General features: G+C 51.2%; 96 protein-coding genes, 1 tRNA gene and 2 pseudogenes. 30 read left to right on the top strand and 69 right to left on the bottom strand.

Going from position 1 to position 102,413, the window contains the following annotated elements; genetic code table 11:
* Window positions 1-110, top strand: a pseudogene (locus ACJHYR_RS19260) (transposase); the annotation flags it as partial.
* Between the two features lie 49 nt (window positions 111-159).
* Here ACJHYR_RS19260 and ACJHYR_RS19255 read toward each other — a convergent pair.
* Both ACJHYR_RS19255 and ACJHYR_RS19250 read right to left on the bottom strand, forming a co-directional pair.
* Window positions 160-1,368: a nicotinamide mononucleotide deamidase-related protein YfaY gene (locus tag ACJHYR_RS19255; RefSeq protein ID WP_000921638.1), complete on the bottom strand. Its 1,209-nt coding sequence runs from the start codon at window positions 1,366-1,368 to the stop codon at window positions 160-162.
* Window positions 1,369-1,467: 99 nt separating this feature from the next.
* Entirely contained in the window at window positions 1,468-2,010 is a 543-nt protein-coding gene (locus ACJHYR_RS19250; protein WP_001301623.1) for a YfaZ family outer membrane protein, read from the bottom strand.
* 278 nt (window positions 2,011-2,288) lie between these two features.
* Here ACJHYR_RS19250 and nudI point away from each other — a divergent pair, with 278 nt between their 5' ends.
* Complete coding sequence (gene nudI, locus ACJHYR_RS19245; RefSeq protein WP_001306470.1) at window positions 2,289-2,714, top strand: nucleoside triphosphatase NudI; 426 nt, start codon at window positions 2,289-2,291, stop codon at window positions 2,712-2,714.
* Between the two features lie 38 nt (window positions 2,715-2,752).
* Here the strand turns inward: nudI and ais are convergent, their stop codons facing one another.
* Entirely contained in the window at window positions 2,753-3,355 is a 603-nt protein-coding gene (ais, locus tag ACJHYR_RS19240) for a lipopolysaccharide core heptose(II)-phosphate phosphatase Ais (protein WP_001306469.1), read from the bottom strand.
* A gap of 307 nt (window positions 3,356-3,662) precedes the next feature.
* Here ais and arnB point away from each other — a divergent pair, with 307 nt between their 5' ends.
* From arnB to arnF, 7 genes are read left to right on the top strand one after another with little or no spacing between them, the layout of a single operon-like run.
* Window positions 3,663-4,802, top strand: a complete 1,140-nt coding sequence (gene arnB / locus ACJHYR_RS19235) for a UDP-4-amino-4-deoxy-L-arabinose aminotransferase (RefSeq protein ID WP_072837549.1) — start codon at window positions 3,663-3,665, stop codon at window positions 4,800-4,802.
* A gap of 3 nt (window positions 4,803-4,805) precedes the next feature.
* Window positions 4,806-5,774, top strand: coding sequence for an undecaprenyl-phosphate 4-deoxy-4-formamido-L-arabinose transferase (gene arnC / locus ACJHYR_RS19230; protein ID WP_000461657.1), 969 nt, complete (start codon window positions 4,806-4,808; stop codon window positions 5,772-5,774).
* Window positions 5,774-7,756, top strand: coding sequence for a bifunctional UDP-4-amino-4-deoxy-L-arabinose formyltransferase/UDP-glucuronic acid oxidase ArnA (gene arnA / locus ACJHYR_RS19225; RefSeq protein WP_000860281.1), 1,983 nt, complete (start codon window positions 5,774-5,776; stop codon window positions 7,754-7,756). The genes arnC and arnA overlap by 1 nt, the downstream gene beginning before the upstream one ends.
* Window positions 7,753-8,643, top strand: a complete 891-nt coding sequence (gene arnD / locus ACJHYR_RS19220; RefSeq protein WP_072837548.1) for a 4-deoxy-4-formamido-L-arabinose-phosphoundecaprenol deformylase — start codon at window positions 7,753-7,755, stop codon at window positions 8,641-8,643. The genes arnA and arnD overlap by 4 nt, the downstream gene beginning before the upstream one ends.
* Entirely contained in the window at window positions 8,643-10,295 is a 1,653-nt protein-coding gene (gene arnT, locus ACJHYR_RS19215) for a lipid IV(A) 4-amino-4-deoxy-L-arabinosyltransferase (RefSeq protein WP_000844019.1), read from the top strand. The genes arnD and arnT overlap by 1 nt, the downstream gene beginning before the upstream one ends.
* Complete coding sequence (arnE, locus tag ACJHYR_RS19210) at window positions 10,292-10,627, top strand: 4-amino-4-deoxy-L-arabinose-phosphoundecaprenol flippase subunit ArnE (RefSeq protein ID WP_000638030.1); 336 nt, start codon at window positions 10,292-10,294, stop codon at window positions 10,625-10,627. The genes arnT and arnE overlap by 4 nt, the downstream gene beginning before the upstream one ends.
* The gene (gene arnF / locus ACJHYR_RS19205) at window positions 10,627-11,013 is read left to right on the top strand and encodes a 4-amino-4-deoxy-L-arabinose-phosphoundecaprenol flippase subunit ArnF (RefSeq protein ID WP_000523867.1); all 387 of its coding nucleotides are present in this window, start codon (window positions 10,627-10,629) and stop codon (window positions 11,011-11,013) included. Before arnE ends, arnF begins: the two co-directional genes overlap by 1 nt.
* Here arnF and pmrD read toward each other — a convergent pair.
* From pmrD to ACJHYR_RS19160, 9 genes are all read right to left on the bottom strand, one after another.
* Complete coding sequence (gene pmrD, locus ACJHYR_RS19200; protein ID WP_001297080.1) at window positions 11,007-11,273, bottom strand: signal transduction protein PmrD; 267 nt, start codon at window positions 11,271-11,273, stop codon at window positions 11,007-11,009. The two genes, arnF and pmrD, sit on opposite strands and share 7 nt — an antisense overlap.
* Window positions 11,274-11,382: 109 nt before the next feature.
* Entirely contained in the window at window positions 11,383-12,738 is a 1,356-nt protein-coding gene (gene menE / locus ACJHYR_RS19195; RefSeq protein ID WP_001590425.1) for an o-succinylbenzoate--CoA ligase, read from the bottom strand.
* Window positions 12,735-13,697 carry an o-succinylbenzoate synthase gene (gene menC / locus ACJHYR_RS19190; RefSeq protein WP_001255627.1) on the bottom strand — a complete coding sequence of 321 codons (963 nt, stop codon included), beginning with the start codon at window positions 13,695-13,697 and terminating at the stop codon, window positions 12,735-12,737. Before menC ends, menE begins: the two co-directional genes overlap by 4 nt.
* Window positions 13,697-14,554 carry a 1,4-dihydroxy-2-naphthoyl-CoA synthase gene (gene menB, locus ACJHYR_RS19185; protein ID WP_000639989.1) on the bottom strand — a complete coding sequence of 286 codons (858 nt, stop codon included), beginning with the start codon at window positions 14,552-14,554 and terminating at the stop codon, window positions 13,697-13,699. The genes menC and menB overlap by 1 nt, the downstream gene beginning before the upstream one ends.
* Before the next feature lie 14 nt (window positions 14,555-14,568).
* Window positions 14,569-15,327 carry a 2-succinyl-6-hydroxy-2,4-cyclohexadiene-1-carboxylate synthase gene (gene menH / locus ACJHYR_RS19180; RefSeq protein WP_000600521.1) on the bottom strand — a complete coding sequence of 253 codons (759 nt, stop codon included), beginning with the start codon at window positions 15,325-15,327 and terminating at the stop codon, window positions 14,569-14,571.
* Entirely contained in the window at window positions 15,324-16,994 is a 1,671-nt protein-coding gene (menD, locus tag ACJHYR_RS19175) for a 2-succinyl-5-enolpyruvyl-6-hydroxy-3-cyclohexene-1-carboxylic-acid synthase (protein WP_001590427.1), read from the bottom strand. Before menD ends, menH begins: the two co-directional genes overlap by 4 nt.
* An 88-nt stretch (window positions 16,995-17,082) precedes the next feature.
* On the bottom strand, window positions 17,083-18,378 hold the full coding sequence (gene menF, locus ACJHYR_RS19170) for an isochorismate synthase MenF (RefSeq protein WP_001544749.1): 1,296 nt from the start codon (window positions 18,376-18,378) through the stop codon (window positions 17,083-17,085).
* 78 nt (window positions 18,379-18,456) lie between these two features.
* Window positions 18,457-18,762 (bottom strand): stress response protein ElaB, encoded by a 306-nt coding sequence (gene elaB, locus ACJHYR_RS19165; RefSeq protein ID WP_000070621.1) that lies wholly within the window; start codon window positions 18,760-18,762, stop codon window positions 18,457-18,459.
* A gap of 54 nt (window positions 18,763-18,816) precedes the next feature.
* Complete coding sequence (locus ACJHYR_RS19160; protein WP_000574096.1) at window positions 18,817-19,278, bottom strand: GNAT family N-acetyltransferase; 462 nt, start codon at window positions 19,276-19,278, stop codon at window positions 18,817-18,819.
* A 64-nt stretch (window positions 19,279-19,342) separates the two neighbouring features.
* Here ACJHYR_RS19160 and rbn point away from each other — a divergent pair, with 64 nt between their 5' ends.
* The 4 genes from rbn (at window position 19,343) to ACJHYR_RS19140 (ending at window position 23,627) form a co-directional block, all read left to right on the top strand.
* Window positions 19,343-20,260, top strand: coding sequence for a ribonuclease BN (gene rbn / locus ACJHYR_RS19155; protein WP_059327920.1), 918 nt, complete (start codon window positions 19,343-19,345; stop codon window positions 20,258-20,260).
* Window positions 20,261-20,450: 190 nt separating this feature from the next.
* Entirely contained in the window at window positions 20,451-21,659 is a 1,209-nt protein-coding gene (elaD, locus tag ACJHYR_RS19150) for a deubiquitinase ElaD (RefSeq protein WP_072837547.1), read from the top strand.
* A gap of 390 nt (window positions 21,660-22,049) precedes the next feature.
* The gene (locus ACJHYR_RS19145) at window positions 22,050-23,021 is read left to right on the top strand and encodes a M28 family metallopeptidase (RefSeq protein WP_059327917.1); all 972 of its coding nucleotides are present in this window, start codon (window positions 22,050-22,052) and stop codon (window positions 23,019-23,021) included.
* A gap of 102 nt (window positions 23,022-23,123) precedes the next feature.
* Window positions 23,124-23,627: a YfbM family protein gene (locus ACJHYR_RS19140; protein WP_001578701.1), complete on the top strand. Its 504-nt coding sequence runs from the start codon at window positions 23,124-23,126 to the stop codon at window positions 23,625-23,627.
* 66 nt (window positions 23,628-23,693) lie between these two features.
* Here ACJHYR_RS19140 and nuoN read toward each other — a convergent pair whose 3' ends face one another.
* The 14 genes from nuoN to lrhA form a co-directional block, all read right to left on the bottom strand.
* Window positions 23,694-25,151, bottom strand: coding sequence for an NADH-quinone oxidoreductase subunit NuoN (gene nuoN / locus ACJHYR_RS19135; RefSeq protein WP_072837546.1), 1,458 nt, complete (start codon window positions 25,149-25,151; stop codon window positions 23,694-23,696).
* 6 nt (window positions 25,152-25,157) lie between these two features.
* Window positions 25,158-26,687 (bottom strand): NADH-quinone oxidoreductase subunit M, encoded by a 1,530-nt coding sequence (gene nuoM / locus ACJHYR_RS19130; RefSeq protein WP_000926441.1) that lies wholly within the window; start codon window positions 26,685-26,687, stop codon window positions 25,158-25,160.
* A gap of 163 nt (window positions 26,688-26,850) precedes the next feature.
* Window positions 26,851-28,692, bottom strand: coding sequence for an NADH-quinone oxidoreductase subunit L (nuoL, locus tag ACJHYR_RS19125; protein ID WP_072837545.1), 1,842 nt, complete (start codon window positions 28,690-28,692; stop codon window positions 26,851-26,853).
* A complete protein-coding gene (nuoK, locus tag ACJHYR_RS19120) occupies window positions 28,689-28,991 on the bottom strand; it encodes an NADH-quinone oxidoreductase subunit NuoK (RefSeq protein ID WP_000612644.1) in 303 nt (100 codons plus the stop codon). The genes nuoL and nuoK overlap by 4 nt, the downstream gene beginning before the upstream one ends.
* Window positions 28,988-29,542 carry an NADH-quinone oxidoreductase subunit J gene (gene nuoJ / locus ACJHYR_RS19115; protein WP_000393511.1) on the bottom strand — a complete coding sequence of 185 codons (555 nt, stop codon included), beginning with the start codon at window positions 29,540-29,542 and terminating at the stop codon, window positions 28,988-28,990. Before nuoJ ends, nuoK begins: the two co-directional genes overlap by 4 nt.
* A gap of 11 nt (window positions 29,543-29,553) precedes the next feature.
* Window positions 29,554-30,096, bottom strand: coding sequence for an NADH-quinone oxidoreductase subunit NuoI (nuoI, locus tag ACJHYR_RS19110; RefSeq protein ID WP_000172749.1), 543 nt, complete (start codon window positions 30,094-30,096; stop codon window positions 29,554-29,556).
* A gap of 14 nt (window positions 30,097-30,110) precedes the next feature.
* Complete coding sequence (nuoH, locus tag ACJHYR_RS19105; protein WP_000118507.1) at window positions 30,111-31,088, bottom strand: NADH-quinone oxidoreductase subunit NuoH; 978 nt, start codon at window positions 31,086-31,088, stop codon at window positions 30,111-30,113.
* A complete protein-coding gene (nuoG, locus tag ACJHYR_RS19100; RefSeq protein WP_001296257.1) occupies window positions 31,085-33,811 on the bottom strand; it encodes an NADH-quinone oxidoreductase subunit NuoG in 2,727 nt (908 codons plus the stop codon). Before nuoG ends, nuoH begins: the two co-directional genes overlap by 4 nt.
* A gap of 52 nt (window positions 33,812-33,863) precedes the next feature.
* On the bottom strand, window positions 33,864-35,201 hold the full coding sequence (gene nuoF, locus ACJHYR_RS19095; RefSeq protein ID WP_000789502.1) for an NADH-quinone oxidoreductase subunit NuoF: 1,338 nt from the start codon (window positions 35,199-35,201) through the stop codon (window positions 33,864-33,866).
* Window positions 35,198-35,698 (bottom strand): NADH-quinone oxidoreductase subunit NuoE, encoded by a 501-nt coding sequence (gene nuoE / locus ACJHYR_RS19090; RefSeq protein ID WP_000545042.1) that lies wholly within the window; start codon window positions 35,696-35,698, stop codon window positions 35,198-35,200. Before nuoE ends, nuoF begins: the two co-directional genes overlap by 4 nt.
* Before the next feature lie 2 nt (window positions 35,699-35,700).
* On the bottom strand, window positions 35,701-37,503 hold the full coding sequence (nuoC, locus tag ACJHYR_RS19085; protein WP_000247878.1) for an NADH-quinone oxidoreductase subunit C/D: 1,803 nt from the start codon (window positions 37,501-37,503) through the stop codon (window positions 35,701-35,703).
* Window positions 37,504-37,596: 93 nt separating this feature from the next.
* A complete protein-coding gene (nuoB, locus tag ACJHYR_RS19080) occupies window positions 37,597-38,259 on the bottom strand; it encodes an NADH-quinone oxidoreductase subunit NuoB (RefSeq protein ID WP_000386733.1) in 663 nt (220 codons plus the stop codon).
* 15 nt (window positions 38,260-38,274) lie between these two features.
* Window positions 38,275-38,718: an NADH-quinone oxidoreductase subunit NuoA gene (nuoA, locus tag ACJHYR_RS19075; RefSeq protein WP_000062997.1), complete on the bottom strand. Its 444-nt coding sequence runs from the start codon at window positions 38,716-38,718 to the stop codon at window positions 38,275-38,277.
* A gap of 629 nt (window positions 38,719-39,347) precedes the next feature.
* Window positions 39,348-40,286 (bottom strand): transcriptional regulator LrhA, encoded by a 939-nt coding sequence (lrhA, locus tag ACJHYR_RS19070; protein WP_000622290.1) that lies wholly within the window; start codon window positions 40,284-40,286, stop codon window positions 39,348-39,350.
* Window positions 40,287-41,205: 919 nt separating this feature from the next.
* Between lrhA and alaA the strand changes: the two genes are divergently transcribed.
* Together alaA and yfbR are read left to right on the top strand one after the other, a co-directional pair.
* The gene (alaA, locus tag ACJHYR_RS19065) at window positions 41,206-42,423 is read left to right on the top strand and encodes an alanine transaminase AlaA (protein WP_000074527.1); all 1,218 of its coding nucleotides are present in this window, start codon (window positions 41,206-41,208) and stop codon (window positions 42,421-42,423) included.
* Window positions 42,424-42,506: 83 nt separating this feature from the next.
* Entirely contained in the window at window positions 42,507-43,106 is a 600-nt protein-coding gene (gene yfbR / locus ACJHYR_RS19060; RefSeq protein ID WP_000813854.1) for a 5'-deoxynucleotidase, read from the top strand.
* Between the two features lie 58 nt (window positions 43,107-43,164).
* Here the strand turns inward: yfbR and ACJHYR_RS19055 are convergent, their stop codons facing one another.
* The 4 genes from ACJHYR_RS19055 to yfbV form a co-directional block, all read right to left on the bottom strand.
* Complete coding sequence (locus tag ACJHYR_RS19055) at window positions 43,165-44,997, bottom strand: SLC13 family permease (protein WP_001012888.1); 1,833 nt, start codon at window positions 44,995-44,997, stop codon at window positions 43,165-43,167.
* 86 nt (window positions 44,998-45,083) lie between these two features.
* Window positions 45,084-45,734, bottom strand: a complete 651-nt coding sequence (hxpA, locus tag ACJHYR_RS19050) for a hexitol phosphatase HxpA (protein ID WP_001203403.1) — start codon at window positions 45,732-45,734, stop codon at window positions 45,084-45,086.
* Window positions 45,735-45,744: 10 nt separating this feature from the next.
* Window positions 45,745-46,239, bottom strand: coding sequence for a YfbU family protein (locus ACJHYR_RS19045; protein ID WP_000426124.1), 495 nt, complete (start codon window positions 46,237-46,239; stop codon window positions 45,745-45,747).
* Between the two features lie 82 nt (window positions 46,240-46,321).
* Window positions 46,322-46,777, bottom strand: coding sequence for a terminus macrodomain insulation protein YfbV (yfbV, locus tag ACJHYR_RS19040; protein WP_000106627.1), 456 nt, complete (start codon window positions 46,775-46,777; stop codon window positions 46,322-46,324).
* A gap of 337 nt (window positions 46,778-47,114) precedes the next feature.
* On the opposite strand from yfbV, the gene ackA reads away from it, so the two are divergent.
* The 3 genes from ackA (at window position 47,115) to yfcC (ending at window position 52,246) form a co-directional block, all read left to right on the top strand.
* The gene (ackA, locus tag ACJHYR_RS19035) at window positions 47,115-48,317 is read left to right on the top strand and encodes an acetate kinase (protein ID WP_000095707.1); all 1,203 of its coding nucleotides are present in this window, start codon (window positions 47,115-47,117) and stop codon (window positions 48,315-48,317) included.
* Between the two features lie 74 nt (window positions 48,318-48,391).
* Window positions 48,392-50,536: a phosphate acetyltransferase gene (gene pta, locus ACJHYR_RS19030; RefSeq protein WP_000086716.1), complete on the top strand. Its 2,145-nt coding sequence runs from the start codon at window positions 48,392-48,394 to the stop codon at window positions 50,534-50,536.
* A 189-nt stretch (window positions 50,537-50,725) separates the two neighbouring features.
* Window positions 50,726-52,246, top strand: coding sequence for a putative basic amino acid antiporter YfcC (gene yfcC / locus ACJHYR_RS19025; RefSeq protein WP_001274493.1), 1,521 nt, complete (start codon window positions 50,726-50,728; stop codon window positions 52,244-52,246).
* 32 nt (window positions 52,247-52,278) lie between these two features.
* Here the strand turns inward: yfcC and yfcD are convergent, their stop codons facing one another.
* Genes yfcD through yfcF form a run of 3 tightly spaced genes read right to left on the bottom strand, consistent with a single transcriptional unit; the run spans window position 52,279 to window position 54,130 of the window.
* Window positions 52,279-52,821 (bottom strand): NUDIX hydrolase YfcD, encoded by a 543-nt coding sequence (gene yfcD / locus ACJHYR_RS19020; protein ID WP_000437935.1) that lies wholly within the window; start codon window positions 52,819-52,821, stop codon window positions 52,279-52,281.
* Between the two features lie 57 nt (window positions 52,822-52,878).
* Window positions 52,879-53,430, bottom strand: a complete 552-nt coding sequence (gene yfcE, locus ACJHYR_RS19015) for a phosphodiesterase (protein WP_021527232.1) — start codon at window positions 53,428-53,430, stop codon at window positions 52,879-52,881.
* A 55-nt stretch (window positions 53,431-53,485) separates the two neighbouring features.
* A complete protein-coding gene (yfcF, locus tag ACJHYR_RS19010) occupies window positions 53,486-54,130 on the bottom strand; it encodes a glutathione transferase (RefSeq protein WP_000042442.1) in 645 nt (214 codons plus the stop codon).
* 135 nt (window positions 54,131-54,265) lie between these two features.
* Between yfcF and yfcG the strand changes: the two genes are divergently transcribed.
* The 3 genes from yfcG to ACJHYR_RS18995 are packed head-to-tail and all read left to right on the top strand — an operon-like array spanning window position 54,266 to window position 56,246.
* Entirely contained in the window at window positions 54,266-54,913 is a 648-nt protein-coding gene (yfcG, locus tag ACJHYR_RS19005; protein ID WP_001551398.1) for a GSH-dependent disulfide bond oxidoreductase, read from the top strand.
* A 56-nt stretch (window positions 54,914-54,969) separates the two neighbouring features.
* Window positions 54,970-55,332: a dihydroneopterin triphosphate 2'-epimerase gene (folX, locus tag ACJHYR_RS19000; RefSeq protein WP_000068457.1), complete on the top strand. Its 363-nt coding sequence runs from the start codon at window positions 54,970-54,972 to the stop codon at window positions 55,330-55,332.
* Window positions 55,333-55,352: 20 nt separating this feature from the next.
* The gene (locus ACJHYR_RS18995; protein WP_001551399.1) at window positions 55,353-56,246 is read left to right on the top strand and encodes a TIGR01777 family oxidoreductase; all 894 of its coding nucleotides are present in this window, start codon (window positions 55,353-55,355) and stop codon (window positions 56,244-56,246) included.
* Between the two features lie 47 nt (window positions 56,247-56,293).
* Here the strand turns inward: ACJHYR_RS18995 and rpnB are convergent, their stop codons facing one another.
* The 16 genes from rpnB to pdxB form a co-directional block, all read right to left on the bottom strand.
* Window positions 56,294-57,184 carry a recombination-promoting nuclease RpnB gene (gene rpnB / locus ACJHYR_RS18990; RefSeq protein ID WP_059327914.1) on the bottom strand — a complete coding sequence of 297 codons (891 nt, stop codon included), beginning with the start codon at window positions 57,182-57,184 and terminating at the stop codon, window positions 56,294-56,296.
* A 196-nt stretch (window positions 57,185-57,380) separates the two neighbouring features.
* On the bottom strand, window positions 57,381-58,154 hold the full coding sequence (hisP, locus tag ACJHYR_RS18985) for a histidine ABC transporter ATP-binding protein HisP (RefSeq protein WP_001293612.1): 774 nt from the start codon (window positions 58,152-58,154) through the stop codon (window positions 57,381-57,383).
* Window positions 58,155-58,161: 7 nt separating this feature from the next.
* A complete protein-coding gene (locus ACJHYR_RS18980) occupies window positions 58,162-58,878 on the bottom strand; it encodes an ABC transporter permease (RefSeq protein ID WP_000569958.1) in 717 nt (238 codons plus the stop codon).
* A complete protein-coding gene (hisQ, locus tag ACJHYR_RS18975; protein ID WP_000965518.1) occupies window positions 58,875-59,561 on the bottom strand; it encodes a histidine ABC transporter permease HisQ in 687 nt (228 codons plus the stop codon). Before hisQ ends, ACJHYR_RS18980 begins: the two co-directional genes overlap by 4 nt.
* Window positions 59,562-59,650: 89 nt before the next feature.
* A complete protein-coding gene (gene hisJ, locus ACJHYR_RS18970; RefSeq protein WP_047625048.1) occupies window positions 59,651-60,433 on the bottom strand; it encodes a histidine ABC transporter substrate-binding protein HisJ in 783 nt (260 codons plus the stop codon).
* 220 nt (window positions 60,434-60,653) lie between these two features.
* The gene (argT, locus tag ACJHYR_RS18965) at window positions 60,654-61,436 is read right to left on the bottom strand and encodes a lysine/arginine/ornithine ABC transporter substrate-binding protein ArgT (RefSeq protein ID WP_072837544.1); all 783 of its coding nucleotides are present in this window, start codon (window positions 61,434-61,436) and stop codon (window positions 60,654-60,656) included.
* Window positions 61,437-61,701: 265 nt separating this feature from the next.
* On the bottom strand, window positions 61,702-62,271 hold the full coding sequence (gene ubiX / locus ACJHYR_RS18960) for a flavin prenyltransferase UbiX (RefSeq protein WP_059327913.1): 570 nt from the start codon (window positions 62,269-62,271) through the stop codon (window positions 61,702-61,704).
* 94 nt (window positions 62,272-62,365) lie between these two features.
* Window positions 62,366-63,883 (bottom strand): amidophosphoribosyltransferase, encoded by a 1,518-nt coding sequence (purF, locus tag ACJHYR_RS18955; protein WP_059327912.1) that lies wholly within the window; start codon window positions 63,881-63,883, stop codon window positions 62,366-62,368.
* Window positions 63,884-63,919: 36 nt separating this feature from the next.
* Complete coding sequence (cvpA, locus tag ACJHYR_RS18950) at window positions 63,920-64,408, bottom strand: colicin V production protein (RefSeq protein WP_000262113.1); 489 nt, start codon at window positions 64,406-64,408, stop codon at window positions 63,920-63,922.
* A gap of 804 nt (window positions 64,409-65,212) precedes the next feature.
* Complete coding sequence (dedD, locus tag ACJHYR_RS18945) at window positions 65,213-65,875, bottom strand: cell division protein DedD (protein ID WP_000146988.1); 663 nt, start codon at window positions 65,873-65,875, stop codon at window positions 65,213-65,215.
* Entirely contained in the window at window positions 65,865-67,133 is a 1,269-nt protein-coding gene (gene folC / locus ACJHYR_RS18940) for a bifunctional tetrahydrofolate synthase/dihydrofolate synthase (protein WP_000584551.1), read from the bottom strand. Before folC ends, dedD begins: the two co-directional genes overlap by 11 nt.
* 69 nt (window positions 67,134-67,202) lie before the next feature.
* On the bottom strand, window positions 67,203-68,117 hold the full coding sequence (accD, locus tag ACJHYR_RS18935; protein ID WP_000118404.1) for an acetyl-CoA carboxylase, carboxyltransferase subunit beta: 915 nt from the start codon (window positions 68,115-68,117) through the stop codon (window positions 67,203-67,205).
* A gap of 155 nt (window positions 68,118-68,272) precedes the next feature.
* Window positions 68,273-68,932 carry a DedA family protein gene (locus ACJHYR_RS18930; RefSeq protein ID WP_059327911.1) on the bottom strand — a complete coding sequence of 220 codons (660 nt, stop codon included), beginning with the start codon at window positions 68,930-68,932 and terminating at the stop codon, window positions 68,273-68,275.
* Between the two features lie 82 nt (window positions 68,933-69,014).
* Window positions 69,015-69,827 (bottom strand): tRNA pseudouridine(38-40) synthase TruA, encoded by an 813-nt coding sequence (gene truA, locus ACJHYR_RS18925; protein ID WP_001283590.1) that lies wholly within the window; start codon window positions 69,825-69,827, stop codon window positions 69,015-69,017.
* The gene (locus tag ACJHYR_RS18920) at window positions 69,827-70,840 is read right to left on the bottom strand and encodes an aspartate-semialdehyde dehydrogenase (RefSeq protein ID WP_072837543.1); all 1,014 of its coding nucleotides are present in this window, start codon (window positions 70,838-70,840) and stop codon (window positions 69,827-69,829) included. The genes truA and ACJHYR_RS18920 overlap by 1 nt, the downstream gene beginning before the upstream one ends.
* Window positions 70,841-70,905: 65 nt before the next feature.
* Complete coding sequence (pdxB, locus tag ACJHYR_RS18915; protein ID WP_000699139.1) at window positions 70,906-72,042, bottom strand: 4-phosphoerythronate dehydrogenase PdxB; 1,137 nt, start codon at window positions 72,040-72,042, stop codon at window positions 70,906-70,908.
* 98 nt (window positions 72,043-72,140) lie between these two features.
* Between pdxB and flk the strand changes: the two genes are divergently transcribed.
* Entirely contained in the window at window positions 72,141-73,136 is a 996-nt protein-coding gene (flk, locus tag ACJHYR_RS18910) for a flagella biosynthesis regulator Flk (RefSeq protein ID WP_000615813.1), read from the top strand.
* Here flk and ACJHYR_RS18905 read toward each other — a convergent pair.
* Both ACJHYR_RS18905 and fabB read right to left on the bottom strand, forming a co-directional pair.
* A complete protein-coding gene (locus ACJHYR_RS18905; protein ID WP_000127764.1) occupies window positions 73,133-74,311 on the bottom strand; it encodes an MFS transporter in 1,179 nt (392 codons plus the stop codon). The genes flk and ACJHYR_RS18905 overlap by 4 nt on opposite strands.
* Window positions 74,312-74,555: 244 nt before the next feature.
* Window positions 74,556-75,776, bottom strand: coding sequence for a beta-ketoacyl-ACP synthase I (gene fabB / locus ACJHYR_RS18900; protein ID WP_000817178.1), 1,221 nt, complete (start codon window positions 75,774-75,776; stop codon window positions 74,556-74,558).
* Window positions 75,777-75,934: 158 nt separating this feature from the next.
* On the opposite strand from fabB, the gene mnmC reads away from it, so the two are divergent.
* Window positions 75,935-77,941 (top strand): bifunctional tRNA (5-methylaminomethyl-2-thiouridine)(34)-methyltransferase MnmD/FAD-dependent 5-carboxymethylaminomethyl-2-thiouridine(34) oxidoreductase MnmC, encoded by a 2,007-nt coding sequence (gene mnmC / locus ACJHYR_RS18895; protein ID WP_000682151.1) that lies wholly within the window; start codon window positions 75,935-75,937, stop codon window positions 77,939-77,941.
* Between the two features lie 55 nt (window positions 77,942-77,996).
* Here the strand turns inward: mnmC and ACJHYR_RS18890 are convergent, their stop codons facing one another.
* Genes ACJHYR_RS18890 through prmB form a run of 6 tightly spaced genes read right to left on the bottom strand, consistent with a single transcriptional unit; the run spans window position 77,997 to window position 82,546 of the window.
* The gene (locus tag ACJHYR_RS18890; RefSeq protein WP_000559764.1) at window positions 77,997-78,275 is read right to left on the bottom strand and encodes a YfcL family protein; all 279 of its coding nucleotides are present in this window, start codon (window positions 78,273-78,275) and stop codon (window positions 77,997-77,999) included.
* Window positions 78,276-78,308: 33 nt separating this feature from the next.
* Window positions 78,309-78,857, bottom strand: coding sequence for an elongation factor P hydroxylase (epmC, locus tag ACJHYR_RS18885; protein WP_001089217.1), 549 nt, complete (start codon window positions 78,855-78,857; stop codon window positions 78,309-78,311).
* On the bottom strand, window positions 78,857-79,666 hold the full coding sequence (locus ACJHYR_RS18880) for a sulfite exporter TauE/SafE family protein (RefSeq protein ID WP_000447361.1): 810 nt from the start codon (window positions 79,664-79,666) through the stop codon (window positions 78,857-78,859). The genes epmC and ACJHYR_RS18880 overlap by 1 nt, the downstream gene beginning before the upstream one ends.
* Window positions 79,666-80,490 (bottom strand): penicillin-insensitive murein endopeptidase, encoded by an 825-nt coding sequence (mepA, locus tag ACJHYR_RS18875; protein WP_001043827.1) that lies wholly within the window; start codon window positions 80,488-80,490, stop codon window positions 79,666-79,668. The genes ACJHYR_RS18880 and mepA overlap by 1 nt, the downstream gene beginning before the upstream one ends.
* A 3-nt stretch (window positions 80,491-80,493) precedes the next feature.
* Window positions 80,494-81,579 carry a chorismate synthase gene (gene aroC / locus ACJHYR_RS18870; RefSeq protein WP_001297933.1) on the bottom strand — a complete coding sequence of 362 codons (1,086 nt, stop codon included), beginning with the start codon at window positions 81,577-81,579 and terminating at the stop codon, window positions 80,494-80,496.
* Window positions 81,580-81,613: 34 nt separating this feature from the next.
* On the bottom strand, window positions 81,614-82,546 hold the full coding sequence (prmB, locus tag ACJHYR_RS18865) for a 50S ribosomal protein L3 N(5)-glutamine methyltransferase (RefSeq protein ID WP_001306448.1): 933 nt from the start codon (window positions 82,544-82,546) through the stop codon (window positions 81,614-81,616).
* Between the two features lie 165 nt (window positions 82,547-82,711).
* Here prmB and smrB point away from each other — a divergent pair, with 165 nt between their 5' ends.
* Window positions 82,712-83,263: an endonuclease SmrB gene (smrB, locus tag ACJHYR_RS18860; RefSeq protein ID WP_000727295.1), complete on the top strand. Its 552-nt coding sequence runs from the start codon at window positions 82,712-82,714 to the stop codon at window positions 83,261-83,263.
* A gap of 140 nt (window positions 83,264-83,403) precedes the next feature.
* Here the strand turns inward: smrB and ACJHYR_RS18855 are convergent, their stop codons facing one another.
* The 11 genes from ACJHYR_RS18855 to ACJHYR_RS18805 all read right to left on the bottom strand — a co-directional run bounded on the left by ACJHYR_RS18855 (window position 83,404) and on the right by ACJHYR_RS18805 (window position 95,092).
* Window positions 83,404-84,267 carry a StfH/YfcO family fimbrial adhesin gene (locus tag ACJHYR_RS18855; RefSeq protein WP_012602831.1) on the bottom strand — a complete coding sequence of 288 codons (864 nt, stop codon included), beginning with the start codon at window positions 84,265-84,267 and terminating at the stop codon, window positions 83,404-83,406.
* Window positions 84,254-84,778 carry a fimbrial protein gene (locus ACJHYR_RS18850; protein WP_000725949.1) on the bottom strand — a complete coding sequence of 175 codons (525 nt, stop codon included), beginning with the start codon at window positions 84,776-84,778 and terminating at the stop codon, window positions 84,254-84,256. Before ACJHYR_RS18850 ends, ACJHYR_RS18855 begins: the two co-directional genes overlap by 14 nt.
* The gene (locus tag ACJHYR_RS18845; RefSeq protein WP_059327772.1) at window positions 84,775-85,245 is read right to left on the bottom strand and encodes a fimbrial protein; all 471 of its coding nucleotides are present in this window, start codon (window positions 85,243-85,245) and stop codon (window positions 84,775-84,777) included. The genes ACJHYR_RS18850 and ACJHYR_RS18845 overlap by 4 nt, the downstream gene beginning before the upstream one ends.
* Window positions 85,242-85,790 (bottom strand): fimbrial protein, encoded by a 549-nt coding sequence (locus tag ACJHYR_RS18840; RefSeq protein WP_023156814.1) that lies wholly within the window; start codon window positions 85,788-85,790, stop codon window positions 85,242-85,244. Before ACJHYR_RS18840 ends, ACJHYR_RS18845 begins: the two co-directional genes overlap by 4 nt.
* Window positions 85,765-86,514 carry a fimbria/pilus periplasmic chaperone gene (locus ACJHYR_RS18835; RefSeq protein WP_072837542.1) on the bottom strand — a complete coding sequence of 250 codons (750 nt, stop codon included), beginning with the start codon at window positions 86,512-86,514 and terminating at the stop codon, window positions 85,765-85,767. Before ACJHYR_RS18835 ends, ACJHYR_RS18840 begins: the two co-directional genes overlap by 26 nt.
* 19 nt (window positions 86,515-86,533) lie before the next feature.
* Window positions 86,534-89,173: a fimbrial biogenesis outer membrane usher protein gene (locus ACJHYR_RS18830; protein WP_001114066.1), complete on the bottom strand. Its 2,640-nt coding sequence runs from the start codon at window positions 89,171-89,173 to the stop codon at window positions 86,534-86,536.
* A gap of 83 nt (window positions 89,174-89,256) precedes the next feature.
* The gene (locus ACJHYR_RS18825) at window positions 89,257-89,823 is read right to left on the bottom strand and encodes a fimbrial protein (protein ID WP_000033306.1); all 567 of its coding nucleotides are present in this window, start codon (window positions 89,821-89,823) and stop codon (window positions 89,257-89,259) included.
* 661 nt (window positions 89,824-90,484) lie between these two features.
* Window positions 90,485-90,970, bottom strand: coding sequence for a phosphohistidine phosphatase SixA (gene sixA / locus ACJHYR_RS18820; RefSeq protein ID WP_001195819.1), 486 nt, complete (start codon window positions 90,968-90,970; stop codon window positions 90,485-90,487).
* A 202-nt stretch (window positions 90,971-91,172) separates the two neighbouring features.
* Window positions 91,173-93,317 carry a fatty acid oxidation complex subunit alpha FadJ gene (gene fadJ, locus ACJHYR_RS18815; protein WP_059327771.1) on the bottom strand — a complete coding sequence of 715 codons (2,145 nt, stop codon included), beginning with the start codon at window positions 93,315-93,317 and terminating at the stop codon, window positions 91,173-91,175.
* Window positions 93,317-94,627, bottom strand: a complete 1,311-nt coding sequence (gene fadI / locus ACJHYR_RS18810; protein ID WP_000531919.1) for an acetyl-CoA C-acyltransferase FadI — start codon at window positions 94,625-94,627, stop codon at window positions 93,317-93,319. The genes fadJ and fadI overlap by 1 nt, the downstream gene beginning before the upstream one ends.
* A gap of 180 nt (window positions 94,628-94,807) precedes the next feature.
* Window positions 94,808-95,092 (bottom strand): YfcZ/YiiS family protein, encoded by a 285-nt coding sequence (locus ACJHYR_RS18805; RefSeq protein ID WP_001296261.1) that lies wholly within the window; start codon window positions 95,090-95,092, stop codon window positions 94,808-94,810.
* A 371-nt stretch (window positions 95,093-95,463) separates the two neighbouring features.
* Between ACJHYR_RS18805 and fadL the strand changes: the two genes are divergently transcribed.
* Together fadL and ACJHYR_RS18795 are read left to right on the top strand one after the other, a co-directional pair.
* Window positions 95,464-96,804, top strand: coding sequence for a long-chain fatty acid transporter FadL (gene fadL / locus ACJHYR_RS18800; RefSeq protein WP_001362313.1), 1,341 nt, complete (start codon window positions 95,464-95,466; stop codon window positions 96,802-96,804).
* A gap of 366 nt (window positions 96,805-97,170) precedes the next feature.
* On the top strand, window positions 97,171-98,418 hold the full coding sequence (locus ACJHYR_RS18795) for a hypothetical protein (protein WP_086795495.1): 1,248 nt from the start codon (window positions 97,171-97,173) through the stop codon (window positions 98,416-98,418).
* A gap of 178 nt (window positions 98,419-98,596) precedes the next feature.
* Here the strand turns inward: ACJHYR_RS18795 and mlaA are convergent, their stop codons facing one another.
* Complete coding sequence (gene mlaA / locus ACJHYR_RS18790; protein ID WP_000776768.1) at window positions 98,597-99,352, bottom strand: phospholipid-binding lipoprotein MlaA; 756 nt, start codon at window positions 99,350-99,352, stop codon at window positions 98,597-98,599.
* A 293-nt stretch (window positions 99,353-99,645) separates the two neighbouring features.
* On the opposite strand from mlaA, the gene ACJHYR_RS18785 reads away from it, so the two are divergent.
* The 4 genes and pseudogenes from ACJHYR_RS18785 to ACJHYR_RS18770 all read left to right on the top strand — a co-directional run.
* Window positions 99,646-100,578 (top strand): formate/nitrite transporter family protein, encoded by a 933-nt coding sequence (locus tag ACJHYR_RS18785; protein WP_059327769.1) that lies wholly within the window; start codon window positions 99,646-99,648, stop codon window positions 100,576-100,578.
* Between the two features lie 75 nt (window positions 100,579-100,653).
* Window positions 100,654-100,728 (top strand) — tRNA-Arg (locus ACJHYR_RS18780).
* Between the two features lie 161 nt (window positions 100,729-100,889).
* Window positions 100,890-102,047, top strand: coding sequence for a prophage integrase IntS (intS, locus tag ACJHYR_RS18775; RefSeq protein WP_001544762.1), 1,158 nt, complete (start codon window positions 100,890-100,892; stop codon window positions 102,045-102,047).
* A 149-nt stretch (window positions 102,048-102,196) separates the two neighbouring features.
* Window positions 102,197-102,413 (top strand): annotated as a pseudogene (locus tag ACJHYR_RS18770) (bactoprenol glucosyl transferase); the annotation flags it as partial.

Raw genomic sequence — 102,413 nt, 5'->3', positions numbered from 1 at the left:
TCAGGTATTACTACAAAGGCGTTTTGTGGAGTCCTGGCTATTTTGCCAGTAGCTGCGGAGGTGCGCCAATATCCGTCATCCGCCAATACATTGAACAACAGCAAACACCTGGTCAGGTGGAAAACCGCGCCTTATATCCCCGCCCTGAAGGACGGGGTTTTACAGCGCACTGGATAAAGTCATGGACTCAACAACCTCAATCCAGCCATGCTCACTGGCGATGTCCTGGCCGTTTAACCAACGGCGCAGCATATTCAGTGCCATCATTGCGCACACTTCCTGACGGATAGCCAGGCTGTAGCGCGTAGTGCTGAAACGCACACGCAGAGCGAAAGTGCCGTCTGGCGTGGCTAGCGCAAAGTTGAGATGTTCGTTCTCGAAACCAGAAACAGCCAGTGCCAGCCCGGCAAAATGGTTGGCCCGCCGTTCTGTAATCCAGTGCGCAGTTTGCGCCAGGGTTTCCTCCTGTGAAGGAACCACTTCACACGCCAGCAATGGAGCACCTGCGCGAGAAAGTTGCAAAGCCAATAAACCACCGGTGAATTGCTCGCTCAACGTCAGGCTGAACTGGCGGTTTTGCAATTCGCGGCTGATCTGCGAGGGCAGTCCTTCGGTACCTTCGAAAATCACGCTCTGTCCGGCAACACGTTTAACGTCCAGCCACAGTTTTTCCATCGCCTGTTTCTCGCTTGCCGGTCCGGTGAGTTTCAGTTCGATAATCGGCATAGAAGAGCGATAGCCCATTGTTACCCCCGGCGGCAGTTGCAGGGTGTCCAGGCTTTGTGCCAGATCGCTTTCCGAACGACCAAATGTAGTCAAACGCAGACAAACCGGCGGCTGCGGTAAAGAAAAACGCTCGCGCAGGCGCGGCAGGATTTCGTGCTCGACCATCACCTTAAATTCTGACGGTACGCCGGGGGTAAAGAACATCAGGCAACGATTAAGCTGCACGGCAAAACCACAGGCGGTGCCTACCGGGTTATTGATAAATTCAGCACTGGCAGGTAGCTCCGCTTGTTTACGGTTGCTCGGTGTCATTACTCGTCCACGTTCGTGGAAATAGCGTTCCATCTCTTTGAGCCAGGCCTCATGCAGCACCAGGCCTTCACCTTTTGCTGTTGCAGCGGCGAGTGCGCTTAAATCATCACTGGTCGGCCCCAGCCCGCCGTTAACGATCAGCACATCGGCGTGCTGACTCCGTTCGCGAAGAATGGTCACTAAGTCATCAAGGTTATCTCCCACCGTATTGCGGCGAGATAATGGCAACCCCTGATGAAAGAAAAAATCGGCCAGCCAGGCAGCGTTAGTGTCAACGATTTGCCCGTGTAACACTTCATCCCCGGTGGATAGCATTTCCACTTTTAACATGGTTATCTCCTGCTTTTGTTATCGAATCACTATAACGCAAAGGAAGATAAGGCGTAGTAAGAAACTGAATGGCGCGACAGAATGCCGCGCCGGAAGGGATCAGAAACTGGCGTTAACCCCAACATACGGGCCGTCAGCCACGGCGTTGTCGCGGTTACCGTCTTTACCAGAAAGGTTCAAGTAGCGATAGCCCGCCTCAATACTCACTGGACGCATAATGGTGTAACGCGCGCCCGCATTCGCTTCCTCATAACTTTTAATACCGCTGGAGAGCGAATCCGGAGAGTAGTAATACTCGCCAAACAAACGGAAGCTGTTGCCAATTTTCCACTGCAAACCACCTCCTACCGCTGCGGCATAACCTTCATCGCCGTAATTCGGGTTGGTGTAAACGCCTTTTCCGCCAACGGTCGCCATTAACGGCCCGAGAGGCAGATTCAACCCCAGCCCCACGCCCGCGACGTCACCGTCGTCGTCGTTATGTGTCCAGTTACCGCTTAACGCCAGGCCCGTCGATTCAGTCCCAAAACCGACACCAATATTGGTGTATTCTTTACCCGCCTGACCGCTGATGCTCATTGCATTGACCGATGCAGAAACCAACAGCATTCCGGCCAGACCTGCTAGCGCAATTTTTTTCATTTTCCCCTCTCCCACAAGCAATAAATCAAAATTCCCAAAGCTGCGGGATTGTACTGCCTGGCACAGAGGATTCAATGAGCGAAAAAAGGGATCTAGTCACTTATTGTAACTAAATACTTCTTAAATAATTAAACGCCGAAAAAATAAACACACTTTACCGATACACACAAAAATAATAATAAGTGCAGTTATCATCGCAAAAGAGATTACTGTCACTTTCACATATTTCTGAGTTACCGTATTCTCATGGTTTCTTTTTATTTATAAGGAATATCCCCGTGCGACAACGGACTATTGTATGCCCTTTGATTCAAAATGATGGTGCTTATTTGCTGTGTAAAATGGCCGACGATCGCGGCGTTTTCCCCGGTCAATGGGCGCTTTCGGGTGGTGGCGTGGAGCCTGGCGAACGAATTGAAGAGGCACTACGCCGCGAAATTCGCGAAGAACTGGGAGAACAGCTGCTTTTGACAGAAATCACGCCGTGGACCTTCAGCGATGATATTCGCACCAAGACGTATGCAGATGGTCGCAAGGAAGAGATTTATATGATTTACCTGACTTTTGACTGCGTTTCTGCCAACCGAGAAGTGAAAATAAACGAAGAGTTTCAGGACTACGCGTGGGTAAAACCTGAAGATCTGGTGCATTATGATTTGAATGTCGCCACCCGAAAAACGTTACGTTTGAAAGGTCTTCTGTAATAATGATGACAGCCATTACTGGCTGTCAGATTGAAAATTTAGTGGTTAACGAATTCCCCATCCAGATAAACTTTGCCTTTTTCCACATGCATGACTAAACCATCCAGATAATCAGGTTTAAATGTCGCATCACGCTTATCTTTAGCAATATATGTCAGGCAATGATTATGGGTGAAAATAACGATATTTTTATCAGGCGCTTTGCTTTGTAAGTCCTTAATTGCACTATAAATCTCATTACCGCACTGAAGAAGTCGTTTATCTACCGTCAGCTTTTTACCCGCTGAAAACCAGGTCGCCGACTGAATGGTCCGGACGGTATTACTGGAATAAAGATCGAAATCAGGGATATCAGCACTAAAAGCGTTGCCCAGTTCACGGGCATCCTGGGTACCTTTGACCGTAATACCTGTTTTATCTGACAAGCATTGATTGGTTGAACGATCGCAACGTTCAGCATGGCGAAACAAAACGACAACCGGATGCTGCTGTGCCAGTCTGGCCAGCGTTTTATTGTCGATACGTGGCAAACCATTGCTACTCCAGGCGGCATGAGTACCCAGTCCGGCAATTGCAGCGAGCGCCAGTAAAATGATGAAATATTTTTTTGACTTCAACGAAGAGCGGCAAAAAGCTAACACGTAAACTCCACCTATAGACAAGCGCAACCAGACAATTACCGTGAAATTGAGCGACATTTCTGGCGATAATTAGCAGTTGGTGTAATATTAAAAATCCTGCGATGCCGGCAAAATGCCTCAAAATTTTGCCAAATGCAAAGCCTAAATAAGAAAAAATATAAAAATTTCAATATTTACGTCTAATATTAGTTTCTTAAGGTTAAGTTAATATTCTATCCTTAAAATTTTGCTCCAAATGGCAAAATATACACAACACTCTTTATAGCAAATATAAGTGGACAGGTATTCAATGGCGGAAGGAAAAGCAATGTCAGAATTTTTGCCTTTTTCGCGACCAGCAATGGGCGTGGAGGAACTCGCTGCAGTTAAAGAGGTTCTCGAATCCGGTTGGATCACAACCGGTCCGAAGAATCAGGCGCTTGAACAAGCCTTTTGCCAGTTGACGGGAAATCAGCATGCCATCGCGGTCAGTTCAGCCACCGCCGGAATGCATATCACGCTAATGGCGTTGGAAATTGGCAAGGGCGATGAAGTGATTACGCCTTCCCTGACCTGGGTTTCAACCCTCAATATGATTTCCTTGTTGGGTGCAACGCCGGTAATGGTGGATGTCGACCACGATACGCTGATGGTCACGCCTGAAGCGATCGAGTCAGCCATTACGCCACGCACTAAAGCCATCATTCCGGTGCATTATGCCGGTGCGCCAGCAGATATTGACGCCATTCGCGCCATTGGCGAACGTTACGGCATCGCAGTTATCGAAGATGCTGCCCATGCCGTCGGTACGTATTACAAAGGGCGACATATTGACACAAAAGGTACCGCTATTTTTTCGTTTCACGCCATCAAAAATATTACCTGTGCGGAAGGTGGCCTGATTGTTACAGATAATGAAAACCTTGCCCGCCAGCTACGGATGCTGAAATTTCACGGTCTGGGTGTCGATGCCTATGACAGACAAACCTGGGGCCGTGCACCGCAAGCTGAAGTCTTAACACCGGGCTATAAGTACAATCTGACCGATATTAACGCCGCGATTGCCCTGACACAGTTAGCAAAATTAGAGCACCTCAACACCCGTCGGCGCGAAATTGCCCAGCAATATCAGCAAGCACTGGCAGCTCTCCCCTTTCAGCCATTAAGCCTTCCCGCCTGGCCGCACGTTCACGCCTGGCATCTGTTTATTATTCGTGTCGATGAACAACGTTGTGGTATCAGTCGCGATGCGTTGATGGAAGCGTTAAAAGAAAGAGGTATTGGTACCGGGTTACATTTCCGCGCCGCTCACACACAAAAATATTATCGCCAGCGTTTTCCCACGCTGTCGTTACCGAATACCGAATGGAATAGCGAACGCATCTGTTCGTTGCCGCTGTTCCCGGATATGACCACCGCCGATGCCGACCGCGTCATCACAGCCCTTCAGCAACTCGCAGGACAATAAGCCATGTTTGAAATCCACCCTGTTAAGAAAGTCTCGGTGGTTATTCCCGTTTATAACGAGCAGGAAAGCTTACCGGAATTAATCAGGCGCACCACCACAGCCTGTGAATCACTGGGGAAAGAGTATGAAATCCTGCTGATTGATGACGGCAGTAGCGATAATTCCGCGCATATGCTGGTCGAAGCCTCACAAGCGGAGAATAGCCATATTGTGTCTATTTTGCTTAACCGCAATTACGGGCAACATTCAGCGATTATGGCGGGATTCAGTCACGTTACTGGCGACTTAATTATTACCCTTGATGCCGATCTTCAGAATCCGCCAGAGGAGATCCCCCGCCTGGTGGCAAAAGCCGATGAAGGCTACGACGTGGTAGGAACTGTGCGTCAGAACCGCCAGGACAGCTGGTTTCGTAAAACCGCTTCGAAGATGATTAACCGGCTTATTCAGCGCACCACTGGCAAAGCGATGGGTGACTATGGTTGTATGCTGCGCGCCTATCGCCGTCATATTGTCGATGCGATGTTGCACTGCCATGAACGCAGCACCTTTATCCCGATTCTGGCGAATATCTTCGCCCGCCGTGCCATTGAAATTCCAGTGCATCATGCCGAGCGTGAGTTTGGTGAATCCAAATACAGTTTTATGCGCCTGATTAATTTGATGTACGACCTGGTGACCTGCCTTACCACAACGCCGCTACGTATGCTGAGTCTGCTCGGCAGCATTATTGCGATTGGCGGTTTTAGCATTGCGGTGCTGCTGGTGATTTTACGCCTGACCTTCGGACCACAATGGGCGGCAGAAGGCGTCTTTATGCTATTTGCCGTGCTGTTTACTTTTATTGGCGCTCAGTTTATCGGCATGGGATTACTCGGTGAATATATCGGCAGGATCTACACCGATGTCCGCGCCCGCCCCCGCTATTTTGTTCAGCAAGTTATCCGTCCATCCAGCAAGGAAAATGAATAATGAAAACCGTCGTTTTTGCCTACCACGATATGGGATGCCTCGGTATTGAAGCCCTGCTGGCTGCCGGTTACGAAATTAGCGCCATTTTTACCCATACCGATAATCCCGGTGAAAAAGCCTTTTATGGTTCGGTGGCTCGTCTGGCGGCGGAAAGAGGCATTCCGGTTTATGCGCCGGATAACGTTAATCATCCGCTGTGGGTGGAACGTATTGCCCAACTCTCACCAGAGGTGATTTTCTCTTTTTATTATCGCCATCTTATTTGCGACGAGATTTTGCAGCTCGCTCCCGCAGGTGCATTTAATCTGCATGGTTCGCTGTTACCAAAATATCGTGGTCGCGCGCCGCTGAACTGGGTGCTGGTGAACGGTGAAACGGAAACTGGCGTTACATTGCACCGAATGGTGAAACGTGCCGATGCCGGGGCCATTGTGGCGCAACTGCGCATTGCCATTGCGCCAGACGATATCGCCATTACGCTGCATCATAAGTTATGTCATGCCGCGCGCCAGCTACTGGAGCAGACATTACCCACCATTAAACACGGTAATATTCTGGAAATCGCCCAGCGCGAAAACGAAGCCACCTGTTTTGGTCGCAGAACACCGGAAGACAGTTTCCTCGAATGGCATAAACCGGCATCCGTGCTGCACAACATGGTGCGTGCCGTTGCCGATCCGTGGCCGGGTGCCTTCAGCTATGTTGGTAATCAGAAATTTACCGTCTGGTCGTCACGCGTGCATTCTCATGCGCCTGCAGCACAGCCGGGGAGCGTGATTTCTGTAGCGCCACTGCTGATTGCCTGTGGCGATGGCGCGCTGGAAATCGTCACCGGACAGGCGGGCGACGGCATTACTATGCAGGGCTCGCAATTAGCGCAGACGCTGGGCCTGGTGCAAGGTTCACGCTTGAATAGCCAGCCTGCCTGCACCGCCCGACGCCGTACCCGGGTACTCATCCTCGGGGTGAATGGCTTTATTGGCAACCATCTGACAGAACGCCTGCTGCGCGAAGATCATTATGAAGTTTACGGTCTGGATATTGGCAGCGATGCGATAAGCCGTTTTCTGAATCATCCGCATTTTCACTTTGTCGAAGGCGATATCAGTATTCATTCCGAATGGATTGAGTATCACGTCAAAAAATGTGATGTCGTCTTGCCGCTGGTGGCGATAGCCACGCCGATTGAATATACCCGCAACCCACTGCGCGTATTTGAACTCGATTTTGAAGAGAATCTACGCATTATCCGCTACTGCGTGAAGTACCGTAAGCGAATCATCTTCCCGTCGACTTCAGAAGTTTATGGGATGTGTAGCGATAAATACTTCGATGAGGACCATTCTAATTTAATCGTCGGCCCGGTGAATAAACCACGCTGGATTTATTCGGTGTCTAAACAATTACTTGATCGAGTGATCTGGGCCTATGGCGAAAAAGAGGGTTTACAGTTCACCCTCTTCCGCCCGTTTAACTGGATGGGGCCACGACTGGATAACCTTAATGCAGCGCGAATTGGCAGCTCCCGCGCTATTACGCAACTCATTCTCAATCTGGTAGAAGGTTCACCGATTAAGCTGATTGATGGCGGAAAACAAAAACGCTGCTTTACTGATATTCGCGATGGTATCGAGGCGTTATACCGCATCATCGAAAATGCGGGAAATCGCTGCGACGGCGAAATTATCAACATTGGCAATCCTGATAACGAAGCGAGCATTGAGGAACTGGGCGAGATGCTGCTGGCGAGCTTCGAAAAACATCCGCTGCGCCATCACTTCCCACCGTTTGCGGGCTTTCGCGTTGTCGAAAGTAGCAGCTACTACGGCAAAGGATATCAGGACGTAGAGCATCGTAAACCAAGCATCCGCAATGCCCGCCGCTGCCTGGACTGGGAGCCGAAAATTGATATGCAGGAAACCATCGACGAAACGCTGGATTTCTTCCTGCGCACCGTTGATCTTACGGATAAACCATCATGACCAAAGTAGGCTTACGCATTGATGTCGATACCTTTCGTGGCACCCGTGAAGGCGTGCCGCGTCTGCTGGAAATCTTGAGTAAGCATAATATTCAGGCCAGCATTTTTTTCAGCGTCGGCCCGGACAATATGGGCCGCCATCTCTGGCGACTGGTGAAGCCACAGTTTTTGTGGAAGATGCTGCGCTCAAACGCGGCATCGCTTTATGGCTGGGATATTTTACTGGCAGGTACGGCCTGGCCAGGTAAAGAGATTGGTCATGCCAATGCCGATATCATTCGTGAAGCGGCTAAACACCACGAAGTCGGCCTGCACGCCTGGGATCACCATGCCTGGCAAGCCCATAGCGGTAACTGGGATCGGCAAACAATGGTCGAAGATATCGCACGCGGCCTTCGCACCCTGGAAGAAATTATCGGCCAACCGGTAACTTGCTCCGCAGCCGCTGGCTGGCGTGCCGACCAGCAGGTGATCGAAGCAAAAGAAGCGTTCCATTTGCGCTACAACAGCGATTGTCGTGGAGCGATGCCGTTTCGTCCATTGCTCGAATCAGGAAAACCCGGTACTGCGCAAATTCCGGTGACCTTACCCACCTGGGATGAAGTGATTGGTCGGGATGTGAAATCAGAAGATTTTAACGGTTGGTTACTCAACCGCATCCTGCGAGATAAAGGCACGCCGGTTTATACCATTCATGCAGAAGTTGAAGGCTGCGCTTATCAGCATAATTTTGTGGATCTCCTGAAACGGGCAGCCCAGGAAGGCGTGACATTTTGCCCTTTAAGCGAACTGTTATCAGGGACGTTACCACTCGGACAAGTTGTTCGCGGAAATATTGCCGGACGTGAAGGCTGGCTGGGTTGCCAACAAATTGCGGGTAGTCGCTGATGAAATCGGTACGTTACCTTATCGGCCTCTTCGCGTTTATTGCCTGCTATTACCTGTTACCGATCAGCACGCGTCTGCTATGGCAACCCGATGAAACGCGTTATGCGGAAATCAGTCGAGAAATGCTGGCATCCGGCGACTGGATTGTGCCCCATTTGTTAGGGTTACGTTATTTCGAAAAACCCATTGCCGGATACTGGATTAACAGCATTGGGCAATGGCTATTTGGCGCGAATAACTTTGGTGTGCGGGCAGGCGTTATCTTTGCGACCCTGTTAACTGCCGCGCTGGTGACCTGGTTTACTCTGCGCTTATGGCGCGATAAACGTCTGGCATTACTCGCCGCAGTGATTTACCTCTCATTGTTCATTGTCTATGCCATCGGCACTTATGCCGTGCTCGATCCGTTTATTGCCTTCTGGCTGGTGGCGGGAATGTGCAGCTTCTGGCTGGCAATGCAGGCACAGACGTGGAAAGGCAAAAGCGCAGGATTTTTACTGCTGGGAATCACCTGCGGCATGGGGGTGATGACCAAAGGTTTTCTCGCCCTTGCCGTGCCGGTATTAAGCGTGCTTCCATGGGTTGCAACGCAAAAACGCTGGAAAGATCTCTTTATTTACGGCTGGCTGGCGGTTATCAGTTGCGTACTGACGGTTCTCCCCTGGGGACTGGCGATAGCGCAGCGGGAGCCTGACTTCTGGCACTATTTTTTCTGGGTTGAGCATATTCAACGCTTTGCAATGGATGATGCTCAGCATAGAGCTCCGTTCTGGTACTACTTGCCGGTCATCATTGCCGGTAGCCTGCCGTGGCTGGGATTACTCCCCGGAGCACTGTACGCAGGCTGGAAAAACCGCAAGCATTCCGCAACCGTCTATTTGTTGAGCTGGACGATAATGCCGCTGCTGTTTTTCTCCGTCGCCAAAGGCAAATTGCCCACCTATATTCTTTCCTGCTTTGCACCTCTGGCAATGCTGATGGCGCATTACGCTTTGCTGGCAGCAAAAAATAATCCTCTGGCGCTGCGGATTAATGGCTGGATTAACATCGCTTTTGGTGTCACTGGCATTATTGCCACATTTGTGGTCTCCCCATGGGGACCAATGAACACGCCAGTGTGGCAAACCTTCGAGAGCTATAAAGTCTTTTGTGCCTGGTCGATTTTTTCGCTATGGGCATTTTTCGGCTGGTACACCTTAACAAACGTCGAAAAGACCTGGTCTTTTGCCGCGCTTTGCCCGCTGGGGCTGGCGTTGCTGGTAGGATTTTCAATTCCTGACAGAGTCATGGAAGGAAAACATCCGCAATTTTTTGTCGAGATGACACAAGAATCACTTCAGCCAAGCCGCTATATTCTTACTGATAGCGTCGGTGTTGCCGCAGGTCTGGCATGGAGCCTGCAACGCGATGACATCATCATGTATCGCCAGACAGGTGAGTTGAAATACGGCCTTAATTATCCGGATGCGAAAGGGAGATTTGTCAGCGGTGATGAGTTCGCAAACTGGCTTAATCAACATCGTCAGGAGGGGATTATTACACTCGTGCTTTCGGTTGACCGCAATGAAGATATCAACAGTCTCGCCATTCCGCCCGCAGATGCCATCGATCGTCAGGAGCGTCTGGTGCTGATTCAGTATCGTCCCAAATGATCTGGCTAACATTAGTCTTTGCCAGCTTGCTTAGCGTTGCCGGGCAGTTGTGTCAGAAACAGGCAACCTGCTTTGTGGCGATAAACAAACGGCGCAAACATATCGTGCTGTGGCTGGGACTGGCGCTGGCTTGTCTTGGTCTTGCCATGGTGCTCTGGCTGCTGGTCTTGCAGAACGTACCGGTAGGCATTGCCTACCCGATGTTAAGTCTGAATTTTGTCTGGGTGACGCTGGCTGCAGTAAAACTGTGGCACGAGCCGGTATCACTGCGTCACTGGTGTGGGGTGGCGTTCATTATTGGCGGCATTGTGATCCTCGGGAGTACGGTGTAATGGGCCTGATGTGGGGATTATTCAGCGTCATTATTGCCTCAGCTGCGCAATTAAGCCTGGGTTATGCGGCGAGTCATCTACCGCCGATGACGCACTTATGGGATTTTATCGCGGCGCTGTTAGCTTTTGGCCTGGATGCCCGGATACTGTTACTCGGGCTGCTGGGTTATCTGCTTTCCGTTTTTTGTTGGTATAAAACGCTACATAAACTTGCGTTAAGCAAAGCCTATGCCTTGCTCAGTATGAGCTATGTGCTGGTATGGATTGCATCAATGATACTTCCCGGCTGGGAAGGAACTTTTTCGCTGAAGGCACTACTGGGAGTTGCTTGTATTATGAGCGGGTTGATGTTGATTTTCCTGCCCACGACAAAACAACGTTACTGAGTTTTCCCTGCCGCTGTACACTGCCGTTCCCACTCATCGGGGCTATAACTGCTTGCCGAGAGGACTTTCACCGTATGCAGCTTTTCACGATTAATACAATAAAGCGCATTCTGCAAAGGGGAGAGTAAATCCCCCACTTTCACGGCGAAGTCACTCTTCACTTCGGCGATCATTTTTATCGCGCCGCCAGCATCGCAGAGCATAAGTACATGTCTGTTATCTTGTTTATTGCAGCACGATTTTTTGACCAGCCATTCCATTGCATTATCCTGTTTGCTAAGAGTTTTCACATCAATTTACAGATTAACAGATAAACTCTTTATCAACGGCAATGGAATGGCAGAAATGAGAAGTGAAACGGAGGGTTAATTATTGCTGACGTTGCACCCACTCTTTTAGCGCCTGACGTGAAATTTTAATACCGCCGTTTTTCAGTTCAGGCGGCAACGTTAACCAACGCACCGGTTGCTGAAAACGGGCCAGCTTATCTTTCACCCATTCGCCAAGATCAACGGTTTGCTGGTCATACTCCACCACCGCTACCGGTCGATGACCAAACTCCTTGTCAGCAACGGGAACGATAAACACCTGCAAAACCGCAGGATGTGCAGCAATAACGCGCTCGACTTCTTCTGGCTGAATGCCTTCGCCACCACTGAAGAACAGATTGTCTAAACGTCCGACAATGGTCAGCTTGCCATTATGCATCTCACCGCGATCGCGCGTGGCGCACCAGCCTTCATCATTAACCTGTGGAACCAGTTGCCCGTTACGCCAGTAACCTTCTGCCATGCTGGCAGCCCGCAGCCACACTTCGTCGTTTACGATTTTCACTTCCCGACCCGGCAGCGGCGAACCGACGTCTGCCAGACCGTCGGCTTCTTTCGCACACACTGTGGAGGCAAACTCGGTCAGACCATAGCCGCAAAAGCAACGAATCCCCTGCTCGCGCGCCTGTTCCGTCAACTCGACTGGAATTGCCGCACCACCAAGTAACACCGCTTTCAGGGAAACGGAACTGCGGTTAACCAGCAAACGCCAGAGTTGTGTTGGCACCAGTGAAGCGTGAGTACAGCCTGCCAGCATTTGATCCAATGGCTGTTTATCACGCACCGTCATCCGCGCACCAGCGTATAACCAGCGCCACATAATTCCCTGACCGGAGACGTGAAACAGCGGTAAAGAGAGCAACCAGTCATCGTGATCGCCAAACGGAATCAGCGATAACACCCCTTCGGCGCTGGCAAGATGAGCCTGATAAGTATGAACAGCGGCTTTCGGCAAGCCAGTGGAACCAGAGGTTAACGTCATTGAGCACAGACGCGTCGGCTGCCACGCAGCGGCATGTGCGCCTTCAACCAGCTGAATGTGCAGCGAAGTTAATGCCGGAAACGTGTTTTCCCCATCCGGCACCAGCGCAAATTGCAGCGTAAGATTGGGCAGCAATTCTTCAAGCAACGGTTGCGGCAGCTGAGGGTTCACGGGCAGCACCCGCGCCCCGCATTGCAGTAACGCCAGCCAGGCGAGCAGCGTTTGTGGCGTATTCCACGCCCGCAACATCACACCGCTGCCCTCAACAACGCCCTGCGCCGCAAAGCCGGAGGCTAATTCATCGACGCGAGCACAAAGCTCGCGCCAGTTGAGTTGCTCGTCATTAAGACGTAAGGCGATGGCTTCTCCCCGCACTTGCCGCCAGTGACGCCACGGCCAGTCAGAGAAGATCATAACAACCGCTCCAGCGCATCAACTTCCACGACAGGCAGCGTGCTACCCGGCCAGCGACGTACCTGCTGCGCCTGCATCAGATCCAGCGTGTCCAGCCCTGGAATAGTCTCTGGCGTTAACCAGGCGGCAATCCGCGCCAGTTGCGTTAAGCCTAAGCTCGACTCAATAGATGAACTGATCACCGCCGTCAGCCCCAACGCGTGCGCCGCCTCTACCTGCTCGCGTACTTTCTCCAGGCTGCCCGTGAGCGTGGGTTTGATAACTACCGCGCGCACGCCCTCTTCAGCCACAAAGGTAAAATCCGGCTCGCGCAGGCTTTCATCCCAGGCAATGGCAATGCCGGTTTCACGGGCAAACGCTCGCGAATCATCGCGGGTTTTGCACGGCTCTTCGAGAAAAGCAATGCGGTGGCGATAATCCGGGTTAACGTATTTGGCAAACTGCTGGCCTTTCAGCGGTGTCCAGGCGCGGTTCGCGTCAAGACGCAAATGCAGATCCGGAATTGCCTCCAGCAACAGATTGACCACCATGCCGTCGCGCACGGCTTCGTACAATCCCACTTTGACCTTCGCCACTTTCTCGCCCGGCATATCGGCAAGTTTGAGGATCAGATCGTCCGGATCGCCATTACACAGCGGTGCCGCACGGTAGTTGGCTGCTTGCGGCAACGCATCGGTCAGTTCTGCCAATGCACAGCTTACGCCAAAGGCCACGGAAGGCATCTGCGGTAGCTCGCAATCGCCTGCCAGCCAGTTATTTACCCAGGCAAGCAGCACGCTTTGCGCCTCTTCCCAGGTTTCCTGGCTGAAGCCCGGCAGTGGGGAGATCTCCCCCCACCCTTCGCGCTCGCCCTCACGCAGGCAAACGTACAGCCCGTCGCGGGTTTTTAACCGCCTGTCGCGCAGAACCACCCCCGCGTCCATGGGGATCTGCCAGCGGTATACCTGCGCGCTACGCATTACGGATTCCGTTTGAATTTGCTGAAGTCAGGCTGACGTTTCTGGTTGAAGGCGTTGCGACCTTCCTGACCTTCTTCCGTCATGTAGAACAGCATGGTGGCGTTGCCCGCCAGCTCCTGCAGACCTGCCTGACCGTCACAGTCGGCGTTCAGTGCAGCTTTCAGGCAGCGCAGCGCCATCGGGCTGTTTTGCAGCATTTCGCGGCACCAGCGGACGGTTTCTTTTTCCAGATCCGCCAGCGGTACCACGGTGTTTACAAGGCCCATATCCAGCGCCTGTTTCGCGTCGTACTGACGGCACAGGAACCAGATTTCACGTGCTTTTTTCTGCCCGACGATGCGCGCCATGTAGGAAGCGCCCCAGCCGCCGTCGAAGGAACCGACTTTCGGGCCAGTCTGACCGAAGATGGCATTATCTGCCGCGATAGTCAGGTCGCACATCATGTGCAGAACGTGACCGCCGCCGATGGAGTAGCCAGCCACCATCGCGACAACCGGTTTCGGACAGGTACGGATCTGACGCTGGAAGTCCAGCACGTTCAGGTGATGTACGCCGGAATCATCTTTATAGCCGCCGTAATCGCCACGCACTTTCTGGTCACCACCGGAGCAGAACGCTTTATCGCCTGCACCAGTCAGAATGATCACGCCGATGTTGTCGTCATAACGCGCATCTGCCAGCGCCTGGATCATCTCTTTTACCGTCAGAGGACGGAAGGCATTGCGCACCTGCGGACGATTAATGGTGATTTTTGCGATACCGTCGGCAGATTTTTCATAACGAATGTCCTCGAAACCTTCGGAGCAGTCGTGCCATTCAACCGGTGCGTAAAGCATTGCTTCATCAGGATAAATCATATTGTGTCCTTTAGTCAGAAACGCAAGATCTGCGCCAGACTTGCGATTACGCCAGCGGGATTTTCCCGATGCGCGTTATGTCCGGCGCGAGGAATGACATGGCATTCGGCAGCCAGTTCCGCCGCCAAGGCGCGGAATTTGCTGTCACGTTCACCACATAAATAATAAAACGCAAATGTGCGGGCGCTAAGGTTAGCACGTAAATCAGGCTGAACGGCGAGAGAAGTCGCCTCCAGCATGGCGGCAAGGGTTGTGCCATTATTGTTGCTGCGCAGCGCCACCAGCTCCCGGCGTTGATCGTCATTGAGCGAGGTAAAAACAGGCTGTTGATACCAATCGGCAAATACCGCCGTTAACGGTTCTGTACGAAAACGCTGCGCCCATTGGCGATCGGAACGCTGACGTTCCGCGCGTTGTTCAGCATTTTGCAACCCAGGATGCCCGCCTTCGACAACAACTCCACAAAGCCCCGCCAGCTCCTGGCAAGCCGCCATCATCGCCACCCGTCCGCCAAGCGAGTACCCCACCAGCCAGAAGTTAAGGATGTTGTAACTAACCAGCGTTTTACACAGTAAGTCGGTGACATCATCAAATCCATCGACGCTGATCGTCGCTGAACCACCGTGACCTGGGAGATCAACATACAACCGCGAGTAGTCGGCAAACGCCTCGCCCACTTCTTGCCATTCGTGGCAATCGCCGGAAAAACCGTGCAAAAACACCAGCCAGGGTAAACCTGGTTTGCCGTGTTTTGCCTGCGCGTGCAGGATCATAAATGGCTTACCTGCGCCAGAAGTTGCTGGAGCGTTTGCGCACCATCGGTGTCGTTAACCACCATTTCAATCACCGTGGTGGTTGGCGTGCGCCAGGCGTCAGCAAGCGCCGTTTCAAGTTCCTGCCAGTTTTGCGGACGATGATATTTCAGCTCGAACATCGCGGCGGCGTGCTCAAAATGGACGTTTTGCGGCATCAGATAGAAACGCTCGCGCTCGTTTTTCGGCGTTGGCAACAGCGAGAAAATTTGCCCGCCGTTGTTGTTCACCACAATTAATACCAGCGGCGCGGAAACCTGACGTAATAACGCCAGCGCGTTGAGATCGTAAAGTGCTGAGAGATCGCCCACAATCGCCAGCGTCGGTTTGCCACTGGCCCGCTGAACGCCAGCGGCAGTTGAGAGCAGCCCGTCGATACCGCTGGCACCACGGTTGCTGTACACCGGGTAACCTGCCGGAAGTTGCGAAAGCGCATCAATCAGACGTACCACCAGGCTGTTACCGACAAACAATTGCCCCTGTTCAGGCAGATAGTCGCTGATGCGATGCGCCAGTTGCGCTTCGCCAAACGCATCGCGACGGGCAATAACCGCCTGCATTGCCTGTTCAGCCAGGCGCGGGATTTCAACGCACCAGGGCTGGCGTTTTTCTGCCGGATGTTGCTCCAGCCAGTCGGCAATATTGGCAATTAAGCGACGTCCGCGATGGTGTGCCGGATCAAGTCGCCCTTCAATGTCATCAACAATCCAGTACTCTTCGGGTTCACAGATTGCCTGCCATTGCAGGAGCCGTTTGCCCGTCAGGCCGCTTCCCAGTTGCACCACAATTTGCGCCTGTTGCAGTTCGCTGATCGCTTTGGCATTGCCTAACCAGAGATCGGCACACGGCAGCGGCTGCCCGGTTTGCGACAGCACATCGCCGATCAGCGGCCAGCCAAGAGTTTGCGCCCACAGTGTAACTTTTTTGCCCTCTTCCGCACTCATGCGCCCGGCAACCACCACGCCGCGCTTTTGTCGCCAGAAGAACCAGTCGCGCTGTTTTTCACTTTCCAGACGAGGCGCTTCACGCAGCCACGGCTTATCGTCCTGCCACCAGTCGCCCAGACGCTGTTGCCAGCTAAGCCCGGTGTCGTCCATTTCGCCATACAGCGGTTCAGCAAACGGGCAGTTGATATGGACTCCACCAGCATGAAGCGTACCGAGAGCGTGGTCGATGGTAGAAACCAGCCAACGTGCGGGGATATCCTGGGTCGGGCGCGGCAGTGAAATACTGTGCGTGGGGTGAGAGGCGAACATTCCCGGCTGACGAATCGCCTGATTCGCGCCGCAGTCAATTAGCTCCGGCGGGCGATCGGCGGTTAACAGGATCAGTTTTTCTCCGGTTAACCCAGCTTCAATCAGTGCAGGATAGAGATTTGCTACCGCCGTGCCGGAGGTCACAATCACCGCCACCGGCTGCTTGCTGACTTTCGCCAGCCCCAGCGCCAGATGCCCCAGTCCACGCTCATCGAAATGGGTGTGGTGAATGAATGCGGAATTCTCCGCCGCCGCTAACGTTAACGGTGTAGAACGCGAGCCAGGGGCGATACAGATGTGTCTGACGCCGTGACGCGTTAATGCTTCCAGAATGACCGCCGCCCAGCGTCGGTTAAATGCGCTTACTGACATGAGTTTGTCCGGTATCAATATTGCGGCTAAGTATAAGGAGCTACAAAAATAGATTATTGATATGAATCGGTAATGATGCGACTCATTACTATTCCATTTGTAATAAAGTACGCAGCCCTGCCGCTTTGTTGTCGATTTCCTGCCACTCTTGCTCGGGGTCGGAACCACGGACAATGCCCGCGCCAGCATATAATCGCACGACATTGCCACTGATTTTTGCTGAGCGCAGGGAAACGCAGAATTCGCTTTGTTGTAAAGAGAGATAGCCCGCAGAACCGGCGTACCATTCTCGGGTGAACGGTTCGTGACGGGCGATAAACTGTCGCGCCAGATCGCGCGGTAAGCCAGCAACTGCTGCCGTTGGCTGCAACTGATGTAAACAGATCACATCATCCGCTTTGTTGAGTGCAGTCCAGATACAGCGGCGAAGATGCTGCACTTTACGCAGACGCAGTACCTGCGGCGGTAAAACATCCAACGTCTGGGTATCGGCCTGCAATCGTTGGCAGATATCCTCTACCACCAACATGTTCTCGCGCTGGTTTTTATCATCCGCCATCAGCCACTCACCCAACCGCTGCGCCTGCTTATCATCAGGATGATTTGCTACCGTTCCCGCCAGCGCTTCAGTACGCAGCGCTTTGTCACGCCGCCGCCATAATCGTTCCGGTGAAGAGCCAAGAAAAGCATTTTCGCCATCAAAGGCCATGTAAAAATGATAGCAGTTCAGATTAAGCCGACGACTGGCAGCCATCATCGCTGCCGCATTGACCGGACTTGCGAAATGCAGGTCAGTTGCCCGAGCAAGCACCACTTTGTCGAGCTCACCTTCGGCGATGGTTTTCGTTGCCAGTTCGATTAATTGCGTCCAGCCCGTTTTGTCCGGCCAGTGTTGTTCTCGGGTGGTGGTTAAATGTAACCCAGGCAAGGGTTTAATACTCACCAGTGTGGCGATAAATTCTTCTGCCTTAATCGCATCATGCTGAAGGGAGCTTTCGCTGAATAGCGTCAGTCGCAGCGTGGCTTTACCACCACAGCGTCGCCATTCAAGGCGTGGTAAAAGTAAATTACCCTGCGACGGGTCAAACGCATTCAGCCCCCAGATGCGTAAGTCGGCGTGTTCCGGGTGCTGACGAAGAAAACATTGTGCCTGGTCCAACGACGTAAAACGGATAATCGCGCCCAGGACAGCAGCTTCTTCATCACCATTACGTTGTTGCCAGTAGAATTGCGGGTACGTTTGCTGACTGGCCAGCCAGCTCAAGGCATCAAAAGCGTCATTGAGAGGGAAAGGAATATCAATAACCCGAATGCCGGGTGTCGCCGGAATCTCTTGCGACAAATGGCGCAGTAGATTTTCCAGCGCCGTAGTAAGTGATTGCACGCGGACCTCTCCCTGTTAAAAGCCTCACATTATACGGGGTACTACAAAAAAAATGCAGTACCCCGGTGTAGGGAGGTTTTAACGGCGTGCCAGCAACAGTCCTAGTACCAGCCCAACGGCCGCGCCCACACCAATTCCTTGCCAGGGTTTTTCGTGGACGTAGTCATCAGCACGATAAACAGCCTGCTTCGCCCGATAGTAATAACTGTCTGAAGCCTGGCTAACCCGTTTTTTCACATCATCCAGCGCTTTTTCTGCACGCGCTTTCAGCTCAACATATTTCTGATCGGCGGGATCGCCAGAGGAGCGGAGCACCTCTTCCAGTGTTTCACTAAGCAGCGTCAGGTCATCATCGATACGTGTATCACCAAACTGATTAGACATTCTCGTTCTCCATTTGCGTAAAACCTGTCACTAACTATAGACAAGGGTTATTGATTACGCCTGAATTACCTCGCGTGCCATCCCGATGTGTGGGATACCATCTTCTTCATAGACCTCCGTCACAGGGATAAAGCCAAAACTCTGGTAGAAGTTTTGCAGATGCGCCTGCGCCCCGAGGTAAACAGGTTTATCAGGCCAGTGACGCGTACATGTTTCGAGTGTTTTACTCATCAGCTGCTGCCCCACTTTTTCGCCACGCAACGCTTCACTAACAATCACCCGACCAATAACGACCGGATCAAGATCATCATCACTTTTCAGAATCCTCGCATACGCCACCAGTTCATCATTTTTCCAACCGAGAATATGGCGATTATCCCTCGTCAAATCATCACCATCGATATCCTGATAAGGGCAATTCTGCTCAACAACAAACACCGCGCAACGCAGTTGTAATAAGGCATAAAGCTGGGAAACCGATAATTCAGAGTGATGCAGATCTTGCCATTCAATCATAATGCTCTCCTTTTAGATGTATGCCTTATACTAGCCGGAATATTTTTTGAAACGTGATGAACTCATGGAATTAATTTTTTTAGGTACTTCAGCCGGGGTGCCAACCCGCACGCGCAATGTCACGGCAATATTGCTTAACCTGCAACATCCGACCCAGAGCGGACTTTGGTTGTTTGACTGCGGTGAAGGCACCCAGCATCAGCTACTGCATACCGCCTTTAACCCTGGAAAACTGGACAAGATTTTTATCAGTCACCTTCATGGCGATCATCTCTTTGGTTTACCCGGCTTGCTGTGCAGTCGTTCTATGTCTGGTATTGTCCAACCCTTAACGATTTATGGTCCGCAAGGTATCCGTGAATTTGTGGAGACCGCGCTGCGGATTAGCGGCTCATGGACCGATTATCCACTGGAAATTGTCGAAATTGGCGCTGGCGAAATTCTCGATGATGGCCTGCGCAAAGTGACCGCTTATCCGCTGGAACACCCACTGGAATGCTATGGCTATCGTATTGAAGAACATGATAAACCGGGTGCATTAAATGCCCAGGCATTAAAAGCTGCTGGCGTACCGCCTGGCCCACTGTTTCAGGAATTAAAAGCGGGCAAAACAATCATGCTGGAAGACGGAAGGCAGATTAACGGCGCAGATTACTTAGCCGCTCCAGTGCCAGGTAAAGCGCTCGCTATTTTCGGCGATACCGGCCCCTGCGATGCCGCAATTGACCTGGCTAAAGGTGTCGATGTCATGGTGCACGAAGCGACGTTGGATATAACCATGGAAGCCAAAGCCAATAGTCGCGGCCATAGCTCTACACGCCAGGCTGCGACACTAGCCCGTGAGGCTGGAGTCGGTAAGCTAATCATTACCCACGTCAGCTCGCGCTATGATGACAAAGGTTGTCAGCACCTGTTACGTGAATGCAGGTCAATTTTCCCGGCGACTGAACTGGCGAATGATTTCACCGTGTTTAACGTTTAACTCTGCTTATTATTAAAAACAGGGCGAAACTTGCCCTGTTATCGCAACCCGCGCTACATATATCCACCCACACGGGCATATTGAGCGATTTTTGATATTTATTCATCTCCTTACGCACTATATTCAGAGCAATAAGTTGCCTCTTTTTATCTTCATTCAGCACAACCTTTGCAACTAAAAGGAGCCTATAATGGTTACAGTTGTCAGCAATTATTGTCAATTATCTCATACCCAACTCAGTCAGACATTTGCAGAAAAATTTACTGTGACCGATGAATTACTGCAGTCTTTAAAAAAAACAGCGTTATCAGGAGATGAAGAAAGCATTGAGTTACTGCATAACATTGCGTTAGGTTATGATGAATTTGGGAAAAAAGCTGAAGATATTCTTTACCATATTGTTAGAAACCCAACAAATGAGACCCTATCGATTATCCGACTTATTAAAAATGCCTGTTTAAAATTATATAATTTGGCACATACCGCAACCAAACACCCCCTCAAATCACATGATTCAGATGATCTCCTGTTCAAAAAACTATTCTCCCCTTCGAAATTAATGACAATTATCGGTGAGGACATTCCTCTTATATCAGAAAAACAGTCGCTTTCAAAGGTACTTTTAAATGATAAGAATAATGAACTGAGCGATGGGACAAACTTCTGGGATAAAAATCGTCAATTAACCACAGATGAAATAGCTTGCTATCTTAAAAAGATAGCCGCTAATGCAAAAAATACTCAAGTCAATTATCCTACTGATTTCTACCTCCCCAATTCCAACAGCACTTACCTGGAAATCGCTCTCAATGATAATATTAAGAGCGATCCATCATGGCCGAAAGAAGTCCAGTTATTCCCCATAAATACTGGCGGACACTGGATATTAGTTTCGCTACAAAAAATAGTTAATGAAAAAAATAACACACAACAAATAAAATGCGTCATATTCAACTCATTACGTGCACTAGGCCATGAAAAAGAAAATTCACTTAAGCGTATCATTAATAGTTTTAACTCTGAACTCATGGGAGAAATGTCGAATAATAATATAAAAGTTCATTTAACTGAACCCGAGATAATATTTTTACATGCCGATCTTCAGCAATATTTAAGCCAAAGTTGCGGTGCATTTGTGTGCATGGCAGCCCAGGAAGTGATTGAACAAAGGGAAAGTAATTCTGACAGCGCCCACTATACGTTATTAAAAAACTATGCTGACAGATTTAAAAAATATTCAGCAGAAGAGCAGTACGAAATTGATTTTCAACATCGACAGGTAAACAGAAATTGTTATTTAGATAAATATGGCGATGCAAATATCAATGATTATTATAGAGACTTGGAAATAAAACACTCACAACCCCAAAATAGAGCATCAGGCAAAAGAGTAAGTTAACATCATTGTTAGTCAATTCGACCAGTCAGCAAATATGCTGACTGATCGAACATAGTTTGCTAAAAAGTCATCACTGACCGATGTCAGTCACACCATCCGCCAGTTCAATCTACGGGTATTTCCAGCGTATCGCGGCACGCGATTGCTGGTCTGTTGATGTAGTGGATTGTAGTTGCTGACTTTTCTTACCCTCAGATTTCTGCCCCCTGTCAATTCAATCTGCCAATAAATAACATAATTATATTTTTTCCTCATATGAATTCCTTTTTAAAATAGCGAACCCACTGTAAAAAAATACTTTTTGTATATCTCTACCAACCGTAATAAAATAAACACTCACAACTCATTATAAATAATTATAAAATAACGCCTCTTATTGATAATTTACATATGAAAAAAATGACACCTCTTTATTTTATATCATTACTACTATCGCTTCCTTTTATTATTTTTTACCAACCTTGGGTCAATGCATTACCGCCAACGCCCCGACACGCAAGTCCTGAGCAATTAGAAAAAACAGTTCGTTATCTTACACAAACTGTACATCCACGTAGTGCCGACAATATTGATAATCTGAATAGGTCCGCAGAGTATATAAAAGAGGTCTTTGTCAGTAGCGGTGCCAGAGTTACCTCGCAGGACGTCCCCATTGCGGGTGGCCCCTACAAAAACATTGTTGCTGATTATGGTCCTGCCGATGGACCGCTGATTATTATTGGTGCGCACTATGACTCTGTCAGTAGTTATGAAAATGATCAATTGACCTATACGCCGGGCGCGGATGATAACGCCAGCGGCGTGGCAGGATTACTCGAACTGGCACGTTTGTTACAGCAGCAAGCACCGAAAACTGGCGTGCAGCTGGTCGCCTATGCGTCGGAAGAACCGCCCTTCTTTCGTAGCGATGAAATGGGGAGCGCGGTACATGCAGCTTCGCTTGAGCGTCCAGTGAGATTAATGATAGCGCTGGAGATGATTGGCTATTACGACTCTGCGCCTGGTAGTCAGGATTACCCTTACCCGGCAATGTCCTGGCTTTATCCCGATCGGGGAGACTTTATTGCCGTGGTCGGCAGAATGCAGGATATCAACGCCGTTCGTCAGGTAAAAGCGGCATTGTTGTCATCCCGGGATTTATCTGTTTATTCTATGAATGCCCCAGGGTTTATTCCCGGTATTGATTTCTCTGACCACCAGAATTATTGGCAACACGATATTCCCGCAGTAATGATTACTGACACCGCTTTTTATCGTAATAAACAATACCACTTGCCCGGTGATACCGCAGACAGATTGAATTATCAGAAAATGGCTCAGGTAGTGGATGGGGTTATAACTTTGTTATACAACAGTAAATAATAAAAATTTCTCGAGGCGAGTCCAGAAAAAGCGACATGTACATTTTATTTTCCCTCGTCTGTTTTAAGATGCAAAACATGAAATTCAACGGAGGAAAATAAAATGGGAATGATTGGCTATTTTGCAGAAATTGACTCAGAAAAGATTAACCAACTGCTTGAGTCTACTGAAAAACCCTTAATGGACAATATTCATGACACGCTTTCAGGATTACGCCGACTGGATATTGATAAACGCTGGGATTGTTTACATTTTGGCCTGACAGGCACCTCTGCTTTTGATCCCGCGAAGAATGATCCGCTGAGTCGTGCCGTGCTTGGTGAGCACAGCCTCGAAGATGGCATAGATGGCTTCCTGGGATTGACCTGGAATCAGGAGTTAGCCGCGACAATCGACCGACTGGAAGCTCTGGATCGAAGTGAGCTGCGTAAACAGTTTTCCATTAAACGACTCAATGAAATGGAGATTTACCCTGGTGTGACTTTTTCAGAAGAGTTAGAGGGGCAACTCTTTGCTTCGATCATGCTTGATATGGAAAAGCTGATTAGTGCGTATCGACGTATGCTGCGACAAGGGAATCATGCGCTGACGGTTATTGTTGGGTGATGGGGTCAGGGCACCAAAAAAAACCGCCGAACATGTCGGCGGCTTTCTGACTTACGAACTGACAGCTTACATCAGCGGCATGGCTAACCGCACAATGCTAATCAGCGGTTGTGGCCATACACCCAGCACCAGTACCAACAGTGCAGAGATCAGCACCACGATACCGCCCGCGCTGTACTGCCAGTTTGATGGTGCATCGCGACCCGGTTGTTCCGGGGCGTGAAGATACAGGCTCACCGCCACGCGCAGGTAGTAGTAGAGGCCGATTGCCGAACCGACAACCACGGCACCCACCAGCCACCACAGGTGTGCCTGGACACCGACCGCCAGCACGTAGAACTTACCGATAAAGCCCAGCGTCATCGGGATACCGGCCAGAGACAGCATCATCACCGTCATCACCGCCGCGAGGATCGGACGATGCCAGAACAGACCGCGGTAAGAGAACAGGGAATCAGCATCCGGGCCACGATACGGGCTGGACATCAGGCTGACCACGCCGAACGCGCCTAGGCTGCTGAACAGATAACCGGCCAGGTAAACCCCTACCGCTTCCATCGACATCTCGCCAGTTTGCAGCGCAATCAGCGCCACCAGCAGATAGCCGAGGTGAGAGATAGATGAGTAACCGAGCAGACGTTTGATATTGGTCTGGCTCAGCGCCATCAGGTTACCGAAGATGATAGAGGCAAAGGCGATAATCGCCAGCACCACGCGAATTGCTTCGCTGTCACCCACCGGTGCGTAGAGGAACAGACGCATCACCACACCGAAGATAGCGATTTTGCTCGCCGTCGCCAGGAAAGTGGAAACCGGCGCAGGCGCGCCCTGGTATACGTCTGGCGTCCACAGGTGGAACGGCACCAGAGAGAGTTTGAAGCCGAGGCCGACAATCATCAGGCCGAAACCTGCCAGCAACAGCGGCTCGTTGAGCATACCGTCGCCGAGGTTTTTACCCAGCGCGACAAACGACAGGTCGCCAGACTGCGCATACACCAGCGCCATACCGAACAGCAGGAAAGAAGACGCTGCGGCAGAGAGAATGGTGTATTTGATACTGGCTTCCAGCGAACGTTTCTGGCGGAAAGCGTAACCGACCAGGCCAAACAGCGGCAAAGAGATCAGTTCGATACCGAGGAACAAAGACGCCAGATGGTTGGCATTCGCCAGCAGGATCCCGCCCAAGGCGGCAATTAACACCAACAGGTAGAACTCGTCCTTGTTGTCGTTATAGCCTTCAAGCCACGGGTAGGCGAAAGTACAGGTGACGAGGCTCGCCAACAATACCAGCCCGGTGTAAAGCATGGCGAAACCATCAACGCGCATCAGTGGCGTAACGTCCATAGCGCCCGCCTGGCCGACAAACCAGAGCGAAACCAGCGCCGCGTTAAGCCCAATAACCGAGAGCGTAGCGTTGAGGAAATGATTGCGTCGCCACGCAATGGAGAGCATCACAACCACCACCGTCAAGCCGACGATCAGCAACGGTAGCAGTCCGATCAGGTTTTGTGGAGTTATTGTCATGGCGATTTACGGCCTTGTAGTAGTAACGGAATTAACAAACCACTGCTGGATATTGCCAATCGCGGAGTGCGAGGTATCCAGAATCGGCTGCGGATAGAAGCCCAGCAGTACCAGCAGCACCACCAGCAACAGGATCATAAACAGCTCACGCAGCGACATCCCTGGCAGTTCCTGGCTGGCAATCTGGCTTTTCGCTTTACCGAAGTAAGCGCGATGTAACATCGCCAGCGAATAAACAGAGGCAAAGACCAGCCCAAAGGTAGAGATAACGGTAATCACCGGGACAACCTGGAAGCTGCCGAACAGAATCATAAATTCGCCGACGAAGTTACCGGTGCCAGGCATCCCAAGCGTTGCCACCGCAAAGAACAGCGACAGTGCTGGCAGCCATTTCATCTTGCTCCACAGACCGCCCATCATGCGCATGTCGCGGGTATGGATACGTTCATAAAGCTGACCGCAGAGAATAAACAGACCCGCCGCTGACAAGCCGTGCGCAATCATCTGGATTACCGCGCCCTGGTAGGCCAACTGGCTACCAGTGTAGATAGCAATCAGCACGAAGCCCATGTGGGAAACCGAGGTGTAGGCGATCAGACGTTTGATATCGGTCTGGGCGAAGGCCATCCACGCACCGTAGAAGATGCCGATAACACCCAGCCACATAGCGATTGGCGCGAACTCTGCCGACGCGTTCGGGAACAGCGGTAGGGAGAAACGCAGCAGACCGTAAGCGGCGGTTTTCAGCAAGATCCCCGCGAGGTCAACGGAACCTGCGGTTGGAGCCTGTGAGTGCGCATCCGGCAGCCAGCCATGCAGCGGAACCACCGGCATTTTCACCGCAAACGCGATGAAGAAGCCCAGCATCAACAGATATTCCACACCACTGGACATTGGCGTATTCAGCAGCTCTTCATAGTTGAAGGTCCAGACGCCGGTCGCATTATAGTGAACAAAAACCAGCGCCAGGATGGCGATCAACATCACCAGACCACTCGCCTGGGTGTAAATGAAGAACTTGGTTGCCGCCGTGATACGCGTTTTACCGTCAGAGGCTTTATGCCCCCACAGTGCGATCAGGAAGTACATCGGCACCAGCATCATTTCCCAGAAGAAGAAGAACAGGAACATGTCGATGGCAAGGAACACGCCGATAACGCCGCCCAGGATCCACATCAGGTTGAGGTGGAAGAAGCCCTGGTATTTTTCGATCTCTTTCCACGAACAGAGTACCGCCAGCACACCGAGCAGACCGGTCAGCACGACCATCAGCAGCGATAGCCCGTCAATGGCGAGATGGATAGAGATACCAAAACGCGGGATCCACGGCATGTCGAATTCAGACTGCCACTGCGGAATTCCGGCGGATTGCGTCAGTGAATAACCGCCCTGCAACCACAGTTGCAGCGACAGCGCCAGCGTCAATCCCATGGTGATCAGCGCGATCCAGCGCGGCACCTTGACGCCAAAGCGTTCGGTCTGCCAGCACAGGAAGCCGCCGATAAAGGGAATTAATATTAGCCAGGGTAGTAACATGGCGATCTTTATTCCTTGTAAAAGTCCCGTCAGGACCGGATTTTCAACGAATTCTCACGACAGAAAATTCTCTTCGGACTGGGGGTAGTGTCGGATGCAACGCGAATGAGGCTTATCCGACCTACGTTCTTATATGCCCAGGGGCAATCCCACAATCCTTAACTCAACGCAGTACCATCAACAGTGCCAGCACCACGACCGCACCGATGCTCATGGATGCCACATACCAGCGCAGATAACCGTTCTCGCTTAACAGCAGACCTTTACCTGCAAAGCGGGAAAGGACAGCCGGGATGTTCATCATTGAGTTCAGCGGATCGCGTTTCAGCAACCAGGCAATACCCAGGAACGGCTTGACGAACACTTTGTCGTACAGCCAGTCAAAGCCCCAGGCGTTGTACCAACAGGTGCCCAGCAGACGGCCCGGCGCACTGTTGGCGATGGAGGTCACCAGAGTACGTTTACCCAGCCACAGCCAGGCTGCCAGCAGAATGCCGACCACCGCGACCACGCCAGAGGTAATTTCCAGGGTCAACATGCTGCCGTGCGCCAGCTCCGTCGTTTGCGGAAGCACGCCCTGCAGCGGCGGTACAATCAGTGCGCCAACGAAGGTGGAAAGGATCAGCAGCACAATCAGCGGCAGGCTGTGAGTTATCCCTTTCACGGCGTGAGCGTGAATTTGTTCTTTTCCGTGGAAGACGATGAAAATCATACGGAAGGTGTAGAGCGAGGTCATAAACGCACCGACCAGACCTGCCACCATCAGATTGATATGACCATTCGCCATCGCACCCGCGAGGATCTCATCCTTACTGAAGAAGCCCGCAGTGACCAGCGGCAGTGCCGACAGTGCTGCGCCACCCACCAGGAAGCAGAGATAAACCAGCGGAATAGATTTACGCAGACCGCCCATCTTGAAGATGTTCTGTTCGTGATGGCAGGCCAGAATGACGGAACCGGATGCCAGGAACAGCAGCGCTTTAAAGAATGCGTGAGTCATCAAGTGGAAAATCGCCGCATCCCATGCCTGCACGCCAAGCGCGAGGAACATGTAGCCAATCTGGCTCATGGTAGAGTAAGCGAGAACACGTTTGATGTCGGTCTGTACCAGCGCGGCAAAACCGGCCAGCAGCAGCGTAACCGCCCCAACAATGCCCACCAGATGCAGAACTTCCGGGGTCATCAGGAACAGGCCGTGGGTACGGGCGATCAGGTAGACACCCGCGGTTACCATCGTTGCGGCGTGGATCAGCGCGGAGACAGGCGTCGGGCCCGCCATCGCGTCGGCAAGCCATGTCTGCAACGGCAACTGCGCAGATTTACCGACCGCACCGCCCAGCAGCATCAGCGTCGCCCACATCAGCATGTTATTGCCGTCAGCAAAGTGCGCTGGTGCCAGTTCCACCATTTCGCGGAAGTTCAGGGTGCCCAGTTCGTTGTAAAGAATGAACAGCGCGAAAGCGAGGAACACGTCACCCACACGGGTCACGACGAACGCTTTCATTGCCGCTGCGCCATTCTTCGGATCGGTGTAATAGAAACCGATCAGCAGATAGGAGCACAGGCCCACGCCTTCCCAGCCGAGGTACATCAGCAGCAGGTTGTCGGCAAGCACCAGAACTACCATGCTGGCGATGAACAGGTTGGTGTAAGCGAAGAAGCGAGAGTAGCCCTCTTCACCGCGCATATACCAGGAGGCGTACATGTGAATAAGGAAACCCACACCAGTGACCACCGAGAGCATGGTCAGCGACAGGCCGTCCAGCACCAGGTTAAAACCGATGTTAAAGTCGCCTACCGACATCCACGTCCACAGCGGCTGGCTGTATGCCTGCTCACCGTTAGCGAAGAAGTCAACTCCGATAAAGGCAGTTACCAGCGCCGCCAGGCCCACAGAGCCAACGCCGACGATCGCCGAGACGTTTTCAGACCAGCGCCCACGGGAGAACGCCAGCAGGACAAAGCCAATCAATGGCAAAATAATGGTTAAGGCAAGCATGTTCATCCGCGCATCTCACTTACTGAATCGATGTTCAGGTTCTGGCGACGACGGTGAAGTTGCAGCAGCAGCGCAAGGCCGATACTCGCTTCTGCCGCCGCGAGGCTGATGGCGAGAATATACATCACCTGACCGTCGGTCTGGCCCCAGTAGCTTCCGGCGACCACAAAGGCCAGCGCAGAGGCGTTAATCATGATTTCCAGACCAATCAGCATAAACAGCAGATTGCGACGGATAACCAGACCAGTTAAGCCAAGAACGAATAAGATTGCCGCGAGGATCAGTCCATGTTGTAAGGGGATCATGCGTGCTCCTCCGTTTTTCTTTTCGCGCTGTCGTCTTTACGATTGCTCAGCACTTCACCCGCACGCTCTTCACGACCGACGTGGAAGGCCACAACCAGACCCGCGAGCAGCAGCATAGAAGCCAGTTCCACCGCCAGTACGTAAGGCCCGAACAGCGTAATACCCACTGCTTTAGCACTGATTGGCGTACCGTCGATACCTTGATCGTTAACACCGAGAATGGCGTAAACAATCACCACCAGCATGATGGCCGACAAAATCGCCGGACCAATCCACACCTGCGGTTTCAGCCACTGGCGTTCCTGTTCAATTTCTGAACCGCCCAGGTTGAGCATCATCACCACGAACACGAACAGCACCATAATGGCACCCGCGTAGACGATAATTTCCAGCGCACCGGCAAAGTAAGCGCCCAGTGAGAAGAACACCCCGGAAATCGCCAGCAGCGAAATAATCAGGTACAGCAGTGCGTGTACCGGATTGGTATGAGTGATCACTCGCAAGGTCGCAAGTATGGCTATCAGGCCACAGATATAAAAAGCGAACTCCATTGCCCCTCTCCTTACGGTAACAGGCTCTTGACGTCGATAGGCTTGGCTTCGTTCTCTGCTTCGCCCTTATCTTTGCCGTCGATTGCCATACCTGCCATCCGGTAGAAGTTATATTCCGGGTATTTGCCCGGACCGGAGATCAGCAGATCCTCTTTCTCGTAAACCAGATCCTGGCGCTTGTATTCCCCCATTTCGAAATCCGGGGTTAACTGAATCGCCGTGGTCGGACAGGCTTCTTCGCACAGACCACAGAAAATGCAGCGTGAGAAGTTGATGCGGAAAAATTCCGGATACCAGCGACCGTCTTTGGTTTCTGCTTTTTGCAGCGAGATACAACCGACCGGGCAGGCTACCGCGCAGAGGTTACAGGCTACGCAACGCTCTTCGCCGTCCGGGTCGCGGGTCAGAACGATACGACCACGATAACGGGGCGGCAGATAGACCGGCTCTTCCGGGTACATTCGCGTTTCGCGTTTGGCGAACGCGTGCAGGCCGATCATCCAGATACTACGAACCTGGGTGCCGAATCCTACTAACAATTCTTTTAAGGTCATGGTCTTATTGCCCCTTATTGCGCCTGCCAGAGAATGACAGCCGCCGTTACCAGCAAGTTGATCAGCGTCAGCGGCAGGCAGATTTTCCAGCCGAAGGACATTACCTGGTCATAACGCGGACGCGGTAACGACGCACGAATCAAAATGAACATCATCATAAAGAACGCGGTTTTCAGCGCGAACCAGATGAATGGCGGTAACAACGGGCCTTGCCAGCCACCGAAGAACAGCGTCACCATCAGTGCAGAGATGGTCACAATCCCGATGTATTCGCCCACGAAGAACAGACCGAACTTCATACCGGAATATTCAATGTGGTAACCATCCGCCAGTTCCTGCTCGGCTTCCGGCTGGTCAAACGGGTGACGGTGACAAACCGCCACGCCCGCGATGGCAAAGGTAATAAAACCAAAGAATTGCGGGATGACGTTCCACACATGCGCCTGGCTGTTGACGATGTCGGTCATGTTGAATGAACCGGCCTGCGCCACCACGCCCATCAGGGAAAGCCCGAGGAACACTTCGTAGCTCAGAGTCTGCGCAGAAGCACGCATCGCCCCCAGCAACGAGTATTTGTTGTTACTTGACCAGCCCGCAAACAGCACCGCGTAAACCGCCAGACCTGCCATCATCAGGAAGAACAAAATCCCGATGTTCAGGTCGGCAACCACCCAACCTGGGCTGACTGGCACAATCGCAAAGGCCAGCAGCAGCGAGGTAAAGGCAATCATCGGTGCCAGGGTAAAGATGACGCGATCCGAGAATTTCGGGATCCAGTCTTCTTTAAAGAACATCTTGATCATGTCCGCGACCAGCTGGAGCGAACCGCCCCAGCCAACACGGTTAGGTCCGTAACGGTTCTGGAACAGACCCAGCAGGCGACGTTCGCCAAAGCTCATGAATGCCCCACAGGTGACAACCACCAGCAGGATCACCACCGCTTTGAGGATGGTCAGCAGGATCTCAATCAGTTCCGGTGATATCCAACTCATTGTTGTGCCTCCTTGAGATCCTCAAGATGCGCGCCCGCCAGCACCGGAGCAATGCCGGACATACCCATCGGCAAGCCCACCTGCCCTGCCGTCAGCCCTTCGGCGATTTCAACCGGCAGCGTGACCGTGTTGCCATCGTAACTAAAGGAGACGCGTGTACCCGCGTTCACACCCAACTTCGCGGCATCCGCCGGGTTAAGTTTGATGTACGGCTGTGGCATACGGCTCTGGAAAACCGGAGCACGCTGTGACAATTCATCGCTGCCAAACAGGTGGTAGTACGGCGCGATACGCCATTTCCCGTCCTGCGGCTGGAAGCGTGCCGGTACGCTGGTGAAGTAATCAAGACCATTTTCGCTGGTTTCAAACAGACGCACGCCCGGATCGCCAAAGCGCAGTTTGCCGCCAACTTCGTCCTGGAATTTGTTCCACGCCTGCGGGGAGTTCCAGCCCGGAGCCCAGGCAAACGGCACTTGCGAACGGTGCGCGGTCGGCTGGTTGTTACCTTCCATCGAGAAGGTGAACATGGTGTCAATATCCTGCGGCTGACGCGGCTCATGAACGCTGATATTGGCGCGCATGGCGGTACGACCGCTGTAACGGTGCGGTTCACGGGCCAGTTTCTGACCACGAATACGGAATGTCGCATCCGGCGCAGCATCTTTGATACCCGCCAGTTCCGGGATTTTCGCCACAACAGCGTCAATCACATGGTCGAGCTGCGTCCAGTCCACTTCACGGCTCAGCAGGGTGCTGTGCAGCGAGTGTAACCAACGCCAGCTTTCCAGCATGACAGTTTTGCTGTCGTAATAAGCCGGATCGTAAACCTGGAAGAAACGTTGGGCGCGACCTTCATTATTAATTACCGTACCGTCGCTTTCAGCAAAGCTGGCGGCGGAAAGTACCAGATGGGCGTTTTCCATAATCGCTGTGCGTTGATGGTCAACCACCATCACCAGCGGCGCTTTCGCCAGCGCAGCATTCACGCGGGTAGCGGAAGCGTGACGATGCAGATCGTTTTCCAGCACCACCACCGCGTCGGCGCGTCCGGTTTCCAGTTCGGTTAACGCTTCTTCAAGCGATCCACCGCCCATAATGCCCAGCCCCATGCTGTTGACGGAACGGGCAATCATGGTGATACCGACGTCAGCGCCGCGACCTTTCAGGGCTTTTGCGACGTTAGCCGCCGCCTGAATCACTTCAGCGCTACCGGCGTTCGTCCCGGAGATAATCAACGGTTTCTTCGCCCCCGCCAGAGCCTGCACGATGACGTCGATTTTGCTTTGCAGCTCAGGTTCGATACCGTCAACCGCTGGTGCTGAGTTGTCCAGAGCATGGGCAATGGCAAAACCTAAACGCGCCTGATCTTCAACCGGTGCGCGGTAAGTCCACGCCGCGATATCATCCAGACGGGTGTCATCAACGTTGGTAACAAACAGCGGATGCTTAGCACGTTGACCGATGTTGAGGATTGCCGCAATCTGCCAGTCAGCCACTTTCTGTGCTGCCGCCATTTCGCGTGCTTTACCTTTCACCGCCTGACGAACTGCCAGCGCGACGCGCGCGCCGGTCTGGGTAACGTCTTCGCCCAGCACCAGTACCGCATCGTAAGATTCGATTTCGCGCAGTGCCGGCGTATAAATGCCGCCTTCACGCAGTACTTTCAGCGCCAGTTGCAGACGTTCCTGCTCACCGTGAGCGATACCGGTGTAGAAGTTTTCTTCGCCCACCAGCTCACGCAGCGCAAAGTTGCTTTCCACGCTGGCACGCGGAGAACCAATACCGATCACTTTCTTCGACTGACGCAGAATATCTGCTGCGCCCTGCATTGCCTGTTCGGCATTGAGGGTAATGAAATCATCGCCACGACGCTGTACTGGCTGACGCGGACGATCTTTCAGGTTGACGTAGCCGTAACCGAAACGACCACGGTCGCAGAGGAAGTAGTGGTTTACCGTACCGTTGTAACGGTTTTCGATACGACGCAGTTCGCCGTAACGCTCGCCGGGGCTGATGTTACAGCCGATGGAACATTGCTGGCAGATGCTCGGCGCAAACTGCATATCCCATTTACGGTTGTAACGCTCGGAGTGCGTTTTGTCGGTGAATACGCCGGTCGGGCAAATTTCGACCAGGTTACCGGAAAATTCGCTTTCCAGCGTGCCGTCTTCCGGGCGACCGAAGTAGACGTTGTCGTGCGCACCGTAAACGCCCAGATCCGTGCCGTCAGCGTAATCTTTGTAGTAACGCACGCAGCGGTAGCAGGCGATGCAGCGGTTCATTTCGTGAGAGATGAATGGCCCCAAATCCTGATTACGGTGGGTACGTTTGGTGAAACGGTAGCGACGGAAGCTGTGTCCGGTCATCACCGTCATATCCTGAAGATGGCAGTTACCGCCCTCTTCACATACCGGACAGTCGTGCGGGTGGTTGGTCATTAACCACTCGACCACGCTTTCACGGAACTGTTTCGCTTCTTCGTCGTCAATGGAAATAAAGGTGCCATCGGAAGCCGGTGTCATACAGGACATCACCAGGCGACCACGCGTGTCTTCCGCGTTTTGGTATTGCTTCACCGCACACTGGCGGCAAGCACCGACGCTTCCCAGCGCCGGATGCCAGCAAAAGTAAGGAATATCAAGGCCCAGAGACAGACAAGCTTCCAGCAGGTTGTCCGCTCCGTTGACCTCGTATTCTTTGCCGTCTACATGAATTGTAGCCATTAGCATGCTTCCAGTTTTCTCAGTCAGAGACTGAGCGTTAATCGAAATTCGGTTACCAGCGCTCTTTCAGCAGGTTCGGCTGAATCCCATTAATCAAATGGGTATTGCTGAACGGCTGTTTGATTCCCGCCTCAAATTCTTCGCGGAAATATTTGATGGCGCTCTGTAACGGCTCCACTGCACCAGGTGCGTGGGCACAGAAAGTTTTACCCGGGCCTAAGAATCGACACAGTTGCTCAAGTGTTTCGATATCGCCCGGTTGACCTTCGCCACGCTCCAGCGCACGCAGAATTTTCACGCTCCACGGCAGACCGTCGCGGCACGGCGTACACCAGCCGCAGGACTCACGGGCGAAAAACTCTTCCAGGTTACGCACCAGCGACACCATGTTGATCTCATGGTCAACCGCCATCGCCAGCGCCGTACCCAGACGGCTTCCCGCTTTACCGATACTTTCGAATTCCATCGGCAGGTCAAGGTGCGCTTCAGTCAAGAAGTCAGTACCCGCGCCGCCTGGCTGCCAGGCTTTGAATTTCAGACCGTCACGCATACCACCGGCGTAATCTTCGAGGATCTCGCGTGCGGTGGTGCCAAACGGCAGTTCCCACAGGCCCGGATTTTTCACCCGACCGGAGAAGCCCATCAGCTTGGTGCCAGCATCTTTACTTTTCGAGATGTTCTGATACCACTCCACGCCGTTAGCAAGGATCGCCGGAACGTTACACAGGGTTTCGACGTTATTGACACAGGTCGGTTTGCCCCATACGCCGGAGGTTGCCGGGAAGGGGGGTTTCGAGCGTGGGTTAGCACGACGCCCTTCCAGGGAGTTGATTAACGCTGTTTCTTCCCCGCAGATGTAGCGCCCTGCACCGGTATGGACGAACAGTTCGAAGTCGAAACCTGTTCCCATAATGTTTTTGCCAAGCAAGCCCGCTTCAGTCGCTTCGGCAATGGCGCGGCGCAGATTCACTGCCGCTTCAATATATTCGCCACGCAGGAAGATGTAGCCACGGTAAGCTTTCAGCGCAAACGCGGAGATAAGCATACCTTCCACCAGCAGGTGCGGCAGTTGCTCCATCAACAGGCGGTCTTTATAGGTGCCCGGTTCCATTTCATCGGCGTTACACAGCAGGTAACGGATGTTCATGGATTCGTCTTTCGGCATCAGGCTCCACTTCAGGCCAGTCGAAAAGCCCGCGCCGCCGCGCCCTTTCAGACCAGCGTCTTTTACCTGATTAACGATTTCGTCCGGAGACAGCCCGGTCAGCGCCTTACGCGCGCCTTCGTAACCGTTTTTGCTGCGATATTCGTCCAGCCACACTGGCTGTTTGTCATCGCGCAGACGCCAGGTCAGCGGATGCGTTTCGGGAGTACGGATAATGTTTTTCATTTATACCGCTCCAGCAGTTCAGGGATCGCTTCCGGGGTCAGATGCGCGTGAGTGTCCTCATCGATCATCATGTTTGGCCCTTTATCACAGTTCCCCAGGCAGCAAGTTGGCAGCAGCGTAAAGCGGCCATCAAATGTCGTTTGCCCTGGTTTGATGTTCAGCTTTTTCTCGAGCGCCGCCTGAATACCCTGATAACCGTTGATATGACAGACCACGCTGTCGCAATAACGGATCACATGGCGGCCAACCGGCTGGCGGAAGATCTGGCTGTAGAACGTTGCCACGCCTTCGACGTCGCTCGCCGGAATACCCAGCACATCGGCGATCGCGTGGATCGCGCCATCCGGCACCCAGCCACGCTGCTTCTGAACGATTTTCAGCGCTTCAATGGACGCCGCACGCGGGTCTTCGTAGTGGTGCATCTCGTGCTCAATCGCTTCACGCTCTGCCGCACTCAGCTCAAAAGCCTCGGTTTGTGGTTGTTGATTCTCGTGCATAATTAGCGGTCCACATCTGACATAACAAAATCGATACTGCCCAGATAAACAATCAGGTCAGACACCAGGCTGCCGCGGATCGCCGCCGGAATTTGCTGCAAATGCGCATAACTCGGCGTGCGGATACGGGTGCGATAACTCATGGTGCTACCGTCGCTGGTCAGGTAGTAACTGTTGATCCCTTTGGTCGCCTCAATCATCTGGAAGGATTCATTGGCAGGCATCACCGGACCCCACGACACTTGCAGGAAGTGGGTGATCAGGGTTTCGATATGTTGCAGCGTGCGCTCTTTCGGCGGCGGCGTGGTCAGCGGGTGATCCGCTTTGAACGGGCCTTCCGGCATGTTGTTGAGGCACTGCTCAAGAATGCGCAGACTCTGGCGCAACTCTTCTACTTTCAGCATTACGCGGGTGTAGCAGTCAGAAACACCACCGCCCACCGGAATTTCAAAGTCGAAGTTTTCATAGCCAGAATACGGACGCGCCTTACGCACGTCGAAGTCGATCCCGGTAGCACGCAGGCCCGCGCCGGTGGTGCCCCACTCCAGCGCCTCTTTCGCGCCATAGGCGGCAACGCCCTGGGAACGACCTTTCAGAATGGTGTTTTGCAGCGCCGCTTTCTCGTAAGACGCCAGACGTTTCGGCATCCAGTCGAGGAACTCACGCAGCAGGCGATCCCAGCCACGCGGCAGGTCGTGCGCTACGCCGCCAATACGGAACCACGCCGGGTGCATACGAAAACCAGTGATTGCTTCCACCAGATCGTAAATTTTCTGACGATCGGTAAAGGCGAAGAACACTGGCGTCATCGCGCCGACGTCCTGAATAAAGGTGGAGATATACAGCAGATGGCTGTTGATGCGGAACAGCTCAGAAAGCATTACGCGAATGACGTTAACGCGATCCGGCACGGTGATCCCGGCCAGTTTCTCTACAGCCAGCACGTAAGGCATTTCGTTAACGCAGCCGCCGAGGTATTCGATACGGTCGGTATACGGAATGTAGCTATGCCAGGACTGGCGCTCGCCCATTTTCTCCGCACCACGGTGGTGGTAGCCGATGTCTGGTACGCAGTCGACAATCTCTTCGCCATCGAGCTGCAAAACGATACGGAAAGCACCGTGCGCCGACGGGTGGTTCGGACCGAGGTTGAGGAACATGAAGTCCTCGTTTTCGGTGCCGCGCTTCATCCCCCACTCTTCCGGTTTGAAGGTCAGGGCTTCCATTTCCAGATCCTGTTTGGCTTTGGTCAGCTCAAACGGCGAGAATTCGGTAGCGCGCGCCGGGTAATCTTTACGCAGCGGATGACCTTTCCAGGTTTGCGGCATCATGATGCGGCGCAGGTTCGGGTGACCGTCGAAAGTAATGCCAAACAGATCCCAGGTTTCACGCTCATACCAGTTAGCGTTCGGGAACAGTTTGGTGAAGGTCGGTACGTGCAGGTCGTTTTCTGCCAGCGCCACCTTCAGCATGATGTCGCGGTTACGATCGATAGAAATCAGATGGTAGAAAACGGAAAAATCCGCGGCAGGTAATCCTTCGCGGTGTGTGCGCAGACGTTCGTCCATGCCGTGTAAGTCAAACAGCATGACGTAAGGTTTCGGCAGTTTCTTTAAGAAATCGCCAACTTCCAGTAATTGTTCACGCTTGATCCACACAACGGGAACCCCGGTGCGAGTCGCCTGAACAGTAAAGGCATCCGGCCCAAAACGGTTGCGCAGTTCGCCAATCACCGGATCATCAAGATGATCGCGGGTCTGCCAGGCGGGTTCTTGCGCGGTTAAGTCGGTCATATTGTTCACCATTGCAAATGGTCCGTGGTGACTGTCAGCGCAGTAAGCTTCGCGAAATAGATTTAGGAATAAGCGAAGAAAAATCCCTTTGCCGACAGGCGCAAATTAAATCTCGTCAGGTGTACGCAGGTTGGTTACGGCAATGCGTTCACCGCGCTTGCGTTCGCGCTCTGATTGCATGTTGGCGCGATAAACGCCCTGATCGCCAACCACCCAGGAGAGCGGACGACGTTCTTTACCGATAGATTCCTGCAACAGCATCAGTGCCTGCATGTACGCTTCAGGACGCGGCGGGCAGCCCGGGATATACACATCAACCGGGATGAATTTATCGACGCCCTGCACAACGGAATAAATATCGTACATACCGCCGGAGTTGGCACAGGCACCCATTGAGATAACCCATTTTGGTTCCAGCATCTGGTCATACAGACGCTGAATAACCGGTGCCATTTTGGTAAAGCAGGTTCCTGCAACCACCATCAGGTCAGCCTGACGCGGCGAAGCACGCAATACTTCTGCGCCAAAACGCGCCACGTCATGCACCGCGGTAAACGAAGTCACCATCTCAACGTAACAGCAGGAAAGACCGAAGTTATACGGCCAAATTGAGTTTTTACGACCCCAGTTAACCATGTCATTGAGCTTGCCCATAAACACGTTTTTGTTAACTTCTTGCTCCAGAGGGTCGGTTACGATCTCCTGCTTTTGCAGGGGGTAACGGTCGTTCTCACCGTTGGGATCTATGCGGGTGAGCGTATAATCCATCTTAATGCCTCGCGGTTAGCGTTGACGATTAGCGATACTGTTCGTTTCCGGGTTCATACGCTCGCGGCGTGAACGCGCGGGCGTCCAGTCCAGCGCGCCAATACGCACCAGATAAACCAGACCTGCCAGTAACACAAAAATAAAAATTGCAGCTTCCACAAAGCCTACCCAGCCGCTTTCGCGGATAGAGGTTGACCATGCGAACAGATACAGCGCTTCAACGTCGAAGATAACGAAGAACATGGCCACCAGATAAAACTTGGCGGACAGGCGTAAGCGGGCGGAGCCGACCGAGTCGATACCGGATTCAAACGGAACGTTTTTCGACCTTGCGCGTGCGCGACCGCCTAAAAACCAACCGCCTACCAGCATCAGGCAACACAGGCCAATGGCAACGATAAGAAAGATAGCGAATGCCCAGTGATGAGCGATGACTTCAGTGGATGTTGACATACTCATTGCTTACTCATCAAAAGTAGCGCCAGATTCACTGCTCTTCACGGCAGATGGACGCCACATCGATTCATGGGGAGGAATAAAAAAAACCTTACAATCACTGTAGAAATTCTTTTATACAGCTAATTGATGTGGTCTTTTACTCCTTTCTATAACCTTTTGTCAACTTTAACAAAAGTTTCTTCACATTAGTTTACATAATATCAACACAATTAGCATTTAATGCCCTTTCAACCCAGATCCTTGACGACTCCAGGATAATTAGATGTTGTTGAATCGTGTCCGTTGTGAAGCAATGGAAAAAATACGGGTCTATTTTGACAGGAATTTGTGTCGATTCCTCCCCCCAAAAGAGAGTATTTTCTTGATCTGTGACACGCTTTTGTCATTCCATAACAAAAACGCAGCAACAAATTTACGTATTTTTTAACATCATTGTAGCAGGTGATTTTTTTCAGGCGATTATTTGTGCGTTCGGGACGTGAATCTCTGGTGATTGAAAAATGAACAGTTTTGTACGTTCTGCACGATACGAGGAAGGCTTTTTACTAAAAAAAAGCCGCTGGGGTTTAAAACACCCCCAGCGGCTCGTTTTTACACTATTGTCTCAGAAATTATCTATGGTCCGTCGATTACTCGATATCCCTTTCAATCAACAATGAGTCATCGCCTTCCGGAGCAGACATTGGGCTGTATTGCCACGGATTATGGTAGCTCTCCATCGCCTGATAGATCACCTGGGCCAGCTCATTATTACTGGACGGGTCATAGCACAGCAAATATTCGGTATCGGGTAGCGGCGGTAAGCCATCTACTCCACTCAGCACACGCAGGTCTGGACTCATCATCTCGACCGGCCTTGCCGTCACGCCAAGACCGGCTTTTACTGCCGCACGAACTGCCGGAAGCGTCGAGGCGACATAAGCCAGTCGCCATGGAATATCTGCTTTATTAAGCGTCGCCAGCACCATATCGCGAAACGGGCTAGGATCATCCAGCAATACAAGAGGGATCGGCTCGCCTTTTTGCAATACGTATTCCGCTGCGCAGTACCAGTGTGTTGGCGAGGTACGCAGGTTCAATGCCTTAAACGTTGAAGGACGATGGGTGGTTACCATCAAATCCACTTCCTGGGATTCCAGCATTTCTGCCATATAGGCATTACGTTTAACGCGGACATCCAGCGCTAGTTTCGGATAAACCGAACTCACGCGATTTAACAGGAAAGGTAAGATCGTATCGGCAGATTCATCTGAAGCACCGATAGTTAACACGCCCTGAAGATTACTGAACATTAATGATGAGCAGGCCTCATCATTAAAACGCAGAATTTTTCTGGCGTAACCAAGAAGTTGAATGCCATGTTCAGTTAACAGTTTGTTGCGACCGTGACGAGCGAACAGTTCTTTCCCAACGAGTTGTTCCAGACGCTGCATTTGCTGACTTACGGCGGACTGAGTACGACACACAGCGGCAGCTGCGGCAGCAAAAGTGTTCAGATCGGCAACAGCAACAAATGTTCTCAGCAGATCGAGGTCGAGGTTAATTATCGGACGATTTGCACTTATCATATATTATCACTTACTGGCGGCTCATACTGAGCTGGTTAATGCTGTGCACACACAAACAAGCAATTCCATTTGTAATGTGCCTCCCTGGCAGTTTCATCCGGAACCCGGACGAAAGTAAAAATGCATATGAGTTGCACTAAAAAAGCGACTCACATTGTTCCGTTATAATGCCTGAAGTAGATCACAGAATATATCTTCAGGAATCGCATATCTATTAAGTTACTCACTCTTTTGTATTTATGACATGCGCGTGTTTGTATAAATGTAAATGTGAGTCCTTGTTCCACTCTCGTGCAGCATCGCTGGTCATACGCGAACACGTACAAACAGCAATGGTGAGGCGGCATCAAGAGCAGGGATCCGTCATTTATGCGAGCATTTTACCCCAAAAACCTTTTATTTATAAGGGTCATTGCGAATTATCTGATGCAAAGTTATGTTATGTTAGGCAAAGTAATCTTCTATTATTAATAAGCACAACAAAACCTTTTTGAATATTAAATAATAATTAATTAGCATCATCCTCATTCATTAATCCCGCTTAACAATAGTTTCACACCTTGCACCCATTACGACACCTCGGAAATCATCACGCTGTTAAACTCTCCGTAATGCGGAAATATCATCATCACGATTCATTAGTGAATTCTTAAACGAGGCATTTTCAAACAATTATCTTACAGATAAAAAAACCACACTCACAATTAAGAATCAGAACAATTCACTACATAACATTAATTACTAAGCATATACACCTCATTATTTTGCCATTATTAAGTTATTAACAGCACAATCGAGTCTTCCCCTCTGGCAAAATCTTATTCTGCAGACCTTCAAAACGCCGTCCTGGGGGAGTACATTGTTCTAAGCTGACTTCCACGGCAGGGAGTGGCGATAACAGCAAAAAAGGTCAAGATTCATGTCCCCCATTGAAAAATCCAGCAAATTAGAGAATGTCTGTTACGACATCCGTGGTCCGGTGCTGAAAGAAGCAAAACGCCTGGAAGAAGAAGGTAACAAGGTACTGAAACTGAACATCGGCAACCCTGCCCCGTTCGGTTTTGACGCGCCAGATGAAATCCTCGTTGACGTGATTCGCAACCTGCCTACCGCTCAAGGGTATTGCGATTCCAAAGGGCTTTACTCCGCGCGTAAAGCCATCATGCAGCACTACCAGGCTCGTGGCATGCGTGATGTTACCGTGGAAGATATTTACATCGGCAATGGTGTATCGGAGCTTATCGTTCAGGCAATGCAGGCATTGCTGAACAGCGGCGACGAAATGTTGGTTCCTGCACCTGATTACCCACTATGGACCGCGGCGGTTTCGCTCTCCAGCGGTAAAGCGGTGCATTATCTTTGCGATGAATCCTCTGACTGGTTCCCGGACCTTGATGATATTCGCGCTAAAATTACGCCTCGTACGCGTGGGATCGTTATTATCAACCCAAATAACCCAACTGGCGCGGTATATTCCAAAGAGCTTTTGATGGAGATAGTGGAGATTGCACGTCAGCATAATCTCATTATCTTCGCCGATGAAATTTATGACAAAATTCTCTACGACGACGCTGAGCATCACTCAATTGCGCCGCTGGCACCTGATCTGCTGACTATTACCTTTAACGGACTGTCGAAAACGTACCGCGTTGCTGGCTTCCGTCAGGGGTGGATGGTGTTGAACGGGCCGAAAAAACACGCCAAAGGTTACATCGAAGGTCTGGAAATGCTGGCCTCAATGCGCCTGTGTGCTAACGTTCCTGCGCAACACGCCATTCAGACCGCGCTGGGCGGTTATCAGAGCATCAGTGAATTTATTACCCCTGGCGGTCGTCTTTATGAGCAGCGTAACCGCGCATGGGAATTGATCAATGATATTCCGGGCGTTTCCTGCGTGAAACCGCGTGGTGCGCTGTACATGTTCCCGAAAATCGACGCCAAACGCTTTAATATTCACGACGATCAGAAAATGGTGCTGGATTTCCTGTTGCAGGAAAAAGTTCTGTTGGTGCAAGGGACGGCATTCAACTGGCCGTGGCCGGATCACTTCCGCATTGTCACGCTACCGCGTGTCGATGATATCGAGCTGTCTTTGAGTAAGTTCGCGCGTTTCCTTTCTGGTTATCATCAGCTGTAATCTTAATTTCACTGCCGGAGATTGCATCCGGCAGTGTTATCCCGCCACAATGACCTGATGATGTCATCATACGTAAGGTCACTATGAAACAGAGCCATTTTTTTGCCCATCTCTCCCGCCTGAAACTCATTAACCGCTGGCCGCTGATGCGCAACGTGCGGACGGAAAATGTGTCCGAACACAGTTTGCAGGTAGCGATGGTCGCCCATGCGCTGGCAGCTATCAAAAATCGGAAATTTGGCGGTAATGTCAACGCCGAACGTATCGCTTTACTGGCGATGTACCACGATGCCTCAGAAGTGCTCACCGGCGATCTCCCTACTCCGGTGAAATACTTCAATTCGCAAATCGCTCAGGAATACAAGGCGATTGAAAAAATCGCTCAGCAAAAACTGGTCGATATGGTTCCGGAAGAGCTGCAGGATATTTTTGCGCCGTTAATTGACGAGCATGCATATAGCGATGAAGAGAAATCGCTGGTGAAACAGGCAGATGCACTGTGTGCATATCTGAAATGTCTGGAAGAACTCGCGGCGGGAAATAATGAATTCTTGCTGGCAAAAACGCGACTGGAAGCGACGCTTGAAGCGCGCCGCAGCCAGGAGATGGACTACTTCATGGAAGTCTTTGTTCCCAGCTTCCATCTTTCGCTCGATGAGATTAGCCAGGATTCACCGCTGTAAGCAGCCGGAGTCTGCGTCGCATCAGGCAATAAGCGCCGGATGCGACATCAGGCTCTTGTCAAAACGGAAACAGCATCGGGATCATCACCACACAAACCGCCATCACGATAATGGTGAACGGTACCCCCAACTTCACAAAGTCACTGAAGCTGTAATTTCCCGGACCTAAAACCAGTGTGTTAACAGGTGAAGAAACCGGCGTCATAAAGGCGGCGGATGCTGCCATCGCCACGACCATCGCAAATGGATAAGGCGACACACCCATCGTTTTGGCAGCAGCCAGCGCAATCGGAGCCATCAACACCGCCGTTGCGGTATTAGAGATAAATAGCCCAATAACCGCCGACAAGACAAACAAACAACCCAGCATCATATGCGGCCCGTAACCGCCGCCAATGTCCATCAGCCCTTTCACCGCCAGCGCGACACCTCCCGTTTTCTGTAATGCCACAGCAAACGGCATCATCCCAACGATCAAAATAATGCTCGGCCAGTGAATGGATTTATAGGCGCTTTCAGCATCGATACAGCGGAATTTCCCCATCAGCAGGCAGGCGATGATAGCGGCAACAGGATTAGGAATTTCATCGGTCAGCATTAACGCCACCATCAACACCAGGCAAAAAATGGCATGAGGTGCCTGACTGTGTGCTGGCGATGCTTCACTCACTTCTTCTGGTAAGTTCAGCGCCACAAAGTCACGGCCCTGTTTGGCCAGCATACCGATCAGTTTCCAGTTACCCACAACCAGGATGATATCGCCCAGCAGCAGAGGCTCATCCGCCAGCGAACCTTCCAGCGCCTCGCCATTGCGCTTTAGCCCCACCACATTCAGTCCGTAGCGGGTACGAAAACCAATTTCGCGCACCGATTTACCAATAAGTTCTGACTCAGGAATTAATGAAATCTCTGCCATGCCCACATCAAGGGCCTGGTCAGAAAAATACTCGCCGCGCAGTACCATCGGCTCCAGCAATTGCTCACTACAAAATTGCCGGAGATCGACATCAGCCGCAGACATATCAATAAGCAAAACGTCACGCGCGCGAAATTCAGAAACCCCATTAACGTTCACGATAACGCGACGAAAACGCCGCCAGCGTTCAACACCGATGACGTTAGCGCCATAACGCTCACGTAATTTGAGATCGTCCAGCCGTTGACCAATCATTGGCGAACCGGGGCGAATAGCCAGACGACGCGCACGCCCGGTCAGTCGATATTCACGGATAAGATCGCGAAAGGTTCGACGCGTCCAGCCTTCGCGCTGTGGGGTCTGGGTATCCCCTTTCAGCATGAAACGCATCACTAACATATACAAAATACCCAGCACCAGCACGACCAGGCCAATAGGTGTTACGCTAAAGAAACTGAAGCCGTGATAGCCTTCACGCAGCAATTCACTGTTGACTACCAGGTTCGGCGGCGTCGCCACCAGCGTCATCATGCCGCTAATCAGCCCGGCAAAACTCAACGGCATCATCAGGCGCGACGGCGAAGTTTGCATACGCATGGCAACGCTTAACACCACGGGAATAAAGATAGCGACAACGCCGGTTGAACTCATAAACGCGCCAAGCCCCGCGACGGTCAGCATCAACAAAACCAACATTTTGATTTCACTGTTGCCCGCCACTTTGACCAGCCATGTCCCCATTACAGTGGCAACACCGGTACGGACCAAACCATCGCCAATAATGAACAAGGCAGCAATCAGGACAACGTTAGGATCGGAAAAGCCGGAAAATACTTCGGGGACCGTCAGCGTTCCGCTTAATGCAAACGCGACAATAACAAACAAAGCGACCGCATCCATACGCACTCTGCCCGTCGCAAACAAGACGATGGCAACGGCCAGTAATGAAAGAACCCAAATCAATTCACCGTTCACAACTTATCCTTGTTAATTGAGGGGGATGACTTGATTCTGCCATAAAAAAGCCCCGACGAGACGGGGCTAAATCATGATCAGGTGTTTCACTGAATAATAACATCGCCATTTGGCTGTTTGGTCACAGTAATTTGCTCCAGACTGTGGAGGACTAAATCGACCTCATTCAGGCGCGGGGTATCTGCCGGAGCGTTAACCGCAATGACATGGCAACCCGCCGCCAGGCCAGAAAGCACGCCAGCGGGAGCATCTTCCACCACTACACACTCCTGCGGCGCAAGCCCCAGCAGCTGCGCGCCTAGCAGATACGCATCAGGTTCTGGTTTTCCGCGCTTCACTCGCTCAGCGGTCACAAACACCTCTGGCGCGGGAAGCCCAGCTACTTTATGGCGCGCTCGCGCTACCGGCATGGAGCCAGAAGTCACAATGGCCCACGGAATACCTGCTTTATTCAAATGATTGAGTAAGGCGATTGCCCCCGGAAGCGCGGTAATACCCTCGGTTTCCGTGGCCTCGATTTGCTCCAGACGCGTAAACTCGGCGGCAATATCAGCCTCGGATTTGCCCGCCATAAAATGGCGCAGAGAGGTGATCGCCTGTTTACCGTGAATGAAAGCCAGCACCTCTTCCGGCGCTAACCCATGACGTCTGGCCCAGTTGCTCCACGCCCGCTCTACCGCAGGCAGGGAATCCACCAGCGTTCCATCAAGATCAAACAGAAAACCTTTGCACCGCACGCGGGCCTCCTCAGGCGTTGATAATTTGATTAATTTCGTTGGCGCTCAAATGGTACTGACGCGGGCAGGCATGCCACACATTAAGCATGCGCTGATATTTTTCCCACATTGGCGTCTGGGCGTTAAAACCGTGAGTTCCGGCGTCAAAATGGGTATAGCGCCCTTCCACATTAACCATAAAGCGGACATAACCGAGGTAACGTGCTTCAGTGGCGGCGTCAAAGCCGAGGAAGGTGACACGACGTTCATCGATGGATTGCTGGTCCTGCAAATTAGACCAGGAAACATGCAACGCATGATACATCTCCATAATGTCGATGATAGTGCGGCAGGTTTCTTCTTTCAGCTCGCCAAACTCGCGATCCAGTTCACGCATCTGTAATCCATAACCACGCTCAATGATTGTTTGCAGGCGACGGTAACGTTCAGCATTTGCCGGATCGAGCATAGTCATCATCTTGTACTGGTTAGACAAAATAAGACGTTGCGCGTTGGTCATTTCCATTGTTGACTCCTGTATCACTCTACTACGGTGAAAAAAAAGAAGGCTGAGTATGCCTTCTTTTATATGCGTAATCAGGGGTCAATTACAAATCATCAAGGAAAGTTTTATCCAGTTGTTTGAATGCGCGCTTAAGCGTGTCAGCTAATGCCTGGTAATCAGGCTTGCCTTCAACGGGTGCCAACACCTGTCCAGACTCCTGCAATTTACCGCGAACTTCATAAAACCAGTTAAGGATTGCAGGGGGTAATGGCGTTACAGAACGTTTGCCCAGCCACCACAATCCCTGCATGGGTAAACTTAAAGCGAACAGCGCAGTGGCAACTGCCGGCCCAAGCTGACCGCCCAGGGCAATCTGCCAGCAGAGAGTAAATACGGCGATCGGCGGCATAAAACGGATCGCATAACGCGTCATCTTGATAACGCGATTTTCGACAAAGACCGGGGCAAGGCGTTTTTCCAGCGGCCACGTCTTTGAGTAATGCTGTCCCCGGCGAAACAAGCTAAAAAAATTAACAGAACGATTATCCGGCGTTGACATGCTTCACCTCAACTTCACATATAAAGATTCAAAAATTTGTGCAAATTCACAACTCAGCGGGACAACGTTCAAAACATTTTGTCTTCCATACCCACTATCAGGTATCCTTTAGCAGCCTGAAGGCCTAAGTAGTACATATTCATTGAGTCGTCAAATTCATATACATTATGCCATTGGCTGAAAATTACGCAAAATGGCATAGACTCAAGATATTTCTTCCATCATGCAAAAAAAATTTGCAGTGCATGATGTTAATCATAAATGTCGGTGTCATCATGCGCTACGCTCTATGGCTCCCTGACGTTTTTTTAGCCACGTATCAATTATAGGTACTTCCATGTCGAGTAAGTTAGTACTGGTTCTGAACTGCGGTAGTTCTTCACTGAAATTTGCCATCATCGATGCAGTAAATGGTGAAGAGTACCTTTCTGGTTTAGCCGAATGTTTCCACCTGCCCGAAGCACGTATCAAATGGAAAATGGACGGCAATAAACAGGAAGCGGCTTTAGGTGCAGGCGCCGCTCACAGCGAAGCGCTCAACTTTATCGTTAATACTATTCTGGCACAAAAACCAGAACTGTCTGCGCAGCTGACTGCTATCGGTCACCGTATCGTACACGGCGGCGAAAAGTATACCAGCTCCGTAGTGATCGATGAGTCTGTTATTCAGGGTATCAAAGATGCAGCTTCTTTTGCACCGCTGCACAACCCGGCTCACCTGATCGGTATCGAAGAAGCTCTGAAATCTTTCCCACAGCTGAAAGACAAAAACGTTGCTGTATTTGACACCGCGTTCCACCAGACTATGCCGGAAGAGTCTTACCTCTACGCCCTGCCGTACAACCTGTACAAAGAGCACGGCATCCGTCGTTACGGCGCGCACGGCACCAGCCACTTCTATGTAACCCAGGAAGCGGCAAAAATGCTGAACAAACCGGTAGAAGAACTGAACATCATCACCTGCCACCTGGGCAACGGTGGTTCCGTTTCTGCTATCCGCAACGGTAAATGCGTTGACACCTCTATGGGCCTGACCCCGCTGGAAGGTCTGGTCATGGGTACCCGTTCTGGTGATATCGATCCGGCGATCATCTTCCACCTGCACGACACCCTGGGCATGAGCGTTGACGCAATCAACAAACTGCTGACCAAAGAGTCTGGCCTGCTGGGTCTGACCGAAGTGACCAGCGACTGCCGCTATGTTGAAGACAACTACGCGACGAAAGAAGACGCGAAGCGCGCGATGGACGTTTACTGCCACCGCCTGGCGAAATACATTGGTGCCTACACTGCGCTGATGGATGGTCGTCTGGACGCTGTTGTATTCACCGGTGGTATCGGTGAAAATGCCGCGATGGTTCGTGAGCTGTCTCTGGGCAAACTGGGCGTGCTGGGCTTTGAAGTTGATCATGAACGCAACCTGGCTGCACGTTTCGGCAAATCTGGTTTCATCAACAAAGAAGGTACCCGTCCTGCGGTGGTTATCCCAACCAACGAAGAACTGGTTATCGCGCAAGACGCGAGCCGCCTGACTGCCTGATTTCACACCGCCAGCTCAGCTGGCGGTGCTGTTTTGTAACCCGCCAAATCGGCGGTAACGAAAGAGGATAAACCGTGTCCCGTATTATTATGCTGATCCCTACCGGAACCAGCGTCGGTCTGACCAGCGTCAGCCTTGGCGTGATCCGTGCAATGGAACGCAAAGGCGTTCGTCTGAGCGTTTTCAAACCTATCGCTCAGCCGCGTACCGGTGGCGATGCGCCCGATCAGACTACCACTATCGTGCGTGCGAACTCTTCCACCACGACGGCCGCTGAACCGCTGAAAATGAGCTACGTTGAAGGTCTGCTTTCCAGCAATCAGAAAGATGTGCTGATGGAAGAGATCGTCGCAAACTACCACGCTAACACCAAAGACGCTGAAGTCGTTCTGGTTGAAGGTCTGGTCCCGACACGTAAGCACCAGTTTGCCCAGTCTCTGAACTACGAAATCGCTAAAACGCTGAATGCGGAAATCGTCTTCGTTATGTCTCAGGGCACTGACACCCCGGAACAGCTGAAAGAGCGTATCGAACTGACCCGCAACAGCTTCGGCGGTGCCAAAAACACCAACATCACCGGCGTTATCGTTAACAAACTGAACGCACCGGTTGATGAACAGGGTCGTACTCGCCCGGATCTGTCCGAGATTTTCGACGACTCTTCCAAAGCTAAAGTAAACAATGTTGATCCGGCGAAGCTGCAAGAATCCAGCCCGCTGCCGGTTCTCGGCGCTGTGCCGTGGAGCTTTGACCTGATCGCGACTCGTGCGATCGATATGGCTCGCCACCTGAATGCGACCATCATCAACGAAGGCGACATCAATACTCGCCGCGTTAAATCCGTCACTTTCTGCGCACGCAGCATTCCGCACATGCTGGAGCACTTCCGTGCCGGTTCTCTGCTGGTGACTTCCGCAGACCGCCCTGACGTGCTGGTTGCCGCGTGCCTGGCAGCCATGAACGGCGTAGAAATCGGTGCCCTGCTGCTGACTGGCGGCTACGAAATGGACGCGCGCATTTCTAAACTGTGCGAACGTGCTTTCGCTACCGGCCTGCCGGTATTTATGGTGAACACCAACACCTGGCAGACTTCTCTGAGCCTGCAGAGCTTCAACCTGGAAGTTCCGGTTGACGATCACGAGCGTATCGAGAAAGTTCAGGAATACGTTGCTAACTACATCAACGCTGACTGGATCGATTCTCTGACTGCCACTTCTGAGCGCAGCCGTCGTCTGTCTCCGCCAGCGTTCCGTTATCAGCTGACCGAACTTGCGCGCAAAGCGGGCAAACGTATCGTTCTGCCGGAAGGTGACGAACCGCGTACCGTTAAAGCAGCCGCTATCTGTGCTGAACGTGGTATCGCAACTTGCGTACTGCTGGGTAATCCGGCAGAGATCAACCGTGTTGCAGCGTCTCAGGGTGTAGAACTGGGTGCAGGCATTGAAATCGTTGATCCAGAAGTGGTTCGCGAAAGCTATGTTGGTCGTCTGGTCGAACTGCGTAAGAACAAAGGCATGACCGAAACCGTTGCCCGCGAACAGCTGGAAGATAACGTGGTTCTCGGTACGCTGATGCTGGAACAGGATGAAGTTGATGGTCTGGTTTCCGGTGCTGTTCACACTACCGCAAACACCATCCGTCCGCCGCTGCAGCTGATCAAAACTGCACCGGGCAGCTCCCTGGTATCTTCCGTGTTCTTCATGCTGCTGCCGGAACAGGTTTACGTTTACGGTGACTGTGCGATCAACCCGGATCCGACCGCAGAACAGCTGGCAGAAATCGCGATTCAGTCCGCTGATTCCGCTGCGGCCTTCGGTATCGAACCGCGCGTTGCTATGCTCTCCTACTCCACCGGGACTTCTGGTGCTGGTAGCGACGTAGAAAAAGTTCGCGAAGCAACTCGTCTGGCGCAGGAAAAACGTCCTGACCTGATGATCGACGGTCCGCTGCAGTACGACGCTGCGGTAATGGCTGACGTTGCGAAATCCAAAGCGCCGAACTCTCCGGTTGCAGGTCGCGCTACCGTGTTCATCTTCCCGGATCTGAACACCGGTAACACCACCTACAAAGCGGTACAGCGTTCTGCCGACCTGATCTCCATCGGGCCGATGCTGCAGGGTATGCGCAAGCCGGTTAACGACCTGTCCCGTGGCGCACTGGTTGACGATATCGTCTACACCATCGCGCTGACTGCGATTCAGTCTGCACAGCAGCAGTAATCTCGTCATCATCCGCAGCTTTGCGCTGCGGATATCGGAACCGGAAATAGTGACTATTTCCGGTTTTTTATTCTCTTAATTTGCATTAATCCTTTCTGATTATCTTGCTTAACTGCGCTGCATCAATGAATTGCGCCATCTCACTTTGCATACTTACCACTTTGTTTTGTGCAAGGGAATATTTGCGCTATGTCCGCAATCACTGAATCCAAACCAACCAGAAGATGGGCAATGCCCGATACGTTGGTGATTATCTTTTTTGTTGCCATTTTAACCAGTCTTGCCACCTGGGTAGTTCCGGTGGGCATGTTTGACAGTCAGGAAGTGCAGTATCAGGTTGATGGTCAAACAAAAACACGCAAAGTCGTAGATCCACACTCATTTCGCATTCTGACTAACGAAGCAGGCGAACCTGAGTATCACCGCGTACAGCTGTTCACGACGGGCGATGAACGCCCGGGCCTGATGAACTTCCCGTTTGAAGGGTTAACCTCAGGATCGAAATACGGGACAGCCGTTGGCATCATCATGTTTATGCTGGTGATTGGCGGCGCGTTTGGCATTGTGATGCGTACAGGAACCATTGATAACGGTATCCTGGCGCTTATTCGCCATACCCGCGGGAATGAAATTCTCTTTATTCCTGCGCTGTTTATTCTGTTTTCACTTGGCGGCGCGGTATTTGGTATGGGAGAAGAGGCCGTCGCCTTTGCCATTATCATCGCACCGCTAATGGTCCGGCTGGGCTATGACAGTATTACCACCGTCCTGGTGACCTATATTGCCACGCAAATCGGTTTTGCCAGTTCGTGGATGAACCCGTTTTGTGTGGTCGTTGCTCAGGGGATTGCCGGCGTTCCGGTGCTTTCTGGCTCCGGATTGCGCATCGTGGTGTGGGTTATCGCCACTCTGATTGGCCTGATCTTTACCATGGTGTACGCCTCACGAGTGAAAAAGAATCCTCTTCTGTCACGCGTGCATGAGTCCGACCGCTTCTTTCGTGAAAAGCAGGCAGATGTTGAACAACGTCCGTTTACCTTTGGTGACTGGCTGGTATTGATTGTCCTGACCGCCGTAATGGTCTGGGTGATTTGGGGCGTGATCGTTAATGCCTGGTTTATTCCAGAAATTGCCAGCCAGTTCTTCACCATGGGTCTGGTGATTGGCATCATCGGCGTTGTTTTCCGCCTTAACGGCATGACGGTTAATACCATGGCTTCATCCTTTACCGAAGGGGCGCGAATGATGATCGCCCCTGCCCTGCTGGTGGGTTTCGCCAAAGGGATTTTGCTGCTGGTCGGTAATGGTGAAGCGGGTGATGCCAGCGTGTTAAATACCATCCTCAACAGCATTGCCAATGCCATTAGCGGTCTGGACAATGCGGTCGCGGCCTGGTTTATGTTGCTCTTCCAGGCAGTATTTAATTTCTTCGTGACGTCCGGTTCTGGTCAGGCGGCGTTAACCATGCCGTTACTGGCACCGCTTGGCGATCTGGTCGGTGTTAACCGTCAGGTTACCGTGCTGGCGTTCCAGTTTGGTGATGGCTTCAGCCACATCATTTACCCAACCTCAGCTTCGTTAATGGCAACGCTAGGTGTTTGCCGGGTGGACTTCCGTAACTGGCTGAAGGTGGGCGCGACACTGCTTGGACTGCTGTTTATTATGTCCAGCGTCGTGGTGATCGGCGCTCAGTTGATGGGCTACCACTAAAAATGTTAAGAGCCGCAATTGCGGCTCTTTTTTCATTCTGCCGTTTCAGTCTCTACGGCTTCATTTTTGGCATTGCGCTTCATCCACAACGCCAGCGCTTTCAGCGAGTCTGGAGTGAACTCATCGCAGCGTGCGGTGATTTCTTCCGGTGTCAGCCAGCAAACTTCACTGACTTCATCTTCCTGTAGGGCGAAGGGACCGTGAGAGACGCAACTGAACAACGCGCCCCAGACACGGCAATTTTTATCTTCGAAATAGAACTGCCCGTGCTCGGCAAAGGGGACACCGGCAATGCCCAACTCTTCTTCCGCTTCGCGACGCGCGGATTCCAGCAGTTGCTCATCGGCCTGGACCACACCGCCTGCGGTCGCATCTAACATGCCGGGTAAAAAGTCTTTTGTCTCGGTACGACGCTGGACCAGAATTTTGCCCATGCCATCATGCACGACGATGTAAGTTGCACGATGACGCAGACACTGTGCCCGCATTTGTTCCCGGCTGGCTTGTGCAATGACTTCGTTCTCTTCATTGACAATATCCACCCATTCAGTACTTGCCAAACGACGCTGTTCCATTATCAGGAAACCTTCTTTTTCTGGCGCTCTTACGGCGCATTTTGAGTTGTGGGTAAATTACGGATTAATCGCGACCTGCGCAATGATACTTTGATCATTGAGTGCGATTACACTAAGTACGTCATTATCCAGCATGCCATAACTCGCCGGATTACCGCCTTTCGGAATACTCACCGAGCCGGGGTTGAAGTGGAAAATCTCCCCCCGCTGTTCTGCCACTGGCAGATGGGTATGACCGTACACCAGCACATCGTTCTGGTTTAAAGCAGGCAGATTTTCCGGGCCAAAAAGATGACCATGCGTCAAAAACAGACGTTGTTTTTCCAGTAATACCTGTTGCCACGGCGCGGTTATCGGGAAATGCAGCAGCATTTGATCCACTTCGCTGTCGCAGTTGCCGCGCACAGCGATAACCTTATGTGCCACTTCATTAAGCCGTTCAGCGACTTTGGCTGGCGCGTAACCCTCCGGTAAAGCATTACGCGGGCCGTGATTCAACACGTCGCCAAGGATCACCAGCCACTGGGCACCGCTTTGGGCAAACAACTCCAGAACACGTTCCGTCGCCGGTAACGCCCCATGAATGTCCGATGCAAACATCAGTTTCATCACTCACTCCTCGTCGAAAAAACGTAAGCTATGATACTGGATTCTGTCGTTGCTATCAGCCAGATTGCTTCGCTGAAAGTGCAATAAAACGCTGGACAGACGCTCGCTGCCACTGGAATGTCGCATAATCCACCAGGCGTTCTGGCACCTCATCGCCATGTAGTACCAGGCGGTTAATCATTAGCGCCAGATCAGTATCAGCAATGCACCATTCACCAAATAAATTCGGCTGACCCAGTACTAACAAATGTTCTGCCATCGCGAACAGTTTCTCTGCACTGGCTTTTCCCTCGGCCGTAAGTGGCGCTTTTTTCGCCCCCGCAAAGACAACATCCGTCGGACGCTCTTCGCGGATGGGCATCAGATCGCTGCGCAACCAAGCCTGAATCTGTCGTGCACGCGCACGATTTTCTAAATCAAGCGGATAAATACGTTCCCAGGTCGGTGGCGCAAATCGATCTTCCAGATACTCCGCAATGGCAGAAGATTCACTCAACTCAAAATCATCGATTTGTAATAACGGCACACGGCGTGTCTGACCGTAACCTTGCCACGTCGGTTGCAAATGTTCACCGCTGTCGAGGTCGATGGTCTTGATATGAAACGACAGGCCTTTCTCCTGCAACGCCACCCAGGCGGATAACACATAAGGGGAGAAAAAATGGGCATCTGACCAAAGCGTGATAGCGGGTTTACTCATTATGTCCTCGGCAATAAAGGGGGCTAGCTATCAAACTATAGAGCCTTTTTGTCACTGTCACGTGACGAATACTCACGCAAGTCGCCGCGCTTTCTATACTTGTGGTGTTCAGATGATTAGACAACCGGAGCTGCAATGATCGATCTCTATTTCGCCCCGACACCAAATGGTCACAAAATTACGCTGTTTCTCGAAGAAGCAGGGCTGGATTATCGCTTGATTAAGGTAGACCTGGGGAAAGGCGGTCAGTTTCGCCCGGAATTTTTGCACATTTCGCCTAACAACAAAATTCCGGCAATTGTTGATCATTCTCCAGCCGATGGCGGCGAACCGCTAAGCCTCTTTGAGTCTGGTGCCATTTTGTTGTATCTGGCTGAGAAAACAGGACTCTTTTTGAGTCATGAAACGCGTGAGCGCGCCGCCACATTACAGTGGTTATTCTGGCAGGTAGGCGGACTGGGGCCGATGCTTGGGCAGAATCATCATTTTAATCACGCTGCCCCCCAAACCATTCCTTACGCTATTGAACGTTATCAGGTTGAAACTCAGCGTCTGTACCATGTACTGAACAAGCGGCTGGAAAACTCGCCCTGGCTGGGAGGTGAGAACTACAGCATTGCGGATATTGCCTGCTGGCCGTGGGTTAATGCCTGGACTCGCCAGCGAATTGACCTTGCAATGTATCCGGCAGTCAAGAACTGGCATGAGCGGATCCGTTCGCGCCCTGCCACCGGTCAGGCACTGCTAAAAGCACAACTCGGTGATGAGCGTTCGGATAGTTAACAGAAACAGGTTCTCGTGTATTATTTCATTCTAAGTAAAACAACGGAGAACCTGCAATGGCACAACCTGCCGCTATTATTCGTATAAAGAACCTTCGTTTACGTACGTTTATCGGAATTAAGGAAGAAGAAATTAACAACCGTCAGGATATTGTTATCAATGTGACGATCCACTACCCCGCCGATAAAGCGCGCACTAGCGAAGATATCAACGATGCGCTGAATTATCGCACCGTAACGAAAAACATTATTCAGCATGTAGAGAATAACCGTTTCTCTTTGCTGGAAAAATTAACTCAGGATGTGCTCGATATCGCACGTGAACATCACTGGGTGACGTATGCTGAAGTGGAGATCGATAAACTGCACGCGCTGCGCTACGCTGATTCGGTATCCATGACCTTAAGCTGGCAGCGTTAACCGCCATATCGGGAGGCTGCATGAACATAGTGATCACCGGAGGGACGGGATTAATTGGTCGCCATTTGATTCCACGTTTGCTGGAGCTGGGCCATCAAATCACGGTAATGACGCGTAACCCGCAGAAAGCCAGTTCCGTTCTCGGCCCTCGGGTGACACTATGGCAAGGGCTTGCCGATCAAAGCAACCTCAACGGCGTTGATGCGGTAATCAATCTGGCCGGAGAACCGATTGCTGATAAACGCTGGACTCACGAGCAAAAAGAGCGTCTCTGCCAAAGCCGCTGGAATATCACGCAAAAACTGGTCGATTTGATTAATGCCAGCGACACGCCACCGTCGGTACTCATTTCCGGCTCGGCAACGGGCTATTATGGCGACTTAGGTGAAGTGGTGGTTACCGAAGAGGAACCGCCGCATAACGAATTTACCCATAAACTCTGCGCCCGCTGGGAAGAAATTGCCTGCCGGGCACAAAGTGACAAAACGCGAGTGTGCCTGCTGCGTACCGGCGTAGTGTTGGCACCGGATGGCGGTATTCTCGGTAAAATGCTGCCGCCGTTTCGTCTTGGTCTGGGCGGGCCGATTGGCTCCGGTCGGCAGTATCTGGCCTGGATTCATATTGATGATATGGTCAACGGCATTCTCTGGCTGCTGGATAACGAGCTGCGTGGACCATTTAATATGGTTTCGCCCTACCCGGTACGCAATGAACAATTTGCCCATGCGCTCGGTCATGCGCTGCATCGCCCGGCCATTTTGCGCGTCCCCGCGACCGCCATTCGACTGTTAATGGGCGAATCTTCAGTACTGGTATTAGGTGGACAACGCGCGCTGCCTAAACGGCTGGAAGAAGCGGGTTTTGCGTTTCGCTGGTACGATTTAGAAGAGGCGCTGGCGGATGTTGTTCGCTGATGTGGTTTACTGCAAACATCCGCCAGTTAACTCCTGGTGTTACAGAATTAGTGGCTTTGCGCGATAAGATCGTCTGGTAAAAGTCGGGTCACCATCATAACTAACTCTCTGTCTAAACCTCTCTCCAGCATCTCCTGAGCAATACGCAGGGCTTCTTCGTGTTTGCCCTGCATTGCGCCTTCTTCACGTAATCTGTCAGCAATGGTCATCAGTTTCTCCTTTTCTTGTGGTGCGCGTTCCGCTATCTCACCAATAAATGCACGGAAACGCTGGGCATCCCCCGTTTGTAATACGTAATTAAACAGGGCTTTTAGCTGTCTGTCATTAGTGTTTCCTGTAACTAGCAGCGAAACAATTTGGTCGACTAATCCCAACAGATCGCGCTGACGAATATGTTTCTGAATTAACTCCAACAGCGCCATTTTGCGATGTTGCATAATCTCGTCATCCGGCACCACGGTAATATCCACCAGCGGAAAAGCCGATGAATAAATTTTGCGGGCAATCGCAGGCTCGGCAAATTCATCAAGCCAGCAGAGTGAATATGGATAAGGGCTTCTGCAACCATGATAAAACAGCATCGGGATCACTAATGGAAGCTCTTTATAACCCGCATCAAGATGGTTTTGCATCGCCGCAATGGAATAGCGCATCATGCGAAAAGCCATTAATTCCTCTGGCTTACTTTGGTGCTCTATCACCACATAAATATAACCCGCTCCCTCCTGCGTTTTCACAGACCACAAGAGGTCGGAATAATATTGCCGCAGGTCTTCATCAATAAAACTGTTTGGTTCCAGTTTGAGCGTCGTTAAATCACACAGTTTGCGCAGCGGCGCGGGAAGATGAATATCAATAAAATCCCGCGCGTTGTCTGGATGGCGTAAAAAAGATTTAAATACCGCATCATGCGGTGTGGAAGTTGTCGATATAGTCATGGCGTTCCGTCACCCCTCAAATTTAAGATGACGCGACAATAACCACGATTAACACCCAATGCAGCAGGCAGTTTTTATCTTTGGACAGCGAATTCAGAACTATTTTTAGCGGACTGCAACTTTTACATTTCAGCGGAAGCTGACTCGCAAATTCCCCTTGAAAATACTCCGGCAGCGTTAGCCACCGGAGGGGGAATTATTTCAGCGATCCCTTAAGGAACTGTTGCAGACGAGGGCTTTGCGGGTTACCAAATAACTGTTCTGGCGCGCCCTCTTCTTCTATTTTCCCCTGATGGAGGAAAATGACGTGAGTAGAAACATGGCGAGCAAAGCCCATTTCGTGAGTCACTACCACCATGGTTTTCCCCTCTTCTGCCAATTGCTGCATAATACGTAACACTTCGCCTACCAGTTCAGGATCGAGCGCCGAGGTAGGTTCATCAAATAGTAAAACTTCCGGTTCCATTGCCAGCGCCCTTGCGATGGAAACACGCTGTTGCTGACCGCCGGAAAGATGCACCGGATATTTCCCCTGCGCACGCTCGTCTATCCCGACTTTTGCCAGATACTTCACCGCCCGCTCGCGCGCTTCCTGCTTGCTCAGGCCCAACACCTGAATCGGCGCTTCCATGACGTTTTCCAGCACCGTCATATGGCTCCAGAGATTGAAGTGCTGGAATACCATCGTCAGGCGTGTGCGCAGTAAGCGCAGCTGATTTTTATCGGCGACTTTGAGTTGACCATCTTTGTCGCGCACCAGATTGATCGTCTGGCCATTGACCACGATCGATCCTTCGCTCGGTTTTTCGAGGAAGTTAATGCAGCGCAGAAAGGTACTTTTCCCCGATCCCGACGATCCGATGATGCTAATTACATCTCCGGCATTCGCTTGCAGTGAAACCCCTTTCAGCACTTCGTGTTCGCCGTAGCGTTTGTGCAAATCGATAACGTTTAATTTATTCTCGGACATCGTATTCTCAGTGCGTTGAAGACGGTTTCACATGCTGCAACCAGCGTTTTTCCGCTCTGCGAAAGAGGCTGATCAGGACATAAGAGATGATTAAATAGAGCACCGCGGCAATGCCGAAGGCGGTAAAAGGTTGATACGTGGCGGCGTTAATATCGCGGGCTATTTTCAGCAGATCCGGCACCGTGGCAGTAAATGCCAACGCAGTAGAGTGCAGCATCAGGATTACTTCGTTGCTGTATGCCGGTAACGCAATACGCAGCGCAGAAGGCAAAATAATGCAGCGATACATTTTAAAAGTCGAGAAGCCATAGGCTCTGGCGGCTTCGATTTCCCCATGCGGAACCGAACGGATTGCCCCAGCAAAAATCTCGGTAGTGTAAGCGCAGGTGTTAAGCGTCAGCGCCAGCACGGTACAGTTCAGGCCACTGCGGAAGAAAGCGTTAAGAAACTCGGTCCCCTTAACAATCTCCAGCGTATACATGCCGGAATAGAACACCAGCAACTGAACATACAGCGGCGTACCGCGAAAAATATAGGTAAATAACCAGATTGGAAACTGGATGTATTTATTACTGGAGACACGACCAATCGCCAGAAACAGCGCCAGGACTCCGCCTATCACTACCGACAAAATAAGCAGCCACAGAGTGATCGCCACACCAGTAAAGCGATAACCGTCGGTCCACAGCAGCGGTTTCCAGTATTCATGTAAGATTTCGATCACAGGTCAGCCCTCTTCACACCCACGGAGTAGCGGCGCTCAAGGAACAGCAGCACACCATTGGAAACGGTGGTGAAAACCAGGTAAATCACGCCACAAACGATGGCGAAATAGAACGGTTCCCAGGTACTTTTTCCTGCCAGCTGCGTGGCTTTGACCACATCTTCCAGGCCAAGTAACGAAACCAGAGCGGTAGATTTGAGGATCACCTGCCAGTTGTTGCCAATGCCTGGCAGGGCGTAACGCATCATCGCCGGAAACATGATCCGCCGAAACACTTGCCCACGAGTGAAACCGAACGCCGTCGCCGCCTCTATATGTCCTTTCGGCACTGCCATAAAAGCACCACGGAACGTTTCGGTAAAATAAGCACCGTAGATAAAACCGAGAGTAATAATACCAGCGACCATCGGATCGATATCAATCTGCCCGACGCCCATCGCCTCCGTCACCGTGTTTAGTGCAATCTGCAAACCGTAGAAAATTAGCAGCATCAACACCAAGTCCGGCACGCCTCGAATCAGCGTGGTGTACCCTTCGAAAATCAGCCCCGAAAGCCGATTTTGCGAGAGCTTACCGCCAGCGCCAATTAAACCGATGATTACAGCGAGCACTACAGAGCTGATCGCCAGCTCCAGCGTGACGAGCGCACCCTGTAAAATAACACCTGAAAACCCATACAACATGCTGCCTGTCCTGTCGTGTGTGGTGAATTACCGCCTCTTGTCTCCCTCCTGTTACCCGAAGGGAGCGGACTTTCTTTCACCGATGGCGATTAACCACCATAAACATCAAAATCGAAGTACTTTTTCGCTAATTTCTCGTAAGTACCGTCAGCGCGCATTTCGGCAAAGGCTTTGTTCAGTGCCTCGCGCAGTTCGTTATCTTCTTTACGCAGGCCCATGCCGGTCCCTACGCCAAACAGTTTTTCATCTTTAACAGACGGACCACCGAATTTGTAATCTTTACCGACGGGTTGTTTGAGGAAACCTTCGCTGGCAGCGACCTCATCCTGGAACGCGGCATCAATACGTCCGGCAGTCAGGTCAGAATAAATGTTGTCCTGCCCCTGATAAGAGACGATTTCAATGCCTTTTGGTGCCCAGTGTTCGTTACCGAACGTCTCCTGGGTGGTGCCCTGCAATACGCCTACCCGTTTGCCTTTCAGCGACTCGACTGTCGGCTGAATGTTGGAATTTTTCGCCACCACCAGACGAGAATCGGCAGCGTACAGTTTGTCGGTGAAGGCAATTTCTTGCTGACGTTTTTCCGTAATGGAAAGCGATGACATGATGGCGTCAATCTTCTTCGCTTTTAAGGACGGGATTAACGCATCCAGTGGGTTTTCGACAAACGTACATTGCGTATTGATGCGCTTGCACAACTCCTTCGCCAGATCGATATCGAAGCCAACCAGTTCGCCTTGTGAATTTTTTGATTCAAATGGCGCATAGGTCGGGTCGGTACCGATGCGGATGTTTTGCGGAATCGCAGCAAATGCCGCAGTTGCGCTGGAGAAGGCCAGAACCAGAGAGAGCGATAGCACCAGTTTTTTCATAATGTCCTCAACTGACAGTCTTTTTATAGGGAATATTTACAGGTTTGTTACACTTATCGTGCCATAAAATTGACCATCAAGGCAAAATATCCCGCCCCGTTAGACGTATTATTTTTCATTAAAAATGCTTAAGTATGCATTTCAATGCACCACGATAGTGCAACAAACCTGGCGTGCACCATGATGATCATTCCATCAGGTACAGCTTCCCTGCGACGTATCAGTCACCGTAGACATTAAAGTCAAAATACTTTTTCGCCATCTTGTCGTAGGTGCCGTCCTGACGCAGCTCGCCAAGCGCCTTATTGAAGGCAGCCGTCAGTTCCGCATCATCTTTACGTAGCCCTACACCGGTGCCGTCACCGAAGTATTTTTTGTCTTTCACTGATGAGCCAGCAAAAGCGAACTCTTTGCCGGCTGGTTGCTTGAGGAATCCTTCGCTGGCAGCAACTTCATCTTGTAACGCAGCATCCAGACGTCCTGCAGCCAGATCGGAATAGACCAAATCCTGGTTGGCATAGGCCACCACATCCACACCTTTGCTACGCCAGGTCTCGTTAGCGTAAGCTTCCTGGGTTGATCCCTGCAGCACACCCACATGTTTACCTTTCAGTGAATCCAGCGTTGGCTGAATCGGCGAACCTTTGGCGGCAATCAAACGAGAATCTGCGGCGTACAGCTTGTCGGAAAAAGCAATCTCCTGCTGACGTTTATCGGTAATGGAAAGCGACGAAATAATGGCGTCGATTTTTTTCGCTTTCAGTGAGGGGATCAGCGCGTCAAAGTCACTGGCAACCCAGGTACATTTCACCTGCATCCGTTTGCACATCTCGTTACCGAGATCGATATCAAAGCCAACAAAATCACCTTTAGCATCTTTCGACGAGAAAGGCGCATAGGTGGTATCGGTTCCGATACGTACCGTCTCCGGTAGCGCCGCATAGCTGTAAGCCGCTGCGGAGAGACCGACTAACAAAGACAGAGCGAGAATCGACTTCTTCATACATAACCCTCAAGTGAAAATGGCTTTTTTATGTTGTGTATTGTGTTGTGTGTTTGCAGGCTCTTTCATGCAGGTCTTATGCCATCTTTACGACAACAGTAACATTTAACGTTAAATATGTTAATAAGACGTTGCATTATTGTCCTGAAGTTGAAGATAGCAGGTATGGCGGTTGAATCGCAGCGTTTCGATTCATCGAAAGGAACAAAATGTCGAGGATTTGATCGCGGTTGCAAAATTGCCCTGAAACAGGGCAACAATGAGGTTATGCGCCCTGCCAGCGGGCAAAGAGATCTTCAGGAAGCGTTATGGCGAATTGATCGAGTACACGGTTAACCGTCTGATTTATCACATCATCAAGGGATTGCGGGCGATGATAAAACGCCGGAACGGGAGGCATAATCACCGCACCGATTTCTGCCGCCTGGGTCATTAAACGCAGATGGCCTAAGTGCAATGGTGTTTCACGCACGCAGAGCACCAGCGGGCGACGCTCTTTCAGCACAACATCTGCCGCACGGGTCAGTAAGCCATCAGTATAGCTATGGACAATGCCGGACAGGGTTTTGATCGAACAGGGTAAAATCACCATCCCCAGCGTCTGGAAAGAACCAGAAGAGATGCTGGCAGCAATATCGCGCGCATCGTGCGTCACATCAGCTAACGCCTGCACTTCGCGCAGGGAAAAATCCGTTTCAAGAGGTAAGGTCTGGCGCGCGGCCTGGCTCATTACCAGATGCGTTTCAACATCTGCGACATCGCGCAGAACCTGTAATAAGCGCACGCCATAAATCGCGCCGCTGGCACCGCTGATGCCCACAATAAGTCGTTTCATAAATAGTTGCCCTGTCAGACTTGCAGGCAGACTTTGCAGGATTTCGGCGGGAGTTGCAAGTCAGGGTGCCAGACCGGCACCCTGAGCGAAGGCATCATCCTTCGTTATGCATTTCGAGATTTTCCACTTCGTTCTGACGTTGCACTGCTTTGGCGTCGTCATTACGTAACGTATCTAGGAAATCGAGATAGCCCTGATCAACATCTTTGGTGACGTAGACGCCGTTGAACACCGAACACTCAAACTGCTGAATATCCGGGTTTTCAGCGCGAACGGCTTCGATCAGATCGTTCAGATCCTGGAAAATCAACCCGTCAGCACCGATGATCTGGCGAATTTCATCTACTTCGCGACCGTGAGCGATCAGTTCCGTGGCGCTCGGCATATCAATACCATAAACGTTCGGGAAGCGAATTTCCGGTGCCGCAGAAGCGAGGTACACTTTCTTCGCTCCGGCTTCGCGTGCCATCTCGATAATCTGTTCAGAAGTGGTGCCACGGACGATGGAGTCGTCGACCAGCAGGACGTTTTTATCGCGGAACTCGGCGCGGTTGGCATTCAGTTTACGGCGCACGGACTTACGACGCAGCTGCTGGCCCGGCATGATAAAGGTGCGGCCAACATAGCGGTTTTTAACGAAGCCCTGGCGGTACGGTTTGCCCAGAATACGCGCAATTTCCAGCGCGATATCACACGAGGTTTCCGGAATAGGGATCACCACGTCGATATCCAGATCTTCCCATTCGCGGGCAATTTTCTCGCCCAGTTTCGTGCCCATATTCACACGCGCGCTGTAAACGGAAATTTTGTCGATGAACGAGTCCGGGCGAGCAAAGTATACATACTCAAACAGGCACGGATTGCTGACCGGATTGTCAGCACATTGACGGGTAAACAACTGCCCTTCTTCAGTGATGTAAATCGCTTCGCCCGGCGCGACGTCACGCAGGAAATCAAAGCCCAGCGTATCGAGCGCTACGCTTTCGGAAGCGACCATATATTCTGTACGGTTCTCGTCAATATCACGTTTCCCCAGTACCAGCGGACGAATCCCGTTTGGATCGCGGAAAGCAACCATACCGTGGCCGATAATCATCGCCACGCAGGCATACGCGCCGCGAATTTGGCGGTTTGTGGCAGCAATGGCAGCGAAAATATTGTCGGCTTCCAGCGGGTAGTGGCGGAAGTTGTCCAGCTCGCTGGCGAAGATATTAAGCAGAATTTCCGAGTCGGAAGTGGTGTTGATGTGGCGGCGTTTTTCTTCAAACAGTTTTTTACGTAACTCATGCGCGTTGGTCAGATTGCCGTTGTGGGCAAGCGTAATGCCATACGGAGAGTTAACGTAAAATGGCTGCGCTTCAGAGGCGCTGGAGCTGCCAGCCGTAGGGTAACGCACATGACCAATGCCCATATTGCCCTGCAAACGCTGCATATGGCGAGCTTCAAATACATCGCTCACCAGCCCGTTCGCTTTACGCAAACGGAAGCAGTTATTGGCATCTATGGTGATGATGCCGGCGGCATCCTGACCGCGATGCTGAAGCACCGTTAAGGCATCATAAATCGACTGGTTAACCGGCATAACACCGGCGATACCGACAATACCGCACATACGTCTTTTTCCTCGTTAAGCCACATCTCAGAGCACTTACGCTCTGGGCAAGAAACTTGACGAGCTTTGCAGATAATCAAAAAACCATCTGATGATAAAACTGAACTGGGGGATCAGCTGTGATTTGCTCCAGTCTTCGCTTTTCGACACCCCGGTAAAGGAGTCGAGAAAGAAGAGAATGGCGGCAACAATCAACACACCGCGCAACGCACCGAAACAGACGCCCAGCACCCGATCGGTGCCTGACAACCCCGTTTTCTCTACCAACTGGCCTATCACGAAGTTCACGATAGCACCAACGATCAGGGTAGCGATAAACAGTACCGCGATGGCAATCCCATTTCGAACCAGTTCGTCTTCAAAGCCCGTAAACCAGACTGACAGGTAAGTGTAGTAATGACTGGCAACAAAGAAAGCACAACCCCATGTCACCAGCGATAACGCTTCACGAACAAAGCCGCGGATCAGGCTAACCAGAGAGGAAAAAGCAATCACCGCGATTATGGCGTAATCAATCCAGACCATATGTGTCCCACGATTTTACGCCCTGTCATCCTGTTCGGGGCGCATTCTAACAGAAAAAGAAAACGTTTGCGTAGGGATTTCCTTCCCACGCATCAATAAAAATGGCGCTGAAAAAATATTCAACGCCATCGACTTTTTATGCCTTTGCGGCATCGTGCAATGCGTGTCGGATGCGGCGTGAACGCCTTATCCGACCTACGGTTCTACCCCTGCGCAGGCCTGATAAGACGCGCCAGCGTCGCATCAGGCAACGACTGTCGGATGCGGCGTGAACGCCTTATCCGACCTACGGTTCTACCCCTGCGTAGGCCTGATAAGACGCGCCAGCGTCGCATCAGGCAACGACTGTCGGATGCGGCATATACGCCTTATCCGACCTACGGTTCTACCCCTGCGCAGGCCTGATAAGACGCGCCAGCGTCGCATCAGGCAACGACTGTCGGATGCGGCATATACGCCTTATCCGACCTACGGTTCTACCCCTGCGTAGGCCTGATAAGACGCGCCAGCGTCGCATCAGGCAACGACTGTCGGATGCGGCATATACGCCTTATCCGACCTACGGTTCTACCCCTGCGCAGGCCTGATAAGACGCGCCAGCGTCGCATCAGGCAACGACTGTCGGATGCGGCATATACGCCTTATCCGACCTACGGTTCTACCCCTGCGTAGGCCTGATAAGACGCGCCAGCGTCGCATCAGGCAACGACTGTCGGATGCGGCGTAAACGCCTTATCCGACCTACGGTTCTACTCCTGCGCAGGCCTGATAAGACGTGCCAGCGTCGCATCAGGCAAGACCGTATTAATTCGGCGTATAGCCCATTACCACGCCACTTAAGCCAGAAAGTTGCTTCAACTCACCCAGCGAACCTTTCAGCTTATCTTTCGAGGCATCTGGCCCAACCAGAATACGGGTAATTTTACCCTGCACTGGCGTGGATGGCGACGTATAAACCCGATAACCGGCACCGCGCAGCTTACCGACAATCTCATTCACTTTATCGGCATTTTTCAGCGCGCCCAGTTGCACAACATAGGCTTTACCCGTTGGCGCTGCTTTTTCTTCCACGACCGGCTTCGGTTCTGGCTTCGGCGCAGGTGGTGCTTCAACCTTTGGCTTAAGCGGCTCCACCGGTTTCGGCTTCGGTGGGGCGACCGGTGCAGGTTCCGGTTCAAACTCGGTGTTATTGGCTGCAATAGTGGCCGGATCGAGCGACGGTGCTGCGGCATCACCTGCCCGCACCTCTTCCGCTGCGCCTTCCGGCGGCTGCGTCGGCAGCGCCTGGGTGGCAGCTGGCATCATATCAGGCTCATCGCGATCGCCTGCTTTTGGCACCAGCGGGATAGCCGCGAACTCATCCTGATAATGTTTTTTCTGCCCGTCCAGCAGCCCTGGAAGTACAATCACCCCCAGCGCCACCAGCACGATCGTGCCCACTAACCGATTCTGAAACTTACTTGCCACCGCTTCTCCTCGCGTCAATCACTTCCATGACATGTGCGACCGTGTGGAACGAACCACACACCAGCACGGTATCTTCCGCTTTAGCGTCCGCCATTGCGGCATCCCATGCCTGCGCCACGCTATCAAATGATTTGCCGTTACCCAAATGCTCAAGCAGTTGTTCTGCCGTGGCACCGCGCGGCCCTTCCAGTGGCGCACAATACCAGTCATCAACCACGCTTTTCAACCAGGCCAGAGTTCCGGCAATATCTTTATCATGTAGCATACCGATAACCGCCAGCACGCGCCCGTTTTTCGGTAGCGCTTTCATACGCCCGGTGAGATATTCCGCCGCATGTGGATTATGCGCGACATCAAAAATAACACGTGGCGACTCGCTCACAATCTGGAAACGTCCCGGCAAAATTGCGCTGGCAATCCCGTCGCGAATGGCATTTTCACTGACCTCCAGCCCGCTGGCACGCAGTGCCGCCAGCGCCGTTGCGGCATTCGGTTGCGGGACAAGCGGCAACGGCAGATTTTCCAGCGTGCCGTGAGCATCGCTAAACGTCCAGTCATGATCGGTGACGGAATAGTTCCACTCAACGCCCCGACGTTGTAACAGTGCACTTTTTTCCTGCGCCACATCAGCAATGGTAGAAGGCATTTCCGGCTCACCGACAATTGCCGGTTTTTCGCTGCGGAAGATGCCTGCTTTCTCGCGACCAATGCTTTCGCGATCTGGCCCCAGCCAGTCGGTATGATCCAGCGCAATGCTGGTTACAACCGCGACATCGGCATCGACAATATTGGTTGCGTCCAGACGACCACCCAGCCCTACTTCCAGAATCACCACGTCAAGTTGTGCCTGCTTGAACAGCCACAACGCCGACAGCGTACCGTACTCGAAATAGGTCAGGGAAATATCACCGCGTGCCGATTCAATCTCCGCAAAAGAGGCGGTGTGGGCCGATTCCGGCAATTCCTGGCCCTGCACACGTACGCGCTCGGTATAACGCACCAGATGCGGCGAACTGTAGACGCCCACTTTGTACCCTGCCGCCATCAGAATCGACTCCAGCGTACGGCAGGTGGTGCCTTTGCCATTCGTACCCGCAACGGTAAACACAAATGGCGCTGGTTTCAGAATGCCAAGACGCGCCGCGACCTGGCTCACGCGCTCAAGGCCGAGATCGATAGTTTTACTGTGCAGGTTTTCCAGATAAGAAAGCCACGAAGCCAGAGGCGACGCGGCTTGAGGAGTGCGTTTGATAATCATGGTATCCGCTGATTCGTTACGGTGAGAATAGCAAAAGGGCAGAGCCAGTGGCCCTGCCCTTATCAGTTATCAGGCCTCAGGTTCCTGATCTGGTACCGGTGGCACCACTACGCCTTCACGCGGCGCTTCAGGATTCGGCGCTGGCAGATTCATCAACTTCGCCAGAATACTCGCCAGTTTCAGGCGCATTTCCGGACGACGGACGATCATGTCGATCGCGCCCTTCTCGATCAGGAATTCACTGCGCTGGAATCCTGGCGGCAGTTTTTCGCGAACGGTCTGTTCGATAACACGCGGACCGGCAAAGCCGATTAACGCTTTCGGTTCAGCGATGTTGAGATCGCCCAGCATGGCGAAACTTGCAGAAACACCGCCCATGGTCGGGTCGGTCAGCACGGAGATGTACGGCAAGCCGCGCTCCTGCATTTTTGCCAGCGCCGCAGAGGTTTTCGCCATCTGCATCAGCGACATCAGTGCTTCCTGCATACGTGCGCCACCAGAGGCGGAGAAGCAGATCAGTGGGCAGTTATCTTCCAGCGCCTGCTCAACGGCACGCACGAAACGTGCACCTACCACAGACCCCATGGAACCGCCCATAAAGGCAAACTCGAATGCCGCAGCGACAACCGGCATTCCATACAGGGTGCCTTTCATCACCACCAGCGCATCTTTTTCGCCGGTTTCTTTCTGCGCAGATGCCAGACGGTCTTTATACTTCTTGGAGTCACGAAACTTCAGCACATCTTTCGGCTCAAGCTCGCTACCCAGCTCCACAAGGCTTCCTTCATCTAACAGGCTATGCAGGCGATTACGCGCTGTCATACGCATGTGATGGTCACACTTCGGACAGACCTCAAGATTACGTTCCAGCTCAGCGCGGTATAAAACCTGACCGCAGCTATCACACTTAGTCCACACCCCTTCAGGAATGCTCGCCTTGCGGGTGGGAGTAATGTTGCTTTTAATTCGTTCAATCCAGCTCATTAGGGACCTTTCTGTCTGAACCTGGTTCGATGCCAGTTTTATCTTTGGGGACGCATAATGCCATTTTTGCCCCCAACAGACCATGAATGTTGCACATTAAAACATAACAGCCCGAAACTTTGGATAAAAAAGTGGTCGAACCGCGGAGTTACTTTTTATTTTGCGGCGCGTGCCGCAGCGCGTTTGTGGCGAATAAATTCGAAAACACCTGGCAATATTGAAACAAAAATAATGCCAACAATCATCAGTTTAAGGTTGCTCTGAATGAAGGGGAGCGTTCCGAAGAAATAACCCGCGTAGGTAAAAATCAGTACCCATAGCAACGCGCCGAGGACGTTATAAGCGGCGAAATGACGATACGACATGTGGCCCATTCCCGCAACGAACGGCGCGAACGTTCTGACGATCGGCACAAAACGGGCGAGAATAATCGTTTTGCCGCCATGTTTCTCATAAAACTGATGAGTCTTATCAAGATAACTGCGACGAAAGATTTTCGAATCCGGATTACTGAACAGTTTGTCACCGAATAACCGTCCAATGGTGTAGTTCACCGCGTCACCCACAATCGCGGCGATCAGCATCAGCACCACCATCATATGGACGTTGAGATCGTTGGTTTCCAGTGATGCCAACGCACCGGCAACAAACAGCAATGAATCACCCGGTAAAAACGGCGTTACCACCAGACCGGTTTCACAGAACAAAATTAAGAACAAAATGGCATAAACCCAGACGCCATACTCCGCGACCAGTTCTGCCAGATGCACGTCAATGTGCAGGATAAAATCGATGAGGAAATAAATCAGGTCCATATTAGCCTATGCCTTGTACTCGTCATCTTTCAGGCTGTAACTACGTTGGCTACAGCCTGAAATGTTCCGAGCATTATTCTTGTTAGTCCGCCAGAAATAGCGGGCCCATTGGCGGTTTTGGAAGATCATACCGGTCAGGGTAATCCACCGCGACCAGATACAGCCCTTCCGCTTTTGCCGTTGCTGCCGCCAGCGTTCTGTCCTTTGCCGCCAGCAACTCTGCTATCCAGCTCTCCGGCTGGTTGTGGGCACCGACTTCCATCAGGCTGCCGACAATATTCCTGACCATATGATGTACAAAGGCATTCGCTTTGATATCTACCACCACATAAGGACCGTGACGCGTGACATTAATATGCATAACGTTGCGCCACGGGGTTCGGGACTGGCACTGCACCGCACGGAACGAGGTGAAATCATTCTCGCCCAGCAAGCATTGCGCAGCCCGATGCATCCGTTCAGCGTCCAGCGGTTCGTAAAAATGGGTTACCCCTTTACTCAGTACCGCCGGGCGCAGCCGATGATTGTAGATGATGTAGCGATAACGGCGAGCCGTGGCGCTAAATCGGGCATGAAAATCATCAGGTACAGCTTTAACCCAACGCACGGCGATGTCACCAGGTAAATTCGCATTTACGCCCAACGTCCACGCGGCGTCTTTGCGCTGCGCGGTCGTTTCGAAATGCACAACCTGCCCGGTGCCGTGTACACCTGCGTCAGTACGCCCGGCGCAGAAGACGGTGATCGGTTCGTTCGCCACCTGGGAGAGCGCCTTTTCCAGCTTCTCCTGCACACTGCGGACTTCGTTCTGCCGTTGCCAGCCGTAATACTTACTGCCGTCGTACTCAATGCCCAGCGCAATTTTATAAACTGGCGGTTGTTGCTGGTCGGACATTAGTACAGATACTCCTGCACCAGTTTCTCGGCGATTTTTACTGCCATCAGCGCGCCGCCAAAGCGAACGTTATCGGCCACCGACCAGAACTGAACTTGCTCCGGCATACCGTAGTCATTACGTACGCAGCCAACGGAAAGATGCGGCGTACCAGAAGCATCCCCCACCTGAGTCGGGAATTCGTTCTCTTCAGAGAGCACAATATCTTCGCCCTGAGCAAACGCATCACGCGCTTCTTCTGCTGCCAGCGGACGCAGTGCTTCAAAGTTGACCATCTGGGCATGACCGTAGAATACCGGTGCCTGGACGACGCTTGCCGAAATCATCAGCCCTTCGTCCTGCAGGATTTTGCGTACTTCGTCAACGATACGACGTTCTTCACGCACGCTACCTTCGCTATCCGGCAGTAACGGCAGCATGTTGAACGCCAGCTGACGCCCGAAGAAATCTTCTTCATCAATCGGAATGCCGTTGAGCAATTTCGCACTCTGCCCCGCTAACGCATCGACCGCTTTTTTGCCCTGGGCGGAGGCTGAAATCAGGCTGGTAACGCTGATACGTGACAAACCGCCCTGATCGATTAACGGTTTCAGTGCCGCCAGCAGCTGGCTGGTCAGACTGTCCGGTACGGCGATGACATTCCGGTTGCGGTAATCGGTCAGTACAAACGGGTTTACTTCCGGCACCACCAGCGGTACGTCAGGTTCGAGAGCAAACAATCCGCTGCTGTCGATCACCAGACAACCTGAGTTGGTCGCTTCTTCAACCCAGGCAGCGCTAGCTTCTTTGCCTGCGACAAAAAACGCCAGCTGCGCCTGCGTCCAGTCGAATTCAGCAGCATCCTGCACGGTGATTGTCTTACCACCAAAGCGCAGTTGTTCGCCTGCGCTTTCGTTACGTGCCAGTGCATAAATTTCCCCAACCGGGAACTGACGTTCAGCCAGCGTTTCAAGCAGGGCTTCGCCCACAGCGCCAGTTGCGCCCAGGACGGCAATGTTCCAGCCTTCAGACATGGTGGTTTACTCCAGAAATAGCAAAGCTCCCTGCCAATATTACAGCAGAGAGCATGAAGAAGAGATTAACGTGCCGGATGATGAACGGCGTTAAAACCCAGTTTACACAGCAATGATGCCGCGCTGGCGTCATCACAAATCACATACAGAGATGACCATTCACGGCGCTCAAGATAGTTTTTGCGCAGCTTATCGAACTCACCCGGTATTCCGGCGACTTTACGCAGCGGTGCGTCATCGCGGCGCACATCATACACCAAATGCACCAGCCTTTTCAGCGTCGGTTGATCGAGCGGACCATGCAGCGTAATGCGGCCAAACTCTGGCGCGGGCAGCAACGTATCCAGCGCAACGTGTTGTTCATGCCCAATAAACTTGCTATAGGCTTCAAACACTTGCGTAGTACCGCGTGCTTTACCTTCCAGGGTATAGCCTGCGATATGCGGCGTGCCGATATCCACTTTTTTCAGCAATTCCACGTTGAGTTCCGGTTCGCCTTCCCAGACATCCAGCACTACGCTTAACTTCTGGCCTTCGTTCAGACAGGTCAATAGGGCAGTATTATCGACGACTGCGCCACGGCAGGCGTTAATCAGAATCGCTCCTGGTTTCAGGCTACGGATCAGTTTTTCATCCGCCAGATGCAGCGTTTTGTACGGCCCGTCTTTGAAGAGTGGCGTATGGAAAGTCAGAATATCCGCATGCTGAACTAATTCATCCAGCGAGCGGAAATCCCCCTCATCCCCACGGTCGGCGCGAGGCGGATCGCAAAGCAAGGTTGTAATCCCTAACGCTTCCAGTCGCGCCTGTAAACGGCGACCAACGTTACCAACGCCCACGATCCCCACGGTACGCTCGTGCAGTGAAAATCCATCGCGTTCGGCAAGCATCAGCAGTGAGGAGAAAACATATTCCACCACCGCAATCGCATTACAGCCAGGTGCCGCGGAAAAACCAATTCCCGCCTGCTTTAACCACGCTTCATCGACATGGTCGGTCCCCGCGGTGGCAGTGCCAACAAATTTAATGGGTTTTCCTGCCAGCAAAGATTCATTCACTTTAGTGACCGAACGCACCATCAGCGCATCCGCGTCTGCCAGTTGAGCGACGGGGATTGGACGCCCGGGAACCGCGGTCACCTCACCCAAACGGCTAAATAAGTCGCGGGCATAAGGCATATTTTCATCAACAAGGATTTTCACGTTTGTGTTACCTGTATGAGACGAGAGTTAACCGGACAAGTGTGCCATAATCTCGCGGCCAGGCATACTTGCGAAGATTTCAGGTATAAGGATACGTAATGATACAACCTATTTCCGGCCCTCCTCCTGGGCAACCACCAGGTCAGGGAGATAACCTGCCGTCTGGCGCGGGCAATCAGCCTTTATCCAGTCAGCAACGTACTTCGCTGGAAAGCTTAATGACGAAAGTGACCTCACTGACGCAACAACAAAGAGCAGAACTGTGGGCGGGTATCAGGCACGATATTGGTCTGTCGGGAGATTCACCGCTGCTTTCGCGTCACTTTCCTGCCGCTGAGCACAATCTGGCGCAACGTCTGCTGGCCGCGCAAAAAAGCCATTCTGCCCGCCAGCTTTTAGCGCAATTAGGGGAGTATCTACGTCTGGGGAATAATCGTCAGGCGGTCACGGATTATATCCGTCATAACTTTGGTCAGACGCCGCTGAATCAGCTCTCACCGGAGCAATTAAAGACCATTCTCACCCTGTTGCAGGAAGGGAAGATGGTTATTCCGCAACCGCAGCAGCGCGAAGCGACCGACCGTCCGTTATTACCGGCGGAGCACAATGCGCTCAAACAGCTGGTGACCAAACTTGCGGCGGCAACGGGAGAACCCAGCAAGCAGATCTGGCAATCGATGCTGGAACTTTCCGGGGTGAAAGATGGTGAGTTAATTCCAGCGAAACTGTTTAACCATCTGGTGACCTGGCTACAGGCGCGTCAGACGCTAAGCCAGCAAAATACGCCGACGCTTGAATCACTCCAGATGGCGCTAAAACAACCTTTAGATGCCAGTGAACTGGCGGCGTTATCGGCATATATCCAGCAAAAATATGGCCTTTCTGCGCAATCATCGCTTTCTTCTGCCCAGGCCGAGGATATTCTTAATCAGCTTTATCAACGGCGGGTTAAAGGGATTGATCCGCGTGATATGCAACCGCTGCTTAATCCTTTTCCACCGATGATGGACACGTTGCAAAATATGGCAACGCGTCCCGCGCTGTGGATACTGTTAGTCGCGATTATCCTGATGCTGGTCTGGCTGGTTCGTTAACCCCGACGAAACGACAGTATCGTGACAATAATTCCCAGCACCGCAGAGATCGCCCCGGCAAGAAATACCGAAGAGTAACCAAACGTGGTCGCCAGCATTCCCGCAAGCGGCCCGGAGACGCCGAGGGCGATATCCTGAAACGCGGCGTAACCGCCCAGTGCGGTGCCGCGAACGTGTGACGGTACGCGTTTAACCACCTCCACGCCCAGCGCAGGAAAGATAAGCGAACATCCGGCTCCGGTTAACGCCGCGCCTGCTAATGCGACCCACGCCCCTGGGGCTTGCCAGAGCAGCAACAAGCCCACCGTTTCTACAAGCAGAGAGACGATCGCCACTTTCACGCCGCCAAAACGGTCCGGCATCCAGCCAAACATGACGCGCATCACGACAAATGCGCCGCCAAACGCGGTAAGAGTAAAGCCCGCCATCGCCCATCCTTTGCTGGCAAAGTAGAGCGAAACGAAAGTCCCGATAACCGCAAAACCAACGCCTTGTAGTGCCAGACCTAACCCTGGTTTCCAGATAAGCCCGACAACACTCCACAGCGATGGACGTTCTCCCGCCAGGGCCGGTACTTTGCGCACTGTGCCGTTACAGGCCCACGCCAGTAAGGGTAATGCCATTGTGGTGAGCGCCAGTGCGGCAAAACCGTAATGGCTATGAATCAACAGGCCAAGCGGCGCACCAACAGCGAGGGCACCGTAAATCGCCATTCCGTTCCATGACATCACTTTGCCGGAATGTTTTGGCCCAACGATGCCTAATCCCCAGGTCAGAGCGCCTGTCAGTAACTGGCTTTCACCAAAGCCAAGAATCAAACGCCCTACGACCAACAGGGCAAATTTGAACGGTGCAGCGACGGGCAAAATCGCCGCCAGCAGCAACGCGCCCCCCGCCAGACCGCAAGCTAACATCCCCTGAAGCGCCGAACGTTTTGCGCCATATTGATCGGCCAGTCGCCCGGCGTAACCACGCGTCAGCACCGTAGCCAGAAACTGAATGCCGACGGCAATACCGACCATGGTGTTGCCATAGCCCAGTTCATGATGAACAAACAGCGGGATAACCGGCAACGGCAGCCCTACGGTCATATAGGTGAGAAAAACCGCAAAAGCGATGCGGAAGAGCGAAAAATTGGCAGAAGATCGTGTTTCGGTTTGGCTTACAGCAGTCATGCATTACTCCAGAATGCAGCGCAAGGCGAGGAATTTCCCCGTCTCATCTCTCTGGTTTCAGGGTTACGGTGCGTTGGCAGGATTTAACGCGTACGTCTTTTCAGAAGGAAATCGACAAAGCGGGAAGTTTGCCTGGAACAGGCGGCGATTGTCAATAATGTGAAAAAGGGAACCATCGGGTTCCCTTTTGCGTTCGTGTCGGATGCCGAATTGGCACGTAACGTCGGATACGACCTACTCCGAATTAATCTTTCAGCTTACGCATTACCAGCGTGGCGTTGGTGCCGCCGAAGCCGAAGCTGTTAGACATAACGGTGGTCAGTTCGCGATCGGTCGTTTCGGTCACGATGTTCAGACCCGCAGCCTGCTCGTCCAGCTCTTCAATATTGATGCTCGGGGCGATAAAACCGTGTTCCAGCATCAGCAGAGAGTAGATAGCTTCCTGTACGCCAGCAGCGCCCAGAGAGTGACCGGTCATTGCTTTGGTTGCAGAAATCGCCGGGCTCTTATCGCCGAACACTTCACGGATAGCCGCCAGCTCTTTCACGTCGCCAACCGGAGTCGAAGTACCGTGGGAGTTCAGGTAGTCGATTGGGGTATCAACACCGTGCATCGCCATCTTCATGCAACGCACTGCGCCTTCGCCAGACGGAGCAACCATGTCTGCGCCATCAGACGTTGCGCCGTAGCCAACGATTTCAGCGTAGATATGAGCACCACGTGCCAACGCGTGTTCCAGTTCTTCGACCACCACCATACCGCCGCCGCCAGCGATAACGAAACCGTCACGGTGAGCGTCATAAGTACGGGAGGCTTTTTCCGGGGTGTCGTTGTATTTGGTAGACAGCGCACCCATTGCGTCGAATTCGCAGGCCATTTCCCAGCACAATTCTTCGCCGCCACCAGCAAACACGATGTCCTGTTTGCCCAGTTGGATCTGCTCTACTGCGTTACCGATACAGTGTGCGGAAGTCGCACACGCGGAGCTGATGGAGTAGTTAACGCCGTGAATCTTAAACGGCGTGGCGAGGCAGGCAGAAACGCCGGATGCCATCGCTTTGGTGACCACATACGGGCCTACCGCTTTCAGGCCGCGCGGGCCGCGCATTGCGTCAGCGCCGAACACCTGAAAACGCGGGGAACCGCCGCCGGAACCTGCAATCAGGCCAACGCGCGGGTTATTCTGGTAAGCTTCCGGGGAGAGGCCAGCATCTGCAATTGCCTGCTCCATAGAAAGGAATGCATAAATGGATGCGTCGCTCATAAAGCGCACAACTTTGCGGTCAATGAGGCCAGTGGTATCCAGTTTTACGTTGCCCCAGACGTGGCTACGCATGCCGGAATCCTTCAGCTCCTGAGAGAAAGTGATCCCTGAACGTCCTTCACGCAGAGATGCCAGGACTTCCTGCTGGTTATTACCGATGCTGGAAACAATGCCCAGGCCAGTAATCACTGCACGTTTCATTCAATACCTCTGTAAGTCGCACATAGAGTAAGTTTCGAATGCACAATAGCGTACACTTGTACGCCGAACAAGTCCGATCAGCCAATTAATAGAGAAATTTGCGCAGCCTGACACACATCGCTAAGATCGAGGCACCGCCTGTAAGACGAGTAACTTACGTGAAACACAACGCCATACAACCTGCCAACCTCGAATTTAATGCTGAGGGTACACCTGTTTCCCGAGATTTTGACGATGTCTATTTTTCCAACGATAACGGACTGGAAGAGACACGCTATGTTTTTCTCGGAGGTAACCAATTAGAGGCACGCTTTCCTGAGCATCCACATCCTCTGTTTGTGGTAGCAGAGAGCGGCTTCGGCACCGGATTAAACTTCCTGACGCTATGGCAGGCATTTGATCAGTTTCGCGAAGCACATCCGCAAGCGCAATTACAACGCTTACATTTCATTAGTTTTGAGAAATTTCCCCTCACCCGTGCGGATTTAGCCTTAGCGCATCAACACTGGCCGGAACTGGCTCCGTGGGCAGAACAACTTCAGGCGCAGTGGCCAATGCCCTTGCCCGGTTGCCATCGTTTATTACTCGATGAAGGCCGCGTGACGCTGGATTTATGGTTTGGCGATATTAATGAACTGACCAGCCAACTGGACGATTCGCTAAATCAAAAAGTAGATGCCTGGTTTCTGGACGGCTTTGCGCCAGCGAAAAACCCGGATATGTGGACGCAAAATCTGTTTAACGCCATGGCCCGGCTGGCGCGTCCGGGCGGCACGCTGGCGACATTTACGTCTGCCGGTTTTGTCCGCCGTGGTTTACAGGAAGCCGGATTCACGATGCAAAAACGTAAGGGCTTTGGGCGCAAACGGGAAATGCTTTGTGGGGTGATGGAACAGACATTACCACTCCCCTGCTCCACGCCGTGGTTTAATCGTACGGGCAGCAGCAAACGGGAAGCGGCGATTATCGGCGGTGGTATTGCCAGCGCGTTGTTGTCGCTGGCGTTATTACGGCGCGGCTGGCAAGTAACGCTTTATTGCGCGGATGAAGCCCCCGCGCTGGGTGCTTCCGGCAATCGCCAGGGGGCGCTGTATCCGCTTTTAAGTAAACACGATGAGGCGCTGAACCGCTTTTTCTCTAATGCGTTTACTTTTGCTCGTCGGCTTTACGATTTATTGCCCGTCAAATTTGATCATGACTGGTGCGGCGTCACGCAGTTAGGCTGGGATGAGAAAAGCCAGCATAAAATCGCACAGATGCTGTCGATGGATTTACCCACAGAACTGGCTGTTGCGGTCGGGGCGAATGAGGTTGAAGGCGTTACAGGTGTAGTAACAAATTGTGGCGGTATTACATATCCGCAAGGTGGATGGCTGTGTCCAGCAGAACTGACCTGTAATGTGCTGGAACTGGCGCAACAGCAAGGTTTACAGATTCATTATCAATATCAGTTGCAGGATTTATCCCGTAAGGATGACTGTTGGTTGCTGAATTTTGCAGGAGATCAGCAAGCAACACACAATGTAGTAGTACTGGCGAACGGGCATCAAATCAGCGGTTTCAGCCAAACATCGACTCTGCCAGTGTATTCGGTTGCCGGACAGGTCAGCCATATTCCGACAACGCCGGAACTGGCAAAGCTGAAGCAGGTGCTGTGCTATGACGGTTACCTCACGCCGCAAAATCCGGCGAATCAACATCATTGTATTGGTGCCAGTTATCATCGCGGCAGCGAAGATACGGCGTTCAGTGAGGACGATCAGCAGCAGAATCGCCAGCGGTTGATTGATTGTTTCCCGCAGGCGCAGTGGGCAAAAGAGGTTGATGTCAGTGATAAAGAGGCGCGCTGCGGTGTGCGTTGTGCCACTCGCGATCATTTGCCAATGGTAGGCAATGTTCCCGATTATGAGGCAACACTCGTGGAATATGCGTCGCTGGCGGAGCAGAAAGATAAGGCGGTAAGCGCGCCGGTTTATGACGATCTCTTTATGCTTGCTGCTTTGGGTTCGCGCGGTTTGTGTTCTGCCCCGCTGTGTGCTGAGATTCTGGCGGCGCAGATGAGCGACGAACCGATTCCGATGGATGCCAGTACGCTGGCGGCGTTAAATCCGAATAGGTTATGGGTGCGGAAATTGTTGAAGGGTAAAGCGGTTAAGACGGGGTAATCTGCTCTGGCAGTGTTTGCCGGATATGGCGTGAACGCCGCATCCGGCACATTACTTACTGCTGTGACGCCTGCTGAAACAGGTTTTCCCACATATCGGTCACCAGCGCCTGGTCACGCGGCGACAATTCACCGGCACCAATGGCTTTTTCCAGACTCTGGCTAACGGTTGTATGTACCGCCTGGGCGGAGTGGTCATCACCACTTTCCAGTTCTGCGATGGCTAATGTCAGGTGGCCACGCAAATACCCACTGGCAAACAACTCATCATCACTGGCATGGTCAACCATACCGTCGATTAATGCCAGAATGCGTGATTCAAACTCCGCGATCATCTTCTTTCCTCATTGTAAAACGTGGCGCTGGCTTTAGTTGAGCGCTTCCGGCCACGGGAACTGTTCCGCCGTAAGTTCCGGCGTGTGATAATAATTTTGTAATGCTTTAATGAAGCGTGCCGGGCGTTCAGGAATGCCGTTTTCCAGATAATCCATCACCTGTGCATGTATCCGCCGTTGAAACACCACACGATCCGGTTCGAAGTCGCCTTCCAGATTGTCGCAACTGACGTTAAACGGATATCCCGCCGCCACACAGAACAACCAGTCCAGCGCCTGCGGCTTCACTTCAACATCTTCAAACTGGCTTTGCGTTTGGGCATCGCGTCCGTCCGGGCAATACCAGTAGCCGAAATCAACCAGCTCACGGCGCGCTTTCCCGGCAATACACCAGTGCGAAATCTCATGAATTGCGCTGGCATAAAAGCCATGAGCAAAGACGATTCGGTTATACGGTACTTCCGCATCAGCAGGAAGATAGATCGGTTCGTCGTCGCCTTTAATCAGACGGGTATTAAAATCATCGGCAAAGCAGCTATTAAAAATTTCAATCAACTGCTCGTAGTGGTGTGTACTGTTCATTAGTTCATCCCCAACCAGTGGAGGATCTCCTGTCCGTGGCTATCGTAAAGTAATTTGGCACTCATCACCGCCGAGACGATAACAATCATCGGGCGGATCAGCTTTTGTCCTTTGCTCAACACCAGTCGTGAACCCATGCGCGCGCCGAGGAACTGCCCCACCAGCATCACGAATCCTGTCGCCCAAATCACTTTGCCACCGAGAATAAACAGCAGTAAACCGCCGATATTTGACGTTGCGTTGAGTAATTTGGCGTGAGCCGTGGCTTTGGCGAGGTTGAATCCGCACAGCGTAACAAAGGCCAGCGCGTAAAACGATCCCGCTGCCGGACCAAAGAAGCCGTCATAAAAACCGACGCAGCCACCGGCAATTAACGCGAAGGGTAAACCGTACATCCGGCGCTGGCGATCTTCTTCACCCAGCTTTGGCATCAGCAAGAAATAGAGGCCGATACAAATCACCAGAATGGGCAAAATCTGCCGTAAGACATCAGCCTGAACATACTGCACCAGCAATGCGCCGCTCATTGAGCCGACAAAGGTCATGGCGATATTGAGTTTCTGATCGCTTAAACTAACCACTTTGCGGCGAATAAAGTAGATAGTGGCGGAAATAGAGCCACCGCAGGCTTGCAGTTTATTGGTTGCCAGCGCGTTAGCGGGAGACATCCCCGCCGCCATCAATGCCGGAATGGTGAGTAACCCACCGCCACCGGCAATCGAGTCGATAAATCCCGCCAGCATGGCGACAAAAAAGAGAACTCCCAGCAACAGCGGGGAAACCATAAACAGGCTATTAAACGTTTCCATTAGATCACGTGCTCATCCAGTAGCGCCTGGCAGGAAGGCGGCAACGGAGGCGGTGTCTTCTTCTCAGGCTTTGTTGTTCCCGGTTTTGGAGGTTCAAACCAGCTTTGCAGTTCTGCCCCGCAACCATCGCCTGGTGGCGGTAAAGGTTGATCTTCACACTCCAGACTATCGGCAGGACAACGTAATCGTACATGCATATGCGCGCGATGCTGGAACCAGGGTCGCACTTTGCGCAACCAGTCGCGATCGGTGCCCGCATCAAGGCAAAGTTGTTGTTTAATCGCCGGATTAACAAAAATGCGCGTGACGTCTTTGTCCTGGGCGGCGAGTTTGATCAAGCTGAAAATTTCTGGCTTCCACAGCGTCGGAACAACGTGTTTACCGTCGCGGGAAACTAAATCTAACGCTTGCGGGCGCAAGAGCTGCGCGGAGGTCCAGCGTGTTTTTGGCAGTTGCAGGAAGATGTCCACATCCAGTCCGGTCTGGTGGCTGGCGTGACCGCCGTTGAAACGACCACCAGCAGGCATCCCCATATCGCCAATCAGCACCGTGCCCAAGCTCAGATTGCTCACCTGGCTACTCAGACGCTGGATAAACATCACCAGATCCGGGTGTCCGAAATAGCGACGCTGATCGGTACGCATGACCTGATAATGTTCGGACTGTATCGGCAGCGTGTCAGCGCCGACGATACAGCCATTAGAAAAACTGCCTATCGATTGTGCGCTACCCGGCACAGGTTGGGTTATTTTTTGCCACGGCGTCGCTGCCAGGCTGGCGCTACTGGCAAGCAGGGCCAGCAGCGCAATCGCGGTTTTGTTCATTTTTTACCAGCGTGGAATATCAGTCTTCACATCGGCATTTTGCGCCCGCTGCCGTAACAGGTGATCCATTAAAACGATCGCCAGCATCGCTTCTGCGATCGGCACCGCACGGATCCCGACACAAGGATCGTGACGGCCTTTGGTGATCATCTCAACTTCTTCGCCAAAGCGGTTAATGGTACGCCCTGGCACGGTAATGCTGGAGGTTGGCTTCAGCGCCATATGGGCAATGATTTGCTGCCCGCTGCTGATACCGCCAAGAATGCCGCCCGCATGGTTGCTCTGGAAACCGTCTTTGGTGATTTCGTCGCGGTTCTGGCTGCCACGCAGCGCCACCACGTCAAAACCATCACCAATTTCTACGCCTTTCACCGCGTTGATGCTCATCAGCGCATGGGCGATGTCGGCATCCAGGCGGTCAAAGACCGGCTCGCCAAGTCCGGCGGGGACGCCACTGGCAACAACGGTGACTTTCGCGCCGATGGAGTCGCCCTCTTTTTTCAGCGCGCGCATCAGTTCATCTAACGCGTCGATTTTGTCCGGGTCCGGGCAGAAAAACGGATTTTGCTCGACCTGCGACCAGTCTTTGATTTCCAGCGGAATGTCACCCATCTGGGTCAGGCAGCCGCGAATCTCAATGCCAAATTTCTCGGCGAGATATTTTTTTGCAATCGCCCCTGCCGCCACGCGCATGGCGGTTTCGCGGGCGGAAGAGCGCCCGCCGCCGCGATAATCGCGCAGACCGTATTTTTGTTCGTAGGTGTAATCGGCATGGCCTGGACGGAAAACGTCTTTAATGGCGCTGTAATCCTGAGAACGCTGGTCGGTATTTTCGATCAACAAGCCAATGCTGGTGCCGGTAGTAACGCCTTCAAAAACACCGGAGAGAATTTTGACCTGATCCGGCTCACGACGCTGGGTGGTGTAGCGCGATGTCCCAGGGCGACGACGATCAAGGTCATGTTGCAGGTCCGCTTCCGTCAGCGGAATGCCTGGCGGAACACCATCGACGATGCAGCCGAGCGCCAGCCCGTGCGATTCGCCGAAGGTGGTTACGCGAAAGAGTTGTCCAATTGTGTTTCCAGCCATCACGGCTCCGTTATTGTTGTGTTTGCGTGTTTACTTAATCTTTATAAATCGCGAAATGTTCACGGGCCGCCAGCAGCTGCTCTTTGGTGAGCATAAACACACCATCGCCGCCGTTATCAAACTCCAGCCAGGTGAACGGAACATCCGGATATTGTTCCATAAGATGTACCATGCTGTTGCCCACTTCACAAATCAGCACGCCATCATCAGCGAGGTAATCTGCCGCGTTTCCGAGAATGCGACGCGTCAGTTTCAGGCCGTCGGTGCCAGATGCCAGGCCCAGTTCCGGCTCGTGACGGTACTCATTTGGCAGGTCGGACATATCTTCCGCATCGACGTACGGCGGGTTAGTGACAATCAGGTCGTACTGCACTTTCGGTAAATCACGGAACAGATCAGAGCGAATCGGGATGACGTTGTGGATCAGACCGTGTTCTTCGATGTTCTGTTCAGCAACCGCCAGCGCGTCGGGAGAGATATCTACCGCGTCGACTTCCGCTTCCGGGAAAGCATAAGCACAGGCAATCGCAATGCAGCCGCTTCCGGTGCACATATCCAGAATGTGCTGCGGTTGCTTGCTGATGAGTCCGGCAAATTTATTGTTAATCAGTTCACCAATCGGCGAGCGCGGCACCAGCACACGTTCATCGACGTAAAATTCATGACCGCAGAACCAGGCTTTGTTGGTCAGGTAGGCCACCGGAATGCGCTCGTTGACGCGGCGAATTACGCGCTCAACAATACGGTGTTTTTCGCTGGAGGTCAGACGCGCGGTGCGCATATCTTCCGGGATATCCAGCGGCAGGTAGAGTGAAGGCAACACCAGTTGCACGGCTTCATCCCACGGGTTGTCAGTGCCGTGGCCGTACCAGATATTCGCCGCGCTGAAGCGGCTCACCGACCAGCGCAACATGTCCTGAATGGTTTGCAGCTCATTTACTGCTTCATCAACGAAAATTTTATCCACGTATTCCTCCAGGGCATGATCGCAATAATTTCGGCGGCTAGTTTGCCATGAAGATGACGATAAATCAGCATTCACGCGCGGTGAGTGAGGAAAAATACGTTTAAAACGATCGATTGCGCTACGAGTCGGGTAAACTGTAGGAAAATTAGAAATAGAGACAGATAAATGAAAAAGAAAATAACACTTAGCGAGGAGGACCAGGCTCTGTTTCGCCAGTTGATGGCGGGGACTCGCAAGATTAAGCAGGACACGATTGTCCACCGACCGCAGCGTAAGAAAATCAGCGAAGTGCCAGTGAAACGGTTGATTCAGGAGCAGGCCGATGCCAGCCATTATTTTTCCGATGAATTTCAGCCGTTATTGAATACCGAAGGTCCGGTGAAATATGTTCGCCCGGATGTCAGCCATTTTGAGGCGAAGAAGTTACGCCGTGGCGATTATTCACCGGAGCTGTTTTTGGATTTGCACGGTTTGACGCAGCTGCAAGCCAAGCAGGAGTTAGGCGCATTGATTGCCGCCTGTCGCCGCGAACATGTGTTTTGTGCCTGCGTGATGCATGGTCATGGGAAGCATATTTTGAAGCAGCAAACGCCGCTGTGGCTGGCGCAACATCCGCATGTGATGGCATTTCACCAGGCACCAAAAGAGTACGGTGGTGATGCGGCATTGCTGGTGTTGATTGAAGTGGATGAGTGGTTGCCGCCGGAATTACCGTGAATGCTGGCATCGAATGCCGGATGCGGCGTGAATGCCTTATCCGGCCGATAAAAATATGATAATTCAATAAATTGTGATTCATTTCGTAGGCCTGATAAGACGCGTCGGCGTCACATCAGGCATCAGTGCACAACGACGAGCTACAACTCATTCAATACATACTGAAAACGACACGTAGAATCAATCGGTTGCCGACTGCTGGTATTCACCTTCACCACGATATCATGTAACTCTTTATCGGTTACCGGATGACGTGTGGGGGTCACCGTTACCGTTGATTTGTCGCAGCCATAAGAGGTAAAGGTTAACAGTTCTGATACCGCACGGCAGTATGCACCTCTACTATCAAAAACGCTGCCGTCACAGAGTTTGCCGTTTTCCATCAGGTAGGTCGAAAGCGTAGTGGTAATTGTCGACCCCGTGGACTGTAGCTGTAGCGCTTTATTATGACTGACATAATTTTCACTCCAGGAGATATCATAGGAGGCGACCGGTATCGTTGGGCATATTGAGTTATGCACAGTCGGGCTCGTGTAGCTTCCAAATCCAGATAAGTTTGTATATGAATAAAAGGACGCGATCCACGGGCAACCATAATTATCAGATGCAACGGTGATCTTTAAGGTCATATATGCACAACGGAAAATATCCGTATCAATACCGGGGCAATGTGAATTATTAATCGTATCATAATCCGTTATAACCAGAGTTGGTGCCGGACCCGACCCCGTCCAGGAAATACGCGGAAGCGTATCCCCCTTACGCGCAAGAAAACTATATTTTCCATATGCAACCTCCCCTGGTGTTACCACCGTAACATTGAGAACAATAGACGAAGCTATCCCTGTTATCGTGTCCATCGCATAATAAATTCTCACACTGTCGAAACTTGAACTCATAAGTTTATCCCCAGCATAGCTCCTGGGTGTGCCGACAACATTCAGGACAAGCAGCATCAGGCTCGCGAAAAATAGGGTCCATTTTTTCATGTTATAAATACTCAAAGGTTGCCGTCACAGTGGCGTTAAAGTCACCGGACGTTACATTTCGCCCGCTCTTCGCCTGTAACCAGGCATTAAAATTTAGGCTGTTATTTCCCTGATTCAGCGGGAGCGTGACGCCTGTTGTATTGTTGACTGGCACTGGTATACCTGCCGCTGTTTCAATTCCAATCCCAGCGCCGGACGCAGAAGACGAGGCGTCAAAAGCCAGAAATCCGGGCAGTTCACTATCTTCTGTTCCCGTTAACGTGACTCTGACACTCAGCGATGTAGAACTTTGACAATCCTTCAATTGAATGACCAACGGCACTCGCTCTGACTGCCCAATGTTCATTAAATCGCTGGCGGCAATGGCAGGAAAATGTACCTCTGCCAACTGGCTACCGTTGATCACTGGTGTACACGATTTACTGATTAAATTGCCGGTAAAGTGCAGATTATCTACCGCTGTTGTGGTGCCGCTGTTCAGCAACAGCAGGCTATTGATAAAAATCAACGCACACTTTTTCTTCATTGATAATCCACCTGTAACGTGGCCCAGGCTTCAAAGTCCGCCTCAGGCAGATCATCACCACTCTTTTTTACTGGCACAGCCGTTAACACCGGTAAATCGGTTTCATTCACCACGAGTGGCGTATTGATCCTAAAACGCTGCCCAGCCTGTTTAAGCTGAATACCTAATCCAGTGATATTGCTGCTTACTGCGGCATCATCAAAATCGCTTTGTGTGCCACTCCAGCTCAAGGTCATTTCCATTGATGGGTCGCGAACCGCCGTATCACAGGTAATGGAATACGGCACCGTTTGCTCATAATTACTGCCATTAATGTCATCAACAAACACATCCTGAAAGGTGATTTCAATGGTTTGAGCGTTGCTAATAGTGCAGTTAGGCGGCTGCACTAAATAGCCGTGAAAAGAGACATTTGAGAGTGCCATCGAGCAAAAGCCCCACAGCACAAGAAGTGAGATCCGTTTCATTGATAATCCACCACAATTGTGGCGCTGGCGTTAAATTCCGCTGCCGCTAAGGTTGTACCACTCTGTTTCACCGGCACGGCTTCAAGTGCAGGGATGCCCGAGGAAAAATTAAACGGCAACCATGAACCAGACGTTAAGTCGAGTATTGAGTGATCACTACTTTTTTGAACCCGAATACCAAACCCTGGAATACCTGTGCTGATAACTGTTTCACCGTTAATCACGACCGTTGTCGCCTGCATCTGTAAACGCAAGTCATCCATTGCCAAATTGTTGCAAACAAGCGAGTAGTCAATGGGACGGTTATAACTCACCCCATCGATCTTATTAATGAATACATTACCAAACTCAACTGCCGCACCATTTACCGTACAAGGAGGAGGGGCATCAACAAGCACCCGTAAATTCATACTTACTGACTTACTCGCTGCAACTGCAAAGCCGCTACCAACACAACATATCAGTAACCCAGTTACCGCCCAGACAGAACAAGATCCTTTCATACTGGCTCTCCCGTCATTAGCCTTTGCGGCTCTGCTCTTCATCAACCTGGCAACTGTTACCGTTGCAGGTGAAAAAGAGCGGCATCCGAGCGCCATAGTCGTTGACATAGGTCAGTACCGGCACACTCCCCATCTTCACATTCAGCGGTGCAGAGGTTTTCGGCGACATCACTATTGGCGAGAAACCGGCTGCCGGATTGCCATTTTTCTGTGTGCTGGCATTACTGAAAATGACGTAATACGGCGTCGGGTTATTAACGGTAAATTCCTGACCGTTGCGGGTTAAGGTCACTTTATGCTGCCACGGGTTTTGCGTGGTGTTTTTTTCCAGAGCTTTCGGTCTCCAGAAAAGTTTGATACGCGTCTGAAGAGCGATTTGTAGCATGTTGGATTTGTTCGATTTCGGCGGAATTTCGCGCACGTTGAAATAGAACATCGATTCCCGATCGGCAGGTAATTTATGAATATCCGGCAGGCCCTGAATTTTAACCTGGCCATTCATCATTGCTTCAATGCGCTGTACAGGCGGCAATACCGCCAGCGGCGAGCTGATCTTGACGCCCTTTTCATCTTCAATCCAGCTTTGCGCCAGATAAGGCAGTTTGGGGTCGTTATTACGCAGCGTCACACTGATAGATTTATCGCTTTCATTAAAAATCAGGCGAGTACGATCGGGCGTTACTGACGCCTGGGTAGAAAAACTTACCGTTGCTGCCAGTAACGACAGTACCGTTGTCAATGTTTTGGCAGAGCGATATTTAGTCATGGATCATTCCTTAATCACGTTATTGGTTCGATGAAACAGACATCGGCGGTTCCATTGGTGTCACCTGTTGTGTCTGCTCCTGAATGACGGGTTGAATATCATGCGGTATGACGGGAGAACTTCCCCCCTTTTGCTGGCATGGCAACAACAAGCCATTGAACAGGTCATTCGGTAACGGGTCTGGCAGGCTGATATCGCAGTGAGATTCCCCCTCCCAGAAAACGGTCATATGTTCACCCGGTTTAACGCCTGCCAGATAAACATTACCTTCGTCATCAACCAACCCTACTTGTTGTTGATTATCGTTTTTCACTTCCGCCCCAAATGGCGGATGGCTGCCATCCTGCAAGCGCAGCACTGCCATCGCCTTCTCACCGCTGATTACCGCAAATTTACGGTAGCCAATAGCGCCTTCCGTCAGCGTTGCCTGAACCACTGATTTTGTAGCTTCGGCGTTTTCCGGCAGTTTGTTCAAATCGATATAAGCCTGGTTGCGGTAGTAATCATTAACATCTGCCACCACCGCTTTGCCGAACATGTTGGTATAAACGGCGGAACCATTACCTTCAACCGGCACATTAGCAACACCATCAGCGTCGATTAACAGACGTGTGCCGCCCATATTTTGTGTACGATGCAGTGCCCCGCCATGAGCGGTCAGCGTTGCCCCGCCCTGTAAAGAGATCCCTGCTGAGGTGTATTGCCCTTCATGGTAGTTGGCACTGAGATCCACTTTTGCCAGAGTACCATCGTGGCTGTAGTAGCCATCCACGCTGCTGTGGTTTTCGCTGGTTCCGGCGCTTAACGTGTAGTGGCTGGCGTCATCAATGCGGTGATACAGACTCACCTGATTGCTGTCGGCACCGCTGCCATAGTTGCCGTTGTAACTGATGGTGCTGTTGTCGCCCCACGGCAAACTTAAGGACAGATAAACACCCTTGTCAGCACTTTTATCGTATTCGTAGCGATAACCGGTCAGAGAAACGCTCAGGTTGCGAAGGCTTCCTAAATTAAAATAATGAGAAAGCATCATGTTGTAGTTGGTCTGATCCTGGCGATCCCAGTAGGTATGGTGGGAATAGTTGAGATAGACCGAAACGCGCGCATCCGTGAAGTTCTGGTTATAGGTGACCGTATACATCTCTTTGTCGTTACCGGTGCGCGCCCGGTCGTCGTCGTTCGCATCCAGATACTCGCTCATGGTCATGTAGTTTTTTTCAGAGAAGCGGTATCCAGCAAACGTCACCCGACTGTTGAGTTCATCGAAATCTTTGGCATAGCTGACGCGATAAGAGTTGCCGTCCAGCGTTTTGTTGCCATACACGCTGTTATCGTCGAGTTGAACACGAGAGTGAGTGACATCAAACGCTAACGCGCCTAGCAGCGCCAGGTCACGACCGAGGCCCAGCGCCGCCGACTGGTAGTTTTCATCGGCTAACGCACCGCCGTAGAGCGACCAGCCATTGGCAATCCCCCAGGATGCCTCGCCGCCCGAGAAGAAGCTACCTGCAACCTGATGGTCCCAGTTTTGTGGACGCCCCATTGTCACTTTGTAACGTACCTGGCCGGGGCGAGTCAGGAACGGCATGGACGCCGTGCTGACGTCGTATTCCTGTACCTGGCCGTTTTGTTCTTCAATGCGGACATGCAGCGTGCCAGAGACGGAATCGCCAATATCCTGAATGCGGAATGGACCTGCAGGCACCTGAGTTTCGTAAATGACACGGCCCATTTGGGTTACGGTCACTTTAGCGGTAGTGTGCGCAACACCTGAAATATCGGGGGCGTAGCCGCGCAGGTTTGGCGGTAACATTTGATCATCGGTACTGATGCTGCCGCCAATGTAACTGAAGCCATCAAAAATATCGGAGTTGAGATAATCTTCGCCCAGCGAAAGTTTGGCTTTTAATGACGGCAAGGCGCGCCAGGCGTAGTAACGACTCCACTCCCAGTTTTTTTGCGTACCGCTATCGTCAGTGTCGCCATCATCGTTACTGCGGGTATGCTGATAATCGCTCTGCCAGTCAGCTCGTAAGCGCCACGGCCCAACGTTAACGCCGACCGTACCATTACCGCTGATGTCGTTAGTGTCATCACCCCCATTTTCATGTCGGGTTTGCGCGTTGATACTGTAATCGGCAATAAGCCCAGGGATACCGTCATCCCAGCGCGAAGGCGGGTCCCACTCGCTGTCGGTATATTCCAGATAAGCCTGCGGTACAGAAACAAGGAGTGCAGACTGGCCTAAATCGCCGCTAATTTCTGTACCTGCTAAAAGTGCCGTATTCAGACACTGACCATCGCGGATCCATTGCAAATTCTTCGCAATATCTTCCTTCAGACCAAACTGGGCAACCAGCTCTGGCGATAAGCAGGCATATGATTTATTCGGATCGTTTTCAGTTGCGTACCAGTAGATATCGTAGTCGTCAGGTAACGGCTGATTATTTACATGAACGCGTAAGTTATATTTTCCCGGTTCTACATAGCCTTTTTGCGAAAAACGGCCCAAATCAATTTTGGTATTGCCTTTTAAATCAAGAAATCGGCCATCAAACTGAATGGTATCGTCTGCCAGGGCATTAAATGGACTTCCAGAAATTGCCAGAGCAATCCACCACGAAAGCCCCCGTAAACGGAGAAAAGAATGTTCTGGCATCGGCGTATCCATCCATGATTTTTTATAATTTAGTTATTTGGTAGTTATAAACCCCATAACTTTGCAGCTATGGGGGAAATACATTAGAGATACGTGATCTGGAACGTCGTCAGCGTTTCAAACGGTGCCGGTGTTGGTGTTACAGCATCCGTTTCACCCACTAACCATGCTTTAAAGTTCAGAGTTTGTTTAGGCTTGCCTTTTCCCGTTGAACTGTCCTTCACGATAGGTTGCTTAATCTCTGCTCCCAGTGCATAACCTGTACCGTGCTGGTCACCGATAACCAGGCTAACGTTTGGAATTTCAGTTCCATTATCCATGTTAGACAGAGAATAGTTATCTGCGTTAGTGGAGTACGGATTACCGGTGAATGTGGTAGCCATTGTCGTTTCTGTATTGAAATTACAGTCCTGTAAACGAATCTGGAAATCTTTTGGTGTGGTTGTTTTGCCGCCGGTTAAAGAACCCGTACCGATGCTGCCCATATCCACTTCCAGTTTATGATCGTCAGGAACAATTGAGCACGGGGAGTCTTCAATTGTGCCGTAAAATCTCACTGTACCGTTGTTCCCTGCGGCAACGACTGATGCTGAAGTCAGCGCCCCCATGAGCATTGCCGTGGCAACTGCTGCTTTTACAAACTTACTCATTATTTGTCCTTAAATCATAAATAATTAGAATATAAGCCAACTGAAATATTGACACAGAGCTTCTTCAATTTTTACAGCGACTTTTAAGCAGCCAATGAACAGATTGTCAGCTCCTGAAAAAACAGGTTCCTTGATATAATATTCTTTGGCGTGCCGAACATGTTGATATTTTAATATGACTGATGCAATTTAGATTTTCTAACATTCAAAGTTAGAAAAACTTAATTAATAGGCGGGGATAATAATTACTGAAACTTTTCATCTCAATAATGAAGAATAAGTTCAAAAAAACGGCAAATGCAAAAATCCAGTGAATAAATTAAAGTCAAAAACAATCACATGGCGATGACTATCTTGTGATATTAATTTCGCAACGATATAATATTAAAACACTATAATTAATATAAAATCAAGACCCAATAATATTTTTCACTTTAGTCATTATTTACCTAAAAATGCTTCCAGAAAAATAATTTATGAATAAAAGTAAATTCTCTTTCAATATGTAAATTTTTACAAATAAAAGCGTCATGCCGTATAAAATAAAGACCATTCGATCACAAGCGGATCATTGTTAGTACAATAAGATTGCATAAATTCAACATTGCCAGAAAAAAATAAAGGCCCGATAGATTACACCAGCGGGCCTTGTGCATGCGTATTAAATCGCTTTTGCCATCTTCAGATTACACGGGCTCATCTGCCAGTTGAATGTGCCGTTTCCGCTTTCATCAAGCGTTACGCTGGCAATGGCCGAGGTGGTAAACATAGGCGGCGTTTCGCCCGGACATAACTCAGCAACCAGATACCCGACTAAGGGTAAGTGGGAGATCACCAGTACCGAAGCAACACCTTCATTGGTCAACGCCTGTAAATAGGCACTGACCAGACCAACATCGCCGCAGGGCGTTAACTCCGGCAGAACTTCTGCACTGGAAGGCAGGTTCAGACAATCCCCTACTTCTTCCAGTGTTTGCTCGGCTCGCAGGAACGGGCTCACCAGAACGCGTTCGATTTCCACTTTTTGACCTTTCAGCCAGTTCGCCATCAGGCGAGATTCGTCACAACCGTTAGTAGTCAGAGGACGAACCGAATCACTGGCGGCATCGAGGGCTGCGTCGCCGTGACGCATGATAAAAACTTGCATATTGCACCGCTTTTGTTAACCAGATTCGCCCGTTTTCTTTCATCTGAAACCAGAGAAAGAAAACGGTGGCCGGCATTGTGCCTTATCCATTCACCGAATGAAACGCTGTTTTTTACCTCAATGGCGTAAGTATAGTCAATATGCGTTTACATTTTGAGCAACACTCCGCCATTCAGCGCGGATTCATATAGCTTTGACCTTCTTATTGCAGGTCAGTTGCAGTTGTTTTCCAAAAACTTTCCCCACGCTTGCTCATCTCGACTAAACGCTCGCAAGGGGTAAAACGGGAACCATACTGCGTGGCCAGTCGTTGCATTATTGCAACCACTTCACCCGCACCGAGAGAATCGATGTAGCGGAACGGACCACCGAGAAATGGCGGAAAACCAATGCCAAATACCGCGCCAATATCTCCGTCACGCACGCTACGGATAACCTGCTCGTCCAGACAACGTACTGCTTCATTCAGCATCAACATCACACACCGTTCAGCTACCTGCGGTGCGGAGAGTCGCCCCTGCCCTTGTGTGCCAATCAGCGGGTAAATGGCGGGATCGACCTGTTTTTTGCTTTTACGCCCTTTCTGACCATAAAGATAGAAACCCCGACCATTTTTTCTGCCTTTGCGATCGTCGTTCAAAATTGAAGAAACAACATTTGCAGGCGCGCTAAAACGTTCTCCATAAGCGGCTTCCAGTACAGGAATAATTTTAGTCCCGGTGTCGATTCCTACCTCATCCAAAAGTTGGATTGGGCCTACCGGAAAACCAAATTTCACCAGCGCGGCATCAATGTGCTCTACCCGTTCACCTTCGGTCAACATGCGGATAGCTTCATTAATGTAAGGCGCTAAAATGCGATTGACGTAAAACCCGGCTTTGTCACGCACGACAATGGGCGTTTTACCCTGTTTTTTCGCCAGTTTTACTGTGGTAGCGATGGTTTGCGCCGATGTCCCCGCATGAGGAATAATCTCCACCAGCGGCATTTTTTCCACCGGACTGAAGAAATGCAGGCCAATAACTTGCTCAGGTCGCGTAGCGTGAGCGGCGATATCACCAATCGGTAAAGATGACGTATTCGAAGCAAAGATGGTATGAGCGGCGCAATTTTGCTCAACTTCCGTCACCATTTGTTGTTTTAATTCGAGATTTTCAAACACCGCTTCAATAATCAGATCGCGATGGGCAAAGCCGCGATAGTCCGTCGTTCCGGAGATTAATGCCAGCTGTCTGTCACGTTCGCTGGCTTTGAGATGACGACGGCGAACTTTGCCCTCCAGCTGATCCCAACTGTACTTCAGCGCATGATTTATGCCCTGCGGGTTGATATCTTTAATTCTGACCGGAAGCCCCGCTTTACAAGCAGTGACGTAAGCAATACCGCCGCCCATCAAGCCACCACCTAAAATTCCCACGCTGTTTAATGGCGCAGGCGGCGCATCACTGCCAGGATCTTTCTTCACTTCCGTACTGGCAAAAAAGATACTACGCAGCGCCTGCGATTGCGGCGTCATCGCCAGTTCGCCAAACGCCCGAGCTTCGGCGTCATAACCGCTGCTGGAGCCCTGCGCTAATCCCGTTTCGACAACCTCCAGGATGCGTTCTGTCGCCGGATAATTGCCTTGAGTTTTGTGTTCTGTTTTCTTGCCGACCATTTTGAACAGCAGCGCACGACCTAACGGCCCCGCCAGAATACGCTCGCGTACAGGTAGAGGGCGGGAAGATGGGCGATCCTTCTTCGCCAGCTCGACAGCGGCTTCCAGCAAAATGGAGTGCGGAACAACGTCATCCACCAGCCCCAGCTTTAATACCTGTTTCGCCCGAAGTTGTTTTCCGGTGAGGATCATCTCCAATGCTGTGCTGACACCTATCAGGCGCGGTAAACGCTGGGTGCCGCCTGAACCGGGTAATAATCCAAGTTGTACTTCAGGCAAACCGAGCACCGTTTTAGGATCGTCAGTACACATGCGACCGTGGCACGCCAGCGCCAACTCCAGCCCACCGCCCAGGCAAGCGCCATGAATAGCCGCGATAACCGGAACGGGCAAAGCATGAATCTCCGCCATTAACTGTTGACCCTGCCGCGCCAGTGCTTCCGCTTCTTGCGCCGTTTTGCAGTTGCCGATCATGTTGATGTCTGCGCCAGCAATGAAGTTGTCCGGTTTAGCGGAGACAAACACCACGCCTCTCAACTCTTTGTTTTCACGGAGTTGCTTAATAATGGCGCGCACCTGCGAGGCAAACTCCGCCTTCAGGGTATTCATTTTCTCACCCGGTACGTCGATGGTGATAACGGCAATGTTGTCCAGACGAACATTAAGGGTAAACGCTGATGTCATTTCCATTATTCCGCCTCCACAACCATTGCCGCGCCAAGCCCACCGGCAGCACAGGCGGTCACTAAACCAAATCCACCGCCGCGACGGCGAAGTTCATGCAATGTCTGGGTAATCATCCGTGCGCCGGTCGCCGCGAAGGGATGCCCATAAGCAATCGAGCCGCCAAGCACGTTAAATTTGCTATCGTCCACTTCGCCAGTGGCATGTGCACGCCCCAGTACATCACGAGCAAAACGTTCGCTACCCAGCAACTGAATATTCGCCAGTGTCTGAGCTGCAAAGGCTTCGTGCATATCGATCAATGTCAGATCGCTCATTGTCAAACCGGCACGTTCCAGCGCCAGCGGTGTTGACCAGGCTGGACCGAGCAACATGTCCTGCCAGACATCTATCGCAGTAAATGCGTAACTGCGCAGATACCCCAGCGGTACCAGCCCTAATTCTTTCGCCCGCGATTCGGTCATCAGGATCACCGCCGCTGCGCCATCGGTCAGCGGCGTACTGTTTGCTGCCGTTACCGTCCCGTGTTTACGATCAAACGCCGGACGCAACTTTGCGTAATCAGCAAGCGAGGAATTACCGCGAATATTGTTGTCTTCGGCAAGCGGTTGTTTATAAGGAGGGATAAAGGCAGTCATCACCTCTTCTTTGAGTTTACCGTCTGACCACGCCTGAGCGGCTCGCTGATGCGAACGGTGCGCTAATGCATCTTGCTGTTCGCGAGTAATACCGTAGGTTTTCGCCATTTGTTCAGCGGTGTCACCCATCCGCAAGCCAGTAGAGTATTCCGCCACTGCCGGAGGCACCGGCATTAAGTCGCGCAAACGCAGGCGAGAGAAGAGTTTCAGGCGCTGGCTCATGGTTCGAGCTTTGTTGACATCAACCAGCACGCGCGCCAGTTTTTTACTGACGCCAATTGGCAATACGGAAGAGGAATCGGCCCCACCGGCAATCCCCGCGCGAATAGTTCCCGCCATCAGGCTTTCTGCGACGTTTGCAATCGCCTGGAAACTGGTAGCGCAAGCGCGGCTGACGCTGTAAGCATCGGTATGCACATTCATTCCAGTACCGAGAACAATTTCACGCGCAATGTTGGGGGCTTCCGGCATTTGTACGACCTGACCAAAAACCAGTTGTTCAATCACTTCGGCGGGGATCTCGCTGCGTGCCAGCAATTCGCCTACCACCATCTTCCCTAAATCAACCGCGGGAATGCCATGAAAAGCCGTCGCCTGGCGGGCAAAAGGCGTACGTAAACCGCTAACAATGGCGATACGATCGCCCTGGCGGGTAACCAGCGGTAAAACCTGACCCATAACACTCCCCTGTAAAAAAATAAATAAAGTGGTCTGACCTGATCATAGTCTTAACCATTTTTTTACATTTAGCCAAGCGGAGCAAAGGGAAAGTGGGAGCTATGACACAGAGAGAAAAGTAGAAGAGAAAATAAAACGCCCCTGCCAACAACTGACAGGGGCGTACGTACCCGAGAGGAATTAACGCAGACCCAGCTGGAAGATCAGCATTTCAGCTTCGCAGGCAAAAGTGAAATCGATATCCAGGCGCACACCGTCAGACTCTTCAGTGAAAGTCGGGGTGATTTTGCACGGTTCGGATTCCACGCTACGGGCTTTTTCAGTCAGCGCCGCCAGCGTTTGTTCTGCTTCTGCGCGGTTTGCAAACACGCGGCTGTAAGACGCGGTGCAGTCGGAGTTGTCCATAATGGTGCCAACATCCATACAGCAGCAAACCGGGGTTTCATCAGCACTACATTTACTCATCGTTGATTTCCTCTGTATGTGCACCCAAGGTGCCAGATAAACGTTGTGGATATTTTACGCTTCCGGAAAGTGCTGCTCCAGTTGTTAATTCTGCAAAATCGGATAAGTGACCGAAATCACACTTAAAAATGATCTAAAACAAAATTCACCCGAATCCATGAGTGCGCCACCTCCAAATTTTGCCAGCTGGATCGCGTTTCTTAGATCATATTTGAAAAAAGATAGAAACATACTTGCAACATTCCAGCTGGTCCGACCTATACTCTCGCCACTGGTCTGATTTCTAAGATGTACCTCAGACCCTACACTTCGCGCTCCTGTTACAGCACGTAACATAGTTTGTATAAAAATAAATCATTGAGGTTATGGTCATGAGCCAGAAAACCCTGTTTACAAAGTCTGCTCTCGCAGTCGCAGTGGCACTTATCTCCACCCAGGCCTGGTCGGCAGGCTTTCAGTTAAACGAATTTTCTTCCTCTGGCCTGGGCCGGGCTTATTCAGGGGAAGGCGCAATTGCCGATGATGCAGGTAACGTTAGCCGTAACCCCGCATTGATTACCATGTTTGACCGCCCGACATTTTCTGCGGGTGCGGTTTATATTGATCCGGATGTAAATATCAGCGGAACGTCTCCATCTGGTCGTAGCCTGAAAGCCGATAACATCGCGCCTACGGCATGGGTTCCGAACATGCACTTTGTTGCGCCGATTAACGACCAATTTGGTTGGGGCGCTTCTATTACCTCTAACTATGGCCTGGCAACAGAGTTTAACGATACTTATGCAGGCGGCTCTGTCGGGGGTACAACCGACCTTGAAACCATGAACCTGAACTTAAGCGGTGCGTATCGCTTAAATAATGCATGGAGCTTTGGTCTTGGTTTCAACGCCGTCTACGCTCGCGCGAAGATTGAACGTTTCGCAGGCGATCTGGGGCAGCTGGTTGCCGGTCAGATCATGCAATCTCCTGCCGGGAAGACTCCTCAAGGGCAAGCATTGGCAGCTACCGCCAACGGTATCGACAGTAATACCAAAATCGCTCATCTGAACGGTAACCAGTGGGGCTTTGGCTGGAACGCCGGTATCCTGTATGAACTGGATAAAAATAACCGCTATGCACTGACCTACCGTTCTGAAGTGAAAATTGACTTCAAAGGTAACTACAGCAGCGATCTTAATCGTGCGTTTAATAACTACGGTTTACCAATACCTACCGCGACAGGTGGCGCAACGCAATCGGGTTATCTGACGCTGAACCTGCCTGAAATGTGGGAAGTGTCGGGTTATAACCGTGTTGATCCGCAGTGGGCGATTCACTATAGCCTGGCTTACACCAGCTGGAGTCAGTTCCAGCAGCTGAAAGCGACCTCAACGAGTGGCGACACGCTGTTCCAGAAACATGAAGGCTTTAAAGATGCTTACCGCATCGCGTTGGGAACCACTTATTACTACGATGATAACTGGACCTTCCGTACCGGTATCGCCTTTGATGACAGCCCAGTTCCGGCACAGAATCGTTCTATCTCCATTCCGGACCAGGACCGTTTCTGGCTGAGTGCTGGTACGACTTACGCATTTAATAAAGATGCTTCAGTCGATGTTGGTGTTTCTTATATGCACGGTCAGAGCGTGAAAATTAACGAAGGCCCATACCAGTTCGAGTCTGAAGGTAAAGCCTGGCTGTTCGGTACTAACTTTAACTACGCGTTCTGATAACGCGTTCGCCTGGATAAAGTCACCTGCTATGCAGGTGACTTTAACTCCCCCACTTCACCGAAAGTAGTTTCCTCATTGCTTGCCTCCTGAGTTTTGCAAACAGCCTGATGGCAGCTTGCCCTTTCAAATCATTAAGTGGCATCCACAGACAAACCTGAAGGGAAAGGCATATTTTCAGGCGTTCTGCTCGTCTTTCTCAAAGAGTTTACTTTTCTGAATTACCAGGATACTCAAACCACCCTGGCTATTGTGCGCTCATACACTCAAATTAAAGATAGGGTCTAAATAAATGAGCGTTTTTTGATAGTCTATTTTATTAGGTAATATATATTTGTAACAAATCAATCAACATGGAATAAAATCATGCTACCATCTATTTCAATCAACAATACCAGCGCAGCTTACCCAGAATCCATCAATGAAAATAACAATGATGAAGTTAATGGATTAGTACAAGAGTTCAAAAACCTTTTTAATGGTAAGGAAGGAATAAGCACCTGTATTAAACATTTGCTTGAGCTTATAAAAAACGCCATGCGAGTAAACGACAATCCTGATAGATTTAATATTAATAATTCCTCAGTTACTTATATTAATATTGATTCCAATGATACAGACTATATTACTATTGGTATCGATAACCAAGAACCAATAAAATTACTTGCGAGCTATAAAGACAAAGAACTCGTCCGTACTATCATTAATGAGAACATAGTTGAGAAGGCTCATGATGATATAAATAATGCTGAATTTACTGATGGTAGTATCGTTGTTAGTGGTAATGAGGGTGCTATTGACTCCAATGATACAGCCGATATTACTAGTGGTATCTATAATCAAGAACCAATAAAATCACCTACGAACGATGAAAACAAAAAAGTCGGCCAAACCATCATCCATGAAAATGTAGTAGAGAATACTCATGATATCAATAACAAGGAAATGATCTTCAGCGCATTAAAAGAAATATATGATGGAGATCCTGGTTTTATCTTCGATAAGATATCACAAAAACTCAGACATACGATAACGGAATTTGATGAGAATGGGAAAAGCGAACCAACGGACTTATTTACCTGGTACGGTAAAGATAAAAAAGGCGATTCTCTCGCTATTGTAATTAAAAATAAAAACGGAAATGATTACTTATCTCTCGGTTACTATGATCAGGACGACTACCACATTCAAAGAGGAATTCGTATTAATGGTGATAGTCTCACCCAATATTGTAGTGAAAAAGCCAGGAATGCTTCAGCGTGGTTTGAAAGCAGTAAAGCTATCATGGCAGAATCATTTGCAACAGGTTCCGATCATCAGGTTGTAAACGAGCTCAACGGGGAAAGACTGAGAGAGCCAAACGAAGTTTTTAAACGTTTAGGTCGAGCAATAAGATATAATTTTCAAGTGGACGATGCAAAATTTAGACGCGATAATGTAAAAGAAATAATTTCTACTTTAGTCGATAACGAAGTTGACCGTTCTCAAAATAAATATGACCACTTTAAGGAAATCGAAGATAAAGTTGAAAAAAGGCTTCAAAATCGCCAGGCTAAATATCAAAATGAAATTAATCAACTATCTGCATTGGGTGTTAATTTTGATGATAATTAAAATTGTCCAGTTTTTTTGATTTTTCAACGCCTGAATATCGGAAATAGTCAGTGACGAACATCAGTATTTTTACATAATTATGTCCAGGTCATTGTCGGTTTATCTTCTTTTACTTGGGGTAATTGAGGGATAACAACAAAAAAGGTGAGTTTTGTGACTCACCTTTTTTATTTGTTTCTTATTCAGAATCGATATCTTTTAAATCATCCTGAATCGCTTGCGCGTTCGGATTTTCCTGCGGTTTGAGTTCGCCGCCATTAGCGATGAAATCATGACGCTGGAAGTACGCTTCGCGCACCATAATATAAGGATCGGACGACTGACGCAGCAGACCATCGGAATCCAGCAGCTGTGCGCGGGTTTCGATCCCTTCAAGCGTCCATTTACCCACAGACATCGGCCAGGTCAGCCAGGAAAGAACCGGGTAAAGACCATCCGCCATATCACCACCGTCATCACGCAGCGTGAAGCTACCGTAGAACGGTAACTGAACGTATGGCCCATAACCCACACCATAATGACCAAGCGTACTACCGAAGCGGTGAGGTTCAGTCCGTTGCAGTTTCGGGTTCGCCATCCCTGCAACATCAATAAAGCCGCCCATCCCCAAAATGGTGTTCAGGAAAAAGCGGGTAAAGTGGACCATCCCCTGATAAGGGTCGCCCTGCAAGAAGTAGTTAACCATCACCGCAGGTTCTTCAAGGTTGCCAGTAAAGTTGCTCAAACCGTTACGCGCCGGTTGCGGAACATAATCACGCCAGGCGACAGCGACCGGTCGAACAATATACGGGTCTAATACATTGAAGTTGAAGTTGTACATGGTGCGGTTGAACCCTTCTAACGGGTCAGAACGCCCTTGCTGATCTGTACCGGAACTCGCACACCCCACCAGAAGCGTAGTTCCCAGAGCAAGCGCCGACAGGCGAAGCTTCATAAATGTCTCCCTGTTTTTTTATGGCTTATGCAGTTTGCCATCCATGACGGAACGATACCGTATCCGCCTGTTTAGGTGTGGGCGATTGTAACAGCACGTCAACTGATGTCCAGACGCCCTGATTTGCTGATTTGATCATAGCCTGGTAATCGCCGCCCTGTAGGCTACTTGATTCTATAGAAACAGAAAAAGGCAAACGCGGCCTTTTCTACATTTTCAGAGTAACTCCCGCCAGTTGCGAGCAAAAAAGCCGCTACGCTTTAGCTATACGTGCTAATTCAAGAGAAGAGACCATGGACAACGACAAAATTGATCAACACAGCGACGAAATTGAAGTTGAGAGCGAAGAAAAAGAGCGCGGCAAAAAAATAGAAATAGATGAAGACCGACTCCCCTCCCGGGCGATGGCAATTCATGAGCATATCCGCCAGGATGGTGAAAAAGAGCTGGAACGCGACGCAATGGCACTACTGTGGTCAGCCATTGCGGCGGGTCTGTCGATGGGCGCTTCGCTACTGGCAAAAGGGATATTTCATGTCGAACTGGAAGGCGTGCCGGGCAGCTTCTTGCTGGAGAATCTCGGTTATACCTTTGGTTTTATTATCATCATTATGGCCCGCCAGCAATTATTTACCGAAAACACCGTGACTGCGGTACTACCCGTCATGCAAAAACCGACAATGAGCAACGTTGGCTTACTTATGCGGTTATGGGGCGTCGTGCTGCTGGGTAATATTCTCGGGACAGGTATTGCGGCGTGGGCATTTGAATATATGCCAATCTTCAATGAAGAAACTCGCGATGCATTTGTCAAAATCGGCATGGATGTGATGAAGAACACCCCCAGCGAGATGTTTGCCAACGCGATCATTTCCGGCTGGCTGATCGCCACTATGGTTTGGATGTTTCCTGCAGCGGGTGCGGCAAAGATTGTGGTGATTATATTGATGACCTGGCTTATTGCCCTGGGTGACACCACTCACATCGTTGTCGGTTCTGTTGAAATCCTCTATCTGGTGTTTAACGGTACGCTGCACTGGAGCGATTTCATCTGGCCCTTCGCACTACCTACTTTAGCGGGGAACATCTGCGGCGGCACCTTTATCTTCGCGTTAATGAGTCATGCACAGATCCGCAACGACATGAGCAACAAGCGCAAAGCAGAAGCACGCCAAAAAGCAGAACATGCGGAAAACATTAAGAAAAATGATAAAAACCCGGCATAAATGGCGAGGGTTTAAGCAATCGAGCGGCAGTGTACTTACCCCGCAGTCCATTAGCGGGTATACTCATGCCGCATTGTCCTCTTAGTTAAATGGATATAACGAGCCCCTCCTAAGGGCTAATTGCAGGTTCGATTCCTGCAGGGGACACCATTTATCAGTTCGCTCCCATCCGTACTAGTCCGCAAAATCCCATGAATATCAAGCATTCCGTAGATTCACAGTTCGTCATGGTTCGCGTCAGATCGTTGACAGCCGCACACCATGACGGGTAAAAAGTGGATAAAATAATTTTACCCACCGGATTTTTACCCATGCTCACCGTTAAGCAGATTGAAGCAGCAAAGCCGAAAGAAAAACCATACCGCCTTCTCGATGGTAATGGCCTGTACCTTTATGTCCCTGTATCCGGGAAAAAGGTATGGCAGCTTCGCTACAAGATTGACGGTAAGGAGAAAATACTGACCGTCGGAAAATATCCGCTTATGACTTTGCAAGAGGCAAGGGATAAAGCATGGACTGCGAGGAAAGACATCTCGGTTGGCATCGATCCGGTAAAGGCGAAAAAGGCTTCGTCTAACAACAATTCCTTTAGTGCGATTTACAAGGAATGGTACGAGCATAAGAGGCAAGTCTGGTCAGCCGCCTATGCGACTGAACTTGCAAAAATGTTTGATGACGACATTTTACCTATCATCGGCGGCCTTGAAATTCAGGATATTGAGCCGATGCAACTGCTGGAAGTAATCCGCAGATTTGAAGATCGCGGGGCAATGGAGCGAGCCAACAAAGCACGCAGAAGATGCGGCGAGGTTTTCCGTTACGCTATTGTCACCGGAAGGGCTAAATATAACCCGGCACCTGACCTTGCTGACGCCATGAAGGGATACCGCAAGAAGAACTTCCCGTTTTTACCTGCCGACCAGATCCCGGCATTCAACAAAGCACTTGCAACATTTTCAGGAAGTATCGTATCTCTCATTGCGACCAAAGTTTTACGCTACACAGCACTAAGAACAAAAGAGCTTCGTTCCATGCAATGGAAGAACGTCGATTTTGAAAACAGGATTATCACCATCGAGGCCAGTGTGATGAAGGGACGCAAGATTCATGTGGTTCCGATGTCGGACCAGGTTGTTGAACTTCTCACTACGCTAAGCTCCATCACTAAACCAGTATCAGAGTTTGTTTTTGCCGGGCGCAACGATAAGAAGAAGTCAATCTGCGAGAACGCGGTATTGCTTGTGATCAAACAAATCGGCTATGAGGGTCTGGAAAGCGGTCACGGATTCAGGCATGAATTCAGCACAATTATGAACGAGCACGAATGGCCTGCTGACGCTATTGAAGTGCAACTGGCACATGCCAACGGCGGATCTGTGCGTGGTATTTACAACCATGCTCAGTATCTCGATAAGCGCAGAGAAATGATGCAGTGGTGGGCGGACTGGCTTGATGAAAAGGTGGAGTGACCCACCTTAAATACCGAAGAGCACAAAGCCTTGCAATACAGTGCAAAGCTTTGCGTACCAGAGTTTTTTCTCATCAACTACCGCAAGTATCGATCGATTGAGACTTGGATGATAGACTTCATGCCTTTCAGAACTAATTGATTAAATAAATGTTAAATATATTTGCAAAGTACACCTCGATTGGTGTGCTGAACACACTTATACACTGGGTGGTTTTTGGTGTATGTATCTATGCAGCACATACAAATCAAGCTATGGCAAACTTCGCAGGTTTCGTTGTGGCTGTGAGTTTTAGCTTCTTCGCGAATGCAAAATTCACATTCAAAGCATCAACTACAACGATGCGCTACATGTTATATGTCGGGT

The sequence above is a fragment of the Escherichia sp. WS1450 genome (assembly GCF_046487395.1).
GTDB lineage: Bacteria > Pseudomonadota > Gammaproteobacteria > Enterobacterales > Enterobacteriaceae > Escherichia > Escherichia coli.
The sequence above is the reverse complement of the archived record's forward strand: the minus strand, read 5'-3'. Positions and strand labels throughout refer to the sequence as shown.

Coding starts and splice junctions, on each gene's coding strand:
- ACJHYR_RS19255 (WP_000921638.1), bottom strand. CDS start 1,368: ATGTTAAAAGTGGAAATGCTATCCACCGGGGATGAAGTGTTACACGGG.
- ACJHYR_RS19250 (WP_001301623.1), bottom strand. CDS start 2,010: ATGAAAAAAATTGCGCTAGCAGGTCTGGCCGGAATGCTGTTGGTTTCT.
- arnB (WP_072837549.1), top strand. CDS start 3,663: ATGTCAGAATTTTTGCCTTTTTCGCGACCAGCAATGGGCGTGGAGGAA.
- arnC (WP_000461657.1), top strand. CDS start 4,806: ATGTTTGAAATCCACCCTGTTAAGAAAGTCTCGGTGGTTATTCCCGTT.
- arnA (WP_000860281.1), top strand. CDS start 5,774: ATGAAAACCGTCGTTTTTGCCTACCACGATATGGGATGCCTCGGTATT.
- arnD (WP_072837548.1), top strand. CDS start 7,753: ATGACCAAAGTAGGCTTACGCATTGATGTCGATACCTTTCGTGGCACC.
- arnT (WP_000844019.1), top strand. CDS start 8,643: ATGAAATCGGTACGTTACCTTATCGGCCTCTTCGCGTTTATTGCCTGC.
- arnE (WP_000638030.1), top strand. CDS start 10,292: ATGATCTGGCTAACATTAGTCTTTGCCAGCTTGCTTAGCGTTGCCGGG.
- arnF (WP_000523867.1), top strand. CDS start 10,627: ATGGGCCTGATGTGGGGATTATTCAGCGTCATTATTGCCTCAGCTGCG.
- pmrD (WP_001297080.1), bottom strand. CDS start 11,273: ATGGAATGGCTGGTCAAAAAATCGTGCTGCAATAAACAAGATAACAGA.
- menE (WP_001590425.1), bottom strand. CDS start 12,738: ATGATCTTCTCTGACTGGCCGTGGCGTCACTGGCGGCAAGTGCGGGGA.
- menC (WP_001255627.1), bottom strand. CDS start 13,697: ATGCGTAGCGCGCAGGTATACCGCTGGCAGATCCCCATGGACGCGGGG.
- menB (WP_000639989.1), bottom strand. CDS start 14,554: ATGATTTATCCTGATGAAGCAATGCTTTACGCACCGGTTGAATGGCAC.
- menH (WP_000600521.1), bottom strand. CDS start 15,327: ATGATCCTGCACGCGCAGGCAAAACACGGCAAACCAGGTTTACCCTGG.
- menD (WP_001590427.1), bottom strand. CDS start 16,994: ATGTCAGTAAGCGCATTTAACCGACGCTGGGCGGCGGTCATTCTGGAA.
- elaB (WP_000070621.1), bottom strand. CDS start 18,762: ATGTCTAATCAGTTTGGTGATACACGTATCGATGATGACCTGACGCTG.
- ACJHYR_RS19160 (WP_000574096.1), bottom strand. CDS start 19,278: ATGATTGAATGGCAAGATCTGCATCACTCTGAATTATCGGTTTCCCAG.
- rbn (WP_059327920.1), top strand. CDS start 19,343: ATGGAATTAATTTTTTTAGGTACTTCAGCCGGGGTGCCAACCCGCACG.
- elaD (WP_072837547.1), top strand. CDS start 20,451: ATGGTTACAGTTGTCAGCAATTATTGTCAATTATCTCATACCCAACTC.
- ACJHYR_RS19145 (WP_059327917.1), top strand. CDS start 22,050: ATGAAAAAAATGACACCTCTTTATTTTATATCATTACTACTATCGCTT.
- ACJHYR_RS19140 (WP_001578701.1), top strand. CDS start 23,124: ATGGGAATGATTGGCTATTTTGCAGAAATTGACTCAGAAAAGATTAAC.
- nuoN (WP_072837546.1), bottom strand. CDS start 25,151: ATGACAATAACTCCACAAAACCTGATCGGACTGCTACCGTTGCTGATC.
- nuoM (WP_000926441.1), bottom strand. CDS start 26,687: ATGTTACTACCCTGGCTAATATTAATTCCCTTTATCGGCGGCTTCCTG.
- nuoL (WP_072837545.1), bottom strand. CDS start 28,692: ATGAACATGCTTGCCTTAACCATTATTTTGCCATTGATTGGCTTTGTC.
- nuoK (WP_000612644.1), bottom strand. CDS start 28,991: ATGATCCCCTTACAACATGGACTGATCCTCGCGGCAATCTTATTCGTT.
- nuoJ (WP_000393511.1), bottom strand. CDS start 29,542: ATGGAGTTCGCTTTTTATATCTGTGGCCTGATAGCCATACTTGCGACC.
- nuoI (WP_000172749.1), bottom strand. CDS start 30,096: ATGACCTTAAAAGAATTGTTAGTAGGATTCGGCACCCAGGTTCGTAGT.
- nuoH (WP_000118507.1), bottom strand. CDS start 31,088: ATGAGTTGGATATCACCGGAACTGATTGAGATCCTGCTGACCATCCTC.
- nuoG (WP_001296257.1), bottom strand. CDS start 33,811: ATGGCTACAATTCATGTAGACGGCAAAGAATACGAGGTCAACGGAGCG.
- nuoF (WP_000789502.1), bottom strand. CDS start 35,201: ATGAAAAACATTATCCGTACTCCCGAAACGCATCCGCTGACCTGGCGT.
- nuoE (WP_000545042.1), bottom strand. CDS start 35,698: ATGCACGAGAATCAACAACCACAAACCGAGGCTTTTGAGCTGAGTGCG.
- nuoC (WP_000247878.1), bottom strand. CDS start 37,503: ATGGTGAACAATATGACCGACTTAACCGCGCAAGAACCCGCCTGGCAG.
- nuoB (WP_000386733.1), bottom strand. CDS start 38,259: ATGGATTATACGCTCACCCGCATAGATCCCAACGGTGAGAACGACCGT.
- nuoA (WP_000062997.1), bottom strand. CDS start 38,718: ATGAGTATGTCAACATCCACTGAAGTCATCGCTCATCACTGGGCATTC.
- lrhA (WP_000622290.1), bottom strand. CDS start 40,286: ATGATAAGTGCAAATCGTCCGATAATTAACCTCGACCTCGATCTGCTG.
- alaA (WP_000074527.1), top strand. CDS start 41,206: ATGTCCCCCATTGAAAAATCCAGCAAATTAGAGAATGTCTGTTACGAC.
- yfbR (WP_000813854.1), top strand. CDS start 42,507: ATGAAACAGAGCCATTTTTTTGCCCATCTCTCCCGCCTGAAACTCATT.
- ACJHYR_RS19045 (WP_000426124.1), bottom strand. CDS start 46,239: ATGGAAATGACCAACGCGCAACGTCTTATTTTGTCTAACCAGTACAAG.
- yfbV (WP_000106627.1), bottom strand. CDS start 46,777: ATGTCAACGCCGGATAATCGTTCTGTTAATTTTTTTAGCTTGTTTCGC.
- ackA (WP_000095707.1), top strand. CDS start 47,115: ATGTCGAGTAAGTTAGTACTGGTTCTGAACTGCGGTAGTTCTTCACTG.
- yfcC (WP_001274493.1), top strand. CDS start 50,726: ATGTCCGCAATCACTGAATCCAAACCAACCAGAAGATGGGCAATGCCC.
- yfcD (WP_000437935.1), bottom strand. CDS start 52,821: ATGGAACAGCGTCGTTTGGCAAGTACTGAATGGGTGGATATTGTCAAT.
- yfcE (WP_021527232.1), bottom strand. CDS start 53,430: ATGAAACTGATGTTTGCATCGGACATTCATGGGGCGTTACCGGCGACG.
- yfcF (WP_000042442.1), bottom strand. CDS start 54,130: ATGAGTAAACCCGCTATCACGCTTTGGTCAGATGCCCATTTTTTCTCC.
- yfcG (WP_001551398.1), top strand. CDS start 54,266: ATGATCGATCTCTATTTCGCCCCGACACCAAATGGTCACAAAATTACG.
- folX (WP_000068457.1), top strand. CDS start 54,970: ATGGCACAACCTGCCGCTATTATTCGTATAAAGAACCTTCGTTTACGT.
- ACJHYR_RS18995 (WP_001551399.1), top strand. CDS start 55,353: ATGAACATAGTGATCACCGGAGGGACGGGATTAATTGGTCGCCATTTG.
- rpnB (WP_059327914.1), bottom strand. CDS start 57,184: ATGACTATATCGACAACTTCCACACCGCATGATGCGGTATTTAAATCT.
- hisP (WP_001293612.1), bottom strand. CDS start 58,154: ATGTCCGAGAATAAATTAAACGTTATCGATTTGCACAAACGCTACGGC.
- hisQ (WP_000965518.1), bottom strand. CDS start 59,561: ATGTTGTATGGGTTTTCAGGTGTTATTTTACAGGGTGCGCTCGTCACG.
- hisJ (WP_047625048.1), bottom strand. CDS start 60,433: ATGAAAAAACTGGTGCTATCGCTCTCTCTGGTTCTGGCCTTCTCCAGC.
- argT (WP_072837544.1), bottom strand. CDS start 61,436: ATGAAGAAGTCGATTCTCGCTCTGTCTTTGTTAGTCGGTCTCTCCGCA.
- ubiX (WP_059327913.1), bottom strand. CDS start 62,271: ATGAAACGACTTATTGTGGGCATCAGCGGTGCCAGCGGCGCGATTTAT.
- purF (WP_059327912.1), bottom strand. CDS start 63,883: ATGTGCGGTATTGTCGGTATCGCCGGTGTTATGCCGGTTAACCAGTCG.
- cvpA (WP_000262113.1), bottom strand. CDS start 64,408: ATGGTCTGGATTGATTACGCCATAATCGCGGTGATTGCTTTTTCCTCT.
- folC (WP_000584551.1), bottom strand. CDS start 67,133: ATGATTATCAAACGCACTCCTCAAGCCGCGTCGCCTCTGGCTTCGTGG.
- accD (WP_000118404.1), bottom strand. CDS start 68,117: ATGAGCTGGATTGAACGAATTAAAAGCAACATTACTCCCACCCGCAAG.
- ACJHYR_RS18930 (WP_059327911.1), bottom strand. CDS start 68,932: ATGGACCTGATTTATTTCCTCATCGATTTTATCCTGCACATTGACGTG.
- truA (WP_001283590.1), bottom strand. CDS start 69,827: ATGTCCGACCAGCAACAACCGCCAGTTTATAAAATTGCGCTGGGCATT.
- ACJHYR_RS18920 (WP_072837543.1), bottom strand. CDS start 70,840: ATGTCTGAAGGCTGGAACATTGCCGTCCTGGGCGCAACTGGCGCTGTG.
- flk (WP_000615813.1), top strand. CDS start 72,141: ATGATACAACCTATTTCCGGCCCTCCTCCTGGGCAACCACCAGGTCAG.
- ACJHYR_RS18905 (WP_000127764.1), bottom strand. CDS start 74,311: ATGACTGCTGTAAGCCAAACCGAAACACGATCTTCTGCCAATTTTTCG.
- fabB (WP_000817178.1), bottom strand. CDS start 75,776: ATGAAACGTGCAGTGATTACTGGCCTGGGCATTGTTTCCAGCATCGGT.
- ACJHYR_RS18890 (WP_000559764.1), bottom strand. CDS start 78,275: ATGATCGCGGAGTTTGAATCACGCATTCTGGCATTAATCGACGGTATG.
- epmC (WP_001089217.1), bottom strand. CDS start 78,857: ATGAACAGTACACACCACTACGAGCAGTTGATTGAAATTTTTAATAGC.
- ACJHYR_RS18880 (WP_000447361.1), bottom strand. CDS start 79,666: ATGGAAACGTTTAATAGCCTGTTTATGGTTTCCCCGCTGTTGCTGGGA.
- mepA (WP_001043827.1), bottom strand. CDS start 80,490: ATGAACAAAACCGCGATTGCGCTGCTGGCCCTGCTTGCCAGTAGCGCC.
- aroC (WP_001297933.1), bottom strand. CDS start 81,579: ATGGCTGGAAACACAATTGGACAACTCTTTCGCGTAACCACCTTCGGC.
- smrB (WP_000727295.1), top strand. CDS start 82,712: ATGAAAAAGAAAATAACACTTAGCGAGGAGGACCAGGCTCTGTTTCGC.
- ACJHYR_RS18850 (WP_000725949.1), bottom strand. CDS start 84,778: ATGAAGAAAAAGTGTGCGTTGATTTTTATCAATAGCCTGCTGTTGCTG.
- ACJHYR_RS18845 (WP_059327772.1), bottom strand. CDS start 85,245: ATGAAACGGATCTCACTTCTTGTGCTGTGGGGCTTTTGCTCGATGGCA.
- ACJHYR_RS18840 (WP_023156814.1), bottom strand. CDS start 85,790: ATGAAGAGCAGAGCCGCAAAGGCTAATGACGGGAGAGCCAGTATGAAA.
- ACJHYR_RS18835 (WP_072837542.1), bottom strand. CDS start 86,514: ATGACTAAATATCGCTCTGCCAAAACATTGACAACGGTACTGTCGTTA.
- ACJHYR_RS18830 (WP_001114066.1), bottom strand. CDS start 89,173: ATGCCAGAACATTCTTTTCTCCGTTTACGGGGGCTTTCGTGGTGGATT.
- ACJHYR_RS18825 (WP_000033306.1), bottom strand. CDS start 89,823: ATGAGTAAGTTTGTAAAAGCAGCAGTTGCCACGGCAATGCTCATGGGG.
- sixA (WP_001195819.1), bottom strand. CDS start 90,970: ATGCAAGTTTTTATCATGCGTCACGGCGACGCAGCCCTCGATGCCGCC.
- fadJ (WP_059327771.1), bottom strand. CDS start 93,317: ATGGAAATGACATCAGCGTTTACCCTTAATGTTCGTCTGGACAACATT.
- fadI (WP_000531919.1), bottom strand. CDS start 94,627: ATGGGTCAGGTTTTACCGCTGGTTACCCGCCAGGGCGATCGTATCGCC.
- ACJHYR_RS18805 (WP_001296261.1), bottom strand. CDS start 95,092: ATGAGTAAATGTAGTGCTGATGAAACCCCGGTTTGCTGCTGTATGGAT.
- fadL (WP_001362313.1), top strand. CDS start 95,464: ATGAGCCAGAAAACCCTGTTTACAAAGTCTGCTCTCGCAGTCGCAGTG.
- ACJHYR_RS18795 (WP_086795495.1), top strand. CDS start 97,171: ATGCTACCATCTATTTCAATCAACAATACCAGCGCAGCTTACCCAGAA.
- mlaA (WP_000776768.1), bottom strand. CDS start 99,352: ATGAAGCTTCGCCTGTCGGCGCTTGCTCTGGGAACTACGCTTCTGGTG.
- ACJHYR_RS18785 (WP_059327769.1), top strand. CDS start 99,646: ATGGACAACGACAAAATTGATCAACACAGCGACGAAATTGAAGTTGAG.
- intS (WP_001544762.1), top strand. CDS start 100,890: ATGCTCACCGTTAAGCAGATTGAAGCAGCAAAGCCGAAAGAAAAACCA.